This window comes from Lacinutrix salivirga (genome assembly GCF_053604675.1).
The window spans coordinates 115344-230686 of sequence record NZ_JBSHNP010000103.1 but is presented as its reverse complement, the minus strand read 5'-3'; the positions used below and the strand labels follow the sequence as shown (position 1 = coordinate 230686).

Annotated in this window: 105 protein-coding genes, 1 other RNA gene and 1 pseudogene (2 of these 107 cut by a window edge); 59 read left to right on the top strand and 48 right to left on the bottom strand. The window is 31.7% G+C overall.

What is annotated here, in order from left to right:
• Together ligA and ACVC5O_RS08425 are read left to right on the top strand one after the other, a co-directional pair.
• A protein-coding gene (gene ligA, locus ACVC5O_RS08430; protein ID WP_452221034.1) for an NAD-dependent DNA ligase LigA crosses the window boundary here: on the top strand, positions 1-1328 show its 3' portion. It extends 667 nt beyond the left edge of the window; only the last 1328 of its 1995 coding nucleotides appear in the window; the start codon falls outside the window, past its left edge; it ends in the stop codon at positions 1326-1328.
• 991 nt (positions 1329-2319) lie between these two features.
• Positions 2320-3063: a hypothetical protein gene (locus tag ACVC5O_RS08425; protein ID WP_452221033.1), complete on the top strand. Its 744-nt coding sequence runs from the start codon at positions 2320-2322 to the stop codon at positions 3061-3063.
• 1 nt (position 3064) lies between these two features.
• Here the strand turns inward: ACVC5O_RS08425 and ACVC5O_RS08420 are convergent, their stop codons facing one another.
• Both ACVC5O_RS08420 and ACVC5O_RS08415 read right to left on the bottom strand, forming a co-directional pair.
• Positions 3065-3982 carry a bifunctional metallophosphatase/5'-nucleotidase gene (locus tag ACVC5O_RS08420; RefSeq protein ID WP_452221032.1) on the bottom strand — a complete coding sequence of 306 codons (918 nt, stop codon included), beginning with the start codon at positions 3980-3982 and terminating at the stop codon, positions 3065-3067.
• A gap of 13 nt (positions 3983-3995) precedes the next feature.
• Positions 3996-4754, bottom strand: coding sequence for a 5'-nucleotidase C-terminal domain-containing protein (locus ACVC5O_RS08415; RefSeq protein ID WP_452221031.1), 759 nt, complete (start codon positions 4752-4754; stop codon positions 3996-3998).
• Between the two features lie 71 nt (positions 4755-4825).
• Between ACVC5O_RS08415 and ACVC5O_RS08410 the strand changes: the two genes are divergently transcribed.
• The 15 genes from ACVC5O_RS08410 to ACVC5O_RS08340 all read left to right on the top strand — a co-directional run bounded on the left by ACVC5O_RS08410 (position 4826) and on the right by ACVC5O_RS08340 (position 19702).
• Entirely contained in the window at positions 4826-5353 is a 528-nt protein-coding gene (locus ACVC5O_RS08410) for a DUF6913 domain-containing protein (RefSeq protein WP_452221030.1), read from the top strand.
• A complete protein-coding gene (gene dapA / locus ACVC5O_RS08405; RefSeq protein WP_452221029.1) occupies positions 5346-6230 on the top strand; it encodes a 4-hydroxy-tetrahydrodipicolinate synthase in 885 nt (294 codons plus the stop codon). Before ACVC5O_RS08410 ends, dapA begins: the two co-directional genes overlap by 8 nt.
• A 198-nt stretch (positions 6231-6428) precedes the next feature.
• A complete protein-coding gene (locus tag ACVC5O_RS08400; RefSeq protein ID WP_452221028.1) occupies positions 6429-7229 on the top strand; it encodes an outer membrane protein assembly factor BamD in 801 nt (266 codons plus the stop codon).
• 7 nt (positions 7230-7236) lie between these two features.
• Complete coding sequence (locus ACVC5O_RS08395) at positions 7237-7566, top strand: DNA-directed RNA polymerase subunit omega (RefSeq protein WP_452221027.1); 330 nt, start codon at positions 7237-7239, stop codon at positions 7564-7566.
• Positions 7567-7575: 9 nt separating this feature from the next.
• A complete protein-coding gene (gene coaBC / locus ACVC5O_RS08390) occupies positions 7576-8787 on the top strand; it encodes a bifunctional phosphopantothenoylcysteine decarboxylase/phosphopantothenate--cysteine ligase CoaBC (RefSeq protein ID WP_452221026.1) in 1212 nt (403 codons plus the stop codon).
• On the top strand, positions 8780-9667 hold the full coding sequence (gene porD / locus ACVC5O_RS08385; RefSeq protein ID WP_452221025.1) for a type IX secretion system protein PorD: 888 nt from the start codon (positions 8780-8782) through the stop codon (positions 9665-9667). Before coaBC ends, porD begins: the two co-directional genes overlap by 8 nt.
• An 81-nt stretch (positions 9668-9748) precedes the next feature.
• Positions 9749-11401 (top strand): DNA repair protein RecN, encoded by a 1653-nt coding sequence (recN, locus tag ACVC5O_RS08380; RefSeq protein WP_452221024.1) that lies wholly within the window; start codon positions 9749-9751, stop codon positions 11399-11401.
• A gap of 19 nt (positions 11402-11420) precedes the next feature.
• Entirely contained in the window at positions 11421-11939 is a 519-nt protein-coding gene (locus ACVC5O_RS08375; RefSeq protein WP_452221023.1) for a hypothetical protein, read from the top strand.
• Positions 11940-11970: 31 nt separating this feature from the next.
• On the top strand, positions 11971-12792 hold the full coding sequence (locus ACVC5O_RS08370) for an enoyl-ACP reductase FabI (protein WP_452221022.1): 822 nt from the start codon (positions 11971-11973) through the stop codon (positions 12790-12792).
• Between the two features lie 159 nt (positions 12793-12951).
• The gene (locus tag ACVC5O_RS08365) at positions 12952-14712 is read left to right on the top strand and encodes a T9SS type A sorting domain-containing protein (RefSeq protein ID WP_452221021.1); all 1761 of its coding nucleotides are present in this window, start codon (positions 12952-12954) and stop codon (positions 14710-14712) included.
• 75 nt (positions 14713-14787) lie between these two features.
• Positions 14788-15792, top strand: coding sequence for a glycosyltransferase (locus tag ACVC5O_RS08360; protein ID WP_452221020.1), 1005 nt, complete (start codon positions 14788-14790; stop codon positions 15790-15792).
• Positions 15792-16760, top strand: coding sequence for a CdaR family protein (locus ACVC5O_RS08355; RefSeq protein WP_452221019.1), 969 nt, complete (start codon positions 15792-15794; stop codon positions 16758-16760). The genes ACVC5O_RS08360 and ACVC5O_RS08355 overlap by 1 nt, the downstream gene beginning before the upstream one ends.
• Positions 16757-17344, top strand: a complete 588-nt coding sequence (coaE, locus tag ACVC5O_RS08350) for a dephospho-CoA kinase (protein WP_452221018.1) — start codon at positions 16757-16759, stop codon at positions 17342-17344. Before ACVC5O_RS08355 ends, coaE begins: the two co-directional genes overlap by 4 nt.
• Before the next feature lie 77 nt (positions 17345-17421).
• Complete coding sequence (locus ACVC5O_RS08345) at positions 17422-18993, top strand: sensor histidine kinase (protein WP_452221017.1); 1572 nt, start codon at positions 17422-17424, stop codon at positions 18991-18993.
• A 4-nt stretch (positions 18994-18997) separates the two neighbouring features.
• The gene (locus ACVC5O_RS08340) at positions 18998-19702 is read left to right on the top strand and encodes a response regulator transcription factor (protein WP_452221016.1); all 705 of its coding nucleotides are present in this window, start codon (positions 18998-19000) and stop codon (positions 19700-19702) included.
• A gap of 65 nt (positions 19703-19767) precedes the next feature.
• Here the strand turns inward: ACVC5O_RS08340 and ACVC5O_RS08335 are convergent, their stop codons facing one another.
• The 11 genes from ACVC5O_RS08335 to ACVC5O_RS08285 all read right to left on the bottom strand — a co-directional run bounded on the left by ACVC5O_RS08335 (position 19768) and on the right by ACVC5O_RS08285 (position 31340).
• On the bottom strand, positions 19768-21024 hold the full coding sequence (locus tag ACVC5O_RS08335) for a DUF2254 domain-containing protein (protein ID WP_452221015.1): 1257 nt from the start codon (positions 21022-21024) through the stop codon (positions 19768-19770).
• A gap of 104 nt (positions 21025-21128) precedes the next feature.
• Complete coding sequence (locus tag ACVC5O_RS08330; protein WP_452221014.1) at positions 21129-22127, bottom strand: hypothetical protein; 999 nt, start codon at positions 22125-22127, stop codon at positions 21129-21131.
• Between the two features lie 3 nt (positions 22128-22130).
• Complete coding sequence (locus ACVC5O_RS08325; protein ID WP_452221013.1) at positions 22131-23549, bottom strand: MBOAT family O-acyltransferase; 1419 nt, start codon at positions 23547-23549, stop codon at positions 22131-22133.
• A gap of 2 nt (positions 23550-23551) precedes the next feature.
• On the bottom strand, positions 23552-24475 hold the full coding sequence (gene miaA / locus ACVC5O_RS08320; RefSeq protein ID WP_452221012.1) for a tRNA (adenosine(37)-N6)-dimethylallyltransferase MiaA: 924 nt from the start codon (positions 24473-24475) through the stop codon (positions 23552-23554).
• Positions 24476-24481: 6 nt separating this feature from the next.
• Positions 24482-25354 carry an ion transporter gene (locus tag ACVC5O_RS08315; RefSeq protein WP_452221011.1) on the bottom strand — a complete coding sequence of 291 codons (873 nt, stop codon included), beginning with the start codon at positions 25352-25354 and terminating at the stop codon, positions 24482-24484.
• A 24-nt stretch (positions 25355-25378) separates the two neighbouring features.
• Positions 25379-26755 carry an exonuclease domain-containing protein gene (locus tag ACVC5O_RS08310; RefSeq protein WP_452221010.1) on the bottom strand — a complete coding sequence of 459 codons (1377 nt, stop codon included), beginning with the start codon at positions 26753-26755 and terminating at the stop codon, positions 25379-25381.
• 111 nt (positions 26756-26866) lie between these two features.
• Entirely contained in the window at positions 26867-27535 is a 669-nt protein-coding gene (locus ACVC5O_RS08305) for a YggS family pyridoxal phosphate-dependent enzyme (protein WP_452221009.1), read from the bottom strand.
• Between the two features lie 92 nt (positions 27536-27627).
• Positions 27628-28866, bottom strand: coding sequence for a DUF1015 domain-containing protein (locus tag ACVC5O_RS08300; protein ID WP_452221008.1), 1239 nt, complete (start codon positions 28864-28866; stop codon positions 27628-27630).
• A 44-nt stretch (positions 28867-28910) separates the two neighbouring features.
• Positions 28911-29276, bottom strand: coding sequence for a four helix bundle protein (locus ACVC5O_RS08295; protein ID WP_452221071.1), 366 nt, complete (start codon positions 29274-29276; stop codon positions 28911-28913).
• An 84-nt stretch (positions 29277-29360) separates the two neighbouring features.
• The gene (locus ACVC5O_RS08290) at positions 29361-30251 is read right to left on the bottom strand and encodes a 3-hydroxyacyl-CoA dehydrogenase family protein (RefSeq protein ID WP_452221070.1); all 891 of its coding nucleotides are present in this window, start codon (positions 30249-30251) and stop codon (positions 29361-29363) included.
• Between the two features lie 129 nt (positions 30252-30380).
• Entirely contained in the window at positions 30381-31340 is a 960-nt protein-coding gene (locus tag ACVC5O_RS08285; RefSeq protein ID WP_452221069.1) for a Gfo/Idh/MocA family protein, read from the bottom strand.
• A gap of 160 nt (positions 31341-31500) precedes the next feature.
• On the opposite strand from ACVC5O_RS08285, the gene ACVC5O_RS08280 reads away from it, so the two are divergent.
• Complete coding sequence (locus tag ACVC5O_RS08280; RefSeq protein ID WP_452221007.1) at positions 31501-32142, top strand: protein-L-isoaspartate(D-aspartate) O-methyltransferase; 642 nt, start codon at positions 31501-31503, stop codon at positions 32140-32142.
• A gap of 137 nt (positions 32143-32279) precedes the next feature.
• Entirely contained in the window at positions 32280-33560 is a 1281-nt protein-coding gene (locus ACVC5O_RS08275; RefSeq protein WP_452221006.1) for a T9SS type A sorting domain-containing protein, read from the top strand.
• A gap of 209 nt (positions 33561-33769) precedes the next feature.
• Here the strand turns inward: ACVC5O_RS08275 and ACVC5O_RS08270 are convergent, their stop codons facing one another.
• The 3 genes from ACVC5O_RS08270 to smpB form a co-directional block, all read right to left on the bottom strand.
• Positions 33770-34282 carry a hypothetical protein gene (locus ACVC5O_RS08270; RefSeq protein ID WP_452221005.1) on the bottom strand — a complete coding sequence of 171 codons (513 nt, stop codon included), beginning with the start codon at positions 34280-34282 and terminating at the stop codon, positions 33770-33772.
• 153 nt (positions 34283-34435) lie between these two features.
• Positions 34436-36901, bottom strand: coding sequence for a DUF5686 and carboxypeptidase regulatory-like domain-containing protein (locus ACVC5O_RS08265; RefSeq protein WP_452221004.1), 2466 nt, complete (start codon positions 36899-36901; stop codon positions 34436-34438).
• 106 nt (positions 36902-37007) lie between these two features.
• Positions 37008-37466: an SsrA-binding protein SmpB gene (gene smpB / locus ACVC5O_RS08260; RefSeq protein ID WP_452221003.1), complete on the bottom strand. Its 459-nt coding sequence runs from the start codon at positions 37464-37466 to the stop codon at positions 37008-37010.
• A gap of 90 nt (positions 37467-37556) precedes the next feature.
• Here smpB and ACVC5O_RS08255 point away from each other — a divergent pair, with 90 nt between their 5' ends.
• Positions 37557-38303, top strand: a complete 747-nt coding sequence (locus ACVC5O_RS08255; RefSeq protein ID WP_452221002.1) for a DUF6503 family protein — start codon at positions 37557-37559, stop codon at positions 38301-38303.
• Positions 38304-38314: 11 nt separating this feature from the next.
• Here ACVC5O_RS08255 and deoD read toward each other — a convergent pair whose 3' ends face one another.
• From deoD to clpB, 5 genes are all read right to left on the bottom strand, one after another.
• On the bottom strand, positions 38315-39013 hold the full coding sequence (gene deoD, locus ACVC5O_RS08250) for a purine-nucleoside phosphorylase (RefSeq protein ID WP_452221001.1): 699 nt from the start codon (positions 39011-39013) through the stop codon (positions 38315-38317).
• 1 nt (position 39014) lies between these two features.
• A complete protein-coding gene (locus ACVC5O_RS08245) occupies positions 39015-39530 on the bottom strand; it encodes a SixA phosphatase family protein (protein WP_452221000.1) in 516 nt (171 codons plus the stop codon).
• Positions 39531-39541: 11 nt separating this feature from the next.
• Complete coding sequence (gene deoC, locus ACVC5O_RS08240; protein WP_452220999.1) at positions 39542-40210, bottom strand: deoxyribose-phosphate aldolase; 669 nt, start codon at positions 40208-40210, stop codon at positions 39542-39544.
• A gap of 134 nt (positions 40211-40344) precedes the next feature.
• Entirely contained in the window at positions 40345-40737 is a 393-nt protein-coding gene (locus ACVC5O_RS08235; RefSeq protein ID WP_452220998.1) for a hypothetical protein, read from the bottom strand.
• 856 nt (positions 40738-41593) lie between these two features.
• Positions 41594-44203 (bottom strand): ATP-dependent chaperone ClpB, encoded by a 2610-nt coding sequence (gene clpB / locus ACVC5O_RS08230; protein WP_452220997.1) that lies wholly within the window; start codon positions 44201-44203, stop codon positions 41594-41596.
• Positions 44204-44473: 270 nt separating this feature from the next.
• Here clpB and ytxJ point away from each other — a divergent pair, with 270 nt between their 5' ends.
• Positions 44474-44854, top strand: coding sequence for a bacillithiol system redox-active protein YtxJ (gene ytxJ / locus ACVC5O_RS08225; protein ID WP_452220996.1), 381 nt, complete (start codon positions 44474-44476; stop codon positions 44852-44854).
• A gap of 79 nt (positions 44855-44933) precedes the next feature.
• Here the strand turns inward: ytxJ and ACVC5O_RS08220 are convergent, their stop codons facing one another.
• Together ACVC5O_RS08220 and ACVC5O_RS08215 are read right to left on the bottom strand one after the other, a co-directional pair.
• Positions 44934-45431, bottom strand: a complete 498-nt coding sequence (locus tag ACVC5O_RS08220) for a hypothetical protein (protein ID WP_452220995.1) — start codon at positions 45429-45431, stop codon at positions 44934-44936.
• A gap of 112 nt (positions 45432-45543) precedes the next feature.
• On the bottom strand, positions 45544-46725 hold the full coding sequence (locus ACVC5O_RS08215) for a hypothetical protein (RefSeq protein ID WP_452220994.1): 1182 nt from the start codon (positions 46723-46725) through the stop codon (positions 45544-45546).
• A 77-nt stretch (positions 46726-46802) separates the two neighbouring features.
• Between ACVC5O_RS08215 and ACVC5O_RS08210 the strand changes: the two genes are divergently transcribed.
• Complete coding sequence (locus ACVC5O_RS08210) at positions 46803-47558, top strand: sulfotransferase domain-containing protein (protein ID WP_452220993.1); 756 nt, start codon at positions 46803-46805, stop codon at positions 47556-47558.
• Position 47559: 1 nt separating this feature from the next.
• On the opposite strand, the gene fahA is transcribed toward ACVC5O_RS08210, so the two are convergent.
• Positions 47560-48852, bottom strand: a complete 1293-nt coding sequence (gene fahA, locus ACVC5O_RS08205) for a fumarylacetoacetase (protein ID WP_452220992.1) — start codon at positions 48850-48852, stop codon at positions 47560-47562.
• A gap of 210 nt (positions 48853-49062) precedes the next feature.
• On the opposite strand from fahA, the gene ACVC5O_RS08200 reads away from it, so the two are divergent.
• Positions 49063-50334, top strand: coding sequence for a serine hydroxymethyltransferase (locus tag ACVC5O_RS08200; protein WP_452220991.1), 1272 nt, complete (start codon positions 49063-49065; stop codon positions 50332-50334).
• A 77-nt stretch (positions 50335-50411) separates the two neighbouring features.
• Here ACVC5O_RS08200 and ACVC5O_RS08195 read toward each other — a convergent pair whose 3' ends face one another.
• A complete protein-coding gene (locus ACVC5O_RS08195) occupies positions 50412-51968 on the bottom strand; it encodes a hypothetical protein (protein ID WP_452220990.1) in 1557 nt (518 codons plus the stop codon).
• Positions 51969-52078: 110 nt separating this feature from the next.
• Positions 52079-53113, bottom strand: coding sequence for a glutaminyl-peptide cyclotransferase (locus tag ACVC5O_RS08190; RefSeq protein ID WP_452220989.1), 1035 nt, complete (start codon positions 53111-53113; stop codon positions 52079-52081).
• An 88-nt stretch (positions 53114-53201) separates the two neighbouring features.
• Between ACVC5O_RS08190 and ffs the strand changes: the two genes are divergently transcribed.
• Together ffs and ACVC5O_RS08180 are read left to right on the top strand one after the other, a co-directional pair.
• Positions 53202-53300, top strand: an RNA gene (gene ffs / locus ACVC5O_RS08185) — signal recognition particle sRNA small type.
• Between the two features lie 124 nt (positions 53301-53424).
• Complete coding sequence (locus ACVC5O_RS08180) at positions 53425-54225, top strand: SDR family oxidoreductase (protein WP_452220988.1); 801 nt, start codon at positions 53425-53427, stop codon at positions 54223-54225.
• 2 nt (positions 54226-54227) lie between these two features.
• Here the strand turns inward: ACVC5O_RS08180 and ACVC5O_RS08175 are convergent, their stop codons facing one another.
• The gene (locus tag ACVC5O_RS08175; protein WP_452220987.1) at positions 54228-55292 is read right to left on the bottom strand and encodes a hypothetical protein; all 1065 of its coding nucleotides are present in this window, start codon (positions 55290-55292) and stop codon (positions 54228-54230) included.
• Positions 55293-55483: 191 nt separating this feature from the next.
• Here ACVC5O_RS08175 and ACVC5O_RS08170 point away from each other — a divergent pair.
• From ACVC5O_RS08170 to fsa, 3 genes and pseudogenes are all read left to right on the top strand, one after another.
• Positions 55484-55594 (top strand): annotated as a pseudogene (locus ACVC5O_RS08170) (short-chain dehydrogenase/reductase); the annotation flags it as partial.
• A 2-nt stretch (positions 55595-55596) separates the two neighbouring features.
• The gene (locus ACVC5O_RS08165; protein WP_452220986.1) at positions 55597-56028 is read left to right on the top strand and encodes a hypothetical protein; all 432 of its coding nucleotides are present in this window, start codon (positions 55597-55599) and stop codon (positions 56026-56028) included.
• A 226-nt stretch (positions 56029-56254) separates the two neighbouring features.
• Positions 56255-56908: a fructose-6-phosphate aldolase gene (gene fsa / locus ACVC5O_RS08160; RefSeq protein WP_452220985.1), complete on the top strand. Its 654-nt coding sequence runs from the start codon at positions 56255-56257 to the stop codon at positions 56906-56908.
• Between the two features lie 74 nt (positions 56909-56982).
• Here fsa and ACVC5O_RS08155 read toward each other — a convergent pair whose 3' ends face one another.
• Positions 56983-58401, bottom strand: a complete 1419-nt coding sequence (locus tag ACVC5O_RS08155; protein ID WP_452220984.1) for a TlpA family protein disulfide reductase — start codon at positions 58399-58401, stop codon at positions 56983-56985.
• Positions 58402-58563: 162 nt separating this feature from the next.
• On the opposite strand from ACVC5O_RS08155, the gene ACVC5O_RS08150 reads away from it, so the two are divergent.
• The 4 genes from ACVC5O_RS08150 to ACVC5O_RS08135 all read left to right on the top strand — a co-directional run bounded on the left by ACVC5O_RS08150 (position 58564) and on the right by ACVC5O_RS08135 (position 63038).
• Positions 58564-60189: an ABC-F family ATP-binding cassette domain-containing protein gene (locus tag ACVC5O_RS08150; RefSeq protein ID WP_452220983.1), complete on the top strand. Its 1626-nt coding sequence runs from the start codon at positions 58564-58566 to the stop codon at positions 60187-60189.
• A 328-nt stretch (positions 60190-60517) separates the two neighbouring features.
• A complete protein-coding gene (locus ACVC5O_RS08145; RefSeq protein ID WP_452220982.1) occupies positions 60518-61378 on the top strand; it encodes a hypothetical protein in 861 nt (286 codons plus the stop codon).
• A gap of 1 nt (position 61379) precedes the next feature.
• Positions 61380-62285: a hypothetical protein gene (locus ACVC5O_RS08140; RefSeq protein WP_452220981.1), complete on the top strand. Its 906-nt coding sequence runs from the start codon at positions 61380-61382 to the stop codon at positions 62283-62285.
• 18 nt (positions 62286-62303) lie between these two features.
• Positions 62304-63038 (top strand): hypothetical protein, encoded by a 735-nt coding sequence (locus ACVC5O_RS08135; RefSeq protein ID WP_452220980.1) that lies wholly within the window; start codon positions 62304-62306, stop codon positions 63036-63038.
• A gap of 75 nt (positions 63039-63113) precedes the next feature.
• Here ACVC5O_RS08135 and ACVC5O_RS08130 read toward each other — a convergent pair whose 3' ends face one another.
• From ACVC5O_RS08130 to pheT, 3 genes are all read right to left on the bottom strand, one after another.
• Positions 63114-63362, bottom strand: a complete 249-nt coding sequence (locus ACVC5O_RS08130; RefSeq protein WP_452220979.1) for a putative signal transducing protein — start codon at positions 63360-63362, stop codon at positions 63114-63116.
• 90 nt (positions 63363-63452) lie between these two features.
• A complete protein-coding gene (locus tag ACVC5O_RS08125) occupies positions 63453-63644 on the bottom strand; it encodes a hypothetical protein (RefSeq protein WP_452220978.1) in 192 nt (63 codons plus the stop codon).
• Between the two features lie 3 nt (positions 63645-63647).
• The gene (pheT, locus tag ACVC5O_RS08120) at positions 63648-66074 is read right to left on the bottom strand and encodes a phenylalanine--tRNA ligase subunit beta (protein ID WP_452220977.1); all 2427 of its coding nucleotides are present in this window, start codon (positions 66072-66074) and stop codon (positions 63648-63650) included.
• A gap of 325 nt (positions 66075-66399) precedes the next feature.
• Here pheT and ACVC5O_RS08115 point away from each other — a divergent pair, with 325 nt between their 5' ends.
• A complete protein-coding gene (locus ACVC5O_RS08115; RefSeq protein WP_452220976.1) occupies positions 66400-67614 on the top strand; it encodes a peroxiredoxin family protein in 1215 nt (404 codons plus the stop codon).
• Positions 67615-67769: 155 nt separating this feature from the next.
• On the opposite strand, the gene ACVC5O_RS08110 is transcribed toward ACVC5O_RS08115, so the two are convergent.
• The 5 genes from ACVC5O_RS08110 to recG all read right to left on the bottom strand — a co-directional run bounded on the left by ACVC5O_RS08110 (position 67770) and on the right by recG (position 73959).
• Positions 67770-68144, bottom strand: a complete 375-nt coding sequence (locus tag ACVC5O_RS08110) for a glyoxalase (protein ID WP_452220975.1) — start codon at positions 68142-68144, stop codon at positions 67770-67772.
• Positions 68145-68393: 249 nt separating this feature from the next.
• Complete coding sequence (locus ACVC5O_RS08105) at positions 68394-70130, bottom strand: FAD/NAD(P)-binding protein (RefSeq protein ID WP_452220974.1); 1737 nt, start codon at positions 70128-70130, stop codon at positions 68394-68396.
• Positions 70131-70188: 58 nt separating this feature from the next.
• The gene (locus ACVC5O_RS08100; protein WP_452220973.1) at positions 70189-70719 is read right to left on the bottom strand and encodes a CIA30 family protein; all 531 of its coding nucleotides are present in this window, start codon (positions 70717-70719) and stop codon (positions 70189-70191) included.
• 205 nt (positions 70720-70924) lie between these two features.
• Entirely contained in the window at positions 70925-71506 is a 582-nt protein-coding gene (miaE, locus tag ACVC5O_RS08095) for a tRNA isopentenyl-2-thiomethyl-A-37 hydroxylase MiaE (RefSeq protein ID WP_452221068.1), read from the bottom strand.
• Positions 71507-71856: 350 nt separating this feature from the next.
• Positions 71857-73959 carry an ATP-dependent DNA helicase RecG gene (gene recG, locus ACVC5O_RS08090; RefSeq protein WP_452220972.1) on the bottom strand — a complete coding sequence of 701 codons (2103 nt, stop codon included), beginning with the start codon at positions 73957-73959 and terminating at the stop codon, positions 71857-71859.
• 220 nt (positions 73960-74179) lie between these two features.
• On the opposite strand from recG, the gene ACVC5O_RS08085 reads away from it, so the two are divergent.
• A complete protein-coding gene (locus tag ACVC5O_RS08085; protein WP_452220971.1) occupies positions 74180-76210 on the top strand; it encodes a M1 family metallopeptidase in 2031 nt (676 codons plus the stop codon).
• Entirely contained in the window at positions 76207-77124 is a 918-nt protein-coding gene (locus tag ACVC5O_RS08080) for a patatin-like phospholipase family protein (protein WP_452220970.1), read from the top strand. Before ACVC5O_RS08085 ends, ACVC5O_RS08080 begins: the two co-directional genes overlap by 4 nt.
• Here ACVC5O_RS08080 and ACVC5O_RS08075 read toward each other — a convergent pair.
• Positions 77121-77642 carry a DUF7935 family protein gene (locus ACVC5O_RS08075; protein ID WP_452220969.1) on the bottom strand — a complete coding sequence of 174 codons (522 nt, stop codon included), beginning with the start codon at positions 77640-77642 and terminating at the stop codon, positions 77121-77123. The two genes, ACVC5O_RS08080 and ACVC5O_RS08075, sit on opposite strands and share 4 nt — an antisense overlap.
• Positions 77643-77874: 232 nt before the next feature.
• Between ACVC5O_RS08075 and ACVC5O_RS08070 the strand changes: the two genes are divergently transcribed.
• The 3 genes from ACVC5O_RS08070 to ACVC5O_RS08060 all read left to right on the top strand — a co-directional run bounded on the left by ACVC5O_RS08070 (position 77875) and on the right by ACVC5O_RS08060 (position 84061).
• Positions 77875-80373: a DUF7619 domain-containing protein gene (locus tag ACVC5O_RS08070; RefSeq protein WP_452220968.1), complete on the top strand. Its 2499-nt coding sequence runs from the start codon at positions 77875-77877 to the stop codon at positions 80371-80373.
• Between the two features lie 103 nt (positions 80374-80476).
• Positions 80477-83317, top strand: coding sequence for a histidine kinase (locus tag ACVC5O_RS08065; RefSeq protein ID WP_452220967.1), 2841 nt, complete (start codon positions 80477-80479; stop codon positions 83315-83317).
• Between the two features lie 3 nt (positions 83318-83320).
• Positions 83321-84061, top strand: a complete 741-nt coding sequence (locus tag ACVC5O_RS08060; RefSeq protein WP_452220966.1) for a LytR/AlgR family response regulator transcription factor — start codon at positions 83321-83323, stop codon at positions 84059-84061.
• On the opposite strand, the gene ACVC5O_RS08055 is transcribed toward ACVC5O_RS08060, so the two are convergent.
• Positions 84058-85626, bottom strand: coding sequence for an FMN-binding glutamate synthase family protein (locus ACVC5O_RS08055; RefSeq protein ID WP_452220965.1), 1569 nt, complete (start codon positions 85624-85626; stop codon positions 84058-84060). The two genes, ACVC5O_RS08060 and ACVC5O_RS08055, sit on opposite strands and share 4 nt — an antisense overlap.
• A 96-nt stretch (positions 85627-85722) precedes the next feature.
• Here ACVC5O_RS08055 and ACVC5O_RS08050 point away from each other — a divergent pair, with 96 nt between their 5' ends.
• From ACVC5O_RS08050 to ACVC5O_RS08040, 3 genes are all read left to right on the top strand, one after another.
• Complete coding sequence (locus ACVC5O_RS08050; RefSeq protein ID WP_452220964.1) at positions 85723-87291, top strand: hypothetical protein; 1569 nt, start codon at positions 85723-85725, stop codon at positions 87289-87291.
• A gap of 106 nt (positions 87292-87397) precedes the next feature.
• On the top strand, positions 87398-89737 hold the full coding sequence (locus ACVC5O_RS08045; protein WP_452220963.1) for an ATP-dependent helicase: 2340 nt from the start codon (positions 87398-87400) through the stop codon (positions 89735-89737).
• 520 nt (positions 89738-90257) lie between these two features.
• Complete coding sequence (locus ACVC5O_RS08040) at positions 90258-90902, top strand: alpha/beta hydrolase (RefSeq protein WP_452220962.1); 645 nt, start codon at positions 90258-90260, stop codon at positions 90900-90902.
• A 28-nt stretch (positions 90903-90930) separates the two neighbouring features.
• On the opposite strand, the gene ACVC5O_RS08035 is transcribed toward ACVC5O_RS08040, so the two are convergent.
• Complete coding sequence (locus ACVC5O_RS08035) at positions 90931-91791, bottom strand: alpha/beta hydrolase fold domain-containing protein (protein ID WP_452220961.1); 861 nt, start codon at positions 91789-91791, stop codon at positions 90931-90933.
• Between the two features lie 47 nt (positions 91792-91838).
• On the opposite strand from ACVC5O_RS08035, the gene ACVC5O_RS08030 reads away from it, so the two are divergent.
• Together ACVC5O_RS08030 and ACVC5O_RS08025 are read left to right on the top strand one after the other, a co-directional pair.
• Positions 91839-92459 carry an L-threonylcarbamoyladenylate synthase gene (locus ACVC5O_RS08030; RefSeq protein ID WP_452220960.1) on the top strand — a complete coding sequence of 207 codons (621 nt, stop codon included), beginning with the start codon at positions 91839-91841 and terminating at the stop codon, positions 92457-92459.
• A gap of 42 nt (positions 92460-92501) precedes the next feature.
• Positions 92502-92852 (top strand): VOC family protein, encoded by a 351-nt coding sequence (locus tag ACVC5O_RS08025; protein WP_452220959.1) that lies wholly within the window; start codon positions 92502-92504, stop codon positions 92850-92852.
• A gap of 192 nt (positions 92853-93044) precedes the next feature.
• Here the strand turns inward: ACVC5O_RS08025 and ACVC5O_RS08020 are convergent, their stop codons facing one another.
• The 3 genes from ACVC5O_RS08020 to ACVC5O_RS08010 form a co-directional block, all read right to left on the bottom strand.
• Positions 93045-93899: an OmpA/MotB family protein gene (locus ACVC5O_RS08020; protein ID WP_452220958.1), complete on the bottom strand. Its 855-nt coding sequence runs from the start codon at positions 93897-93899 to the stop codon at positions 93045-93047.
• Positions 93900-93994: 95 nt separating this feature from the next.
• Positions 93995-94984, bottom strand: coding sequence for a glycosyltransferase (locus ACVC5O_RS08015; protein WP_452220957.1), 990 nt, complete (start codon positions 94982-94984; stop codon positions 93995-93997).
• Between the two features lie 178 nt (positions 94985-95162).
• Positions 95163-95612: a type I restriction enzyme HsdR N-terminal domain-containing protein gene (locus tag ACVC5O_RS08010; RefSeq protein WP_452220956.1), complete on the bottom strand. Its 450-nt coding sequence runs from the start codon at positions 95610-95612 to the stop codon at positions 95163-95165.
• A 26-nt stretch (positions 95613-95638) separates the two neighbouring features.
• Here ACVC5O_RS08010 and holA point away from each other — a divergent pair, with 26 nt between their 5' ends.
• Both holA and ACVC5O_RS08000 read left to right on the top strand, forming a co-directional pair.
• On the top strand, positions 95639-96643 hold the full coding sequence (holA, locus tag ACVC5O_RS08005; RefSeq protein ID WP_452220955.1) for a DNA polymerase III subunit delta: 1005 nt from the start codon (positions 95639-95641) through the stop codon (positions 96641-96643).
• Between the two features lie 357 nt (positions 96644-97000).
• The gene (locus ACVC5O_RS08000) at positions 97001-97561 is read left to right on the top strand and encodes a type 1 glutamine amidotransferase domain-containing protein (RefSeq protein WP_452220954.1); all 561 of its coding nucleotides are present in this window, start codon (positions 97001-97003) and stop codon (positions 97559-97561) included.
• 73 nt (positions 97562-97634) lie between these two features.
• Here ACVC5O_RS08000 and ACVC5O_RS07995 read toward each other — a convergent pair whose 3' ends face one another.
• Positions 97635-98207 carry a non-canonical purine NTP diphosphatase gene (locus ACVC5O_RS07995; protein ID WP_452220953.1) on the bottom strand — a complete coding sequence of 191 codons (573 nt, stop codon included), beginning with the start codon at positions 98205-98207 and terminating at the stop codon, positions 97635-97637.
• 147 nt (positions 98208-98354) lie between these two features.
• On the bottom strand, positions 98355-98828 hold the full coding sequence (gene rlmH / locus ACVC5O_RS07990; protein ID WP_452220952.1) for a 23S rRNA (pseudouridine(1915)-N(3))-methyltransferase RlmH: 474 nt from the start codon (positions 98826-98828) through the stop codon (positions 98355-98357).
• Between the two features lie 163 nt (positions 98829-98991).
• Here rlmH and nadC point away from each other — a divergent pair, with 163 nt between their 5' ends.
• From nadC to ACVC5O_RS07975, 3 genes are read left to right on the top strand one after another with little or no spacing between them, the layout of a single operon-like run.
• A complete protein-coding gene (gene nadC, locus ACVC5O_RS07985) occupies positions 98992-99852 on the top strand; it encodes a carboxylating nicotinate-nucleotide diphosphorylase (protein WP_452220951.1) in 861 nt (286 codons plus the stop codon).
• Between the two features lie 10 nt (positions 99853-99862).
• Entirely contained in the window at positions 99863-100864 is a 1002-nt protein-coding gene (locus tag ACVC5O_RS07980; protein WP_452220950.1) for a YihY/virulence factor BrkB family protein, read from the top strand.
• 1 nt (position 100865) lies between these two features.
• The gene (locus ACVC5O_RS07975) at positions 100866-101294 is read left to right on the top strand and encodes a DUF2147 domain-containing protein (RefSeq protein WP_452220949.1); all 429 of its coding nucleotides are present in this window, start codon (positions 100866-100868) and stop codon (positions 101292-101294) included.
• 4 nt (positions 101295-101298) lie between these two features.
• On the opposite strand, the gene ACVC5O_RS07970 is transcribed toward ACVC5O_RS07975, so the two are convergent.
• Both ACVC5O_RS07970 and ACVC5O_RS07965 read right to left on the bottom strand, forming a co-directional pair.
• A complete protein-coding gene (locus ACVC5O_RS07970) occupies positions 101299-102039 on the bottom strand; it encodes a LytR/AlgR family response regulator transcription factor (RefSeq protein ID WP_452220948.1) in 741 nt (246 codons plus the stop codon).
• Positions 102040-102043: 4 nt separating this feature from the next.
• A complete protein-coding gene (locus ACVC5O_RS07965) occupies positions 102044-103843 on the bottom strand; it encodes a tetratricopeptide repeat-containing sensor histidine kinase (protein WP_452220947.1) in 1800 nt (599 codons plus the stop codon).
• 158 nt (positions 103844-104001) lie between these two features.
• Between ACVC5O_RS07965 and ACVC5O_RS07960 the strand changes: the two genes are divergently transcribed.
• The 4 genes from ACVC5O_RS07960 (at position 104002) to priA (ending at position 109126) form a co-directional block, all read left to right on the top strand.
• A complete protein-coding gene (locus ACVC5O_RS07960) occupies positions 104002-104433 on the top strand; it encodes a hypothetical protein (RefSeq protein ID WP_452220946.1) in 432 nt (143 codons plus the stop codon).
• 18 nt (positions 104434-104451) lie between these two features.
• A complete protein-coding gene (locus ACVC5O_RS07955; protein ID WP_452220945.1) occupies positions 104452-105360 on the top strand; it encodes a tetratricopeptide repeat protein in 909 nt (302 codons plus the stop codon).
• Positions 105361-105371: 11 nt separating this feature from the next.
• On the top strand, positions 105372-106601 hold the full coding sequence (locus ACVC5O_RS07950; protein ID WP_452220944.1) for a T9SS type A sorting domain-containing protein: 1230 nt from the start codon (positions 105372-105374) through the stop codon (positions 106599-106601).
• Positions 106602-106672: 71 nt separating this feature from the next.
• Positions 106673-109126 (top strand): replication restart helicase PriA, encoded by a 2454-nt coding sequence (priA, locus tag ACVC5O_RS07945; protein ID WP_452220943.1) that lies wholly within the window; start codon positions 106673-106675, stop codon positions 109124-109126.
• 96 nt (positions 109127-109222) lie between these two features.
• Here priA and ACVC5O_RS07940 read toward each other — a convergent pair whose 3' ends face one another.
• Complete coding sequence (locus ACVC5O_RS07940) at positions 109223-109918, bottom strand: LytR/AlgR family response regulator transcription factor (RefSeq protein WP_452220942.1); 696 nt, start codon at positions 109916-109918, stop codon at positions 109223-109225.
• A gap of 210 nt (positions 109919-110128) precedes the next feature.
• On the opposite strand from ACVC5O_RS07940, the gene rpsF reads away from it, so the two are divergent.
• The 7 genes from rpsF to hisS all read left to right on the top strand — a co-directional run bounded on the left by rpsF (position 110129) and on the right by hisS (position 114845).
• Entirely contained in the window at positions 110129-110467 is a 339-nt protein-coding gene (gene rpsF / locus ACVC5O_RS07935) for a 30S ribosomal protein S6 (protein WP_452220941.1), read from the top strand.
• Between the two features lie 2 nt (positions 110468-110469).
• Complete coding sequence (gene rpsR / locus ACVC5O_RS07930) at positions 110470-110769, top strand: 30S ribosomal protein S18 (protein WP_452220940.1); 300 nt, start codon at positions 110470-110472, stop codon at positions 110767-110769.
• A gap of 13 nt (positions 110770-110782) precedes the next feature.
• A complete protein-coding gene (gene rplI, locus ACVC5O_RS07925) occupies positions 110783-111244 on the top strand; it encodes a 50S ribosomal protein L9 (protein WP_452220939.1) in 462 nt (153 codons plus the stop codon).
• A gap of 103 nt (positions 111245-111347) precedes the next feature.
• Positions 111348-112247 carry a glycerophosphodiester phosphodiesterase family protein gene (locus ACVC5O_RS07920; RefSeq protein WP_452220938.1) on the top strand — a complete coding sequence of 300 codons (900 nt, stop codon included), beginning with the start codon at positions 111348-111350 and terminating at the stop codon, positions 112245-112247.
• A gap of 162 nt (positions 112248-112409) precedes the next feature.
• Positions 112410-112877: a DUF6495 family protein gene (locus ACVC5O_RS07915; RefSeq protein WP_452220937.1), complete on the top strand. Its 468-nt coding sequence runs from the start codon at positions 112410-112412 to the stop codon at positions 112875-112877.
• Between the two features lie 153 nt (positions 112878-113030).
• Positions 113031-113156, top strand: coding sequence for a hypothetical protein (locus tag ACVC5O_RS07910; RefSeq protein ID WP_452220936.1), 126 nt, complete (start codon positions 113031-113033; stop codon positions 113154-113156).
• 39 nt (positions 113157-113195) lie between these two features.
• The gene (gene hisS, locus ACVC5O_RS07905) at positions 113196-114845 is read left to right on the top strand and encodes a histidine--tRNA ligase (RefSeq protein ID WP_452220935.1); all 1650 of its coding nucleotides are present in this window, start codon (positions 113196-113198) and stop codon (positions 114843-114845) included.
• Between the two features lie 54 nt (positions 114846-114899).
• On the opposite strand, the gene ACVC5O_RS07900 is transcribed toward hisS, so the two are convergent.
• On the bottom strand, positions 114900-115343 hold the final stretch of the coding sequence (locus ACVC5O_RS07900; RefSeq protein ID WP_452220934.1) for a LamG-like jellyroll fold domain-containing protein. The gene runs 2814 nt beyond the window's last position; 444 of the gene's 3258 nt are visible here — the last part of the coding sequence; its start codon lies off the right edge, out of view — the gene reads right to left on this strand; its stop codon occupies positions 114900-114902.

Here is a 115343-nt window from a genome sequence, read left to right as displayed (position 1 = left end):
TAACAGGAAATAATTTAGGGATTACAACTCAATTTGAAAGCCTAGAAAAAGCTCGACAAATGGGTTTTAAAGTGCCTAAAGAAGCAAAATTGGTAAATTCTATTGACGACGTTTTAGAATTTGTAAATTATTGGGATAAGGCAAGACACAATTTACCTTATGAGACTGATGGAGTGGTTGTAAAAGTAAATAATTTACAACAACAAGAAGAACTAGGTTATACTGCAAAAGCACCACGTTGGGCAATGGCTTACAAGTTTAAAGCCGAACAGGTTTCAACTAAATTAAACTCTATTTCTTATCAAGTTGGTCGTACAGGAGCAATAACACCAGTGGCAAATTTAGAACCTGTAGAACTTGCAGGAACTACTGTAAAAAGAGCTTCTTTGCATAATAGCGATCAAATAGAAAAATTAGATATTAGAGTTGGAGATACTGTATTTGTTGAAAAAGGAGGAGAGATTATCCCAAAAATTATTGCGGTAGATTTCACTAAAAGACCACAAGATTCTGAACCTACAATTTATATTACACATTGTCCTGAGTGCCAAACACCTTTAGAGCGTTTGGAAGGTGAAGCGAAACATTTTTGTCCTAATTATAATGGATGTAAACCACAAATTATTGGCAGAATACAGCATTATATTTCTCGTAAAGCTATGGATATTGAAGGCTTAGGAGGAGAAACTGTAGCGCTTTTGGTAAACGAAGGATTAATACATAATTACTCCGATTTATACCAATTAACCAAAGAACAAGTGTTGCCATTAGAACGTATGGCAGAAAAAAGTGCAGAAAATTTAATAAAGGGTATTGAAGCCTCAACACAAATCCCTTTTGAGCGTGTGCTTTTTGCTTTAGGTATTCGGTTTGTTGGCGAAACTGTAGCTAAAAAACTAGCCAAACATTATAAAAGTATTGATGCTATTGCAAATGCTTCAATTGAAAATTTAGTTACTGTAGATGAAATTGGAATAAAAATAGCCGAAAGTGTTGTTGCCTTTTTTAATACTGAACAAAATGTTTCAATTATAAACCAATTGAAAAATCATGGTGTACAGTTAGAAGTTTCAGCTGAAAAATTAGCCAATCAAACCACTATTTTAAAAGGTAAAACGTTTGTGGTTTCTGGTGTGTTTTATAAAGTAACCAGAACAGAACTAAAAAAACTAATTGAGGATAATGGAGGTAAGGTATCGTCTTCAATTTCTACAAAAACAAGTTTTATAGTTGCTGGAGATAAAATGGGACCAAGTAAAAAAGATAAGGCTGAAAAACTTGGAATCTCTTTATTAAGTGAGGATGATTTTCTAAATATGTTGGCATAATTACGCTTCACTACTAAAAAAAAACATTTTATAGTAGTTGTTTTCTTATAAATTTTGTTTTATTTGGAATCCCATATCTCACAATTTATATGAAAACATTTTATTTTCAAATCCTTTTTATAGTTATTGCATTAGTTTTTGTGGTTTCTAAAATCGCAGACTACGACTTGATTTCTGATATTTGCCGTAGTATATTTAATTTGTTTTTAATTACATTTTATGTGGTTAAAATTAAAAAGAAAAGCAAATGGTTTTTAGGGTTTTTGGTAGTTGCTTTAATTGCAGAGCTAATTAACGTTTATAACTACAATAGCAATAGTATAACTATCTATTATTTTTGCTGTGTACTGTTTATAATTTCTTATTTGGTCTTAATTGTTTTTATAGTCAGGCAACTTAATTTTAAAAAAGTAATTAAAGATTTTAAGTTACAGCTCTTTTTTCTTACCGCTCTAACGGTGTTTACTTTGTACTCGTTCCAAGGATTTATTTGCAGCGTATGGATCTATTGAGTATTTTATAGAGAATGCTTATTATTTAGTGCTAATTATATTATTTAATTTAGCGTTTATTAATTATTTAGAGCGTAGTTATAAAAAAGAGTTTTTATTGTTTTTGGCTGTGTTATTTATTTTTCTTTCGGAATTTGTGCAAACATCAGTAATCTTTATAAAACCTATTAAAAGTTTAGATATTGTTTTTTCAATATTGTTGTTAGTTGGTTATTATTTTATTTTTAAATACTTAATTGTTTTATATTCTAATGCTAAGTTAGATGTTATTAAATAATTGTATTATATCTTAAGATGTTGTTGATTAGGATATTACTTCAAATTTAAACAGAAAAATATATTTTTCTTACATTAAAACAGCTTATTTAAACTTTAAGCGGTAATTTAAGCATTTAATCTGTTTAACGATTTTTTTTACTTTTTATCGATGTTTTTAAATATTTTGTATTATATTTGGCGTACCTACTTATGATAATACTATGAATACAGATTGGATTTTAAACAAGCACAAACATGCATTGGTGTTTGTTGTTATTTTAATTTTAGCGTTAAATATCTATGCTTCTTTTTCTCAAAACGAATTGCTTTTGAGAGTTGTAAAGCCATTATTTATTCCCTTTACGGTAGTGTATTTCTATCTAACCAAATGCAAATTAGCTAAGCCAATTGTAGCGTTTTTTATATTTTCTTTTCTAGGAGATTTTACTTCAACAATACCTCAATACTCTTATATTAAATTATCTAGTTTACTGTATTGTTTAAGCTACTTCAGCTTAATAGGATTGCTTTGGCATAAAATAGAAACTATTAGGTTTAATGCCTTGGTATATGCTTATTTAATAACAGTTTTCTTAATATGTACTTACTTTATATATCAATTTTATGTAATGACAAATAGTAATTTGTTAGATGAATGGACAGTGTTATTATTTGTGCTTAAAAGTGTAATTTTATTAGTCTTAGGCTTTTTCGCTTTTGCAGTGTATTTAGATACAGATAGTAAATCGTCTATACTTTTTTTAGCAATGGTGTTTTGTTTTGGGTTTTCGGATGTGTTATATTATATAAGCCAAAATTATATTTACACATGGAGTTTTGTAGTCTCCGAAATTGTACTACACGTCTCTGGTTTAGTACTAATATGTAATTACATTATTGTGCTTAATGAAGGTGTAAAAGATATTCAGGTAGTCTCCGAAAAATTTGTACCTCAAAGTCTTTAATTTACACTAGTATTGCTCTTCCGTTTGCACTTTTATTTTTGCTATTATCTAAATAAAAATCGATACGACCTAGTTGTAAGCCATAACAACCAACTTGGTTAACTAGCATATTTTCTCCAAGACTATTTTTTGTGACTGTTGGTTTCTTTAAAAATGTATGTGTGTGACCTCCAATTATTAAATCAATATTATTAGTCACTTTTGCTAAATTTAAATCACACATATTTTCAGGAAACTTACTGTAATAGTAGCCAATATGCGACAAACAAATAACAATATCGCACTGCTCGTCTTCTTTTAAAATTCTGCTCATATCTTGTGCAGTTTCTACAGGATCGAGATAAACTGTCTCTTTGTACATTCTCTTATCTACTAGGCCTTGTAATTTAATGCCTAGTCCAAACACACCAATTCTAACACCATCTTTAACAAATACTTTGTAAGGTTTAACGTGTCCATCCATTACTGTGTTGGAGAAGTCGTAATTAGCAGATAAAAAATCGAAACTTGCATGTGGTAGTTGCGCAACTAGGCCATCTAATCCGTTATCAAAATCATGATTTCCAATAGTTGCGGCATCATATTTTAATTTACTCATTAACTTAAATTCCAGCTCTCCACCATAATAATTAAAATACGGAGTGCCTTGAAAAATGTCACCAGCGTCTAATAATAAAGTATTCGGGTTTTCTGCTCTAATATTTTCTACTAAAGTGGCTCGTCTTGCAACACCTCCTTGGTTAGCATTTCTACCATCTTTTGGTCCAAACGCATCAATATGACTATGCACATCGTTTGTGTGTAATATGGTAATTTTTTTTGTTTTTGGTGCTAAACTAAAAGATTGAAAGCTTAGACTTCCTAAGCCTATTAATGCTGTTGCAGCAGTGGATTGTTGTATAAATTCTCTACGTTTCATAAAAAAAAAGGACTTAGTTAAGCTTTATAAATCTATTATCAATTTCTGGAGCAATTGTATCTACTTTTTTAAAGTAATCTATAAATGCATTTCTAATTTTGTAATTTAAATCGTAAACCGTATCGTTGGTTTGAAAAAACGTCATGCGATCTCCTCCAGAATATAAGTAATCGTTAGTTGCTACATAATAGGTTTTATCTTTTTCTATTGGTTTATTGTTTATGGTTGCTTTGTTAATGCTGTAATCTTTATTTAGTGTTAATTGTAAGCCTTGTATTGGGTGTGCACGTTTTGCTTTACTAAGATATTCGGTCATTTTATTAATTTGCTCTCCTTTTAAGGCTACAATAACAATACTATTTTCAAAAGGCATAATCTCATAAGCAGTTCGAGAAGTTATGTTTCCTTTAGAAATTATTGCGCGAATACCACCATGATTTAGCAATACTGCATCAATGGTTTTCCCTGTTCTAGTATTAAAAACGGGATTACTTTGCTCTAAAACAACATCTGCAAATAAATTTCCAATTGCTGTATTAAATTCGCCATCGGTTTTAGAATAGGTGTCTATTGAATATGCTAAAACACTATCTAAATCGTTATTAACATGTTCTCTGTAAGGTTTTATAAACGCATCAATTTCAGCATTTAATGCTATAGTGTCTTTAATTGGTATGCGTTTACCTTCAATTTTGGTGATTTGGTAGTTTTCTTTTTTACAACTATAAGAAGTTATAAAAATGAGAATTAAAATAAGAGGTCTAAAATTCATTATAATTTGCTGTTATTAAAAGAGACAATTGTGACTACTTTTGCTACTTTTGTACAAAGTAATAAAGATAAATGATTTTAAAGGGTTTAAAAGAAAAATCTAACAAAAAGCTTATAAATAAATTACAAAGCAAACGTTTAGTAACCGATAGTAAGCGTAAAATAAAATCGGTTGCATTTTTGTATGTTATTGAAAAAGAAGAAGATGTGAAGAAACATGAAGCCTTGTTGGTGAAGTTTTCAAAACAATTCAATACATTAAATTCAGTAGCGTTAGATTTAAGAAAGAAACCACAAAAGGAGTTAGAAGTACAAACCTTTAATGCTAAGTCTATTGGTTGGAAAGGGAAAGTTAAATCAAATACACTAAGCGATTTTTTAAAACAAGATTACGATGTGCTCATTAACTTTTATACCAATAATATAGTGCCTTTACACGTTGTAAATGCAAAAACAAAGGCATTAATAAAAGTTGGATTGTTTCAAACAGAGCACGATTTAAACGATTTAATAATAGATACTGCAATAGAAAAACCAGATGTTTTTTTAGCCGAAATGCTTAAATATCTAAAAATACTAAACCCAAAACACAATGACTAAAAATAAATTTGTAGGTACTGGAGTTGCATTAGTAACCCCTTTTAAAAAAGATTTAACTGTAGATTACAATGCATTAATAAAAATTGTTAATCATAATATTGAAAACGGTACAGATTATTTAGTTATTAGTGGTACAACAGGAGAAAGTGCAACCATAACTGCACAAGAAAAAAAAGAGATTGTTGCCACTATAGCAAAAGCAAATAATAAACGTGTACCACTAGTTTTAGGTATTGGCGGAAATAATACAACAGAGGTTATTAAAGAGATTCAAAATACAGATTTGTCGCAAATAGATGCCTTATTGTCTGTATCTCCATACTATAGCAAACCCACACAAGAGGGATTGTATGCTCATTTTAGAGCTATTTCGCAAGTCTCTCCAGTGGATATTATTCTATATAATGTACCAGGACGAACCTCTAAAAACATGTTGCCTGAAACCACATTGCGTTTGGCAAACGATTTTAGTAATATAATAGCTGTTAAAGAAGCAGGAAACGATTTACACCAGTACTACAAACTATTAAAAGACAAACCAGAAGACTTTTTAATAATCTCTGGAGACGACGATTTAGCTTTAGGTGTTGTGTTAGCAGGTGGAGCAGGAGTAATATCTGTAATTGGACAAGCCTTAACAAAAGAATTTACAACAATGATAAATTTAGGCTTAGAAGGTAAACCCAAAGAAGCCTTTAAACTACATTACCAATTAATGGATTGTGTATCTGCAATATTTTCTGAAAATAATCCAGCAGGAATTAAAGCTGTATTAGAAAATTTAAATCTTTGCGATGCTACAGTTAGACTACCCTTAGTAGAAGCAACAGTAGCTCTTAAACATAAAATCGCGCAGCAACTTACTAATTTTAGTTAAATTATACTTAAACCTAAAGTTTAACTTGTTTCTAGCCTTATTTTAGCAGAAAATAATATTTTTAAAATCCATAAAATTAACTTAATTTTGCATTCTGTTTAAAATTCTGAAAATTATTGATTTGTAATTTTTAAATCTCAAGGAAGAGTAAGAGGAAACAAATTCCATTAGAGCAATTAAAAACAGTAAAAATAACTAATGAAAAAACTTTTTTATATTCTAGTAACTTTCACAATACTAAGTTCTTGTAGCGACTATCAAAGAATGCTCAAAAACGAAGATATAGGTGAAAAATTTAAATTTGCCGAAAATTTATACGACCAAGGTAAATACTCTAAAGCCAATAAACTATTTGCTCAAATAGTACCTAATTACAGAGGAAAACCTCAAGCCGAAAAATTAATGTATTTGTATTCTGATACCTTTATGAAAATGAAGAATTATTACGTTGCAAGCCATCAATTTCAACGTTTTGTAGAAGCGTATCCTCGTAGTGAGAAAGTTGCAGATGCTGCCTTTTATAGTGCAAAAAGTGCTTACATGTTGTCTCCAGTGTACTCTAAAGACCAAACAGAAACTCAAGAAGCTATAGATAAATTACAGTTATTTATCAATTTATATCCAAAATCTCAATACACAGAAGAAGCTAATAAGTTAGTACAAGAACTAGATTACAAATTGGAGAGAAAAGCATTTGAAATAGCAAAACAATTTAATCACGTTTCAGATTATCAAGCTGCTTTAAAAGCATTCGATAATTTTGTGTTTAACTTTCCAGGTTCAACCTTTAGAGAGCAAGTAGCATTTTTAAAATTAGATTCGGCTTACAAACTTGCAGTAAACAGTATAGAAGTTAAAAAGCAAGACAGATTAGAAACCGCTAAAGCCTATTACGAGAACTTTAAATCAAATTTCGCAACATCCCAAGATATGGATAAAGCTAATAAAATGATTGAAGTGATAAACGAACAATTACAACAATACAGTACAAAACCCTAATACAAAAATGGATTTAAAGAAAATTGATGCGCCATTAACAACAGTAACATATAATCGTAACGCTGTTGATGCAGAAACAGGAAATATTTATGAGTCTATCTCAATAATTTCTAGAAGAGCAGAACAAATAAATTCTGAAATAAAAAAAGAATTAATTGAAAAGCTTGAAGAGTTTGCAACTTATAACGATAGCTTAGAAGAAGTTTTTGAAAACAAGGAGCAAATTGAAGTGTCTAAGTTTTACGAAAAATTACCAAAACCACACGCATTAGCAGTACAAGAGTGGTTAGATGGTAAAATCTATTACAGAAAGACTAGCGAAGATAACGCAGAATAATAACCAGGTATGTCTATATTAAGCGGCAAAAATATTTTACTAGGCATTAGTGCTGGTATTGCTGCTTACAAAACAGCCACCTTAGTTAGAGGATTTATAAAAGCAGGTGCCAATGTAAAAGTTGTTATGACGCCTGCTTCTAAAGATTTTATTACACCTTTAACACTTTCCACACTATCTAAAAATCCTGTAGAATCTTCTTTTTTTGACGATAAAGATGATAATGCACAATGGAACAATCACGTAGAATTAGGACTTTGGGCAGATTACTTTATAATAGCACCTGCAACTGCAAATACACTGTCTAAAATGGCACATGGTACTTGCGACAACTTGTTGTTAGCCACTTACTTATCGGCTAAATGTCCTGTATATTTTGCTCCTGCAATGGATTTGGATATGTATAAGCATCCTTCTACAACAGCCTCATTTAATACATTAAAATCCTTTGGTAATATTATGATTCCTGCAACTTCTGGTGAATTAGCCAGTGGTTTAGTAGGTCAAGGTCGTATGGCAGAACCAGAAGATATAGTGGCTTTTATAGAACAAGACATTTTAGGGAAGTTGCCACTTAAAAACAAAAAAATACTAATTACAGCAGGTCCAACTTACGAAGCTATAGATCCAGTACGTTTTATTGGTAATCACTCTAGTGGAAAAATGGGTTTTGAAATCGCTAAAGCTTCAGCTAATTTAGGTGCTGAGGTTATTTTAGTTACAGGTCCAACTTACCAAAAAACCACACACAGTTTAATTACAACCATTTCTGTTACAAGCGCAGAACAAATGTATGTAGCTTGCCACAAGTATTATAAAACTGTAGATGTTGCGATATTAAGTGCTGCTGTAGCAGATTACAGACCTAAAAATGTAGCGTCAGACAAAATAAAAAAGAAAGACTCTACGTTAATCATAGAATTAGAAAAGACTAAAGATATTTTAGCATCCTTAGGCGAAATAAAAACCAAACAACTCTTAGTTGGTTTTGCACTAGAAACTAATAATGAGTTAGAATATGCAAAAGGAAAATTAAAAAAGAAGAATTTAGACTTAATTGTATTAAATTCGTTAAAAGATAAAGGTGCTGGTTTTAAAAAAGACACTAACAAAGTTACTATTATAGACAACCAAGATAACCTTACAGAGTATAAATTAAAATCTAAAGCAGAAGTGGCTGTAGATTTGTTAAACGAAATAATAAAAAAACTAGATGCGTAATATATTTGTCCTTTTTGCTTTTGTTTTCACGGTAATTATTAGCGCTCAAGAACTTAATTGTAGCGTAGTTGTTAATGCACAATTAACAGGTAGAGAAGACCAGCAAATTTATAAAACGCTCGAAAAACAAATAAACGAGTTTGTTAATAAAACAAAATGGACTAAAAAAGAATTTACAACACAAGAACGTATAAACTGTAGTTTTGTGATAAATATTAACGAGTTTTCTGGCGAGAATTACCAAGCCTCAATACAAGTACAAGCCTCACGACCTGTTTATGGTTCCACTTACAGCTCGCCAATTTATAGTGTAAACGATAAAGATTTTGCTTTTAGATATTTAGAGTTTCAAAACATGGTATATAATCCAAATCAATTTGAGTCTAATTTAATCTCAGTACTAGCTTTCCACGTATATATGATTTTAGGTTTGGATGCAGATTCTTTTGAGCAAGGTAGTGGAGACGAGTATTTTAAACAAGCACAGCAAATTACCAATTACTCGCAACAAGAAAATTTTAAAGGCTGGAAATTAGAAGATGGTTTACAAAGTAGATTTGCATTAATAGACAATATGTTATCTCCAACATATAAGGAGTACAGAGATGTGATGTATAATTACCACAGAAAAGGCTTAGACCAAATGAGTACAAGCGCAAAAGCGGGTAAAAATGAAATAGCAGAAGCATTAAATGCATTTCAGGTAATGAATAGGCGCAGACCAAACTCTTATATACTACGAACGTTTTTTGATGCGAAAGCAGACGAAATTGAACAAATATTTACAGATGGACCAAGTGTTGATATCTCTAATTTAATAGATGTTTTAAATAGAGTTGCACCAATGCATTCCAGCAAATGGAGAAACATTAAATACTAGTCTTTAGTAACAAGTAATACATACTAAAAAAGTTGAAAGTGACAACTTTTAGCTTTTCACTTTAACTCTTTAATTCTAAGCATGCTTAGTTCATTATCCATAAAAAATTACGCTTTAATAGATCAACTTCAGGTTGATTTTAACAATGGATTATCCATAATTACTGGCGAAACTGGAGCAGGAAAATCCATACTACTAGGAGGTTTGTCACTTATTTTAGGAAAAAGAGCAGATTTAGGAAGCCTACGAGACCCTTCAAAAAAATGTGTAATAGAAGCTGTTTTTGATATTACACACTACAATCTTAAAGCACTATTTAAAACCGAAGATTTAGATTTTGAACCACAAACAATAATACGACGTGAGATATTGCCTTCGGGTAAATCTAGAGCGTTCGTAAACGATTCTCCTGTAAATTTAAGTAGTTTGCAGCTTTTAGCAGAGCGTTTAGTAGATATTCACTCGCAAAACGAAACACTACAACTTGTTGACGATGCGTTTCAGTTTCAAGTTATAGATGCATTAGCACAAACACAGTTAAATAGTTCTAAATATAAAGCAGAATTAAAAAGCTATAAAATCCTGTTGAAGGAGTTAGAACAGCTTCAGCAACATAAAGCAGATGCCATAAAGGAGTTCGATTATAATTCCTTTTTATTAAAAGAATTAGAAGATGCAAAACTAAAAGAAGGAGAGCTTGAAAAGTTAGAAGAAGAATACGAGACACTTAATAATGTAGAAGAAATTCAAGAACAACTTACCGAAGCAAATCAATTGTTGACAGATGAAAATATTGGGATATTAACTCAATTAACCACGTTAAAAAACAAGTTTGCAAAATTATCTCAACTCTCTAGTAAATACGTAGCAATTTCCGAGAGAATACAAAGTAGTGTAATAGATTTGGACGATGTGTTTGCCGAAATCGAAAATTTTGAAAGCCAATTAGAAGCAGATCCAGACAGACTAAGTGTAGTAAACACTAAACTACGTGTGTTAAACGATTTAATGAAAAAACATTTAGCATCAAACGTTTCTGAACTAATTGATATAAAAAACACACTAGCTGAAAAAGTAGCGACAACTCAAAATTTAGAAGCTACAATAGCTGAAAAAGAAGCTACAATTAAAGCCTCTGAAAAGAAATTAGATGTTGAAGCTTTAGAGATTTATAATAAACGACAAAAAGCCATACCAGAATTAGTAAAACAACTCGAATCAATTTTGAAGCATTTAGGCATGTCCAATGCGCAATTTAAAATTGAAACTACTTTTGGAACCAACTACTACTACAATGGTAAGGAAACACTATCGTTTTTGTTTTCGGCAAATAAAGGCGGACAATTTAACAGCTTAAAAAAAGCGGCTTCTGGCGGAGAACTCTCTAGAATAATGTTGGCTATAAAATCGGTTTTGTCTAAATATGTAAAACTTCCAACAATTATTTTTGATGAAATAGATACAGGCGTTTCTGGCGAAATCTCTAATAAAATGGCAGATATTATGCTGCAAATGAGTAAAAGTATGCAAGTAATTAGTATTACGCATTTACCACAAATAGCAGCAAAAGGGCACACCCATTTTAAAGTATTTAAGGAAGATATTGCACAAGTAACCACTACGCAATTATTAATGCTTACCGAAGAAGAGCGCATAGTAGAAATCGCTCAAATGTTGGGAGGTAAAGAGTTGTCGTCTTCTGCAATTGCACACGCAAAAGAGTTGTTAAATTAATAAAAAACATGTAGTTACAATGAATGATTTCAACGAAGCTGAGGATATACTTTTTGAAGTAGATTCATTAATCTCTCAAGAAAAAATAGTAGAAGCCAAAGACTTATTATATCAAGTATTAGAAAGTTTTCCGGATTATTGTAAAGCACACAATCACTTGGGATGGATTTTTCATCAAAAAATAACAAACTACCCAAAAGCCGAAGCACATTTTAAATTGGCATTAAAATATGCTAATGGCTATTTTGCACCTTACATAAACTACTCTTATTATTTATTAGATGTAGGTAAGTATAATGAAATGATAGAATTTGGTGAGAAATCTTTAAAAATAGAAGGAGTAGATAAAGGCACAATATTAAACCAAATGGGGAAAGCCTTTGAGTTGACCAATAAATTAGAAACCGCTTACTTATTTTATAAAGAAGCTAAAATTAATTCTACAGCTTCTGGTTATATTGAAGAAATAAACGCATCATTATATAGAGTAAAAGATAAGATGAATGTGTTTCAAAAAATTAAGTTTATTTTTAAATAAAACAATATACTAATCAATTAAAACTACAATTATGTCATATAATTTACTAAAAGGAAAACGCGGAATTATTTTTGGAGCACTAGATGAAAACTCTATAGCTTGGAAAACCGCAGAACGTGTACACGAAGAAGGTGGAACCTTTATATTAACAAACGCTCCAGTTGCTATGCGAATGGGACAAATAGATGAGTTAGCAATAAAAACCGACTCGCAAATTATACCAGCCGACGCGACCTCTTTAGAAGATTTAGAAAACTTAATCTCTAAATCCACCAATATTTTAGGAGGTAAATTAGATTTTGTGTTGCACTCCATTGGTATGTCTGTTAATGTAAGAAAAGGAAAGGATTATACAGATCAAAATTATGCGTGGACGCAAAAAGGAACAGATGTATCTGCAATGTCTTTCCATAAAGTGATGCAAACCTTATATAAGCAAGACGCTATGAATGAATGGGGAAGCATTGTAGCCTTAACCTATATGGCAGCACAACGTGTTTTTCCAGATTATAATGATATGGCAGATAATAAAGCCTATTTAGAAAGTATTGCACGTAGTTTTGGGTATTTTTTTGGTAGAGATAAAAAGGTAAGAGTAAACACCATTTCTCAATCGCCAACACCAACTACTGCAGGAAGCGGAGTTAAAGGCTTTGATGGCTTTTTGGAATATGCAGATAAAATGTCGCCATTAGGTAATGCAACTGCAATGGATTGTGCAAATTATACAGTATCACTGTTTAGCGAATTAACAAAGCGAGTTACACTACAAAACTTATATAATGATGGTGGATTTAGTAATATGGGAGTGAGTGATGCAGTAATGGATGCATTTATGAAAAATAAAGAGTAACAACTTAAGTACTAGGTAAGCATAGTAAATATTAAGACTTCGTTAACATTTTAACGAAGTTTTTTGTTTTTTATCGATTAGTGTGTTTTTGAGTAGAAAGGTTAACATATTATCAATATTTTTAGAAAATGTTTAATTAATTAACTAAAACTTTATAACATGAAAAAAATTACTTTATTATTTTTTGTTGCAGTTCTTAGCTCATTGACAGCTATGGCTCAATATTCGTTTCCTGCAGTCGCTGGTCCTACTAACGTAGCAAACGGAACTCCAGTTACACTAAATATTAACGATGCAGCCAATACTGCAGGTGCAACTGCTGGGTCTTACTTAACATTTACTGTTACTGCAGACTGGGTAGCTGGTGGAGGTGGACCATGGTCTAGTGAAGCTGACTTAACAGTTACTACTGCAGCTGGAAGCGTTTCTTTTGATTCTGCTACTTCTGGAGATGCTAGTAGTGGTGCTGCAACTAGTTTAAGTTTCGATGGTGCTTTTACTGCGCCTTACGACCCTTCAACAGATGGTACTCTAACTTTAGAACTTAGTCAATCTTATGGTGGTTCTGATGCAGATTGGTCTAACATTGTTGTAACTATTGTTGCATGTTTACCTCCTGCAGCTACAACTGCTGTTGTTGACGATTGTGCTAATAACCAATTCACTATCGATGTTGATGTTACAGATTTAGGTTCTGCTACATCTGTATCTATTTCTAATGATGCTGGTGTTGCTGCAACTACTGGAATTACTGCTATAGGAATGCAAACTGTTGGTCCTTTTCCTGCAGGTACAGCTGTAAATTTAACTTTAGAGCACGACCAAGATGCTGGTTGTAATGTTGATTTAGGTTCTAGTCTTGATGGATGTCCTTCATCTAACGATGAGTGTACTGGCGCTTTACCAATAGCATGTGGAGATACTGTAACAGGATCTACTGTTGCTGCTACAGATAGTGGAAACAACGCAGCTTTTGATGTGTTTTACTCATTTACAGACACAGTGTTACAAGATGTTACATTAAGCTTATGTAACTCAAGTTACGATACTTACATTAGAGTATTTGACGACTGTCCTCAAACTAACGAAATTGCAGGTAATGACGATTCTTGTGGAACAAGATCTGAGGTTACTTTTACTGCACAGCCTAATACAACTTACTACATTATGGTTGAAGGTTATGCTGGTACTGAAGGTGCTTTTGAATTATCAGCAACTTGTATTCCTAACGTTCCTGCGCCAGGAAATGATTTATGTTCTGCTGCTACACCTTTAGATTTAGGAGTTCCATTAACTGGTGAAACAACTGCAGGTGCTACAGATGATTCAACTGGTACTACAGATGATACAACTTGCCAAGGTTTCACATTCAAATCTGATGTATGGTACACAATAGTTGCTCCAACTTCTGGAGAGGTTACTATAGAAACTACGGCTACAGGTACTTCAACTGCTGCTAGTATCGCTTTATATCCTAACTGTACTCAATTAGACTCTGAGTCTTTGGGTTGTAACGTAGGTGATGCTACAGGTGCAACATTAGCTGTTGTTGGTCTTACTGGAGGTACAACTTATTATGTAAGAGTTTGGAGTGATGGTGTTGCTGCAAGAGGAGCACAACAACGTGTTGAAGGTACATTTGACATCTCTGCTGTTGATACTACGTTATCTACTGTAGATTTCGATAATGGGTCTTTATTCTCTTACTATCCAAACCCTGTTAACAATACATTATCATTACAGTCTCAAAAAGAGATTTCTAATGTAGCTGTATTTAACATGTTAGGTCAAGAAGTATTAAGAAATGCACCTAATACTGTAAACAACGACGTAGATATGTCTAACTTACAGTCAGGAGCTTACTTTGTACAAGTAACAATTTCTGGTACTACTGAAACTATTAGAGTTATCAAAAACTAATTAGTTTTTAATACATATTTTAAAAGCCACCTTTTTAGGTGGCTTTTTTTATTGCCTTTAGTTACCTTTGTGATAATGGATTTACATTTATCTTTTATTATACCTGTTTATAATAGGCCAGAAGAAATTAAAGAACTTTTAGAAAGTTTTTGCGCTTTAAAAACTACAGCTAGTTATGAAATTGTTATTGTAGAAGATGGCTCTACCATTAGTTCTAAGCCTATAATAGACACTTACAAGACTAAATTAAATATAGCATACTACTTTAAGGAGAATACAGGTCCTGGCGACTCCAGAAACTTTGGTATGAGAGCGGCAACGGGTAATTACTTTATAATTTTAGATAGCGATTGTATTTTGCCTCCTAATTATTTAGATACTGTGTTAAACAGCCTAAACAACCATTATGTAGATTGCTTTGGTGGACCAGACGCTGCGCACAACTCTTTTACAAACTTGCAAAAAGCAATAAATTTTGCAATGACTTCCTTTATTACCACAGGAGGTATTAGAGGTAAAGTTAGTAGTATAAATAAATTTCAGCCAAGAAGCTTTAATATGGGCTTATCTAAAAAAGCATTTGCAGCAACACAAGGGTTTGGGAATATCCATCCTGGTGAAGATCCAGACTTATCTATTAGACTATGGAATTTAGGATTTGAAACCAAACTAATAGTAGATGCCTATGTGTACCATAAACGCAGAATTTCTTGGTCTAAGTTTTACAAGCAAGTGCATAAATTTGGTAAGGTGAGACCTATATTAAATAGTTGGCATCCAGAAACAAAAAAAATTACGTATTGGTTTCCTACATTGTTTATATTTGGATGTATTGTTGCTTTAATAACTGCAATGTTTGGTTATTGGTTTCCAATATATTGTTATATATTATATATAATTATAGCTTTTATTTTGGCTTTATTTGCTACAAAAAGTTTAGCTGTGGCAATTCAGTCAATGGTTGCAGTTTTTATACAATTTTATGGTTATGGAACAGGTTTTTTAAAATCTGTATTTGCGATACAAGTTTTAAAAAAGAAACCAGAAACCTATTTTCCAGAATTATTTTTTAAAAAATAATGATAAAAACAATTAAAAATAAAATAGTAAAATCTATAAAAAGTAGGAGGTTAAATGTGTTTATTTTCTTCTTTATGTTTGCTTTTATTATTTTATTAATAACAAAATTATCTAAAGACTATACAAACACTTTAAGTTTTAGTATTAAAAATAAAAACCTTTCCGAAGAAATTATTTTAATAAATAACAATAACACTTTACAAGTTACACTAAAAGCACAAGGCTTTAAATTTTTAAAATACTATGTAAAAAAGCCCAATTTAATTATAGACTTTAAAGAAGATGTTATAAAAAAGGACACCTTTTTTTTATGGACAAAAAACAAGGGAATTTCTAATATTATAAAACAATTTAGTAAAAATGAAGATGTAATTACTATAAATCCAGACTCTTTAGTTTTTCTATATGATAGTTATAGTAAAAAACGAATACCAATAGTGCTAAATCAAAATATACGTTTTAATCCAGGTTATAACGTATTAGATCAATCCCTATCGCTAACTCCAGATTCTGTGACCATTATTGGAGCAGAAAGTATAGTGAAGTATATTAATAGTGTAGAAACAGAACAATTAATTTTAGAGAATGTTAATGAAAACATTAGTGCTTGGATAAAATTAAAGCCAATAGATACAGTTGCTAATCTAAAGGTTTCACATCAAAAAGTAAAACTAAACGCTGAGGTAGAAAAATTTACAGAAGGGAACTTAAGCATTCCAATACAAATAATAAATACACCAAAGGATTTAGAAGTTAAATTTTATCCTAAAGCTGTAAAATTAAAATTTTATACAAGTTTAAAAGCGTTTTCGAGTATTACCGAAAAAGATTTTAAGGTTATTTGCGATTTTGCAAAAGTTCAAGACAACCAAAATTATATGATACCAGAATTGGTAACAGTCCCTAAAGCGGTTAAAACGACTAAAATAGATAACAAAAAAATTGAATTTATAATAGAGTCCAAATGATTATAGTAGGTTTAACAGGAGGAATTGGTAGCGGAAAAACTACTGTTGCTAATTTTTTTAGTGCATTAGGAGTGCCTGTTTACATTGCAGATGTTGAAGCAAAAAAGCTTATGAATAGGTCTAAAGTTATAAAAAGAAAATTAATAGCTCTTTTTGGCGAAGACGCCTATAAAGACAACGAATTAAATAGAAAATATATAGCTGAAATTATTTTCAAAAATAAAGAGATGTTAAATAAAATGAATGCTATTGTACATCCAAAAGTAGCAAAGCATTTTATAAAATGGACTAAAAAACAAAACGCTTCTTATATTATTAAAGAAGTTGCTATATTATTTGAAAACGGCAGCTACACGTCCTGCGATTTTATAATTACAGTAACCTCTCCAAAACAAACAAGACTAAAACGCGTTATTAAACGGGATGCTTCAACTACAAAAAAAGTTGAATCTATTATGAAAAACCAATGGGAAGACGACGCCAGAATTAAGCTTTCCGATTTTGTGATAAATAATGATAATTTAGAAGATACTAGGTGTCAAGTGGTTAAAATCCATAATAAAATTTTAAAAAGTATTGGCTAAACCCAAAACTTTAACATTTTTGTTAATGTAAGGTTAAATGCATTAAGTACTAAATGTTAAAATGTTAATTTTGATTAATGAGCAAAAAATTATTTGTCCTACTGGTGGTTTTAATGAGCTTGTCTTTAATAGGAATCATATCCATTCAGGCCTATTATATCAACAATTCAGTAGAAAATGAGAAAAAGCAATTTAATTTTAATGTTAGGAAGGCATTAAGCTTTGTTTCTCAAAGAATAGAAGATAGAGAATATAGAGAATTAAAAGCTAAGTTAGATAAGTTAATAGATCAAGGAGTAGTAGTGGACTCTACTGCCTTTAGAGATTTTTATTTTAAAAGCGACGATGTAAACTCTAACGAAACTTTATTGTATAGAAATAGTGTTTTAGAAGAAAACTATAAATTATCTTCTTCGCTCTTTGACATAGGTTTAGATAGTGTAACAATAAAACGAGTTTTAAACAGTAGTCAATCCAAAGTTGTAAGTAAAAATACGATTGAAACTGAAGGCGAAACCGATTTAGACGCTATGTTATTATCCATTGGCAAAATTACAAGAGGGGAACAGGTTTTTTACGATGATTTATATGAAACTGTTTCCGTAAAAACACCAATTCACAAAAGGGTAAAAGCAGATGAAATTCAAAGATTATTAGATTTCAAATTAGTTGAAGATGGAATAAACATACCATACGAATTTGCTATTTATAGTAATGATTTAGCGACTAAAGTACAAAGTGAAAATTTTGAACTAGAAAAAAATAAGACGTATAAAATACCAATTTTTGAGAATGAAAATTCAAAAAGTAAATTTAAGCTACTAGTTAATTTTCCTGAAGGGAATAAATTTATTTTATCAAATGTTGTAGGCATGATTTTGTTGTCTATAATATTTACATCGATTATAATTATAGCATACTCTAGTGCTTTATTTCAATTAATAAAGCAACGTCAGATTTCTGAAATCAAAACAGATTTTATTAACAACATGACGCATGAATTTAAAACACCAATTGCAACTATAAATTTAGCGTTAGATGCCATTAGAAACCCTAAAATAATTAACGACCAAGAAAAGGTTATGCGTTATTTAGGAATGATAAAAGAAGAGAACAAACGTATGCATGCGCAGGTAGAAAATGTGCTTAGGATATCTAAACTTGAAAAAAATGAGCTTAATATAAGTAAGGAAAGGGTGGACTTGCACGACTTAGTAGAAGATGCTATATCACATATCGAATTAATTGTGGAAGATAAAAACGGAAAATTAACTTCTAACTTAAAAGCAGAAGCGTCTTCGGTATTAGCAAACGAAACACATTTTACAAATGTTATTGTTAATATGTTAGACAATGCAGTGAAGTACTCGCCAGAAGCTCCTAAAATAGAAGTTTCTACAGAACAAGTAGGAAACAATATTTTATTAAAAATTAAAGATAATGGTAGCGGAATGAGTAAAGCCGCACAAAAAAAGGTGTTCGAAAAATTTTATAGAGAACACACAGGAAATATACATAATGTTAAAGGACATGGACTAGGTTTAGCCTATGTTAAAAGAATTGTAGATGACCATCAAGGTCATGTATCAGTAGAAAGTGAAAAAGACAAAGGAAGCACATTTACAATAAAGCTTCCACTAATATCATAAGACTATGGAAGAACAACAAAAGAAAATATTACTAGTAGAAGATGATCCAAATTTTGGAATTGTTTTAAAGGATTATTTATCAATGAATGATTACGAAGTTACACATGCCAAAAATGGTATGGAAGGCTTTGAAAAATTTAAAAAAGATGATTTTGATCTTTGCATCTTAGATGTTATGATGCCTTATAAAGACGGCTTTACATTAGCAAAAGAAATTAGAGAAAAAAATACAGATGTTCCAATTGTTTTTCTAACCGCTAAGGCAATGAAAGAAGACGTGTTAAAAGGCTATAAAGTAGGCGCAGACGACTATTTAAATAAACCTTTTGATAGTGAGGTGCTTTTAATGAAAATTAAAGCAATAATGCAGCGTAAAGCAACAGAAACTGTAGCAGATAGCAAACAATTTGAATTTAAAATAGGAAGTTTACATTTAAACTCTAAACTTCGATTTTTACGTCAAGGCGATAAAGAACCTATTAAACTATCGCCTAAAGAAAACGAGCTGTTACGTTTACTAGCTTTACATGAAAATGATTTAATGCCTAGAGAGTTAGCACTAACAAAAATATGGAGAGACGATAACTATTTTACCTCTCGTAGTATGGATGTTTACATCGCAAAGTTAAGGAAGTATTTAAAGTTAGACGAAAACGTAGAAATATTAAATATACATGGAGAAGGATTTAGGCTAGTTGTTAACCAATAATTTAATTCTTAATTAATACTAAAAAGCGCTAGTAACAATTGTTATTAGCGCTTTTTGTTTTTTTCTTACTCTAAAATACTAAGATCCATTTTGTTATCTATACTGGTTTTAGCGTCTGAAATTAAATTTGTTATTTCTTTTTTAATAGCTTCACTGTACATCTTGTTTGTAGTATGTTTATTTAAGTGGTTTAGCATAGCTAGTAGTTTCTGTACTAATATAACATCGTGCTTACAATAAGTCCTCAAAGCAGCCATTACTTGGTATAATAATTTCTCAAAACTTAGTGTGTTTAGTAAAACCAATGGCTCGTCTTCAGTATAAGCAATGCTAATGTCTTTTTTTTGTAATCTTAAATAAAATAATTTGCTTAAATAATCGATAGCATTTATTGCTGTACCAGGATCATTAATACCAGGAGACATTGCTTTAACAGCAACTTCGGTAATTTGTTTAAAAGCAAAAATATAATTATCTTCAACTAATTCACTTTTAGAAAAATCGAAATTTCTATAGATGCTCTCAATAGTTTCTTCATCTAATTTTTTATTGGTTTTAAACAAAATGTCTTCATCTAAAATAAACATACCTTTAATTTGAGCAACATAAATTTTAGCATCATTTTCTTTAGCAATGTTACAAATAGAATCTATCGAAATATTTTGTAAGTAAGCTGCGGATTTTACTTTATAATCTTTCCAGTTGTTAGTATCTGGGAACTCTTCAGTTTTATCTTTTTCCGAATTTATTAATTGCGTCAATCGTTTTTCAGCTTTATTAAAAATCTTATCCATTATATTATTAATCTGAATTTCTTGCGAAATAGAATGAATAAAATAAATAAAAGCACCTAAACATAAAACCATAAAAATAATAGCCAATAAAACCGAAAAGCCTGGTAATTGGTATTTATTACTATTTGGTTTTATAGATACTAGTATAAATATGCAATACAGAATGGTTGCAATGTAAGTTCCTAAAATAATTTGATGTCTTCTGTTAGAAATAAGACCTGGCAAAAGTCGTGGCGAAAAATTACTTGAGGCTTGGTTGAGCAAAATCATTACCATAGAAAAGCTAAATACCATAATGGAAATTAGTCCAGCAATAAATGTAGTAAGTAGCACACGTGCAGTTTCTGTGTTGTTAATTACAATTTCTGGAACTGTATCTAATAAGTATTTAGAAATACCTTTACTTTCTAAGTAAAACATAACGTAAGCAAATACACAACCAGCGAATGCTATAATAGAAGGAAAAAAGGCTATTTTATCTTTTAGCCTGTAAAAATATCTTAGAAAAGTAAATAGTTTGTCTTTCATATTGCAAGTTATTATTTAAAGATATTGAAACTCTAAAACTATAACTAATGCATATCATCAAAATTTATGCTCTTTTCCTAAGTTACACTGTTTGTAAATTGTATTTAGTAAATACTGTCTAAAATTTTATTTGCAACATGAGGTCTAAAATGGCTGTATTCATAATAATTACTTATTGGAGTGGTGAAGCTATTAATACCAGAAAAATCATATACATTTTCTGTTTTAAATATAGACTGTAAAACGGTTAATTGTTCTTTTTCCATAGGTATTTGATCGTATATTGGAGAAATTACAATTTTATACGATGTGTTGTGTTTATTTAATATAGTTTTAATTGCTTTTAATAGTTTTAACTCTTTATTGGTAACCTCTAATTTTTTATAATTAGTGGCTGGTCTTTCTCTAAAAAAATTCTTTTTATACATTTTTTTATAATAGCCTAGGGAATCTTCTGCTATTAATTTGTCATTTCCGTAATACGAATCGTTATAAATTGGCGTAAAGGTATCTGGATATTTATATCGACGTATATAGCTTTGCATATAGTTTCTGTGTGTTTTAAATACAGAGTAATCTAAATACGCTACTATTAATTTTGGATTGAGTGAAGCCTTTAAGTTGGTGCAATAAAAGTTGAATTTTGAAATATCATTAAATATAATTGGATTAATTTGCAAATGCGACAGTTGTTTCTCTGTACCTAATAATGTGCTACGATCTATAATTATTAAGGCATAATTAATATCGAACTTTTGAGAATCTAAAAACTCTAATTTTTTATAAATGTTATAAATGCCTTCGCTCATACCATCATAATGAAACGTAGAGGCATTTTCTGGTAAGTATTGTTCCCAATGTTCTGCTTTAAAAGCTTGTGACCTAGAGCTGCCAAAAACAAATGCATTATAGTGTGCTACATCTCTATGTTTTAAGAGGATTTTTGTAGATGCTAATGTTCTATTTATAGTTACAATATTGTTGTTATCGTATAACGTATCGTAAGATTTAAAAACTTTTAAGAGGTCTAAATTTATGCCTAAGCCTGCTAGTATAATTAGAGGAAGGCAAAACAACGCTATTTTTTTTATAAAACGTGTCATACTCTAAAATTGAAAATATATAAAACGTTGTGGATTCCCAGAATATAAAAGGATTAAAAAGGCTAATCCATAATATAAAGGATATCTAACATACCATTTGTAACTAAGTGTTTCAATAGCATAAAGTTTATTTTTCCCTAACCATTCTACAATAATAAAAAAGCTAAGTATTAAAAATAGATATTTTGGTAAAAGCTCTGGAAAACTAAATAAAGAACTGTTAAACAATCCAAGTAAATAGGTGAAAGCATTATTAATAGTATCTGCTCTAAAAAAAATCCAAGCTAAAGTAACTAGCAAAAAAGTAAATACTATTTTAAGCAGGTTAGTTATTTTATTTGAAGTGATAGCTGTTTTTAAGTCTGTTTTTTTATCCCAGAAGTAATAAGGTACAAATAATAACGCATGTAGTAATCCCCAAAAAATGAAGGTCCAGTTTGCGCCATGCCAAAAACCACTAATTAAAAACACTAAAAAAATATTTCTTAATGTAAATAGTTTACTCTTTCGATTTCCTCCCAACGGAATGTATAAATAGTCTCTAAACCAGGTGGTTAATGAGATGTGCCATCGCGACCAAAATTCTTTTATGTTTTTAGAGAAATACGGAAAGGCAAAATTTTGTTTAAGGTTAAAACCAAATAAGCGTGCTGTACCAATAGCAATATCTGAATACCCTGAAAAATCACCATAAATTTGAAAAGCAAACAATACTGCTCCTAGCAACAGCGTACTTCCGGAATAGCTCTCAGGATTTGCAAAAATAATATCTACATATTTTGCGCATTGGTCTGCGATAACTACTTTTTTAAACAAACCCCAAAGTATTTGGCGCATACCATCTCTTCCTTTTTCAAAAATAAATTGTTTGGTTTTAGAAAATTGTGGTAATAAATGCGACGCTCTTTCTATTGGACCTGCTACTAACTGAGGGAAAAAGCTAACAAACGTGGCAAAATTTATAAAATTATGGGTTGGTTCTATTTTTTTTCTATACACATCTATGGTGTAGCTTAAAGTTTGAAACGTATAAAAACTAATCCCAACAGGAAGTATAATATGTAAAGAGTGTATTGTAATGGGTTGACCAAAAAAGCTAAATGCCGAAGTAAAACTATCTATAAAAAAATTATAATATTTAAAGAAACCCAGTAAACCTATATTTAAAAAAATGCTAGAGTAGAGCAGTGCTTTTCTTTTATTGGTATCTGTTGTTTTAGTAAGCGTTTTACCAATATAAAAATCTACAACTGTACTTAAAATAATTAAGCTTAAAAAACGCCAATCCCAAAAGCTATAAAACACATAACTTGCAACAAGTAGCAGTAAGTTTTGTAATTTTAGTTTGTTTTTAAAAACAAACCAATACAATACAAATACAATGGGTAAAAATACAGCAAATTCTAAGGAGTTAAAGTACATTCTTAGTTGGTATTTATTTTTAAATTTATAGCTTCAATAATGTTATCAAAAGGCGCTTTATAATCAAACCAAAGTGTGTTTTCATTGCGTTTAAACCAAGTGAGTTGTCGTTTTGCAAACCGTCTGCTATTTTTTTTAATTTCAGCAATCGAAAATTCTAAAGTCCATTCTTTATTTAAAAATTTAAAGAGTTCTTTATAACCAACAGTATTTAGTGCGTTTAAGTGTTGGTATGGTTTTAGTTGTTTTACTTCTTCTAATAATCCATGACTTAACATCATGTCAACACGCTTATTTATACGGTCGTAAATAGTTTCGCGCTCTGCTTTTAAACCAATTGAAATTACTTTAAATGGTCGTTTGTTCTTGTCTTTGTTTAAAAATGAAGAATAGGGTTTTCCAGAACCAATACAGATTTCTAACGCTCTAATTACGCGCTTTGGATTATCTATTGCAATTGAATTATAAGATAGTGGATCTAATGTTTTAAGTTGAAGCTGAAGCGTTTGTAAACCTTTTTCTTCTAATTTTAAATTTAATTGTTCTCTAACCGAAGCCTCTACTTCTGGAAAATAATCCAAACCTTTAGTTACAGCATCTACATACAAACCAGAACCACCAACCATAATTACAACATTGTGTTTTTGATGAAGCTTTTTTATGGTTTGTAACGCTTCTTTTTCGAAAGTACCAACGCTATAATGTTCTGTCACAGATTTGTTGTGAATAAAATGATGAGGTGCTTGTGCAAGTTCTTCTGGTGTTGGTGCAGCTGTACCAATACTCATTTCCTTATAAAACTGTCTGGAGTCTGCTGAAATTATTTCAGTATTAAAATAATTAGCTAGTTGTATAGATAATTTAGTTTTACCAATAGCAGTTGGACCAACTATTGAAATTAAAATGTTTTCCGAAGTATTTTCCATTAAAAATTAACGTAAAACTGTTCCGCAAATCTTACAAAATTTAGCATTATCATCATGGTGTTGTGCATGGCAAGTAATACAGCTTTGCGAGTTTAGTTGCACATTGGGTTGTACAGGGTTTTGATGTTGTGCTAATTTTTCTTTTTCAGCTTTATTACTGCTTTTAGTATATTCTGCAGATACAATTCCTGTAGGTACTGCAATAATGCCGTAACCCAAAATCATAATTATTGTGGTAATAAATTGTCCTAAAGCTGTTTGAGGTGCAATATCTCCAAAACCTACTGTAGTTAGCGTTACAATACACCAATAGACACTTTTCGGAATGTTGGTAAAGCCATTTTCTTCGCCTTCCACTAAATACATTATTGTACCAAAAATTATAGACGACACTAAAACTGCAAATAAAAACACAAATATTTTTACTCTACTTGCAATAATTGACTCTTTAAGCTGATTGGAAGCACCTAAATATCGTGCTAATTTTAAAATTCTGAATACACGTAATAAACGCAAGGCTCTTAAGGTAATTAAAGCATGAGAGCCAGCAAATACAAACGATATATACATTGGGATTGTCGATAAAAAGTCGATAACACCATAAAAACTAAAAATGTATTTAAATGGTTTTTTTACAGAAATTACTCGTAAAATGTATTCTATACTAAAGAAAATTGTTATTATCCACTCGCCAATATAAAGTAGTGTATGGTATTTAACATCAATGTGATGCACACTCTCAAGCATTACTAGTAATATACTTGCAAGAATTAAAACCAATAAAATAATATCGAAAATTTTGCCTGCAGGAGTATCAGCTTCATAAATTATTTCATGAATTTTAATTTGCCAATTTGTAAGCGGTTTCTTGTTAGACATATTTCAAAAATACTAAAACTTTAATTATTTGGTTGAGTGTTGAAGCTGTATTATTTTAAGCTTCTTATTTCTTCTTAAATAGCTTTGTATAATATGTTGGTTATCTCTATTGTTTTCCATTGGTGTTATAATGGACTCTAAGATATCAATATTATTTATTTGGTGATTTAAGTTGTAAAACCCTAAACCTTTAAATTGTCCGTTTTCTATTAAAATAGCACTCCGTTCGTAAGCATCTCTACCTTTATCTACAATTACCATGTGTTGCTTACTATAGCTATATTTATCAATTAATTGCTGTACACGTAAATTATAACTTTCGGGTTCTTCTTTTTGAATACATGCTCCATCACAGGCTTTAATTTCGAAATTAAAACAGCTAGAACTCGTTTTGTAAAGACCTGTAAGTTTTTGGCATAAATTATACTCTTCAACAGCTCTGGTCATAAAACTTTTACCACTTTGTTTATTAGTAAAAGTTGTTATTGCTTTCTTTCTTCCATCTGCTGCTTCAACAGCTAAGTTTAAATATCCTGAGGAATCTTTAAAGCCATATAGAGCATGAGTAAAAACAGTACGTGTAAGTGCTTTGTTAAATTTTGGTTTATTGCGTTTAATAGCTTCACTTTCTTTTAACAATGCAACGAGTTCACTTCCTGTTGGCTCGTAAGTTACAGCTGTTACTTGTTTTCGCATTGCTTTAGCTTTTTTTGCTTCGCTTGTAAAGTGTTGATTAACTCTACTTTTTATGTTCTTACTTTTACCAATGTATATAATTTCTCCATCTGCTCTATGCATATAATATACACCAGTAATACTAGGCAAGTCTGCGATAATATCAAGTAATCTTGGTTCTACTTGTAATTTTGGCTCTTTTCTAATAGTCTCTTTAATAATTGTTTTTTCAACATCTTTATCTAGTAATAATTTAAAGAGTTTTACAGTGGCTAAAGCGTCTCCAGAAGCTCTATGTCTATCTGTAACAGGAATACCAAGTGAGCGTACAAGTTTACCTAAACTGTAAGAAGGTAAATCTGGTATTAATTTTTTAGTAAGCTCAACAGTACAAAGTGTTTGCCTATCGAAATCAAAACCTAATCGACTAAATTCTGTACTTAAAATACGATTATCAAATTTGGCATTGTGTGCAACAAGTATTGTGCCTTCGGTGATTTCTACAATACGTCTTGCCACTTCGTAAAATTTTGGCGCATTACGTAGCATGCTACTATTTATTCCTGTAAGATTAACTACAAAAGGTTGGATGTCGCGCTCTGGATTAATTAAACTTATAAACTGATCGACAATCTCGTGACCATCAAATTTATAAACAGCAATTTCTGTAATGCCTTCTTCATTATATTTCCCTCCAGTGGTTTCTATGTCTAATATTGCGTACAAATAAAATAATTTAGTTTAAAAGTTATAACGTTAAGATGTTTTCTGTCATTGCGAGGAGGTACGACTTGGCAATCTGTTAGATAAACTCTCAATCTCCTCTCGAAATAATACTTAATTATAGTTTCTTAACCCAAAGATACTACTTCCAATTCTAACCATTGTACTGCCACAATCTATGGCAAGTTTATAATCTCCACTCATTCCCATACTTATAGTTTTTAGGTTACAATTAAAAGTTTGGTGCGTTTTTAAGTCGTTAAAAGTTGCTTTTAAACGTTTGAATTCTTGTTCAATTTGAAGTGTATCCTCAGTAAACGTAGCCATTCCCATAACACCAACAATAGTAATGTTTTTTAATTCTGAAAATTCTTGAGAGTGCACTATTTCTGAAGCTTCTTTTGGATGCATTCCAAATTTAGACTCTTCTTCGGCAATTTTTATTTGTAGCAAACAGTCTATAATTCTGTCGTGTTTTTTCGCGTGCTTGTTAATTTCTTTTAATAATTTGAAGCTTTCCACTCCATGAATTAAACTCACAAACTCAGCCATATATTTTACTTTGTTGCGTTGCACGTGGCCAATCATGTGCCATTTAATATCCTTTGGCATTTGCTCGTACTTCTCAACCATTTCTTGGATTTTGTTTTCTCCAAAAATGCGTTGTCCAGCAGTGTAGGCTTCCATTAAATCACTCACTGGTTTTGTTTTGGAAACAGCAACTAGTGTAACGTGATTTGGGAGTTGAGATTTTATGTTTTTAAGGTTTTCTTGTATGTTCATTTGTTTTCTGGTGTTGTTTTATTTGTCCTTTTATTTAAATAACACTCTTTATTTATTTTAAAAAGTAAGAGTCCTGCCTTCGCAGGAATTCATCAAAACTCATAAATAGTCACACCACTTCGTAGCTTAGGTTCAATATATGTGCTTTTTGGTGGCATTTTTAGGCCATCGTCTGCAATTTGCTTCATTTGTGTTATAGTTGCAGGAATCATACCAAAACCAACTTTAAACTCGCCACTATCTACTTTGCTTTTTAGGTTTACGACCTCTTTTTTTCCGCTTAAATAGGTAATACGAGTGTCGTTTCGTAAATCTTCAATACCTAAAATAGGTTGTAATATAGTTTTGTAAAGTAATTGTGCATCTAAAGCATCTAATGAGGTTTTAAATTCATAATTAGTTTTACGTAGATATAACGAATAAAATTCTCCATCTAAATACATACTAAAATGATGTTGTTTAGTTGGCTGGTAAGGTATAATACCTCTGTTTTCTATTCTGTATAATTCGTCCAAAGCAATTAAAAACTCTTCTTTTGTTAATCCGTTAAGATCTTTAATTAAGCGATTAAACTCGTGGATTTTAAGTTCGGATTCCGAAATTAAATAACTCATAAAAAAGTTATAACTCTCATCACCTTTATGATTTGGATTATTCGTTTTTAAATCTTTACACAACAAGTGTGACGAGGACGATCTGTGGTGTCCATCTGCAATATAAAGCGTGTTCATTTTTGCAAAAGCATCTGCTATTGCTTTAATAGAAGAAGGATCGTCTATTTGCCATAAGTAATGCGTATCTCTATAAGTTGTTGTAAACTCAAATTCTGCACGTTCTTTTTGTTTTTCGGTAATGATTGTAGCAATATCAGTATTGTCAGGATAGGTTAGGAGTACAGGTTCTGCATTAAAACCAACCGTTTTTAGGTACTCTTTAAATGTAATTTCTCTAGTTGCAATAGTGTCTTCATGCTTTTTAATGACATTATTTTCATAATCTTTCACGCTCGATGCTGCCACAATACCATTAAAAACCTGTAAATCTCTATCTACAATTTTATAAATATAAAAACTAGCTGTTTGATCTTGTTTAAAAACACCATCTTCTTTAAATTCTAAATACCTGTTTTTTACCAGTTTATAACGTGCTTCGCCAGAAATTTCTTTGTCGTATTTATAACCAGGATTTACAACATGTAAAAATGAAAACGGATTGTAATCTAATCGTGCTTCACGTTCCGCTTGTGTGTAACTTTGGTACGATCGCGATGCGACTAAGCTCACTTTGTCTCGTGTGGGTTTTACTGCTTTAAACGGTTTAATTATTGCCATATTTACTAGTAATCAGTGTTCAGTGTTCAGTGTTCAGTGAATTGTTACTTTGAACCAAATTTATTTGGATTTAGAATCATATAGTTAATTAATTTACCTACTTCAATACTTTTAGCAGTCAATTCATCGAACGTTTCTTTATTAATATATTCACAAGCTAAAGAGAATTCTAACCAAGTTTGAGTTTCAGAATTTTCTGCATCACTATCTGTTAGTTTACTCTTAAAATGTTTTGGATACAATCTTTTTCTGTAAGCTTCAGCTAGATTAGCACATACGCTTCTTGAAGACCTTCTAACTTGATCTGTTAATGAATATGTTTCTTCTTTTGGAAAAGATTTAGAAATATTAAAAATAGCCATAGCCAAAGAAAACCCTTTTTTATAAGCCAATAAATCTTGAAATCTCAGCATATTTAAACTTAAATTAATATTATACTTGTTAACTTACTGAACACTGAACACTGAACACTGAACATTGAACACTATGACAGCTTACTTCACAAATTGCTTAGCCACTTTCTCAGCTTTTCTACTTTCAGAATAATCGTAAAAACCTTCACCAGATTTTACACCTAATTTACCAGCTCTCACCATATTTACTAATAGTGGACAAGGTGCGTATTTTGGGTTTTTAAAGCCATCGTACATTACGTTTAATATCGATAAACACACATCTAAACCAATAAAATCTGCAAGTTGTAAAGGTCCCATTGGATGTGCCATTCCCAATTTCATCACAGTATCTATTTCTTCAACTCCTGCAACTCCATTGTATAACGTTTCAATAGATTCGTTGAGCATTGGCATTAAAATACGATTGGCAACAAAACCTGGATAATCATTAACTTCGGTTGGTGTTTTGCCTAATGTTTTAGACAGGTCCATTATGGTTTTAGTTACCTCGTCGCTTGTATTGTAACCACGAATAATTTCTACTAGTTTCATAATTGGCACAGGATTCATAAAATGCATTCCAATTACTTGTTCTGGTCTGCTAGTTACTGCTCCGATTTGCGTAATTGAAATTGAAGATGTGTTAGTTGCCAAAATAGTGTCTTCTCCACAAGCTTCATCCAATTGCTTAAATATGTTAAGCTTTAAATCTATGTTTTCGGTTGCTGCTTCTACCACTAAACTTGCATATTCTACGCCTTCAGTGATACTAGTATATGTTGTTATGTTTCCTAAAGTTTCTGCTTTATCAGCTTCTGTAATTTTCTCTTTAGCCACCATTCTGTCTAAATTTTTAGCAATGGTATCTAGTCCTTTTTTAAGAGAGGCTTCACTAATATCTATTAGTTGCACTTTAAATCCTGATTGTGCAAAAGTGTGAGCGATACCATTTCCCATGGTTCCTGCTCCTATAACTGCTACGTTTTTCATGTATTTTGTGTTTGTCATTGCAAGACTTTTTTTAAAGTCGTGGCAATCTGTTTGTATTTTAGTTTAAAATATAATTTGAATTTCAATTAGAAAGATTACTTCAGTCGTTCCTCCTTCGTAATGACGTTTCTAGAACTGATCAATTATCATTGTCGCTACACGTAAGGCTTCAGTACCATCGTGTAATGTCACTATTGGTTTTGTGTTAGTATTTATAGCGTCTGCAAAACTTTCAAGCTCGTCTAAAATGGCATTATTAGCAGGAATTTCTGGATTGTTAAAATAAATTTGCTTTTTAACACCTTCTGCATTTTGTAAAATCATATCGAAATCTCCAGGATTCTCTGGCGCGTCTTTCATTTTTACCACTTCACATTTCTTCTCTAAAAAATCTACAGAAATATAAGCATCACGCTGAAAAAAACGTGTTTTTCGCATGTTTTTTAACGAAATTCGGCTGGCTGTTAAGTTGGCAACGCAACCATTAACAAACTCAATACGAGCGTTTGCGATGTCTGGAGTGTCACTAATTACCGAAACTCCACTTGCCGAAACATGTTTTACTTTAGATTGCACAACGCTTAAAATTATATCAATATCGTGTATCATTAAATCTAAAACCACAGGCACATCTGTACCACGAGGATTAAATTCTGCCAAACGATGCGTTTCTATAAACATAGGTTTATCTAGCTGATCTTTAACAGCCATAAATGCAGGATTAAAGCGCTCTACATGGCCAACTTGCCCTTTTACACCATATTCTGCGACTAGAGTTCTTAGTGTCTCTGCTTCTTCAACAGTATTTGTAATGGGCTTTTCTATAAAAATATGTTTGCCTTTTGCAATAGCTTGCCTAGCACAATCGTAATGAGAGAGTGTAGGTGTTACAATATCTACAACATCTACAGCATCTATTAAAGCTTCTATAGAATTAAAGTATTTATACCCAAATTCAGCTTCTACTTTTTTACCATTCTCTTCACTAGAATCGTAAAAACCTATAAGGTTATATTTTTCGGACTGATTAAGTAATCTTAAATGGATTTTACCAAGGTGTCCAGCACCTAATACACCAGCTTTTAGCATGATTTGTTTCGTTTTTAACAAAAATAAGTTTTTTTATGAAGTAATTTCAATCAAATTAACATTTAAATAAGGGATTAATTACGATTTAATAAATTGAAGCACATTCCCTTTTTAACTTTAATAATTTAGAGTAATTTTAGCACACTAAACTACACTACTTTTGAAGGATACTTTTAAACACAAAGGCTTAAGGCAACAATTGGTTTCTGTTATTAAAAACAAAGGCATTACAGATGAAGCTGTACTAAAAGCAATCTCTAACATACCAAGACATTTGTTTATGGATTCTGGTTTTTTAGATCATGCCTACCAAGATAAAGCGTTTCCTATAGCTGCAGATCAAACCATTTCGCAACCTTATACTGTAGCGTTTCAAACAGAATTGATGCAAATAAAAGCAGGCGATAAAGTATTAGAAATAGGCACAGGAAGTGGTTACCAAACTGCTGTTTTATGCGAGTTAGGAGCCAAAGTGTATAGTATAGAACGCCAACAAGAATTGTTTAAAAAAACGAGTAAGTTTTTACCTAAACTAGGTTACAGACCAAAAAAACTCATTTTTGGAGATGGTTATAAAGGCCTTAAAGAACAAGCGCCTTTTAATAGCATAATTGTAACTGCAGGAGCGCCTTTTGTGCCTAAACCACTATTGGCACAATTAACTATTGGAGGACGATTGGTAATTCCTGTTGGAGACGAAGTACAAATTATGACGCTTTTTGTACGTAAAGGCGAAAAGGAGTTTGAAAAAGCTGAATTTGGAGAGTTTCGTTTTGTACCTTTATTGGAGGATAAGAATTAATGTTTAGTGAAAAGTGAGAGGTGAATAGTGAGAGGTGAATAGTGAGAGGTGAAAAGTGAGAGGTGAGAGGTGAGAGGTGAAAAGTTAAAAGTGAAAAGTGAGAGGTGAAAAGTGAAAAGTTAAAAAAATAAAATAAAATGAAAAATATTACAATACTACTAACTTTAATAGCTCAATTTAGTTTCTCGCAAAACTACACAGAGTATTTTACAGGTAACAGTAACGATATGGTTGTTGCGCCAAGTCAAGGTGTGTGTTTAATGGGAGGAGCAAGCGAAAGTGACGAGGCTATGGTTTGGTTTTTAAACAAAGCCAATGGAGGAGATGTTGTTGTGTTGCGAGCTTCTGGAAGTAATGGTTATAATAATTATTTTTATTCTCAATTAGGTGTTACTATTAATTCTGTGAGAACCTTTGTTATCAATAACGAAGCTGGTGCTTTAGATCCTTACGTTTTAGATAAAGTTGAAAAAGCTGAAGCCATCTGGTTTGCAGGAGGCGACCAATATAATTATGTGAGCTTTTTTAAAGACAATGCCATGGAAACTGCTTTAAACACTTTTGTAAACACTAAGCAAGGTGTAATTGGTGGCACAAGTGCAGGAATGGCAATTTTAGGAAGTGCTTATTTTAGTGCAGAAAATGGAACAGTAACCAATGCGCAAGCCTTAGCAAACCCTTACCATAATAGGATGACTTTAGGTTATAACGACTTTTTAGAAATCCCATATTTAGAGAATTTAATTACAGATACTCATTACGACGATCCAGATAGACGTGCAAGACACACCACTTTTTTAGCTCGTTATGCTCAAGATAATGGTTTACAATCTTTTGGCATAGCATGTAATGAATACACTGCAGTTTGTGTGGATTCCGATGGGAAAGCTTATGTTTATGGCGATTATCCTAATTACGAAGAGTATGCGTTTTTTTTACAGGCTAATTGTGTAGATGATTTTACTCCAGAAAACTGCGTAAGTGGTCAAGCCTTAAATTGGAATAGAAATGGTGAAGCTGTAAAAGTGTACAAAGTACCAGGAATGACTACTGGAGAGCACTATTTTGATTTATCCGATTGGACGAATGGAAGTGGAGGTACTTGGGAAAATTGGCACGTTAACACTGGTAATTTTGTAACCAGTACAACTACAAATCCTAATTGCAATGCTTTAAGTATTAATGAATTTGAAACCACTCAACTACAAGTATATCCTAATCCATTTACAGATCGTATTACTATTTCTACGACTTTAAAAATAGAAGGCATTATCCTTTTTGATGTTTTTGGAAAACGTATTCCTACACAACTACAAGCTCAAAACACATTGGATGTTTCTGGTTTAGCATCTGGTATTTATTTTTTAAAAGTAACTAGTGAAAACGGTTTGGAGACCTTTAGAATTTTAAGAGAATAGGTTTTAAAGATTTTTTTTTGATTTAATAAGTTTATTTGAAATGTTGTAGGTGTTGGTTTTTAAAAAATTCGTTTAACGGTTTCGTATAAGAATAGTTGCGGTTTTGTGCGCGAGGATTTTCCGCAGGAAAATCAGACGTTACAAACACGCAACGACCTTTAATTAAGCACTAAACCGCAATTATTATATTCGGTGTTGTACTTAGTATTTTATTCTTTGAATTCTAAACTTTGAAATATAGAAAAAGCATCGTCATAATATTTTTCGTAATTATCTTTAAGCGAAGAATAATTGTAATAATAATATTCTCCATTATATTCAATATAGATTGTCTCCTTTTTATAAGCTTTTCCACTCCACGTTGATTCGGTTTTAAAAATATAAATATCCCCAAATTCACTTTTCTCAGTCAAGATTTTTTGAGAATTAATGTTGAGATTTTTTTCAGCTAGTTCGATTTGATTCTGAACGAACTCCTTGAATTCAGGTTTTTCTTTTAGTTTAAACTGAAAAATAGAAACGACGTTGTTAAAGAAATTATCGCCTTTTTTAAGAGGTGTATATCCAACATATCCGTGATGTTTGACAGCTCTCCAATTATTCGGTTTAACTATTGTGAAATTTTGAGAGTTTATCCAATCTTGAGTTTCAGTTAAATTTGTTTTAGTTGAACCACAACTAAATAAAATAGAAATTAAAAAAATTAGTAAAAATTTTCTCATAGAAGGATGTTTTTTGTGTATTAATTACAATGTGCTTCTGATATCAAACGTTAAAATGTTTAATATCATGCGTTAAACGAATTTAGCGATTTTTTTTTACTAAGTCAAGTCTGCACAATCATAGGAGAAGATTCCTGCTTTTGCAAGACTATACTAAAAACTAATTCCAAACAACACAGCATCGTTTATAAATCCGCTTTGGTACGAGCGTACATAATCTACACGTAGAAAACGAAACTTACCAAATCCTAAATTATCGATACCAATCGAAAACTCCGAATAGGGTTTGTTTTTGTTTGTAAACGCAGTATTTGCTCCTAAAATTAAGTTTAAGTTAAGTTTATTTAATAATGGGATTTTGTTAAGGATATAGCCATTAAAACTATGTTCTAAATGGACTTCGCCATACGCATCGTTAGTACTCAATCCATAATAAGGTAGGTTTTTAAATTTACCAATATACGCGCCATTTAGGTTCACATTCGTTTGGTTACCATTAAAGTGATGGTAATCCATAAACGCAATATCCTCGGCATTATTAAAAACACCTCCTTTGGCATAATACACAAAGTTTCCTTTGTTTCCTAAGTTTATATTTTGGTACAATGAGCCTTTAAATTGATCAAAATTGTAGTTACTATTTGTAGCGCCAAACCCTTTTTCGTACCCTAAATTTAAGGTTGGATATTTTCCGCTAGGCATATTAATTTTACTGTCTGGATAACTTAAATAATCTTGTGCAAAATTTATACGTGCATTAAGGTTTAACTTTAAAATATTGTGTGTGTTAAAAGGCGCAATTCTATAAGCTGTTTCGTCTAAAGGGTTGTTACTGGTGTAAGTATCTCTATCTTCATTAATAAGTACATAATCTGTGTTATTAAACAACGCTTTTCGGCGTTCGTAACTCAACGCAGAATACATGTTTAGACCATTAAACACTTCTTGTGAATAATTAATCTGCGCAAATCCTTTTTCGTATAATTTCATATAATTATCCTCAAAAAGAAGCGTGCTCAACAAGTTTATGGTATTAGAAATAGGTTGCGAACTGTTAAATTGCTCTGTTTTTACACCACCAGAAACTGTTAAAAATGGTCTATTAATATTGTTAAATTTATAGGTTGCCGAAGCTGTTGCACGTAAACGATCGTCTGCTTCGCCATAAGTAATAGATGCATTTGTCCTTAAATAGCGTTTAAACTCGTCGTAGTTTTTTCTAAAACTTAAATCTAAAGTTCCATTCCAGCCTTGTACAGTATTAAATGTTATTTTTTCGATTGGAGACGATACGCTAAAACGTGTGTTTTTATGAGAGTTTTGGTAGGAGTAACCACCAATAATGTTTCCTAATTTAAATGTATTATTTACACCATCTATAGAATCTAAATAGGGTTTTGATTTTTGAAGAATTTCTAAACTATCTTTTCTAACATAATCTGTAACTTCTTCGTTGGTTAATGGTACAGGACGTTTGTCTTTCCAATATATAGAATCTTTTTTATTAGAATTCTCTTCAAACGATAAGATTTCTCGTGTAAAAGTTTTCTCGGCAAATTGAGGATTAAAATCATAATCACTATACACTGAGGTAAAACGACCATCGCCTTTAAAACCAAACAAACCATAATCGAAATCAAAGACTTGAGAGATTTTAGCCCAAACCTTATCGGTTTCAGAATACGAGAAATCTTGTTGAATTTTAAAGGTGTTTACAGGTGTAATTTGTACTTGCTTACCTGTAATGGTAACATCTATAGCGTATAAACTCCATTGATTTTCCACAATATATACAAAGCCAGAAAAGGCTGCATCGTTTTCGCGTTTTGGTGTAATTTTTATTTTATTAATAAGGTTTCCTAAATCGTCGTAAAACACACCATCTAGCTTATAGCGATAGTAATTAAAAGCAAATTCTGAGATTGGAGATACTACATCCATGCCTAATGAGAATGTGTTTTTGTAAAAATTATAATTTACATCACTAGCAGTATTAAAACTAAACCCATTGTTATTTCCGCTTACTTTAGAGGCTATAATTTTCTCTTTTAAGCGTTTTGGAGCGTCGTATTCTAATTTAGAAATGGTTTCCGATAGGTAAATAATTCCGCTTCTTGTAGAGTCTAAACCACCTCCAAGGTCACCAACTTCTTCTCCTAAAATTTTTTCTGGTGCATTTATTATACGTAATAATCCTCTAGAATAATAATTCGCTGTGTAGGTTTTTGTTTTTTCTAAATTCGCTTTTCTATTAGCTATAGCTTTTCTTATAACTTCATTTGCTGGGTTTTCACCAGCAGTTACTACAACTTCATCTAAGGAGAGTTCCTCTTCGGTTAAAACAGCATTTAAAGTATATGGAAATGTATTAATTGTCACCTCTTTTTTTACTGTTTTGTAGCCTAAATATTTAAAAAAAATGGTATAGGTTCCTGTTTTAGAGAGCTCTAATTCGTAAATTCCATTTTCATTTGTTGTGGTTCCTGTATATGTATTTTCGATAAAAATATTTACAAAAGGAAGCGTTTCGTTGGTATTGGAAGTGACTGTTCCTGTTATTTGAGCGAAAGTGTTACAGCTTAAAAACAGTGCTGTTAAAAGGAGTAGAAATTTTTTCATTAAGAGAGTTGTTTGTTAGAATAGACGCTTTTTTTATTAAAAAGGTTGTCTAGAGATTTCAAACATAGAACAAAAAGCGGTTGCCAATTGTTAGAGCTATCACAATTTATTTATAAATTTTCTTAATTCTATCTAAATTTCTTTTGTTGTCTCTATCCTTAATAGTATCGCGTTTATCGTATAGTTTTTTTCCTTTAGCTAAAGCAATATCTAGTTTTGCATAGCCATTTTCGTTTATAAACAAACGCAACGGAATTATAGTTAAACCCACGTTCTGAACTTCTTTTTGTAGTTTTTTAAGTTCTCTTTTATTAAGGAGCAGTTTACGTTCTGCTTTCGGTCTGTGGTTGTAATAATTGCCATGCGAATATTCTTGGATAGTCATATTAATAACAAACAACTCACCACTCTCGTTAAACTCACAAAAACTTTCGGCAATAGAGGCTTTACTCGCTCTAATCGATTTTATTTCGGTACCAGTTAACACTATTCCAGCAGTATATTTATCGAGTATCTCGTACTCAAATTTTGCCTTCTTATTTTTTATGTTTACGGTATTTTGCATAGATGCCAAAGGTAATAATTTAAGTATATTTTAGGAAATAATCTAGAGGTATTCTCTAGTTTTGTAAAAGTAGTTTTTAACAGATAAATTATGAAAAATAGAGTGGGTATTGTATTACTTTTTATAAGTATAATGTGGAGTTGTAAAAACGAAAAACATATAGCGTTAAATGCGCAAAATGTTATAGATGAAGCTATTGCGACAGTAGGAGGAGCAAAATTGGATACTTCTACAATTCGATTTGACTTTAGAGACAAACATTATATAGCTAAGCGTAATAACGGAAATTTTGAATTAATAAGGGAATATAAAGATTCTACTAACCAAGTAAAAGAGGTTTTGAGTAACACTGGTTTTACAAAATTGGTAAATAATGCGCTTGTAAAAGTTCCTGATAGTATGGTTACTAGGTATTCTGCTTCGGTAAATTCTGTGCATTATTTTTCTGTGTTGCCTTATGGATTAAATGCTCCTGCAGTAAATAAGAAATTTTTAAATGAAGTCACTCTAAAAGGAAAACACTATTATAAAATTGAAGTCACTTTTAACGAAAATGGAGGAGGAGAAGATTTTGAAGATGTCTTTATCTATTGGATTGATAAAAACACGTTTAACGTAGATTACTTAGCCTATTCTTATGCTGAAGCAAATGGTTATGGGTTTCGGTTTAGAGAAGCTTTTAACAGAAGAACAATTGATGGGTTGCAGTTTGTAGATTATAACAATTACAAACCAAAAACCAATACTGTAAAACTCACAGAATTAGATAGTTTATTTGAAGCTAATGCATTACAATTGCTTTCTAAAATTGAACTTAAAAATATTAGTGTAGACTAAACTCTAGTGTTTTAAGCAAGCTCTAAAGCAATTGTAATCATATCCTTAAACGTAGTTTCGCGTTCTTTACTTGTTGTGCTTTCTCCAGTGACTAGCGAGTCTGAAATGGTTAGAATAGTTAGCGCATTAACATTGTGCTTTGCGGCAACAGTATATAAACCAGCAGTTTCCATTTCTACACAAAGTACTCCAAATTTTGACCATTTTTTGTAGGATTCAAAATCATCGGCATAAAACTCATCTGAAGTAAACACATTGCCAGCTTTTATTGGAATGCCTTTTGTTTTTGCAGTATTTACCGCTTTTTGAAACAACTCAAAATTAGCTGTTGGAGCATAATCTGCACCTCCAAAACGCAATTCGTTAACACCAGAATTAGAAGATGCTGCCATTGCCAAAACAATATCTCTAATTTTAATATGTTTTTGGTAAGAGCCAGAGCTTCCAACACGAATAAGATTTTTTACTCCAAATTGCGTAATCAATTCGTGTGCATAAATTGAAATACTTGGAACTCCCATTCCTGTTCCCATTACAGAAATACGTTTACCATTATAAGTGCCTGTATAACCAAGCATACCTCTAACCTCGTTAAATAATACTGGGTTTTCTAAAAACGTTTCGGCTATCCATTTTGCTCGTAGTGGATCTCCAGGCAGTAAAATAGTTTCTGCAATATCGCCTTGTTTTGCTCCTATATGTATGCTCATTTTAATTTAGTGTTGTTTGTTGGTGTGTTATTTTATCGCCTTTTATGGTTACAATAAATAAGGCATTGTAAACACTTTCGTCTAAAGAGGTATAGACTTCTTTTTCAATTAAACTATTAACAAATTGAGGTGTTGAGTTACTGTGTCCTACAATTAAAACCTTTTGTCCCTTGGTTTCAGCTTTAAAAGAGTCGAAATTTACTCTATTAGGTGTATAGGTTTTAATTTCTAATCGTTTTTGTTTTGCTGTTGGTACAGCAGTTTCAACTGTTCGAATATAATTGGTAGAATATATAGCCTCTAAATCTATTGTTTTAAAATAGTGTGCTAATTTTTTTGCACGTGCTTCGCCTTCTTCAGTTAATTCTGGATTTTTATTAGTAGCATCATTGGTCTCTTTTTCGGCATGACGAACTAAGTAATACACAGTTTCAGACGTATTAGTGTCTTTTTGTGTTTCTGTTTTGTTCTGACAACTGAAAACAGTTAATAGGATAAAAAATAAAATATTTTTCATTTAAATACTTGTTAATAACTGTTTGATTGTTGAGATTGTCCTGTAACAATGGCAATGCCATTAGAGGTTCCAATACGTTCTACACCTAAATTAATATACTGCAAAGCTGTTTGAGTATCTCTAATTCCTCCAGAGGCTTTAATTTTTGTGGTTCCGTTTTTAATTACACTTTTCATAAGTTTTACATCTTGCATTGTAGCTCCTCCTGTTCCAAAGCCAGTAGAGGTTTTTATGAAATCTGCACCAGCTTCAATAGCTAGAATGCTTGCTTTAATAATTTCGGCTTCATTTAAAGCGCTAGTTTCTAAAATTACTTTTAAAATTGTGTTTGGGAGTTCTTTTTTTACTGCTTTAATATCATTTAAAACGGCTTCAAAGTCTTTACTTTTTAAGAATCCAATATTTAACACCATATCAATTTCGTCTGCACCATCTTTTATAGCCTGTTTAGTCTCTTCAACTTTAGCAATTGTACTCATTGCACCTAATGGGAACCCAATAACGCTACATACTTTTACAGTAGTGTTTTTTAATTGTGTTTTAGCCAAACTCACATAACAACTGTTTACACAAACAGAAAAAAATGAGTGTTCTTTAGCGTCATTACAAAGTTGAATGATATCGTTTTTTGTAGTAGTTGGCTTTAACAGCGTATGGTCTATAAAGTTATTTATTGTCATACTCAAAGTTATACTTTTTATAAAACTGATGCAATGATATTAGTCATAAAATACCGTTAAAAACAGAATAAATTTGTGATGAATTAAGAAGGGTTATTTTTTACTTAAGGAACTTGTGTAGAAGAAATTAGATTTTAATTTAAATTCTTCTTTTTGGTCTTAACTAAACTACTCACCCAAACAATAGCCTCTGTTAAGGTATCGAATATTTTATAAGGTCTATCGTAAAAATCGCGTTCGTATTCTGCATTACTTCTCATAATTTCTGTTTTTGGAACTAATGCGATGGCAATTATATTTGGAATGGATTCTGTTTTGGCATAAATTAAGGGATCTACAGAATAAGAATTTACACGATTGGAGATATAAACAAGGTCTTTATTGCTATAATATTTTTGAACAATTTTATTTAATATATCGTTGTGATATGGCTCTATAGCTACACCTTCTTTTATTTGATTAATTATAAAATCGTCGAAAATAAAAACCTCAAAGTCTTGATTGTTAAAGTGTTTTATAATTCCCATAGCCAGAAAGTTAGAGTTATAATTTACAAAAAATAATTAAACTATATAAAAAAAAGCAACGCTAAACTTATAAATAAGTGTCGCGTTGCTTTTCAACTAACTAACCAACCATTATGAAAACGTGTTAATTCTATGGTTATTTTGAATTAACAATACTTTATGATTTTTTGTGTCATTCAGAGTGAAGCGAAGACTCTATAGTTATTATAAAGTTTTAAATTCTCCAATTTTATAATCGTATTTTTGATTAATAACTAATAGAGATTCTTCAGTCGTTCCTCCTTCTGAATGACAAGTAGAGATTCTTCAGTCGTTCCTCCTTCTGAATGACAAGTAGAGATTCTTCAGTCGTTTCTTCTTTTGAATGACAAGTAGAGATTCTTCATTTGTTTCTTCTTCTGAATGACAGATGAATTCAGTTGTTTCTTCTTTTGAATGACAGATTATATTTCATTCAGAGTGAAGCGAAGACTCTATAGTTATTATAAAGTTTTAAATTCTCCAGTTTTATAATCGTATTTTTGATTAATAACTTATAGAGATTCTTCAGTCGTTCCTCCTTCTGAATGACAAGTAGAGATTCTTCAGTCGTTCCTTCTGCTGAATGACAGATTATATGTCATTTAGAGTGAAGCGAAGACTCTATAATTATTATAAAGTTTTAAATTCTCCAGTTTTATAATCGTATTTTTAATTAATAACTAATAGAGATTCTTCAGTCGTTTCTTCTTTTGAATGACAAGTAGAGATTCTTCATTTGTTTCTTCTTCTGAATGACAAGTAGAGATTCTTCAGTTGTTCCTTCTTTTGAATGACAAGTGATTACAATTGAATCTTCTACTGAATGACGAAAGAATTAAAACTCTTCCGCCACCAAATCGCCTTGGTTTCTAAATACTAATTTATCGTCAAAAGCATCTAAAAGTATAATACTATCTGTAGTAACATTACCCGAAAGTATTTCTTTACTTAAGGCATTTAATACTTCTTTTTGTATCACTCTTTTTACAGGTCGTGCTCCATATTCTGGATTATACCCTTTTTCTGCTAAATAATTTATAGCTTCTGGAGTGGCATCAAAAGTAATGCCTTGTTTCGCAATCATTTTTGTAATGCCTTTAATTTGTAAACCAACAATATCTTTAATGTTCTCCTTGTTTAGAGGTGTAAACATAATAGTATCGTCTATTCGGTTTAAAAACTCTGGTCTTACTGTTTGCTTTAGTAAGGCTAAAACATCCACTTTTGCTGCTTCGATTGCAGAATCAATATCCTTAGTGGCTTCAAAACGCTCTTGTATAATTTGACTTCCCATATTAGAGGTCATGATTATAATAGTGTTTTTAAAATCGGCAACACGTCCTTTGTTATCTGTTAAATGACCTTCGTCTAATACTTGTAATAAAATATTAAAAGTATCTGGATGCGCTTTTTCAATTTCGTCTAAAAGCACTACAGAGTAAGGTTTACGTCTTACAGCTTCGGTTAACTGTCCACCTTCATCATAACCAACATACCCTGGAGGAGCACCAACTAATCTGCTCACAGCATGACGCTCTTGGTATTCACTCATATCTATTCTGGTCATGGCACTTTCATCATCAAATAAATACTCAGCCAACGCTTTTGCAAGTTCTGTTTTACCAACTCCTGTTGTTCCTAAAAACAAGAAGGTTCCTATTGGTTTTTGCGGATTCTGTAAACCTGCTCTCGAGCGACGTACAGCATCACTTACAGCAACTATAGCTTCTTCCTGGCCAACCACACGTTTGTGAAGTTCGTCTTCTAATTTTAAAAGCTTTTCGCGATCACTTTGTAGCATTTTAGTAACAGGAATACCTGTCCATTTTGCAACAACTTCTGCAATGTCCTCATAAGTTACTTCCTCTTTTATTAAAGAGCTTTCGCTTTGATTTTCTTGTAATTGCTTCTGTAATTTATCTAATTCTTCTTGCGCTTCTTTTATTTTTCCGTAGCGTAATTCGGCTACCTTACCGTAATTACCATCACGTTCTGCTCTTTCAGCTTCAAGCTTAAAGTTTTCGATATTTTGTTTTGTATTTTGGATATTATCTACAACCTCTTTTTCACTTTTCCACTTGGCATTAATTTCGTTTCTTTCTTCCTTTAAATTTGCTAAATCCGATCGTAAACTCTTCAGTTTTACTTCGTCTTTCTCTCTTTTAATGGCTTCAATTTCAATTTCTAACTGCATAATCTTTCTATCTAAAACATCTAATTCTTCTGGTTTAGAATTGATTTCCATACGCAATTTAGAAGCAGCCTCATCCATTAAATCAATGGCTTTATCTGGTAAAAAACGATTGGTAATATAGCGTTGCGATAACTCTACAGCTCCAATAATAGCATTATCTTTAATACGTACTTTATGATGTGTTTCGTACTTTTCTTTAATACCTCTTAAAATGGAAATCGCACTTTCTGTATCTGGTTCATCAACCATTACTTTTTGGAAACGACGCTCCAGTGCTTTATCTTTTTCAAAATATTTTTGGTACTCATCTAAAGTGGTTGCGCCAATAGCTCTTAACTCACCACGAGCTAATGCTGGTTTTAAAATATTAGCAGCATCCATTGCACCTTGTCCACCACCTGCTCCAACAAGGGTATGGATTTCGTCTATAAATAGTACAATATCGCCATCACTTTCGGTAACTTCTTTAATAACGGCTTTTAGTCGCTCTTCGAATTCGCCTTTAAATTTTGCGCCTGCAATAAGTGCTCCCATATCTAGAGCGAAAATTTGCTTATCGACTAAATTTTCTGGGACGTCTCCATCAATAATTCTATGTGCTAAACCTTCGGCAATTGCAGTTTTACCAGTACCTGGCTCACCTACTAAAATAGGGTTGTTTTTGGTACGACGCGATAAAATTTGAAGGATTCTTCTAATCTCTTCGTCGCGACCAATAACAGGATCTAATTTTCCATCTCTAGCTAATTGGTTGAGGTTTTTAGCATATTTATTTAAGGAATTATAAGTTTCTTCTTGGCTTTGAGAAGTAACTCTATCGCCTTTTCTTAGCTCATTAATTCCTGCTTGTAATGCTTTTTCGGTCACGCCTTGATCTTTTAGCATTTGAGCAATTTTACTGTTAGATTTAAAAACTGCTAAAATTAAATGCTCGATAGATACATAATCATCGTTCATTTTTTTTGCAATAATAGATGCTTCGTTTAAGGCTTTATTAGCCTCTCTAGACAGCATTAAGTCGCCTCCAGAAACTTTAGCAAAGCTCTCTAATTGCTTGTCTAACGCTTGCTGAAGTATGGCTATGTTAACATTTAACTTTTTTAATAAAAAAGGCAAAACGTTTTCATCAACCTCAAAAATGGCTTTAAATATATGCTCATTTTCAATTTGTTGATGTCCTAAGCTTTGAGCGAGCTGCTGTGCTTGCTGTATGGCTTCTTGTGATTTAATAGTAAAATTATTAAAATTCATAATTTATGTTGTTTTTGTTTTCCTTTTTACAAGGAATGTTCTGTATTTAATTTCTCAATTTTATAATTGTAATTGGAAAACTATTATTAATTTTCTTTTTACATTTAGCTACATTTCAATTACCTTACCAATTGAAATTACAAGACAAAATGTCTGTAGAACGCACTGTTTGTGTGACTTTTAGTCAGTTTGTAATTTTAAAAGAAAGGTTTCGACTATAAAATATATAAAAGATTTCCGTCTTTGCGGAAATGATAAAGAAGATTATTTATGTTTAAAAAATTATTTGGAAGCTCTAAAGAACCAAAAGAAGAAAAGCTTTTACCTTGGAAACCGTTAACTACAATAGATCAGTTAGCAGTTATAGAACAATTATCTAAAGGCAAAACACAAGTTATATTTAAGCATTCTACACGTTGTGGAATAAGTAAAATGGTGATGAACCAATTTGTTGCTTTGTTTGATGTTGATGCTAATTTAGATTTATATTATCTTGATTTACTAAGTTATAGAGACGTTTCTAATGAGGTTGGTTACAAATTTCAGGTGTTACATCAATCTCCACAACTAATTGTAATTAAAAATGGAGTAGCAGTTGCTCACGCTAGTCATGGTGCAATTAATGAGATTGATTTGAGCAAATTTGTTTGAAAGAATTTATGAATACTATTATAGCGCAAAAAACTCCCAAATCACTTTGGGAGTTTTTTGTATATTATTTATAAACTATTTAATCACCTGTAGATGTAGAATGATTGCAATAAGATGATTGAGTAGGTTCTCCAGCACGATCACATTCGCATCCTCCATCTGAAGCAAATGAACATTTTGAGCAATTTACTCCTGTGCACTTTTCACCATCAGATAAAAATCGTAATGTTTGTGAACCATCTTTATGTTTTGATACTTCGATTTTTTGTCTAAATACAATATGATTGCCATCAGAATCTAAAGCCTTTCCATATAAATAGTCTGACTTATATAAATCGACATATTTAATTTCAAAATCTTTAATGTTATTTAAGTCTTTAAAAATATCTGACTTTAAAATTTTGCCACGTAAATTAGAAGCATAAGTATTTAAGTCTTTGTTCTTTTCAATTTTTAAATCATATTTACTTAAAGTTGTTAAATTTTCGCTTTCCTTTTTTTCTTTTTTAGAATCACAATTAAATAGAAAAAACACAAAGAATAATGAAGTTAATGTAATTGTTAATTTTGTTTTCATTTTTAATTAATTTAAGATTAACACACTTCAATATAAAAAAAAATATAAGAGTAGTTAATTTAATAACTTATAAACCTAAAAACTCCCAAATCACTTTGGGAGTTTTTTGTTTTTAGCTTCTAAAACTATATCTGGTTATAATGTGTTTAAGCTTCAGTTTTAAATCTTCGCCAGTATCGTAAACCATTTGCTCGTTACTTGGAAAATGTTGTCTTCTGTTTCTTAAAATTTCTAAGTCTTCAGCAGTTAAAGCTCTTTTGTCTCCTCTAACATTAGCGTATAGATTTTCGAATATAAATTTACTATCTATAGGAAAGCTTTCTAATACTTGGCTTTGTTTTAAATCTGAGTAAACAACTCTTGCGATAACTTGCGTAGATTTTAATTGATTAAACTCAAAAAATCTAGCTTTTGCAGTTATAATTTTGTCTTGCTTGATGTCGTTTCCTAAACTATCCTGTACTACATTTCCGCTAGCATCTAAAACATATTCCCAACCATCTACAATGTTCTTTTTTCTAATTATTTGTCTTTCTGTAATACGTTCTGGCGACACATTAATACGTTGTAATTGTAGTTGCATTGCATAATCATAATCTATACTATTGTTTGCATTAGCATGGTAAACAGTCCAAAAATCGTTTAAGCCATAAGTGTCAAAGTTTAATAAATCGGTTTGTAATCTCGCAGGAATTAATTGATGTGTTTGATTTTCGATAGAGACTAAAACGTAATCTGTGCCTTGATGATGTGCTGCATCCATTAAACTTCTAATGTCCTTGTAATTAGGATTTATACGTTCTATTTCATTTAAAATTGAATACGCTTCTCTATTATCTAATTTATTCTCACTATTCATTAAAGCAAGAGCAGTAGTATATTTATAGTCTGAAACCTTTGCTCTGTACTCAACAATTTGATTAGAATACTCATTAAAGTTTAATTGAAGCGTTTTACCTCCAATTTGTAAAGAAAGCACAGCTTTTATAGCATTTTGTCTAGCCTCTAAATCTAAATAAGTATTAAAAATAGCTTCAAAGGTTTCAGGATTTGTTTCTTTTTTAAGTCTCGAAATTCTATTGTGATCCTCTGCAACCACTTTGTAGTAGGCATCTTTAAGCATAATTATGTAATCTTGCTTACGTTTTTTATGCTTGTTGTTTTCTAATTTTTTTAAAGCATTGCTAATGGCAAGGTCATAATTGCCAGAGTGTAATTGCTTTTCAATTTGTTTTCTTCCAACACAAGATGTTAGTACTAGAAGAAGTGCTGCTAATAGTGTAATTTTTTTCATCTGTTTTGTGTTTAATGGGTTGCTATAATGTAGATATTTCAATTAGTATGCCAAACAACATAAAACATTGCAACGTAATGTTTAAATTTGAGGCTAATAGAATACATTTCTATCTAAAAACAAACACATTATTTTACACTATGCTCATCATAGCTATACCAAAAAGCGCAAGTAGTTCTTTATTAAAAACAGTGTCTGAAGCTCATAATATTGAGGGTGTTCAAGATTTTTCATTTAGAAATAACGCTATACCAAATGGCTGTAATATGTTACATACTGTGCACTCTGATATTAGAGAATTAACTCCGGAAATAGTGACAAATTTATGTAAAGACAGTAGGTTGTATAAACAGCATATTTTTCCTAGTGCAATAAATTTAAAGCTTTTAGAGGATAAGAAAAAAGTTGTGCTTTTAAGAGAACCAATAGAAATTCTTGAAGCCTATTTACGAGGCGCAAAATTTAAATTTAATGGCTTGCCTCCAAGTTATAGTGTGGATTTAACTACAGACCAATTATTAGAAAAAGCGAAACAAGATGGGTTTTACGATGATTTAGTTTTTTTTTATAACCAATGGAAGCAAAAGAGTGGAGTGGAAAACACTTTGTTTGTGGAGTATAATGCGTACATCGCAAATCCTAAAAAAACACTAAATGCAATTGAAGCATTTTTTGAGTTACCAGTAACAAAAACACCTGTAAAAGCGTTAAAAGCCAGATACGCAAAGGAATCTAGCTTTAAAAAATTTAAGGTTATAATAAAAACAAATGCAATTAAAGTGCTTAATGCATTAGGAATAAAAAACGCTGTTAAAGGTATTTTTAAACCTTAAGTTATTTTGAGTTTTTAGGCGAGTAAACAGGTAATATTTTTGTAGAGACTTCTCCAAAACCAATACGTGTACCATCTTTTTCGCAGTGACCTCTCATTATTACAGTATCGTTATCGTTTATAAATTTACGTTCTGTTCCATCCTTCATTTTAATAGGTTTTTCGCCTCTCCAAGTGAGTTCTAACATCGAACCATAAGAGTCTGGTGTTGGTCCAGAAATTGTACCACTTCCCATCATATCTCCAGCATTTATAGGACAACCATTTATAGTATGGTGTGCTAATTGCTGCGACATATTCCAATACATGTGTTTAAAATTAGATTTAGAAACCACAGTTTCTTTAGCACCTTTAGGTTTAATAGCAACTTCTAAATTAATATCGTAACTCTTTTTCCCTTTAGTTTTTAAGTAGTCTAATTGTGGTTTAATAGGCTTAGGACTTTCTACTCTAAAAGGCTCTAAAGCGTCTAAAGTAACAATCCAAGGCGACATACTAGAGGCAAAGCTTTTTGCTAAAAATGGTCCTAATGGTACGTATTCCCATTTTTGGATATCTCTAGCAGACCAATCGTTAAATAAAACTAAACCAAAAATATATTCTTCGGTTTCTTCTATTGGAATAGGCTCGCCTAAATCGTTAGCATCTGTAGTAATAAACGCCATTTCTAACTCAAAATCTACCAATTTACTAGGTCCAAAAACAGGCTCTGTTGCTCCAGCAGGTAAAGTTTGTCCTTGTGGCCTGTGCACAGGAATACCAGATGGAATGATAGAGCTACTACGTCCATGGTAACCAACAGGTATGTGTAACCAGTTTGGTAATAAGGCATTATCAGGATCTCTAAACATTGTACCAACATTTGTGGCATGTTCTATGCTTGAGTAAAAATCTGTATAATCACCAACTTGTATTGGGAGTTGCATTTCTATTTCGTCTAATCTAAAACAAACTGTTTCCTTATGTTTAGTATTGTCTTTTAATTTAGAATTGTTACTATCAAAAATTTCAGCAATTCTATTTCTAACCAAACGCCATGTTTTTCTACCATCAGCAATAAAATCGTTTAATGTATCTTGAAGAAAAATATCATCGGTTAATGGGATGCCTTCAAAATATCCTAATTGATGTAAAGCGCCTAAATCTATAGCTGTATCTCCAATACGAGTTCCAATGGTAATAATATCGTCTCGTGTTAAAAATACACCAAACGGAATGTTTTGAATTGGAAAATCAGAATTTTTATCGACATAAAGCCAAGACGATCTATTTGGGTTGTTTGCGGAAAGTGGCATAGTTTTGTTTGATTATTGGTTTGTAAATGCGACTCAAACCTACATAAATTTTTTCATTTTAAATTAATTTTAAACTTAAATTATATATAAAATTTTAGACTTATAAACATATTTAAAAAGATAATAACAATATTACTAATTAAGTGGTTTTTAGACTTAATAAAGCCTAGTATTTATTATTTTTGTTTTTTTAATTTAACACTATAAAATATGCAACGCGACGCTCAAATTTTTGAATTAATAAAGGCAGAACACGAACGCCAACTAGATGGTATAGAACTTATAGCATCGGAGAATTTTGTGAGTAACCAAGTTATGGAAGCAGCAGGTTCTGTACTTACTAATAAATATGCAGAAGGGTATCCTGGTAAACGCTATTATGGAGGTTGTGAAATTGTAGATGAAGTAGAAACTATTGCAATTGAGCGTGCAAAAACCTTATTTGGTGCAGCTTATGCTAATGTGCAGCCACACTCTGGTAGCCAGGCAAATACTGCAGTTTTTGCAGCGTGTTTAAAACCAGGAGACACCATATTAGGTTTCGATTTATCTCATGGAGGCCATTTAACGCATGGATCTCCAGTAAATTTTTCTGGTAAATTATACAACCCTGTTTTTTATGGTGTTAAAAAAGAAACTGGTTTAATTGATTACGATCATGTAGAAGAAGTTGCTAAACGCGAAAAACCAAAACTAATTATTGCAGGCGCTTCTGCTTATTCTCGCGATATGGATTTTAAACGTTTTCGTGCTATTGCAGATAGTGTTGGAGCATTATTACTTGGTGATATTTCACATCCATCTGGTTTAATCGCCAAAGGCATTTTAAACGATCCATTGCCACATTGCCACATTGTGACGACAACAACACATAAAACATTGAGAGGTCCAAGAGGTGGAATGATCATGATGGGAAAAGATTTTGATAACCCATTTGGTTTAAAATTGAAAAACGGAAACTTACGTAAAATGTCATCCTTACTAGATTCTGGAGTGTTTCCTGGTAATCAAGGAGGTCCTTTAGAGCATATTATTGCTGCTAAAGCCATTGCTTTTGGAGAAGCTTTAACCGATGAGTTTTTGCATTACATGTTACAAGTAAAAAAGAATGCAGCTGCCATGGCTGAAGCTTTTGTACAAAGAGATTACCACATTATTTCTGGCGGAACAGATAACCACATGATGCTTATTGATTTAAGAACTAAAAATATTACAGGTAAAGATGCAGAACAAGCATTGGTAAAAGCAGATATTACTGTAAATAAAAATATGGTACCATTTGACGATAAATCGCCATTTGTAACTTCGGGAATACGAGTTGGAACACCAGCAATTACAACACGTGGATTAAAAGAAAAGGATGTGGATGCGATTGTTGGGTTAATTGATGAAGTCATTACAAATTACGAAAACGAAGACAAACTAGCAAAAATAGGAGCAAAGGTTAATGCGATGATGAGTGGTTTACCACTATTTGTTTAATATTATAAATTCGCTTATGCGGAATAAAAAATGCCTGCTCAACAGCAGGCATTTTTATTGTATAATTTTATTACTGGTTACTCAAAAGTAATATGTTGGTAAGCTCCTAAATCTGGAGAAGCTGTTCTATTAACTCCTAAAATATCGTTTGGTACTTGATTAGAGAATAGTGTGTTTCCTTGGTTATTTGCTTCGGAATTGTCTCCAATAATCAAGTCGTTTTCATTGGCATCTCTAAAGTCTGGTTCTTCGTTAAAAATTACGTTTTCGTATTTAGTGGTGTCGTTAAAATCGTAATTACTTCCTGTAAAGGCATTGTTGGTATCGTTAAAGCGCACTAAACAATTAGTAAACTTAAAGTTAAATGTAACTGCTGCATCTTCAACTTCATCAATAATAAATTCAGGATTATCGTTTCCGTAGATTATGCAGTTGTTAAAATTAGCTTCAATTAAATCGACAATAAACGTGGTTCCATCTGCGTCTTGTATAAAATTATTAACCAGTAATGCAGGAAACTGTCTAAAACTATTGTTCCAATAATTAGCAATCGTACAATGTGTAAAATTATATTTTCCGCCAACAGTAGCTGCTAAAGAGGTTTGTCCAGAATTATTAATAACTAAGTTTTCGCCTGTAATTGAGGTGTTTCTGGCTAAAATACCAAAGTTGCTAGAATTATAAATTTGAGAGTTTGTTATCGTTAATTTATCGGTTGCTGCATTGGCATTTCCATCGCTTAATACTGCAACAGTTGCATTTTTAATTGTTGCATGATTAATCACGTTATTCACACTATTTTCAAACAGCCAAATCGTTCCCCATTGTCCTGGTACATCTGCAAAAATTGGCTCTAAACGGTCGCCTTCAAAAATGACTTCGTTTTCTAATAATTCTTCGTCATTACTTAAAGCGCCATTAACTTGTAATGAGGCGTTTTCTGAGACTAGAATCCCAGAATTAGAATGAAAATGGACACGTGCACCAGCATCTATAGTTAGTGTTTCTCCGTTAGGAACAGCTGCATAGCCATAAATAACGTAGGGTTTTTGGTTGGTAAACGTTAACTCTTCATCTAACAACTCACGTCCCTGAATTTCGGTTTCTATTTGTTCTCCTCCAACTTCTAAAGTTAGAGTTTCTATAACTCCAGTGGTGTTGTCTCGGTCTGGATAAATAAATACAGCATCGCGAACCAAGGTCACTAATTCTACTTCCTGTTGGTTTGAACCAGAATCAAATTGTATTTGGTCTGTATATAAAAATGTGCCATCTAAAGTTGGTAAATTGTTAATATCTATAGTGGTTTCAACAAAAACAAATAAGCTATCGTTAGCTAAAATTTCTACATTTTCGAAATTTTTACCAGCAATTCCATCTACGTTTAATCGGTATTCCGAATTCTCTCCACGTGCTAAACCAACAAAAGGAATACTAATATCTTCATCACTATTATTATACACTTTAAGATTATAAGTACTAGATCCAATATTTGTAAACACAGTGTCTAAATACACAGTGTCTTTGGAAAAGCCTAAATTTCCTGTGCTTGGTGAGAATTCAAAATCCTTTCGGCATGAACTCCAAGTAATTATAAATCCAAGGCAAAGTATAAAGTAGAGAGTGTTTTTCATTATGTAAAATCTTAGTTGTTGTGCGTTTTTAACACGTAAAATAGTTGGATACTGTTTAAGCGCTAAAAATATAACTTTTGAAATTAGTAATTATTATGTGTTGGGATTATTTAATTCTCAATAATCCTAACCTCAAATAATTTATCCCATCGTTTTCCTGTTACAAAAATGGTTTCTGTTTCAGGGTTGTAAGCAATACCATTAAGGACGTCTAATTTGTCATGTTGTGTTACTTTCTTTTTTAATGACGAAAAATCTATTACAGCTTCAGTTGCTCCATTTTTAGGATTAATGATTACCACACCATCTTTTTGATAGATATTTGCGTAAATTTTTCCGTTTATCCATTCTAATTCATTTAATCTACCAATTTTTCCTTTATGAGTATAGACTTGGATGTTACCCTCTTCGGCTAAGGTGTCTGGGTTTAGTTTCCATATTTTTTCGGTACCATCACTTTTATAAAGTATTGTGCCATCGTTACAAAATCCCCAACCTTCTTTGCTTGCTCCATATTTAAAGCTGCTTTCTTTTTCTAAAGTTTCTGGATTGTATATAAATCCTGTACCTCTTTGCCATGTTAGTAAGTATAATTTGTTGTTTAAAACGGTTAATCCTTCGCCAAAATACTCTTTAGGTAAGTCTATATTTTTAGAGACTTCACCTGTTTTATAATCTACTTTACGCAGTTTAGATTCGCCATATTGGCCAGTGCTTTCGTAAAGTATGCCATTGTTAAATTCTAAGCCTTGTGTATAGGATGTGATGTCGTGAGGATAGGTGTTTACAACCTCAAAAGAAAAAACTTTTGGAGCTACTGTGTTTAAAATAGAGATTGGTTTTGTAACAGTTTCTGTTTCTCCATCGTAATTTACAGTGGCCACAAGATCATATTTTCCTAGTGGATGATTACTAAGCGAAATAGGATTTGAAACAGATTTGCCATTTAAAGTGTAAGTTACTGACTCTATTTCGTGGTTTTTTGGGTTTAATAACTCGAAATTTAATACTTCGTTATAGGCTATAGCATTGTTTTGAGCACTAGTTTTTAATGAAAACTCATTTTTTTTTTGCTTAGAACTGCCTCCACAATTAAAAAGTAGAGTAGTTAAAAATATGATTGTAAGTGATTTAAAGACTTTCATAATGTAAATTAATTTGGTAGCAAGTTATTTATTAAAATTCAGTATAAAAAATCATTGTGAAAATTTTAAAAGATTGTATCTTTGCACTCGGCAAGTCCTACACAACTAGCTCCTGTTGAATCCTCCAGGTCGGGAACGAAGCAAAGGTAAATGGTTGTAGCAGTGTGATGTAGGTAGCTTGCCTTTTTTTGTGCCCAAAATTTAAATCTTGAAAGCGATACGCTAATCAAGATTTTTTAGTTTAATACAATACCTTTAAAAGATAAATCTCATCAATAATATTGTATTTTTGAAGCTTTAATTTTACAGTTATGTCTAAAGTTGTTTTAATTACTGGTGGATCGTCTGGTATTGGTAAATCCATTGGAGAGTTTCTTATCTCAAAAGGGTTTACGGTTTATGGTACAAGCAGAACACCTAAAAACTATCCTAATAGTCAATTCCCAATCGTTGCTTTAGATGTTAAAAAAGTAGAGACTATACACTCTGCTATTGAGACTATAATTACTAAAGAAGGCAAAATAGATGTTGTAATTAATAATGCTGGTGTTGGTATTACTGGTCCTATTGAAGAGATTCCGATGGAACAGATGCAACATAATTTCGACACTAATTTTTTTGGTCCAATACAAGTTATTAACGCAGTTTTGCCACAAATGCGACTTCAAAATGAAGGATTAATACTTAATATCACTTCCATTGCAGGTTTTATGGGATTACCTTACAGAGGCATTTATAGTGCAAGTAAAGGAGCCTTAGAAATTTTAACTGAAGCTTACCGAATAGAACTTAAAGATTTTAATATTAAAATGGCAAATATTGCTCCTGGCGATTTTGCTACAAATATTGCAGCTGGTCGTTATCACGCTCCAGTAACAGAACATTCTCCATACAAAAAGTATAAAAGTGTTTTAACAGATATTGATGCGCATGTAAATAAAAGCAGTGATCCAATTGCAGTAGCTAAAAAAGTATATGAGGTTATAAACACTAAAAATCCAAAAACACACTATAAAGTTGGTGCTTTTATGCAAAAATTCTCTATTGTATTAAAGTTTTTATTGCCTGATAAAATGTACGAGAAAATGCTTATTAATCATTATAAGCTTTAACGTTAGTAAGTGGTAATATGCTCGTTTGGTACACTGTGTAAATAAGTGTCAATGACTTCTATATAACAAGTTTCTGGTACTATACTATATTTAATCCAACCATAATAGATCTGACTATCTATAGTCATTTCCACAAAAGTAGTTGCATCTTCTAACATAACAATTGAGGCGTCCATACTGTCTGTGAACATTGATCTCCAATGATTATATTGTTTAAAGGTTGTGTCATCATAATCAACGTAAGTGGTTAGGACTGCAAAATCACCATTAAATGGATACCCATCTTGAGAATCCATTTGGTCAAAATCATTTTTTGGAAATAAAACAGAATTGGATTGTGCAATTAAATCAGTTGCCAATAATTGGTTATCACTGTTTAACGGATTTAATGTAATGCTAGAGCTTAAAAAAGAAGGCATTGTTGTCGCGTTAGAGGTGTATTGATCAAAACTAAAGTCGTTTACACCATCATTGTTTACATCTATTAATAGTGGTAATTGACTGTTGTAACAGTCTTCAAACGACGTATATTCTGTCATTGTATCAGTCTCAAAATCATCCATTGATAATGTTAAATAAAACGAACGCTCTATGTCTATTGTATTACCACTAAAATCTGTTGTACTATAGTTTAATTTCCCAATAAATTTTTCATCTTCAATCCACTCTTGCATGCTAAAGATAACATCTTCTGTGTATTCGTTAATAGTTGTGGGAGCATAAAATTCATCATCTACCCAAGTGTAAGCATGTTCCAAAACAATACAGTCTTCGCTTTTAGAAAAAACAAAATATTCTTTACTTTCACAATAAAAAACACAATCAGTTTCATGACTTAGTGCTATTGTCGTTTCAGTAAAGGTAACGTCCCATTCCGTATTAAGAGAATTTAATCCTGTAGAGGTATTTGTTTCTGTAAGATTTAAAATTTCTTCGGGAGCACATGCTATTTCTTCTTCCATTTCTTCAACTATAGCAATATCATCTACAGTAGGTTCATCAATATCAGCATTGCAGTTAAGCAAAAAGACTAGTAAAACTAGTGATAATAGCGTATTTAATTTCATTTTTTTTTTTTTTTTTTATTTTTTGGTTGAACGAAATTTATTACACTAAAGTAAGTAATATTTTTTGGGGAAATAAAATTATTTTTTATTTATAATATTTACTAAAGTTTAACGCTAACTTTGTACTGTGTTCAGGGTTTTGAGTGTGCTTTTTTTATTAAATAAAAGCACGTGATTACTATTAAAAGTAAAAAACACATTATAAAGTTGGTGCTTTTATGCAAAAATTCTCTATTGTATTAAAGTTTTTATTGCCTGATAAAATGTACGAAAAAATGTTTATTAATCATTATAAGTTATAATAATGAAAAGACTATTAGCTACTCTTTGTATAGCTGTTGGTTTTACACTTCCGCACTTTATTACCTTTAAATACGTTTGCGAAACTAGTGAGCGTTGGCCTCATTTTTATGGATTTCCGTTCGTGCAGAGTACAAATGGAACTTGGGTGTTTTCTATGTCTGGTAATTTATTTATTTCGGGTTTTATTGGTAATGTTTTATTTTGGAGTGTATTAATTTATGGATTGGTTTATTTTTTAGATTCTATTACATCTAAAATATTTAAGACAGTAGGTAAGGTGATTATTGTAATCTTATGCGCTTTGTCTTTGTTTATTATTTACTTTGAAGTTTTTGTGTTTGATTGGAATGTGCATTGGAGTCATAATGATTTTAAAATGAGCTATTATGAACAAGATTTAGACTGCGAGAGAACTTTTGAGTTTTTTGATTAGAAATGTTAATATCATTTAATATCATTTTTAGAACCAAATAAACATAAATTGTAACTTCGCATCGCGTTAAGGGTTACTGAATCGTACTTATTTAAAAAGTAAAAATTTGTGAGTACTTCGTCATTGAAGTGGCATTTTTTTTACTTTTATACATGGAAATAAAGAAAAAACAAATAGCCTTTTAAAACGCTCAAATTATTAATAACACAACTTAAATTAATTATAGATGAAATTTTTTATTGATACTGCTAACCTTGCACAAATTAAAGATGCACAGGATTTAGGAATTTTAGATGGTGTAACTACAAACCCTTCACTTATGGCTAAGGAAGGGATTACTGGACACGATAATATTTTGAAGCATTACGTGGATATTTGCAATATTGTAGATGGCGATGTGAGTGCAGAGGTTATTGCTACAGATTTTGATGGAATGGTTAAAGAAGGCGAGGCTTTGGCTGAGTTACACGAGCAAATTGTGGTAAAATTGCCAATGATTAAAGATGGTGTAAAAGCGTGTAAATATTTTAGCGATAGAGGGATAAAAACGAATGTTACTTTAGTATTTTCTCCAGGACAAGCATTACTGGCTGCAAAAGCTGGAGCAACTTATGTGTCTCCTTTTATTGGTCGTTTAGACGATATCTCTACAGATGGTCTAAACCTTATTGCCGAAATTAGACACATTTACGATAATTATGCGTTTGAAACCGAAATTCTTGCGGCTTCTGTTCGCCACACTATGCACGTTATTGATTGTGCTAAATTAGGTGCAGATGTAATGACTGGTCCTTTAAGCTCTATTGAAGGGTTGCTTAAACACCCTTTAACAGATATTGGATTGGCTAAGTTTTTGGCAGATTATAAAAAAGGAAACTAGTTTAGTTTTTAAAATTGTATTATAAAAAAGAAGCCTTGTAATCACAAGGCTTCTTTTTTGTGCTTTATTTTAATTTATTTGCTTACTAAACCAAGTAGTTCCTGCTCAAAAGAAATATTAAACATATTAGCTTTAGAATTTACTATTTTGCCTTCCTTGTCTAAAAGTATAACTTTATTTATAGGATTTGCTGCTAGCAACTCCTTTGTAGCATCGTCAATGATGTGGTATTCGTTATCCACTTTATAATCGTATTGTTTTAATAAATTTTTCCACGCTACATTGTTATTACTATTTACGTTTATAGCTATAAAATTTATTTTTGGATATTTTACTTTAAGCTCTTTAGCTTTAAAATGGCTATCTATAAAATGGCTTTTATTATGGTAAGACCAAAAATAGATTACGGTTGGCTGTTTAAGGAGTTTAGAGATTTCAATGGTATTGTTTTTGTAATCCTCAACAATAAAATTAGGCAGTTTGTTTCCTATTTTTAACTGTTTACAGGAGTTTATATAGGCGTTTGCAAGCGCTATATGTTTTTTATTTTTACTAGTTTGATTAAACACTTTAAACATAGCATCGTAATCTTCGATATTGTTAGACGCGTTTACAAAATGAATCATGGTTTGGTTTAAAAGTGCATCTTTAATTTTTTGATTACTTATTTTCTGGTCAATAAGCTTCATTTTATGTAAATTAAAATCTAGAGAGGCTTTATTAAACTCTGTATCTTTAGAGTGTTTAAAATGCTCTTGTAAAGCAATATTGTTGAAGTGAGATCTTAAAAAGGTGTAGTAAGGATAGTAGTCTTTTAAGGTTTCGTCGTTATAATCTATTGTTTCTCTATAGTCATAAAAATTAGCTGGTAAAGCCTTAAAGTTATCTAGCTCATTGTTTTTATAATTTACAAATGGATAGAGTTCTTTTATATTATAATTACTGTAATTAATATTTGCTTTTGCAATTTTTATAAACAACTCTGAAGGATCATGTTTTTTTATAAACGCACTTAATTCTTCTTCTTTTTCGTTTTTAATTACCTCTACTTTTTTTTCAAATTCTAAAGGCGATAATTGCGTTAAACGTATGGTTTGTTTGTTTTCAGATTCGTATTCTAAATATTTGTTTATAAGGTAGTTGTTTTTTTTAGAGCCTTTGCCTGTAAACACTAAAGACTCATCAAACTCTAAGGTATTTAACCTAAATACAATACTATCTTTAGGTTCTAAAATAGCCAATTGGTATTCACCAGCATGATAAAAACTATAAATCCCTGGATTTATATCTTCAATTTTGTATAAAAAACGGTTGTTTTTATCTAGTGTAAGAGTGTCTAAAGCAGTATTGGACTTGTAAACTATCACAAAATTACTTTTTGGATTAACAATTTCTCCACCAAAGTAAGTGAAATCTTTAGTTTCTGTTTGAGAATCTTTTTTACAAGCTGTAAATAGAATTAAGGCTAAAAATGTAATTTGTAGAGGCTTCATAAGGGAACTTAAACGACTAAAATTAAATATATCGTATAAACAAAAATATATGTTGTAACTCTAAACTCTTGTTAACGCGCTGTTAAAGTATTAATAAGCTAGTAATAATTATTTATTATAGATTGATTTGATTAATTTTGCAAAAAAATTAAAAGACAAACTATGTTATCAGTTTCAAACCTTTCGGTACAATTTGGTAAGCGTGTATTATTTGATGAGGTAAGTACTACCTTTAATAATGGTAATTGCTACGGAATTATTGGTGCTAATGGAGCAGGAAAATCTACATTTTTAAATATTTTAGCAGGAAAACAAGAACCAACCTCTGGAAGTGTACACTTGGAGGCAGGTAAACGCATGTCTGTTTTAGAGCAAGACCACAACAAGCACGATGAGGATACTGTTTTAGAAACTGTAATTAAAGGGAACAAACCTTTATATGAAATCAAAGCTGAAATCGATGCCTTGTATGCAGATTATACAGATGAAAATGCCGAAAAAATAGGAGAACTCCAAGTACAGTTTGAAGAAATGAATGGTTGGAATGCAGATAGTGATGCTGCAGCACTACTTTCTAATTTGGGTATAAAAGAAGAACACCATTACACAGTAATGAAGGATTTGGATGGTAAACAAAAAGTACGTGTACTTTTAGCACAAGCTTTATTTGGAAATCCAGATGTGTTAATTATGGATGAGCCTACCAATGATTTGGATTACGAAACCATTTCTTGGTTAGAAAACTTTTTGGCAAATTACGACAGTTGCGTAATTGTTGTCTCTCACGACAGACACTTTTTAGATGCTGTTTGTACACACATTAGTGATATTGACTTCGGAAAAATTAACCATTTCTCAGGAAATTATACGTTTTGGTATGAGTCCTCTCAATTAGCAGCAAGACAACATGCACAGCAAAATAAGAAAGCCGAAGAGAAGAAAAAGGAATTAGAAGAATTTATACGTCGTTTCTCTGCTAACGTTGCCAAATCTAAGCAAGCAACCAGTAGAAAGAAAATGATTGATAAATTAAATATAGAAGGCATAAAACGTTCTAGTCGTCGCTATCCAGCAATTATTTTTGAAAGAGAACGTGAAGCAGGAGATCAAATATTAAACGTTGATGGTTTATCGGCTACATTAGAAGGTGAAGTACTATTTAAAGACATACATTTTAACCTTAATAAAGGCGATAAAGTTGTTGTGTTTTCTAGAGACTCTAGAGCTACAACTGCTTTATATCAAATTTTAAACAATAAAGAAAAGCAAGATTCAGGAACCTTTGCTTGGGGCGTTACAACCACACAATCGTATTTACCACTAGATAATAGTGAGTATTTTAATAACGATTTGAGTTTAGTAGATTGGTTACGTCAATGGGCAACAACAGAAGAAGAACGCGAAGAAGTATATATAAGAGGTTTTTTAGGAAAAATGATTTTTAGTGGAGAAGAAGCATTAAAAAAATCTAATGTATTATCAGGAGGAGAAAAAGTACGTTGTATGCTTTCTCGTATGATGATGGTTAGAGCTAACGTATTAATGTTAGACGAGCCAACAAACCACTTGGATTTAGAAAGTATTACTGCGTTTAACAACTCGCTTAAAAACTTTAAAGGCACAGTATTATTTTCTACACACGATCATGAGTTTGCACAAACATTAGCAAACAGAGTAATAGAGCTTACACCAAATGGTGTAATCGATCGTTATACAACGTTTGATGAGTATATGCAAGATCCAAAAATTAAAGAGCAACGTCAAAAAATGTACGCTGTAACAGCATAAACCATACAAATAGAACTAAAAAGCCTCAAAATCTTTGATTTTGAGGCTTTTTTTATGCGTAAAATTGTTAGTTTTTCACTATTCACTATTCACTATTCACTATTCACTCTATCAGGTATAAACCCCTTTTATTTAAGGGTAAACACCTTCTTCAAACTCAGTGTAACACATCCCTTATAGTTCTGGTTCTTAAACGAAATTTGCAATAACTAAAAGACTAGCATACAGTGTTTTAATGAAAAAAAACATTGTTGCGGCTTATAAGTGAAAAACAAAAGGCGACATCCGAAAAGCCTAAAACGAGTAGGAACACTTAAATACACATATTATGACGTTAACAGAACACTCAGATGCTATGGGTAGATTTCAAGAATCAGCATTTAATACCATATTAAATGAATTTATGCTTCAAAACCCAAAAACATTTAATTACGCTACAGCAAAGGTGAAAAGAAACAATAGATTTTGTTCACCAATTGCAGTAAACCCTATTCTTAATGCTATGGGAATAGACAAAAGCACTTTAGTACCAAAATTACCAATTATAGGCTCTACAGATCCTAGTCTTGGTGTGGATTATAGTGTCCAAATTAAGGAGCTAAAGGTTGATTTTAGTCCAGCTTCAAGCATTCAATTGCCATCAGAATTAGGAGGATTGGCAATACAACAATTTGCTTTAAAAGGTAAAGTTTGTGCTGGTTTAGGATGTGGTCAAATTATTTCAAATTGGATAGATAACGATGTGTTTCTTTCAGAAATAAAAGGATCACCAATTAAATTATCTAAAGATAAATTGAAAGTTTCTAAAGCTAAACTAAAAAAAGACAAAGCATTAAAAATTGGCAAAGGATTAGTATTTGCGCCTTTAGATTTATTTAAAATGAATTGTTTCTGCTTAAGCCTTTACGCAAAAGTGGTATTGATACGAGAAGGTAATTTTTTAAAATTAAGACTTGTAGGTATAGAATTAGAGGATATTTCTCCATTAGGTTTAGAAAACTCTATAGAATGCTATTTAAAGCAAATGCTAGATACTGTTGTTTTTCCTAAATTAAAACTATCAGTCGAGGACTTAATGTTTAATGCAGGCTCATATTTTAGTGTTGGTTTAACACCAACATCTGCAGCATTACCATTTAATCCAAACATTTCAAACAATTATTTATCAATCTTTTTAAATATAAATTAACATGCCAAATATAGATATAGCTTTTTCGGAAGATGCTGTAAAAGAGTTGTTTAATACAGCTAGAGACAGTGTAAACATAACAAAATCAGGGAGTTCAAACGGAGCATTTAGAGCGTCTTATAACGTAGGAGTGCGACTAGAAGGTGGAGACATCGATCTTAAAGACTCGCCAGATGAAATTAAAATAAGCGAATTAGATGTCGTTTACGATCCTTTAAATGTGACATTAGAAGTTGACATTCCAGAAGTGTGTGTTGGTGGATTTTGCATTATACCAAAGCCATGGCCTTGGAGTGGCTGCTTAGTGAGAGCACCAAGAATTTGCTTGTTTTCTGCAAATCCAGACATTAGTATTCCTTTAAATTTAGATGGTTTAATTCAATCTGAAATTTCTGGTGGTTTTAAACCTGTAATTAAGTTTTTTGATAATCCAGCAGGAACAGGACTAAACCAATACCAAGCTTATGCAGCAAATGCTTTAGATAAATGGCAATTGTTTTTAGAGGCAAGATGGTTGGATTTAGATATTATAGATTTTGCAGATACTATTGGTAACATTTTAGATGCTATTATAGATAATTTTATAAATAACATTTTTGGAGGTTTACCAGGTTGGGCAAGAGACATATTGAGTTGGTTATTAAATGGTATTAGTGATATTATTAGAGGTATTTTAGATATTGGAGATGATATCGACGAATGGCTTTCGGATCTATTAGGTGTTAGTTTTGGTTTATTCGATTTTATACTAGAAAAAGTTGCCAATCACTTTTTATCAGATACAACTTTATACGAAGTCGATACTCCATATCCTATTGTACCAGGAAGTACACCAGTATTATTGCCAATACATAATGTTGCAATAGATATAAAAGACGATGAGATAGTTTTAAGCGTAGACATATAACCCATAAAAATAACAAAAATGAAAAATTTTATAAATAAAAAAGTATTAGAAAACACGTCATTCTCTGTGGATACTGTTGGGCCTTTAGCTTATGTAGTTCATAAAATGAGTGGAGCAGGAAGTTACCAGATTGAGATTTACAATAACAAATCTTTACTTGTAAGTTCTGAAGTAGAATGTAGTGATAAGTTTGATAAAACTTCCGAAAACGTAGATTTACATCAAGTTTTAAGAAATAAGAGCTTACACAAAATTAGATTAAATAATGAAAATGGCTATTTGCTTTTTTACAACTCAAACGAATTTACCAATAATCGTATCGTTATAAAAAAAGGAAAAAACATTGAATTCGATAATCAGAAACCAACAAAAGCAGATATGTATGCTGTTAATTTATTACGTCCTGGCGTTTATAAATTAAAATCTAAATCATTAAAATCTGATATTACTGTAGATGTAGAATATCCTAAATTACAGGAAAGTAAAGAAAGCCGATTTAATGAGAGTTTTAAATTTTCTGCTGAAAACATTAAAACTGTAAAAACTCAAAAAATTCAGCCAAATCAAGGTCTTGTATTTAATTTAGGAAATGGTTTTGAAGATTTTAATATTGTAATGGAAAAAGAAAATGTGCCTAAAAAAGGCCAATCTATTAAAGAGCAAATTAAATTAGAAGCTCAGAAAATTGCGAAGCAAAAAAAGCAACGCGCTAATAAAAATTTTCATAAAAAATACCAATGGACTAAAAATTAGAATACTAAAAAAGCCTCAAAATTTTAAACTTTGAGGCTTTTTTTATGCGTAAAATTGTTAGTTTTTCACTTTTCACTATTCACCAGCATTAGCTTCCATCTCGCTACGTACACTCTCTACAATAGCAACAGATCTGTCTAACTCGTCGTTATTTACATAAAGCTCTTGTAACCCTTGGCTAAACGTTCCAAAACCAGCCATTCTAGCCGATTCACTTTCATCTTTAATTATAGGATTAATACCTATAGCTTCTAATCTATCGCGAATAAGTTGTACAACAATAAAATTGCCTGTAAATATTTTAATATATTCTGATCCTTCCATAATACTTACTTTTTTAGGGTTGAAGCATTTCAACATAAAATGCTATTACTAAATATACTAAAAAAGGCGGACTTTTAAAAGGAAAAGTGATTAAACTCTATCGTTAAAATATTTATAAATATAGTAGCCACCAAACAGTAAAAAAGCAGCTGCAAGCATTAATCGCAAGGTCGTATATTCTGCTCCTGCTACAAAGTGATTGTAAAAGCGATAAGCGCCTACGCTTATAAAAATAAGTCCAATAATTAGTAATCCATAACCTCTAATGCCTCGTTGTGCCATATATTATCGTAATTCGGCTTTAAGCTGACTCTCAAAATTAGATTGTAGCTTTGCCATTATTTTATCTATTTGTTTGTCTGTAAGTGTTTTATTTTCGTCTTGGAACGTAAAACTCACAGCATAACTCTTTTTTCCTTGTGGTAAATTTTTACCTTGGTAAACATCGAATAAATTAACCTCTTTTAGTAATTGTTTTTCGGTACGTTTAGCGATGTCGTAAATACTTTCAAAACGTACAGCATCATCTAACAACAATGCAAAATCTCTACGTACTTCTGGGTATTTAGGGATGGCTTTAAATTTAATGTCGTTATGCTTCACTAAATTTAAAATAGTATCCCAATTAAAATCTGCAAAATACACATCTTGAGAAATGTCAAAATGCTTCATTATTTTTTTAAAGACTAAACCAAATTCTACTAACTTGTTTTTACCTAAACCAAACTCTAAACCTTCAGCAAATAATGAGTTTTTAGAAGGTGAGGCTTTAAATCTAGAAATACCTAAACGCTGCAAAACAGCTTCAATAGTACCTTTTAAATAAAAGAAATCTGTTTTTTGTGCAGGATTACTCCATGTTTCTGCTGTTTTTTGACCAGTAACAAATACGGTTAAGTGTTTGTTTTCGGTTCTACTATCAGGATAATTATGGTATGTTTTTCCAAATTCAAACAGTTTTAAATCAGAGCGTCTTCTGTTTATATTATGAGATATGGCTTCTAAGCCAGAAAATAAAAGCGATTGTCTCATTACAGACAAATCGTTACTTAAAGGATTTAACATCGTAACATTGTGCTCGTCCTTTAAATGGTCTATTAAGCCAGTATAATCAGGACTAGTAAGCGAGTTTGCTAAAATCTCGTAAAAGCCTTGTGCAGCGAGTTGATTACCTATACTATTTTGGATGTTGTGATCGTCGAAACGCGACATGTTAGACATGCTCGCATTGAGTTTAGAGCTAAATTCAATATTGTTATAACCATAGACTCTAAGTATTTCTTCAATAACATCAGCTTCTCTAGTGACATCGTTTCTGTAAGCAGGTATGGTAAGTCCCAAGCCAGTTTCGGTAACGCTATTCACTTTAATATCTAAAGACGTTAAAATACTTTTAATCGTTTCTTTTGGAATTTCCTGACCAATTAATTTAGTCACATTCTCAAAACTAATACGAACCTGGAAGTCTTCAATTTTATTAGGATAGAATTCCATTATATCGCTCGTTAATTCTCCGCCAGCAACTTCTGTAATCAATAAAGCAGCACGTTTTAAAGCGTATTCTGTAATGTTGGGATCGATACCTCTTTCAAACCTAAACGAAGCATCTGTATTTAGTGCATGTCGTTTTGCAGTTTTACGAACACTTACAGGATTAAAATACGCACTTTCTAAAAATATACTTTCTGTGGTTTCTGTTACACCAGAATCAATGCCTCCAAAAACACCAGCAATACACAGTGGTTTTTCGGCATCGCAAATCATTAAATCATCCTCATGCAATTCGCGCTCAACACCATCTAAGGTTGTAAATTTAGTACCAGTTGGTAGTGTTTTAACTTCAATTTTATTGCCATTAATTTTATTGGCATCAAAAGCGTGTAAGGGTTGACCTAATTCGTGTAACACATAATTAGTAGCATCTACAATATTATTAATAGGAGCCAAGCCAATCGCTTTTAGTCTGTGTTGTAACCATTGTGGCGATTCTGCCACTTTTACACCAGAAATAGAAATACCACAATAGCGAGGCGCTAATTCTTTATTCTGTACTTCGATTTCTATTTTTAAAATTCTATTATCAACGTGAAATGCACTAACCGAAGGTGTAATTAGCTCTAAATTTATCTCCTTGTGCTGCAAGCCAGCTTTTAAATCGCGAGCCACACCAAAATGGCTCATTGCATCTGCTCTGTTTGGTGTTAAACCAATTTCAAAAACCTGATCATTTTCTATATTAAACAAGTCTGCTGCAGGAGTTCCAACAACAGTATCGTTGCTTAATACCATTATGCCATCGTGAGATTTTCCTAAGCCAAGTTCATCTTCAGCGCAAATCATTCCAAAGCTTTCTTCGCCTCTAATCTTTCCTTTTTTTATGGTCCAGGCTTCGCCTTCTTCAGCATATAAAGTTGTACCTATAGTAGCAACAGGGACTTTTTGTCCTGCAGCAACATTTGGAGCACCACAAACAATTTGCAAAGGCGCATTGGCACCAATATTAACGGTTGTTACCTTTAAACGGTCTGCATTTGGGTGTTGCTCGCAAGTAAGAACTTCACCAACAACAACGCCTTCTAAACCACCTTTTACACTTTGGTAAGTCTCTAAACCTTCTACTTCAAGGCCTAAATCTGTTAATAATTCGCTAGTTTGCTCTGGTGACCAATCGGTTTTTATAAACTGTTTTATCCAGTTGTAAGAAATCTTCATTTAATGTCTGTTAAGGCTACAAAGATAAAAATACTTGTGTGTAAAAAAACGCTTAAAACTGTTTTGTTTCAAAAATAATGTAAGATTAAAGGTTCCGTTTTTGTATTTCATCGTATAAAATAGAATTTGGTCTAATAGATGCATTTTGAAGTATGTAATTTTCCATAAATAGTGCTCGATTTTTAGATTCGTACCATATTTATATAGATTAGTTACACTAAAAGTAGGGATAATTTTAGTTGACGAAGGCATTGTTTTACACAATGCCTTTTTTTTATGTAAGTATTTTGTTGTTTCTTCGAATAACCATATAAAAAAGACACTTATGCGTTATTTAATTTCTATTGTTTTGCTTGTTGTTTTATGTGCTTGTACAACAAAGCCAGAAGTCGAAACACTAACTCCAGGCACGTACAGAGCAGAGTTACAGATTAACGACACTATAACTTTGCCTTTTGTTTTTAAAGTCGAAAACCAGAAAAAGCTCACCATTTTTAATGCGGAAGAACGGATTGAAGTCGATGAGATTGAGTACAAAAACGATTCGGTTTACATAAAAACACCAGTTTTTGAAGGAATTTTAATTGCAAAGCTTAATAACGAAACGCTAACAGGGAATTTTGTAAAACCAGAATTAAACCGAATAGTGCCATTTACAGCACAAAAAAACAATACACGTTTTAATAGTAGTGATAACGACGCTACATATAAGGTTACAGGAAACTGGGAAACGACGTTTAGTCCAAATTCTGAAGCCGATAAATACATAGCCAAAGGCATATTTAAACAAAACGGAAACACAGTAACTGGTACCTTTAGAACCGAAACTGGTGATTATAGGTATTTAGAAGGCGTACTCCATGGCAACCAATTACAACTTTCTACCTTTGATGGTGCACATGCTTTTTTATTTACAGGCACAGTTACAGACTCTACAATTAATGGTATGTTTTACTCTGGCAACCATTGGAAAGAACCTTTTACAGCAGTTCGTAACGACGCTTTTGAGCTTAAAGACTCTAATGCACTTACATTTTTAAAAGAAGGCTACGATAGTATTGCATTTACATTTCCTGATGCTAACGGAAACCAAGTGAGTTTAACCGATGAGCGTTTTAAAAACAAAGTAGTTTTAGTACAAATTATGGGAACTTGGTGTCCTAATTGTTTAGATGAAAGCAAGTACTATGCAGACTTTTATAAGTCCAATACAGATGAAGATTTAGAAATCGTCGCTTTAGCTTTTGAGTACGTTAAAACGGAAGATAAAGCCTTTGCCAACATAAAACGTTTACAAGATAGAGTAGGAGTAACGTATCCTGTACTATTAGCGCAAACAGGAACCACCAGCAAACAAAAAGCAAACGAAAAACTCCCAATGCTAAACCACGTATTAAGCTATCCAACCACTATTTTTATAGACAAAAAAGGAACTGTACGTAAAATCCATACAGGTTTTAATGGTCCAGCTACTGGCAAAAAATTTACAGAATTTAAAACGGAGTTCGAAGGTTTTGTAGGTGCTTTGTTGGAGGAGTGAGGGTTTTGGGAGTTTGGTTAATGGTCTCGGCTATAAGTAGTTGCGTGGTTAGCACTAAAGTTAGCAAATAAATCACAGATAGAAAGTCCGAGAGGACTTTCGTAAGTAGGCTATAACCAGCAATGAATTATACACATTCATGTAAGCAGTTTTTTCTACAGTGTTTTAGATTTAAAAATTCCGAAATGCCATAATATTCCACAAGGGTCGTGAAGGAAAAACTCGTTTCCCCATTCGTTATGTACTATTTCAGATAAGCGCACATTCTCATATTTTTCAGTCAACTTTAAGTTCCGTATGTATTTCAAAGTACTTTCTAAATTATCAACCTCAAAGAAAATCATTGAGTTATCAATCCAATCTTTCACATAAGCATCTTGTAAATAAAATCCGAATTCTCCAATGTAGAAATAAGACATTTTTTCAGATGTGATGACTTCTTTAAATCCTAAATCGAGATAGAAATTTCGAGATAGATTATAGTTTTTAGAACCAATAAATGACCTGATTGATTTTCCTGATAATTTCATTTTGAAATGTTTTTTTTAGATTTCTCTAATTTTTGATTTTCCTTTATCCGTTTTCAGAGGAATTTATATAAATTTCTGTTGCGCTTTGGAAATTGCTTACAGTGTACTCTTGATATCAAACGTTTCATTGTTTAATATCATTCGTTAAACGAAGTTAGTGGTTAAAATTTATAAATCAATTACTTTACAAACCTAGTTATACCCTTTTATCAACAATTTTGTAGTATTTGTCATACTAAAAGCTCAATCCTAAAGTCGCGCAATAACACCATCTGCCCAGTCTTTTACTCGTGGTCCAAAACACTCTAAAATAGCATCTACACCAACAACGCTGCCTTTTGCTAATCTGCCTAATAAAGCTAAGTGTTGCTTGTGTTTTTTGTTTTTAGAAACGACTAAACCATTGGGTTGTGTGTCCACACCCAATTTGCTATGTACTGGTTTAATAGTGTTGTCTGCCAATAAATTGGTAACAATAGGAGAGGTGACTGCTGTTATTTGCGGACTGTCTAAAACAGTGTTTACCATAACATCTATTGTAATCTCTTGCTCGTCTTTTTGGAGTTGCCAACCGTTTTTGGTTAGCTTTATTTCAGGATCGTTTACGTAGTTTAAATCTAGTGTGCCTTGGTAAGCTAAAGCTAAAAGCTGTTGTAAACTTTCAATTGGAGGACCAAAGGCGTAACGTTTCATTCGTTCGTCTAAAGTAATAACGTCGCTAATCACCTCGTCGTTTAATTTGGAGTGCGACATCATTTTGTAAAGTGTTGGCTCGCAATGTCTCCACACTTGGCCTAAACAATAATCTAAACTAATGGGTTGCGAGTTGGTCGCCATATTAACAAAGGCTTTTATTAACTGTTCTGGCGCGTTTTTATTAGAGTGTATTAATGGATGTGTATAGTTTTCATCTTCTAAATAGGCTGCAATTATGTCTTGTAACTCTGTTGCATTATGCTCGTGTTGTAAGGCATCATTACCTAATTTTATATATTGGATGGCTGTAACTTCTGCTATGGCTTCAATTAAAAAGGCATTTCCATTATTGTAGTCTTTATTATCGCTTACTTGTTGTAATTTGGATGTAAAACCTAATTGCAACGCTTCAGTAGGTGTAAATAATGCATCTACTTTAGAGTTTAAGGGTTTGCAGGCAAGCGGTAAGCCATCTAAAGAAAAAGGGACGAGTTGTAGTTTTGCTTTTCCGCTATGGTAGGTCATAGCTTGTGTTTTATGGTCTGTAATTTCAAAAGTTCCACCATTAGCTTCCGCTAAAGCTCTTGCAAGATCAATCATGGCTAGTCCAAATCCTCTTAATCCAACTGTATGTGGTTCATTTTTAAAATCTAAAGTTAAGACGTTTTCAATAGGATAACAGTCTTTAAATAAATGGATACTGTCGTTTTTAGTGCTAAATGTCTCCCAATCTGCTAGTTGTTGAGACGTTTTAGTGTCTTGATGACCAATAGTTAATACGACTTCATTCGCAGTATATGTTGTATTTGACTTAAGCTGAATCTCAAAACCTTCAGAAATTGAAATCACTTGATTAACTGTGCCTTGCACAACTTTAAGCCTTTTGTGTGTCTCTAATACAGAAGCGATAGAGGTGTAGCGCGCTCTTAAATAGTTTCCCATTTCTGAGCGTTTTGGAAACACTTCTACATCATTATTTAAGATGTTGTGTTTGCTTTTTCCAGTCCATTTATGATAGCTTGGAAAGGGTTTTATACTGAAGTCACTAAAATTAATTTCTGGACGTTCTGCAATGGTTAATGCACGTTCAGAAATATTAAGCCAATTAACATCTGGTTGGTTGGAGCGATACACGAAGCCAGAACCTAATTGCGATTCTTTTTCGAAAATGATAACGTTTAAATCGGCTTGTTTTGTGCTGTTGGATAAGGAAATGAAAAGATTTTCTAATGCTGAAAGTCCTCGTGGTCCACAACCTACAATAGCGATTGTTTTTGGTGTATTTGCCATAAAAATAATTAGCGTTTAGCGCTACACCTGAAAGATAGGATTATTTGATGAAAATTATTTATTGCAACTCAATTTTGTCTATAAGTAATTTAAAATTTTCTGCTTTTTTATTACCTATTAAAAAGGCTAGCTCTTCAATGGTATTTTTATCGAAGTTTGGATAATCTAACGTTCGGCCTCTAAAAGCAGGATGCATTTGGTTTAAGTTAATTGTAATGGTTTCCCATTCGCCTGAGGTGCTAAATTCTTTGATGTAAGAATAGCGTTCGTTTCTATTGGCTTTTACTCTAAATTGGTAGTCTTTACCGTCGCCTTTTAGTGTAATACGCACTTTAGTATGATTAGAGACGTCTATGGTTTTAGAATCATAACGTAAAGAGGAAAATCCTCCATTATTTTCTAAAGATACTTTGCCACTAAAAACGCCATGACCTTCGGCATTAAGCTTAAAATCACCATCAGAACGTCCTCCCATAACCACATCGTCCACAATGCGCCAATTAGAAAGGTTAGCGTCTTTAGTAAAATCGAAAATAGTTATAGTCGTACTCATAGCAATACTTATTAGAATAAAGGCTAGTGATTTCATAGCTTTGGCTTTGTATCAAAATTAGCAATTTAAGACTGGTTTTTCTCTCAATAAAAAGTTAAAAGCAATTTTTGTAAGAATGATAATTTACTATTTTTGGAAGAGATTGCCACGTCATGCTTCCTCGCAATGACAGTATAGTAAGAAATAAAAATTACCGTCGAGTGAGCAACTATTCAATTTTAACTATTAACTTTTAACTTAACTAGCCATGTATGGTCTCACTTTTTCCATAACTTTTTATCAATTCACCTTCAAACTCTACCAATTCTTGCCAACGTTTATCAACATCAATGTCTTTTCCGTATTTACGAGCAAAAGTGATGAATGTTGTGTAATGTCCTGCTTCGCTAATCATTAAATCATGATAAAACTTTGAAAGTTCTTCGTCGTTAATACGCTCGGAAAGGAGTTTAAAACGTTCGCAGCTTCTAGCTTCAATCATGGCTGAAAACAGTAAGCGATCCACAAAACTTTGTTGTCTGCTTCCGCCTTTATTCATAAATTTATAGAGTTGATTAACATAATGGTCTTTGCGCTCACGACCTAAGGTGTAACCACGTTTTTTAATAATATTGTGTACCATTTGAAAATGCTCTAACTCTTCTTGTGCTAGTTTAATTAATTCTGTAACTAATTCTTCATGCTCGCTATTATTGGTAATAATTGTTATAGCATTGGTAGCTGCTTTTTGCTCGCACCAAGCATGATCGGTTAATATTTCTTCAATATTACTTTCAACAATAGTTACCCAACGCGGATCAGTTTCTAGTTTTAGGTGAAGCATACTCATGGTTTATTATTTTAGTTGTAAAGATAATTATAATAGATATGAAATGAAATGTCACTTCGAGTGAAATTCTTTTTTTTAGAATTTTGTATCGAGAAGCAATAGTATTTAAAGAGTTCTCGATACAATTCTCCTTTGTCGAATGACTCGAACTGACGTAAATTGATAGTTGTGTTGTTTTATTTTAACTAATTTATAAATACTTATAATAGATATGAAATAGAATGTCACTTCGATTGAAATTCTTTTTTTTAAAATTTTGTATCGAAAAGCATTAGAGTTTAAAAAGTTCTCGATACAATTCTCCTTCGTCGAATCACTCGAACTGACTTTGAGTATATAATTTTCTAACTAATATAATTCCAAATATTCTTGTATTTACCCATTTGAGTATAGGTTTCCAATATCACAGCGTTTTGTTGTGAAGCTAAACTAGGATCTTTAGCGAGTATTTGCTTGGCATGATAGCGAGCATGTTGTAAAATGTGGTTGTCCTTTACAATATCTGCTATTTTTAAATCTAAAATGCCACTTTGTAGTGTTCCCATAATATCTCCAGGACCACGAAGGCGTAAATCCACTTCTGCGATTTCAAAACCATCGCTTGTTCTGGTCATGGTTTCTATTCTGGTTTTGCTATTAGCACTTAATTTATGGCTTGTCATTAAAATACAATAACTTTGTTCTGCACCACGACCAACACGACCTCTTAATTGGTGTAATTGTGCAAGTCCAAAACGTTCTGCGCTTTCAATAATCATTACAGAGGCATTAGGCACATTTACACCAACTTCAATAACTGTAGTTGCGACCATAATTTGAGTTTCGCCTTTAATAAAACGTTGCATTTCAAACTCTTTATCTGCTGGTTTCATTTTGCCATGCACAATGGAAATTTGATAGTCTGGCATTGGGAATTCTCTAGAGATACTTTCGTAGCCATCCATTAAATCTTTGTAGTCCATTTGTGCACTTTCTTGGATGAGAGGATAGACAATATAAACCTGTCTGCCTTTGGCAATTTCATCGCGTATAAAACGGAATACTTTTAGTCTATTATTATCGTACCTGTGAACCGTTTTTATGGCTTGTCTTCCTGGAGGTAATTCGTCTATAATAGAGATGTCCAAATCACCATAAACAGACATTGCTAAAGTTCTCGGAATTGGTGTTGCAGTCATGACCAAAACGTGTGGAGGATAGGTGTTTTTTTTCCATAATTTGGCACGTTGTTTTACACCAAATCTATGTTGCTCGTCTATAATTGCTAAGCCTAAATTTTTAAATTTTACTTTATCTTCGAGCAAAGCATGCGTGCCAATTAAGAGATCTAGTTCTCCATTTTCGAGCATTTCATGAATTTCCTTACGTTCTGAAGTTTTACTTGAACCTGTGAGTAGTTTTATGCTGATTTCTAAATCATTACATAACTCAACTAATCCGTTATAGTGTTGTACTGACAAAATTGCAGTCGGAGCCATAAGGCAAGCCTGAAAACCATTGTCAAGCGCTATTAATATTGACATTAGCGCAACTATAGTCTTTCCAGAACCAACATCGCCTTGTAAAAGCCTATTCATTTGTGCATTACTACCTAAATCTTGTCTTATTTCTTTAATAACTCGTTTTTGCGCATTGGTTAATTCGAAAGGTAAATGGTTTTTAAAAAAGGAATTAAAATGTGCTCCAACAGTTTCAAAAGGAAAGCCTTTTATTTTTGATTTATGGATTAAATTCTTCAGAATTAATTGCAATTGAATGTAAAATAATTCTTCAAATTTTAGCCTGAATTGTGCCTTAGAAAGTAGCTCTTGATTTTGCGGAAAATGGATGTTAAAAAGCGCTTCAGATTTAGAAATTAATTTAAGTTCAGAAATTAAATTTTCAGGTAAAGTTTCAACAAATTTTCCTTTAGATTCTAAGAACAATTGTTGCATAATTTTTGTTAGTACACGATTGGTAATTCCTTTGTTAGAGAGCTTCTCTGTAGAAGGATAAATCGCTTGCATTGCAGAGCGTAAATTTTTGTCGTATTCAGTCTGCAATTCTATATCTGGATGAGGCATATTAAACTTGCCATTAAACCAATTTGTTTTGCCAAAAATCACATAAGGTATATTGAGCTTTAGGCTGTCTTTAATCCATTTTTGACCTCTAAACCAAACGAGTTCCATTGTGCCAGTTTCATCTTGGAAAGTGGCGACTAAACGTTTGCCTCGTTTTTGAGCGACTTCTTGAAATTTTGTGATTTTACCAATAACCTGCACTTCGGAAGAGTTTTGTTGTAACTCGTTAATTTTATAGTATTTAGTTCGGTCTAAATAGCGATTAGGAAAGAGATTAAGTAAATCTTGATAGGTATGAATATTAAGTTCCTTGCGAAGCAAATCGGCTCGATTTGGTCCAACACCTTTTAAATAGTCAATGGGAGTTTGAAGGTTAATACGCATACACTACGAAATTAGTGTATTTGGCTATATTTTAAAAGAAAATAGTAGTCATTTCGATTGCAGAGTGAAAACATTTAACTAGCTAAACTGTTTGCTTTTTGCTTATTCAATTTTTATTAATATTGAGATTTCTCAATCGTATCTCATTTCGAAATGTCAAAACGTTTCACAGAAATAACAAAAAATTGTATTTTGGTCTAATCCTTGTTTAATTCTATTTATGAAACCGTTTTTATTTCTTTTTTTATTGCTTTTAAATTTTTCTGTTGAAGCTCAGCAGACTGAATATGTTGATTATAAAACGGCTAAAGCAGAGATTTTTTTTGGGATTAATAATGCTAACGAAATTATTGGATTAATGACTTTTGAATTAGATATTTTAAAAGATACAGATTCCATTTTTATTGATGCCAAAAATTTCGAAAAAATAGCGTATCGCTTAAACCAGTCTATACAAGATAGCTTATATGATGGTAAGCATTTAATTATTAAATACAGTTTTAAAGCAAATACAAAACACGTGTTAGATGTTGCTTGGAAAACAAAACCTAAAAAAGCTTTGTATTTTGTAGAAGAACAAATTTGGACACAAGGCCAAGGAAAATACACCAGTAATTGGTTACCAAGTATAGACGATACTAACGATAAAATAGAATTTGATTTATCAATTTTCTATGATAAAAATTATGCAGTTTTAGCAAATGGGAAGTTAATAGATAAAGAAGTTGGTAAAACCATTACACGATGGCATTACGATATGCAACAACCAATGTCCAGCTACCTAGTTGCGTTAGCCATTGGTAAATACAATAAAATAGAAGAGACTTCAAAAAGCGGAATCCCTTTAGAATTTTATTATTATCCTGAGGACTCCACGAAAGTAGAGCCAACGTATCGTTACACAAAACAGATGTTCGATTTTCTAGAAGAAGAAATTGGAGTGCCTTATCCATGGCAAAACTATAAGCAAGTACCAGTTAAAGATTTTTTGTATTCTGGAATGGAAAATACAAGTCTCACTATTTTTAGTGACGATTTTATGATTGACGAAACATCGTTTATAGACAAAAACTACGTAAACGTTAACGCACACGAATTGGCACACCAATGGTTTGGTGATTTAGTAACTGCTAAAAGTGGCGAACACCATTGGTTACAAGAAGGTTTTGCAACGTATTATGCGTTGTTGGCAGAACAAGAAGTATTTGGAGATGATTATCATAATTGGAAATTGTATGAGTATGCACAAGAGCTTTTGCAACAAGACCAAGCAGGACAAGGAACAGCATTGCTAAATCCAAAATCTAGTAGTGTGACTTTTTATAAAAAAGGCGCTTGGGTTTTACATTTGTTACGAGATAAAGTAGGCGATAAGGCATTTAAAAATGCCGTAAAACGCTACTTAAATAAACATAAATTTAAAAATGTAGATACTAACGATTTTATAAGTGAAGTCGAAAAAACTTCTAGAGAACATTTAAAGGAATTTGTATCAAAATGGTTGGAAAGTGATGCTTTGCATTATAATGAGTTGATAGATAATTTAAAAACACATTCTGCTGCATTACAACAGAAAATTAAATTGGATAGTGCGCTGCAGTCCTCGTCTTTAGATGATTATAGTATAAATCGTTATTGGGAACAAGCAACAAACGACACAGTAAAAATTTGGTTTATAAATGAAAATTCTAATTCGCTTACTGAAGCCGTTGTTAAAAATGCATTAAACAGTAGTAATATTAAGGTGAGACAAGCCATTGCTCAAAATATGAACGAAGTACCTTCAGCATTAAAAAAAGAGTATGAACGTTTGTTAAACGACGACTCTTATGTAACCAAAGAGTTAGCCTTATTAAATCTATGGTCTAGTTTTCCGCAGGAGCGAAACAAGTATTTAGAGCGTACTCAAAAAGAAGATGGATTTAACGATAAAAATATAAGAACCTTATGGCTTACTTTAGCCTTGGTCACTCCAAGTTTTAAAGAGGATAACAAAATTAACTACTATAACGAATTGATAACTTATACCTCTTCAAACTACAATTTTAGATTACGACAAAATGCCTTTTTATACCTCGCAAATATTGATGCTTTTAATAAAAAAGCACTAACAAACTTAGTTGATGCAACGCAACATCATAACTGGCGTTTTAAAAGTTTTGCAAAAGATTTGTTAAAAAAGCTTTCAGAAAATGAAAAATATAAGCAACTTGTAGAGCAAATTTTAAAAGATAAAAACAATACAAATTGAGAGCTTTAGTTATTTCGGGAGGAGGAAGTAAAGGTGCATTTGCTGGAGGTGTAGCACAATACCTTATTGAGCAAGAAGGCAGAGACTACGATATGTATTTAGGCACCTCAACTGGTAGTTTGTTGGTGCCACATTTAGCAGTAAACGATATTGGTAAACTTTACGATATTTTTACTCACGTTAATCAAAATTCAATTTTTAGCATTAATCCATTTGTGATTAAAAAGAAAAAGGGGAGAGAATACGTATCTATTAATTACTTTAATACTATACTTCAATTTATAAAAAAGAAACGAACATTTGGCGAAAGTAAAAACCTAAGAAAACACATAAAACGCAATTTTACAGAAGAAGAGTTTTATGCTATTAAAGCAAAAAATAAAGAAGTAATAGTTACAGTAGCAAACTTGTCTAAAAATCGAACGGAATACAAATCGATTAATGAGTTTGATTACGAAGAGTTTTGCGATTGGGTTTGGATTTCGTGTAATTACATTCCGTTTATGTCTTTAGTTAAAAAAAATGGTTTTGAATATGCAGATGGAGGATTAGGTTGTGTAATACCAATTCGCGAAGCTATTTTACGAGGCGCAACAGAGGTTGATGCTATTGTATTAGAAAGTGAAGATTTGGCGTACAATAAAGTATTGGGTAAAAACCCTTTTTCGTTAATGATTAGTTTATTTGGTCACTTGTTAGACCAAGTTGAACGAGGTGATATTGCCATTGGTAAGTTAGCGGCAAAACATCGTGATGTAAAATTAAATATTTATTATACACCAACAAAACTAACTGAAAACTCATTAGTATTTAACAAAAAACTAATGGAAAAATGGTGGTTAGATGGTTTTTTACATGCAGAGTCTAAGCATGGTAAACGCTCTAGCGGAACTGTTGAGGTTAGGTATGATTAACTCCAAAGTTTCCCAACTTCGTCTTTTATATAAGACAAACCTGCATGACTTGGTGCACGACGCTCAGTCATTTCTTTTAAAATAGCTTCTCTTAAAGTATCTGCCGAATCTATTTTTTCTGAAATACTAGATTTTCTAATTAATTGTATAGTTGCATTTTTTGAAGCATTAATTACATTCCAACATTCTTCAGTTACATAAATTTGCTGCGATAAATTGTGCTCAAATTCTTGCTCTATATTTTGTATTAATAAATTCTCGTAATGGTCTTTATCGGAGTTTATTGGAGCAACACGAAGCAATAATTTTGAAGGCACAATACGCTCTAAAAAAAGTGTTAAGCGCTCATAAGCTTGTAAACGTAATGGGAAGGCTTCTTTTTGTAACTCTTTATGCATTAAAAAGGTTCTTCGGTTGTTTTCATTTTCAGTATGTTCTCTAAAAAATAAATAAGCGATAGCTCCTGTAATTAAAGCAGGAATAATATACATTAAAAGGTTTACAAGTTGTTGTTCCATAGTTGTTTTTTGTATGATTACAAACATAAGTTGTTTTTTAGAATAGCACAAATATTCCGTTCGTTGAATGAAAGGTGTCTTTCGTTAAATAGAAATTGTTGTTAGTTTAATACATATAAATTTAGACTTTAATACAGATTATTTTCGTGGAGCTATTAATCTTTACCTTATTAAAATAGCCAAGGCAGTTAAAGGTCTTGGCTATTTAATTTTAACCTCAATCTAATTCCTTATGAAAACAAAATTACTTTTCAATTTATTATTGATTACTTTATGCGCTAATTTTTCTTTTGGTCAAAACACAGCACTACCTTCTGGCACTTTTGCAACTGCAGCAGATGTTGCAGATTGGACAGTATTGCCAAATACGGTATCCAAATCATGGTTTAATGGTGGATGTCAATCCATGTTTGTTGATAATTTAGGTAATCCTCCTGCAACCATTACTTCGCCAATTTTTAGTATAGGATTATCTGGAGACTACGAGTTAGAATTAGAGTATGCGGTTATATATACAGGCACTGCTGCTATTTTTGAGTTAGTAGATTCTACTAATACAGTTATAAGTGCAACATCAAATACAACTGTTACAGGCACTTGTACAGATTGGCCAAGTCCTAAACACAGTACATTAGTGTTTGCTAATGTAAGTTCTGGTAATTACCAATTACGAATTACAATTCCTAGCTCCCAGTTTTTTCTAGATGGAGTAGAATTAGGCGTTTACAATCCTATTACTGTAAGTGGAAGTGTAAATGCTTCTGGCTGTACAAATGGTAATATGCTTAATAGTTTCCCGATTAAAATTACAGATTTAAGCGATAATTCTTCGGCTTATACTTCTACTATTAATGGTGTTTATAATTTTATATTGCCAAATACTTCGGGTAATTTTTTAATAGAGCCTGTTAATTCTGGTAATATAGTTGCGACACCAAATGGGATTAATTTAACTATAAATTCTTCATCTACTTCATACTTAAATAATGATTTTTGTTTTACAAGTAATATTACAGGAGTTGAGGTAGAAGCACAATTGGTTAGTCAGAATTTAGCAAGACCAGGATTTGTTGCAGATTATGAGTTAAATTACAGCAATAATGGTGATACTACAACAGGAGCAGAGACTATTGTTTTAAATTTTGATAGCTCTAAAATGTCTTATGTTACAAATTCAGCTTCAGTTGTACCTGCAAGTGTAACTAGTAATTCTATCACTTGGAATTATACCAACCTTACTTCTTTAGAGTTTAGAAATATTACATTTTCATTTAATATTTTACCTCCACCAACGGTTACTGGTGGAGACGTTTTAAACTTTGCAGGTAATATTACACCTACTACAGACGTTGATCCAGGTAATAATTCATTTATTTTAGATCAAACAGTTGTAAATGCTTACGATCCTAATGATGTGTTGTGTATGGAAGGAGATGAGATTTCGCCTTCTCAAATAGGAGATGATTTAACCTATAGAATCCGTTTTCAAAACACAGGCACAGCCTCTGCAGTGAACATTACAGTTAAAACAGATTTAGATGCAGATTTAGATTGGGCTACGTTTCAACCAATTTCTGCGTCGCATGCCTACACAACATCTGTCGCAAACGGAAATGAATTAACCTATACCTTTAATAATATAAATTTAGACGATAGTACTACAAATGAACCTGGATCTCATGGTTGGATTTTTTATAAAATAAAGCCAAAAAGTACAGTTGTTGTAGGAGACACTTTTAATGCTACAGCAAGTATTTATTTCGATTTTAATCCTGCAGTTGTAACTAATACCTATACAACAACTATTGTGAGTCCAGAAACTTATGTGCCAGATGATAATTTTGAAAACCACTTAGAAACCCACGATGCCTTAGGAAATGTGGTGCCATTAGGTGATCCAACAAGTATGGGAAATGGTGTTGCAAACGATAACTATGTATTAACTTCTAGAATTAATACTGTAGAGTATTTGTACATGCCTTCTTTAGGTATTACAGATTTAACAGGAATTGAAGATTTTGTAGCCATTAAAAACCTGCAAGTACCATCTAACCAATTAGCAACTTTAGATGTGTCACAAAATACAGCATTAGAGCTCTTTTATTGTAGTGTAAACCAGTTAACCGCTTTAGATGTTACTAACAATACCTCATTAATTTATTTAAATTGTTTTTCTAATCAATTAACAGCATTAGATGTATCTAATAATTTAGCATTACAATATTTAGCATGTGGAGTAAATCAAATTACAAGTTTAGATGTGTCACTTAATGTAAATATTAACCAATTAATTACTGCAAATGGTCAATTAACCAGCCTAAATGTTAAAAACGGAAATAACACCAACTTTACCACATTTAATGCGCTTAATAACCCAAACCTTACTTGCATAGAGGTTGATAATGCTGCTTGGAGTACAACAAATTGGACTAATAAAGATGCTACATCTACTTTTGTGAATAATCAAAGTGAATGTGCAACGTTGTCTAATTCTGTTTTTGAATTAGCAGAGGTTAATATCTATCCTAATCCTGTAAATTCCATGCTTACTATAACTATTAAAGCTGAAGCTAGCTACAGTTTAATAACAGTAAACGGACAAGTGGTTAAAAGTGGCAAACTTCAAACAGGTGAAAACTCTATAAAAATGAACACTATCTCTAATGGATTATATTTTTTACAGGTTTTAACTTCGGAAGGCATTTTGACTAAAAAAATAATTAAGCAATAATTTATATTTGCTATTCTAGTGTTTGTAATTGCAAATGGTAATATTGAAGCCTTTTTAATAGCGCATAAAAAACTACATTTGTAAGTAAACTAATTAAATCACATTGAAACAAAAAAAACGCCATATCACAACACTCTTAGTTTTGATATGGAGTTTTTGTTTTGCTCAGCAATACACAAACTACTCTACAAAAGAAGGGTTGCCTAGTAACCACGTATATACCATTTTGCAAGATGCAAAAGGGTTTATGTGGTTTTTAACAGATAAGGGTATGGTAAAGTGCAATGGTAAAACCTTTAAGACTTTTACAACAAAAGAAGGTTTACCTAATAATGATGTTTGGGAAGCCTTTACAACTCCAAATGGAAAAATTTGGTACTTGTCTAAATCCTCTAGATTAGGTTATATCGAAAAAGACAGTGTGTTCTCATTCCCAAATAAAGATAAAAACAAAATTATAAATCCAATCTATTCTTCTCAAGTAGGAGATTCTATTTATCCAACAGAATCTTTAAAAACCTATACATTAAAAAATAATTTATGGCATGGCGAGCAACATAAAAAAAACAAAAACCTAAATGAAGATTGGATTAAGTTGCAACATAAAACTATAAGATACTTGTCCCTTAATCCAGAAGATGAATTTTTAAGTTTATATGATAAAGACTTATCAATAACAAAGCGTATGCCAACTAAAGATTTATATGGTTTAACAGGTACAAGAGGGCAAATTAACGATAGCTTATTTTTTTGGACTACAGAAAAAAAATATACTATTCTTAATTTAAATACTCAAAAACTAAAACAAGTTTATTTTGATAACACACAAAAATCTGTTCCAAGACTTAATTTAGTAAATAAGGAAATCCAAATTTCGGGAAACAATTTTGTAGCAAAATTAAATAACGAGTTTAATATAGTAGATCCATTTTATTTTCCTGAAGAGATTGAAGCGCATTTTGGATTTATAGATAAATCTAATATTATATGGTTGGCTAGCTTTAATAATGGAATTTATAAATTACCAAAGACGAGAAGTAATATTGTCTATGCTTTTAAAAATAATAAAATTCAGAGTTTCAACTATATTGATAATAAATTAGTTGTAGGTGTTTATAATAAAGGGTTTTATAGTTATAATGCTCAGCACAACAATTTTAAGCTGTTAATGACTAGTAATGAGTATCTTTTTGGAGCTTATCAAATACCACAAATAAACACTACATTTTACTCAACAAGAACAGTATTGCATCAATCATTAGGTGATAAAAAAAAACCTATAGATTTTAAAAAAATCACTAACCAAAACATTTTTTTAAATGAAATTGCTCGAAAAATCATATATTTTAATAATAAACTATACGGAAATTTTTCATTTGGAATAAATAAATTAAATGCAAAAACGCTTGTTTTAGAAAACGAGTATCTTCAAAAAGGATGTAACGACATTTTGGTGTTTAATAACCAACTTTTAATTGCAACAACAAATGGTGTAAAAGAACTTAAAAATGATACGATTGTCGATATCTTTTTTAAAGACAATACATTAAGAAAATCAATATTAAGTTTAAAAAAAATTAATGATTCTCAACTACTGATTAATACAGATGGATTTGGAAGTTACATTACAGATTTAAAGACAATAACACCTTTAAAAGGATCAAAGTTTCTAATTGTTCAAGATGCTTTTGTAAATAATAACTCGCTTTGGTTAGCAACCAATACTGGAGTTTTGCATTTTAAAAAAAATAATGAAAATTATCAATTATCAAGAACATATACTATAAACGACGGTTTACCAAGTAACAACGTAAATACTGTTTATGCTAATACAGAAAATTTAATAGTTGGCACAAACAATGGGTTGGCAATTTTGCCTATAAATCAAAAAAAAGAAGACTTATTACTTGATTTGTTTATTGAAAATGTAACCTATAATAACGACCCTATTTCAGACAACAAAAAGCGCTTTTACAAAAGTAATAACACATTAGACATTGTTGTAAATGCAATTGATTTTTCTGAAGCCGAAGCACATACATTTTCATACAAATTAGAACCTGTACAAACCCATTGGACAGAGACTACAACTAACCTAATTACCTTTAATAATCTTCCACCAAATGATTATATTTTCAATTTAAAATCAGGAACAATACATAAGCATTTAGAATTTTCCATCCATCCTTTATGGTGGCAAAATACTTGGGCAAAAACATTAATTGGTTTGTTTGGTATAGCATTAGTTTCAATAGTGGTTTGGAGAACAAGTAAAAAAGCACAAGCAAAACGAAACATAAAGCTTATACAAGAAAAGCAAATGTCTGAAATTCAATTAAAAGCCTTGCGATCTCAAATGAATCCGCATTTTGTATTTAACTCTTTGGCGGCAATTCAATATTACATTAATAATAACGAAATTGAAGCGTCCGAAGCTTATTTAATTAAGTTCTCTAAGCTTATTCGTCAGTTTTTTGAACTCTCTAAGGAAACCGAAATAAGCTTAGAGCAAGAAGTGAAACTTATTAAAAACTATTTAGAAATTGAAAAACTTCGGTTTAAAGATAAATTTGAATTTAAGATATATATCGATTCTAAATTAAATAAAACAGGAACACCATTGCCAACCATGCTATTGCAGCCTATCGTAGAAAACGCGGTTAATCATGGAATTTTTAATAAAGTTGAAAACGGAACTATTAGCATTAATTTTTATTACAAATCTGAAAAAAGTTTTAAAGTTGAAATCATTGACGATGGCGTAGGATTTATAAATACTAAAAAGAAAAGTAAAGGAAAAGTAAAATCATCAAACGTTTTAGAAGATAGGTTGAAGTTTTTAAATCAATCTGGAATATGGAAAATTTCTTATTCTGAAGACGAATTATACCCTAATTTACAAGACAGAGGAAGCAAATCAACTTTTATTATAACACAATTATAATTTATGATTAAGCACACAGCGATATTAATTGACGATGAAATTTCTAATCTTAAAGGGTTAGAGCAAAAATTAGGCAAACTCTTTCCAGACCTAGTTATACAACATAGTTTTCAAAAACCTGAAGACGCTATAAAAGCATTAGAAACAGAGCAACCAGACTTAGTGTTTTTAGATATAGAAATGCCTCGTATTAATGGTTTCGAGCTATTATCGAAATTACAAACTGTAAATTTCCAAGTGATTTTTGTTACAGCATACAGCGAATACGCTATTGAAGCATTTAAACAAAATGCAGTTGATTACGTTTTAAAACCAATAGATGATAGCGATTTAGTAATTGCTGTTAATAAAGCTTTAACTATTATTAACACAAAGACTGAAGTTGAAAAAAACCACAAACTCGTGGGTTTGTTATCCGAAACGATAACAAGCAATCACAAAATTATAGTCCCAACACAAAAAGGGATGTCTTTTATCCCAAAAGAAGAAGTATTACACTTAGAAGGTTATGAAGGCTATACTAAAATTCACTTGCTAAACGATACCACAATTATAAGCTCGTACAACTTAGGTAAATTCGAAAAATTATTGTGCAACAAATTTTTTAAGTGCCATAAATCACATATTGTTAACCTCGAAAAAGTGAGGCATTTTGAAAACGAAGGCTATCTTGTTTTAGAGAATACGCAACGCGTACCAATTTCTAGAGCAAACAAAAAAGCGTTTTTAAAATTATTTAATTAAGCCTCATTTTCCGCTTTGTAACCACCTAAATGCTTACACGCTTTTAAAGATTGCATACCATTAAAAGGCACAGGTGTTTTCTCGTATTGATAGGTTAAACTTAACTCAGACGATAAATTATGGTCGTCCACATTAACTTCTATATCACTCATTTTAAATTGGCAAGGATGCTCGTAACCTGCAGCATGTGTAATTTCTAAAAATTCTTTTCTAAAGGTTTTAAAGTATTGTCCTGCGCGTTCAGATTTTAAAGGCACATCTATACCACGTTGTAACCATTTACTTTGTGTTGCAACACCACTTGGACAACGGTTGGTATGGCAAACTTTAGCTTGGATGCAACCAATACTCATCATAGCTTCTCTGGCCACATTAATAACATCAACTCCCATAGAAAAGGCCATCGCAGCCTTACCAGGAAACCCTAATTTGCCACTACCAATAAAAACCACTTGTTGCTCTAAACCTTTCTTTTTAAACAATTTATACAAATCTCCAAAAGCGTAAACCCAAGGTAAACTTACGTGGTCTGCAAAACTTGGAGGTGCTGCACCAGTTCCACCTTCGCCACCATCTACAGTAATAAAATCTGGACCCTTACCAGTTGCTTTCATAATATCTGTAAGTTCTTCCCATTGTTCTAGTTTTCCAATAGCAGCTTTAATGCCAACAGGTAATCCTGTTTCTTCGGCAATAGCTTCAATAAAATCTACCATTTCTGGTATCGTTGTAAACGCCTTATGGTTTGGTGGAGACAACACAGTTTTTCCAACTTCAACACCTCTAATTTCAGCTATTTCTTTATTTATTTTTTCTCCTGGTAAAACACCACCTTTTCCTGGTTTAGCACCTTGAGACAATTTTAATTCTATAGCACGAACAAATGGATTGTCTTCTACTAGTTTTTTCATTTTTTCCATAGAAAAATTGCCATCATCAGTACGAACACCAAAATAACCTGTTCCAAAATGAAACACCACATCACTACCATTTCTATGGTAAGGTGATAAACCACCTTCTCCTGTATTATGGTATGCTCCAGCTATTTTGCAGCCTTTGTTAAGCGAATCTATGGCTCTTGCAGACAACGAACCAAAACTCATTGCAGACACGTTTATAATAGATGCAGGACGATATGGTCGCCTACGTTTATTATGTGCACCAATGACCTTAGCACATGGTAAAAAGTACTTGTCTTTTGCGTTAACATGATCGTCTTCTACTTTAAACGGTAACATCGCATTATTAATAAAAATGTGCTGATGCGCATAAATATCTCTATCAGTACCAAACCCTTCGTAGTTATTTTCGCCTTTAGCAGAGGCATAAACCCAACCACGTTCAATACGATTAAAAGGTAACTCCTCTCTATTATTTGCAATAAAATATTGCCTAATTTCAGGACCAATACTTTCAAACCAATAACGTAAATGGCCAACTATTGGGTAATTATGGCTAATAGTATGTTTACGCTGTAAAACATCGCGAATAGCTACAACAACTAAAATTATTATAATCCATAACCACCAGGAAATGCTAGATAAAAAGTTTAAAAGGGAATCCATAAGTAAAGAAGGGTTTTCTCAAAAATAAGAATAAAATACAACAAAATTTAAAAAGCCATAAATAAGAATGTTATTTCATTTCTGTATCTTTATACTATGAATAAAATCGTAAAAAAATCACTGCTTATTGTAGCATTAATAGTAATAATTTTAATCATAGCTTTTGCAATATTAAGTGCAAAAGTAAAGTCGAAAATTGAAGATAAAATAGACGATTTACAACCAAATACGCAGATAACTTATTCGGATTTAGACATCAACACATTTAGAGGAGATGTTACTTTTAAGGATTTAAACATTAAAATTTTAGGAGAAAATACAGACTCTACATTAGTAATCGCAACTTTAGAACAATTAAAAATTGACGACCTAAGCTATTGGAATTGGTTTGTAAACGATAATATTTTAGTTGAAAAACTTATAATTACAAAACCAAATATTACCTATTATCATAATCCATTAGTAAATACTGAAGCTTTTAAAAAGAATACTTCAACTATAAATAAAGAAATAATAGTACAACAAATAAGTGTTGTAAATGGTAAAGTTGAAATACTTAAGTTTTCAAATGAAGCTGTAATCCTTAAAACAGATACAGTTAACTTTACTAGTAGTAACACAACTTATTCTGCAAAAACTGAAGCAAAAGTGCCAATCACTATGGAAGCTTTTAATTTAGAAGTGGATTCACTTTTTTATGCACTTAATGATTTTGAAAATATGGAGATTGCTTCAGCTAAAATTACAGATAAATCGACTTCAATAACTACTCTCCATTTAAAAACTAAATATTCAAAACAACAACTTTCAAATCTACTTAAAACCGAACGCGATTATTTTAACCTGACTATAAATAAAATAAATATTGCTAACCAAAATATTGGTTTTAAGGCTAATGGCAAACTATTTTTTAAAGCACAAAATACTGATTTAAATACCATTAATGCAGAAATATTTAGAGATAAATTAGTTGAGGATGATCCTACAAAAAAGCCACTATACAGTAAAATGTTAAGAGATTTAAACTTTGATTTAGGTTTAGATAACATTACACTAAACGACGCTAATTTAACTTATGCAGAGTTGGTAAAGCCAGACGAGAAAGCAGGAGAACTCCACTTTAAAAATTTAAATGCTAAAATTGTAAATCTTGGTAATAATTACGCAGACAGCACAAAAACTAGTGCGACTATAAAAGCTAAATTTATGAAAACAACACCAATAGCAATAGATTGGTCGTTTAATGTACAAGATAGTAACGATTATTTTGTGTTTAAGGGTGAGATTGACAACTTACCAGGACAAGATTTAAATCCGTTTTTAAAGCCAAATCTTAATATTGAATTTAAAGGCGAGCTTCAAAAAATATATTTTACAATTGCAGGCAATGATTTAAAATCCAATATAGATTTAAAAACAAAATACAATAATTTCGAGGCTATAATCCTTAATAAACGAGGAAAAGAGAAAAACAAATTACTTTCTGGTTTAGTGAATTTATTCATTTCTAAAAACAGTAATGATAATCCAGACGATTTTAGAAATGGTTCTAAAAAGGATGTGAGACGCGACCAAACCAAATCGGTTTTTAATTTTGTATGGCTTAATTTAAAAGGCGGCTTGTTTAGCGCTATGGCTGGAGATGGTAAAAAAAATAAGGACTAATTACTACAGTTAACAGTGTGGCTTAATATTGTTTATAATTATTAATAATTCTGGAGCATAAAACCCTAAGTATTGGTTATTTTCACGCTACAAAAAAGACAGCAATTTGGAGAAGTATTTAAGTCAGTTAAATGAAGCACAATTAGCGCCAACCATACAAAAGGATGGTCCAATGATTGTGATAGCAGGAGCAGGATCTGGTAAAACACGTGTGTTAACCTATCGTATTGCTTATTTAATGAGTCAAGGAGTAGATTCCTTTAATATATTAGCATTAACCTTTACAAACAAGGCAGCTCGCGAAATGAAATCGCGTATTGCCACTATTGTTGGCGATGGAGAAGCAAAAAATTTATGGATGGGAACCTTTCACTCGGTTTTTGCTAAAATCCTTCGTTTCGAAGGTCATCATTTAGGTTTCCCAAGTAATTTTACAATTTACGATACACAAGATTCGCAACGGCTTTTGGGTTCCATTATAAAAGAAATGGGATTAGAAAAAGACATCTATAAAACCAAGCAAGTTTATAGCAGGATCTCTTCGTATAAAAATAGTCTAATTACAGTTAAAGCCTATTTTAGTAATCCAGAATTAATGGAAGCAGATGCCATGGCAAGGCGTCCAAGAATGGGAGAAATTTATAAAGAATATGTTGACCGTTGTTTTAAAGCAGGAGCAATGGATTTTGACGATTTATTACTGCGAACCAACGAATTACTTACACGTTTTCCTGCAGTATTAGCTAAATATCAAGACAAGTTTAGATATATTTTGGTGGATGAGTACCAAGATACCAACCACTCACAATACTTAATTGTTAGAGCATTAGCAGACCGTTTTCAAAATATATGTGTTGTTGGTGACGATGCACAAAGTATCTACGCCTTTCGTGGTGCAAATATTAATAATATTCTCAATTTTCAGAAGGATTACGACGATGTAAAACTCTATCGATTAGAACAAAATTACCGCTCGACCAAAAATATAGTAAATGCAGCAAATTCGGTTATAGATAAAAACCAAACCAAATTAGATAAAATAGTATGGACAGCAAACGACGAAGGTCCAAAAGTGAAAGTACATCGCTCGCTAACAGATGCAGACGAAGGTCGTTATGTTGCAAGTTCCATTTTCGAAAACAAAATGAACGAACAACTTAAGCACAGCGATTTTGCTATTTTATATCGTACCAATGCGCAATCGCGTGCCATGGAAGATGCTTTGCGAAAACGCGAAATCCCTTATCGTATTTATGGAGGATTGTCTTTTTACCAACGTAAAGAAATTAAAGACGTTTTAGCGTATTTACGTCTAATTTTAAATCCAGCAGACGAGGAAGCACTAAAGCGTGTTATAAATTATCCAGCAAGAGGTATTGGCCAAACAACTATAGATAGACTTGTAGTTGCAGCAAATGGATTAGGCAAAACTATTTTTCAAGTCCTAAAAGAAATAGACCATTTAGATCTAAAAATTAATAATGGTACAAAAAATAAGCTTAGAGATTTTGTAACGCTAATTGAAAGCTACCAAGTAATGAACCAAACTGCAAATGCCTTTGATTTGGCAGAGCACGTGACTAAAACTAGTGGCTTAATTAGAGAAGTTAATAAAGATGGTACACCAGAAGGTGTAATGCGTTTAGAAAATATAGAAGAGCTATTAAATGGTATTAAAGATTTTGTTGAAGGCCAACTAGAGCTTGCAGATGCTTCAGATTCTTTAGCCGAATTTTTAGAAGATGTTGCATTAGCGACAGATATGGATGCAGACAAAGGCGATGCAGATCACGTGGCATTAATGACGATTCACTTAGCTAAAGGGTTAGAGTTTCCTTATGTGTATATTGTAGGTTTAGAAGAAGATTTATTTCCAAGTGCTATGAGTATGAACACACGTAGCGAGTTAGAGGAGGAGCGACGTTTATTTTACGTGGCACTAACTAGAGCCGAAAAGCAAGCCTATTTAACTTATGCTTTATCGCGTTACAGATGGGGAAAATTAATAGATTCTGAACCAAGCCGTTTTATTGAAGAAATAGATGATGAGTATTTAGATATTATTACTCCAATCGAAGAACGACGAATAAATCCAATGCTTTCAGCAGATATTTTTGGCGATGTAGAACCTAATAAAATTAGATTTAAAAAGCCAGTACAGCCACAATTTAAAAAGAAAGGCAGTCCCAAAACCGAACCTGAAAAATTTAAAGTCACCACACCTAAAAATCTTAAAAAAGTAACCGAAACCAGCTCTCAAACCAATACCAATTTGTTTGATAGTAGTTTAGTGGTTGGTAATATTGTGAAGCATTTGCGCTTTGGAAAAGGCGAAGTGTTAAAAATTGAAGGCAAAGGAGGCGACGTTAAAGCCGAAATTAATTTCGAAATTGGAGGCACAAAAAAACTGTTATTGCGTTTTGCTAAATTGGAGGTTATTGGGTAAGAGTTAACTACAAACCCGTTAATTGTTTTAATACATACTATTAAATAGTCCGTCAGTTCGAGTGATTTTGAGGCACGAAAAATAGTATCGGGAACTTTTTTGAGTTTAATCCTATGCCATTGTTGTGTTTTTCTCTAACAAATGATTTAGTAAGTATTAACAATAAACCTGTTTAGTACTTTTAATACAAACTATTAAATAGTCCGTCAGTTCGAGTGATTTTGAGGTACGAAAAATAGTATCGAGAACTTTTTTGAGTTTAATCCTATTCCATTGTTGTGTTTTTCTTTAACAAATGATTTAGTAAGTATTAATAATAAAACCGTTTAGTATTTTTAATACATACTATTAAATAGTCAGTCAGTTCGAGTGATTTTGAGGCACGAAAAATAGTATCGAGAACTTTTTTGAGTTAAAACTCTTATTCTCGATACAAATTTCACTCATTTTCAATTGCAAAACTCACTCGAATTGATGAATTTTTATTAAAATGTACAACAAGTTTTAAATCTTATTTTCAATGAGAAAACCACTTTCAATACTTGTATTGTTTTACATCTTGTTCTTTTCATGCCAAGAGAATAACGAAGAACGCTATATGTTTTTTCTTCATAATCGTTTTTTAGAAACTCATCAATTAGAAGAGTTGCATTCAGAATATGGGAAAACTGAATATTTAGAGATTCTTAAAGTATTTAAAAACGAAGGCTTTACAGTAATCAGTGAAAAAAGGGAAGGTAATGTAAATGCACGAGACTATGCATTTGGTGTTGTCGCGAAAATAGATAGTTTATTAAATGTAGGTGTAAGCTCAAATAATATAACAGTTGTAGGAACTTCTAAAGGAGGTTATATTGCGCAATACGTGTCTACTTTAGCAAATAATCCTGAATTAAATTTTGTGTTTATCGCAAGTTTTAGAGCAAGTGATATGGAAACTATACCAGAGATTAATTACTGCGGAAACATTCTAACAATCTATGAGGAGTCTGATGCTTTTGGTGTTTCAGCAGTAAAACGCAAGGAAAATTCAACATGTACAATTAGCCATTTTAAGGAACTTGAACTCAATACAGGATTGGGACATGGCTTTTTGTTTAAACCTATTATGGACTGGATTGAACCCACTATAAAATGGGCAAACGGAAATTATGATTTAAAATAGAAATGTGTTTTAACTGTTTAAAAATTAACTACATTGTATTCACTATAAAAGCATTCAATTTGATAGTAGTATCTAGTAAGTTTAAACCAATCCAACCATGACCTTCATTTGGATATAAATAAAACTCGTTGGTAACACCTAAAGTGTTTAATTTATCGTGCATCAACGTGCCTTGCGTAGTTGGTATTAATGGGTCTTGTCCTCCGTAAAACAGAATTGTTGGAGGTGCATTTACAGTTACACGATGGTATGGACTCACTTCTTCTAAATATTCTGTTGTAGTGTCTATTCCAAACGTGTCTAGTAACTCTTGCAATACAGGATTATTACTTTCTAAATATGCAGGATCTGTAAATTTTGTAGGACCAACCACGCTACACACCATTTTGGTTTGGTTATCTACATCAAAAGCATAACTCCATAATAAGGATAAATGTGCGCCTGCACTAGCACCAATAAAACCAATGTTATTAGAAATCACATAATTACTTTGGTTGGCTTTTAAATAATTTACGACTGTTGTAATATCATCTATTTGCATAGGATAAGGCTGATTATCTTGGTCTGCCAACCTGTAATTTATATTTACTACTGCGTAGTTTGGTAGTTGATTTAGGATGTACTCTTTAAAACCATTCATGTCTGTTTTGTCGCCAGAAGTCCAGCCTCCACCATGAATTAAGATTATAGTCTTTGTGCTAGTAGTTCGGTTTTCTGGTAAGTATAAATCGAAAACCTGATCGGAATCTTCGCCATAAGAAATGTTTAATTCTTGGTAAGCTTCTAAAGGGTTTAATGTTGTTTCTGGATTTGGAGTGTCGGAATCCGAACAACTAATTACAGAACTTAATAAAAGAAAACAAATAACATACAGTGAACCCTTTTTCATAACAAAATTATTAATTACTTTGTAAACGCAATTACAAGGTAGTTATTATGGCTGAAATTATAAAAATTTACGAGGAAAATCCTAATCCTAAGGAAATTAAAAAGGTTGTACAAGTGTTAAAACGTGGAGGTTTAATTATCTATCCAACAGATACTGTGTATGGTTTGGGTTGTGATATTACTAATACAAAAGCTTTAGAACGTATTGCAAAGATTAAAGGGGTAAAGTTAGAGAAGTCTAATTTTTCTTTTATTTGTGAGGATTTAAGTAATTTAAGTGATTATGTAAAGCAAATAGATACTTCAACCTTTAAAGTACTTAAGCGTGCATTGCCTGGTCCTTACACTTTTATTTTACCAGGTTCTAACTCTTTGCCTTCGGTTTTTAAAAAGAAAAAAACGGTTGGAATTAGAGTGCCAGATAATGCGATTGCTATAGAGATTGTAAAAGCACTTGGAAACCCAATTGTATCGACTTCTATTAGAGACGACGACGAAATTTTAGAATATACTACAGATCCTGAATTGATTTTAGAAAAATGGAATAAACTTGTAGATTTAGTTATTGATGGAGGTTATGGAGGTAATGAAGCTTCTACAATTATTGATTTTTCTGAAGGTGAAGCTGTAATAGTTAGAGAAGGCAAAGGGAGTTTAGAGATTTTTTAAGTGCTGCGAGGACAGGAATCTTTATATTTATTATCTAAAATTATGAAACCAACCAACAACCACATAAACTATGTAGAGCTTAAATCTACAGATTTAAAAGCCACTAAGGCTTTTTACAACACAGCTTTTGGTTGGACTTTTACAGATTACGGAGAGCAGTATATTTCTTTTTCTGGAGCAGGTTTAGAAGGCGGTTTCGAAAAAACCGAAGCACCAATTGTTAATGGAGTGTTAGTTGTATTGTATCACAAAAATTTAGACCAAGCGAAACAAAATATTATAAATGCTGGAGGAAAGATTACTGTAGATACGTTTTCGTTTCCTGGAGGTAGTAGGTTTCAGTTTCATGATCCTTCTGGTAACGAATTGGCTGTGTGGACGTTTGCGGATTAATTTTGCCTTACGTTATAAAATTTAAATAACAGGTAGTCCTTGCGTTAAGGATAGTAGTGGCATCCTTTTTTTGCTGCCATATATGGCAAAAAAAGATATAACGGATAGCCTGACCCTTGTGGTAACGCCATAAAAAAAGCCCAACTTAATAGTTGAGCTTCTTGTTTATTTATGGTCTAATAGGTTTAAATATTATTCTTCCGAAAGATTTTTCATTTCTGTTTCAATCATTTCGTAAAACTGATCGATTTTTGGAAGTATGTAAATTTTTGTTCTTCGGTTTATTGCTCTGTTTTCTGCTGTGTCGTTTGGCACTAATGGTAAGTGATCTCCACGTCCTGCTGCTATTAACTGCTCTGGTTTTACACCTAAGTTTTGTAATGCTCTAACAATTGCTGTACTACGCTTTACACTTAAATCCCAGTTATCTAACAATACACCTCTGCTGTATGGTACATTGTCTGTGTGACCTTCTACCATAGCTTCAAAATCTGGCTTACCGTTTATTACTGTTGCTACTTTACCTAAAATTTCGTTGGCTCTAGAGGTAATGTTATAGCTTCCTGTTTTAAATAATAATTTGTCTGATAATGAGATGAAAACTACACTTTTTTCTACATTAATTTGAATGTCCTCATCGTCTAATCCAACTTCTTTCTTTAAGCTAGAGACTAAGGCTAATGTTACACTGTCCTTTTTTGTTAGTGCATCTTGTAAACGTGTAATTCTTAAATCTTTTTCTTTTAAACTTTCTAAAGATTTTTCTACGTTTTTTGCACCTTGTGCAGTTAACATTGTCATATCCTTAGTACTTTCTATTAAAGCAAGGTTATTTGCTCTCATGTCTGCTAAACGTTCTTGCATTTCTTTAAGTCGTGCTGCAGATGCTGCTTCGTCTGCTAAACAACGGTTTAGTTTAACGGTTGCAGTATTTAAAAGGTCTTGTGTGTTTTTGTGTTTGGCTTCTAAGGCTGCGAATTCTTTTTTAGAAACACATGAGCTTAAAAGTAATAGTGCAGTAGCACTTAATAAAAATATTTTTTTCATAATGGTTAAATGGATTAAAATTAAATTTTAACACTCCAAATGTATGCAAAATAGAAATGTTAAAATAAGTATTAACAAAACTTTTACTAACTATCTTACAAATTGTTAAATTTTTTCTTGTTAGATACGAAATACGACCAAACTATGGATGTTTGATTGTAGTAATCTTTTTTCTGCGGAAGCGTTTTACGAACTTTCAACAGGCTTGGAAGCTTAATATAAAAGCTAAAATGTGCTTTTAAAATAGCAAAAACATGAGTAATTTTAAGCTGAAATAAAAAACGTAAAGCTGCAACTCCATCTAAAACTAGCCTTACAAACACTAAATACAGAATATTACCTTTTGCATTTTTAGTTAAAGTAAACAAACTGTTTCTAAAATTTAAATGCGTTTTTTTTGGGTTTGTTGTGCTTAAAGTTGCTCCACCAACATGATATACTGTTGAGGTGCCAATATATTTTGTGGTGTAGCCTAAATTAAAAGCGCGCCAACACAAATCTATTTCTTCCATGTGCGCAAAAAAGCTCTCGTCGAAACCATTTAGCGTTTTAAAAACAGATTTTCTGATAAAAAAACAAGCTCCAGAGGCCCAAAAAATAGTGCTATTATCATCGTATTGCTTAGTGTCTTTTTCTATAGTATCAAACACACGACCTCTACAATACGGATAACCAAATTTATCTATAAAACCTCCTGCTGCTCCAGCATATTCAAAGTAGGTTTTGTTTTTATAGTCTAAAATTTTAGGTTGTATAATTGCTGTTTCGGGAGTATTGTTAAACGCTGTAATAATAGGAGAGAGCCAATTTGGAGTCACTTCAATATCGCTATTTAATAGGCAAAAAATGTCTTCTTCCACAAATTGCAAGGCATCGTTATAGCCTTTAGCGTAACCTCCATTTATAGTGTTTTTAATTATTTTTACTTCTGAAAACTTTGCTTTTATGTAGGCAATAGAATCATCTGTAGAAGCATTATCTGCAACATAAACCGTTGCTTCTTTAGAGTAGTTTACAACAGAAGGTAAAAACTGCTCTAACAACGCTTTTCCATTCCAATTTAATATGACGACTGCTATTTTCAATTATTGAGTTATAAAATTAATGTTTAATAAGTATTTAAAGTTTTAAATTTTTAAGTAAAAAGTACATATCTAAATAGTTTAATTTGCTCACTGCTCACTGCTCACTGCTCACTGCTCACTGCTCACTGCTCACTGCTCACTGCTCACTGCTCACTGCTCACTGCTCACTGCTCACTGCTCACTGCTCACTATAACAAGGGATGTTTTTTAAAAACTGATAGCGTTCTGCCTCAAAATCCATTTGACAATAGTAATGATTTATTCCGTTGGTTACCATTAAAAAACTAGCTTTTAAAGCTAAATTATAACGCGCAATCTGATCGAAAGTAGATTGCTCAATTTTTATTTTAGCCGATTTACATTCCACAATTAAGTGTATACTTCCGTCTGTATTATAAATCACAATATCATAACGTTTTCGTAACTCGTTAATTTTTAATTCTTTTTCTACGTTAATTAATGATTTCGGATATTTTTTTTCGTTTATCAAATAACGCACACAATGTTGTCTAACCCATTCTTCAGGTTGTAAAACCACAAATTTTTTACGAATTTCATCGTAAATAAGCGTTTTATTTTCGCTATTTTTGAATCTGAACGAATATGTAGGGAAATTAAGTTTTTGCACTACACAAAATTGGTGATTTTTTTTTAATGGACGAAGTCAAACAACTAGTAACTAATATAAAAAACGGAAATGTAAAGCCTATCTACTTTTTAATGGGAGAAGAAGCCTATTATATAGATAAGATTTCTGAGTATATTGAAAAAAATGTTTTAGCCGAAGAGGAGAAGGGTTTCAATCAAATGGTTATGTATGGCAGAGATGCTACAATAGATGATATTGTAGGGAATGCCAAACGGTATCCAATGATGGCAGAACGCCAAGTACTTATTATAAAAGAAGCGCAGGATTTATCGCGTACTATCGAAAAACTAGCCACTTATGCTGCCAATCCGCAACCCACAACAGTTTTAGTGGTAAATTATAAGTATAAAAAAATAGACAAGCGTAAAGCACTTTATAAAGCGATTAAAAAGGTTGGTGTGGTTTACGAAAGTAAAAAACTATACGACAATCAAGTTGCAGATTGGATTCGTAGAGTACTTGCACCAAAAAAATATACCATTTCTCCAAAAGCAGCTCAAATGCTTGTAGAGTTTTTAGGAACAGATTTGAGTAAAATTAATAACGAGCTAGAGAAACTACAGATAATTTTACCAAAAGACAGCCAAATTACTCCAGAGATTATTGAAGAGAATATTGGGATTAGTAAAGATTATAATAATTTTGAATTACGAAAAGCAATTGGAGCAAGAGACCAATTAAAAGCCTATAAAATTGTAAATTATTTTGCCGAAAATCCCAAGGATAATCCAATGGTAGTTACTGTGTCGTTACTGTTTAATTTCTTTTCGCAGTTATTACAACTACATGGCTTAAAAGATAAGTCTCCACGAAGTGTTGCTTCGGCTTTACGTGTTAATCCTTACTTTGTAAACGAGTATTTGGATGCAGCCAGAAATTTTCCGATGAGAAACGTAAGCCAAGTCATTTCTACTTTACGCGAATTTGACGTTAGGAGCAAAGGTGTAAATTCTAATGCAGTACCTCAAGGTGATTTGCTAAAGGAGTTAATGGTTAGGATTTTTGGGTAACTCAATATTGTGTACTAACCGATTAAGTTTCCTATAACAATAGATTATATTATCTCGTTGAGTCTAGCTAAAACCAAATTATTGTTTTTATTTTAAAACAATTCAACAGTATTCAAAATTTATTTTTCTTGAAATTTAGATTTACTATAATTGTTTTAAGGTGAAAACTATTGTAATAATCTCAATGCCTTCCTATAAATTTTAACATTTCAAACTCATTTTAACACTATAACCAATTTCTTTAACAAAAGATATTAAACTCAAGTTAAACCTAGTCAAAAACTCTTTAAACACTAGTATTTATAGTATATTGATAAGGAATCGAATTATTAACACATAAAAACCAAAATAACAAAAATGGAAAACTTAGAGAGAAAGACCGTTGCAATTTTAGCAACCAATGGATTTGAAGAAAGTGAATTAAAAGAACCAAAACAAGCTTTAGAAAATGCTGGAGCTACAGTACATATTGTATCCTTAGAAAAAGGAAAGATAAAAAGTTGGGCAGATGGCAATTGGAGTAATGAATATACGGTAGATAAAACAGTTGATGAAGTCTCACAAAGTGATTATAATGCGTTGATGCTTCCAGGAGGAGTTATTAATCCAGATTTATTAAGAAAAGATAAAACAGCAGTTAAATTTGTGAAGTCATTTTTTGACAATCATAAACCTGTAGGCGCAATTTGTCACGCACCTTGGTTACTAGCTGAAGCTGATGTTTTAAAAGATAGAAAAGTAACATCATACAATTCTATTAGAAAAGATATCGAAAATGCAGGCGCTAATTGGGTAGATCAAGAGGTTGTTGTGGATGAAGGCTTAGTAACTAGTAGAAATCCTAACGATTTACCAGCATTTTGCTCTAAATTAGTAGAGGAAGTCTATGAAGGTAAGCACGAGATGCAAACTGCATAATTTAATTTAGAATTTTAATTTAATTCAGAATTAAATTGAGGAAACAGAATCATTTTATAGGATTCTGTTTTTTTTATGCTTTTAAAAAAGCAACGAGTTGAGCTATTGCTTTTCCTCTGTGACCAATTCTGTTTTTTTCTTTTAAAGAGATTTCTGCAAATGTTTTATCGTAGTCATTGGCTTTAAAAATGGGATCGTAGCCAAAACCATCATAACCTTGTTTTTGATGCGTTATTTCGCCTTTACAAATACCAGTAAACGTTTCTAGTTTGTTATTTAAATGTAGTGCAACAACGGTTTTAAATTGCGCATTTCTGTTTGTGCTGTTTTTTAGGTTTGCGAGTAGCTTCTGTATATTGTCATTAGCATTACGTTGTTTCCCAGCATAGCGTGCAGAATACACTCCAGGCTCATTATTTAAGGCTTCTACTTCCAAACCTGTATCGTCTGCAAAACAATCAAAACCATAGTTTTGTTTTATGTATTCTGCTTTTTGGATGGCATTACCTTTAATTGTGGTTTGAGTTTCTGGTACGTCTTCAAAACAGCCAATATCTTCTAAACTTAGTAATTGTATATGTTTAGGTATTAAAGCTTGTACTTCTTTTAGTTTGTTTTTGTTATTTGTGGCGAATACTAGTTGCATTGTTTCTTTTATCAGTTATCAGTTATCAGTTATCAGTTATCGGTTATCGGTTGTTAGTTTTATTTTTTAAATTTTAAATTTTAAATTTTTCACTTTTCACTTTTCACTTTTCACTTTTCACTTTTCACTTTTCACTATTCACTACTTTCACCTATGATGATAAGGTTCGTTCTTTAGTATAGTAAACCCTCTATAGAATTGTTCGATAACAAATAAGCGTACCATTTGGTGCGAAAATGTCATTTTAGATAAAGAAATTTTACCTTTAGCAGCATTATACACAGCTTCCGAAAATCCATAAGGTCCACCAATTACAAACACGAGTTGTTTAATGCCAGAATTCATGTGTTTTTGTAAATAATTAGCAAAACCAACAGAGTCGTGTTGTTTTCCGTTTTCATCTAATAAAATTAAAACATCTGTTGCACCTAATTTATTTAAAATCAATTCACCTTCTTTTTGTTTTTGTTGTGCTTCACTTAAATGCTTTACTTTTTTTAAGTCTGGTATAATTTCTAATTCAAATTTAATATAAAAGCCTAAGCGCTTTTTGTAATCTTCAATTAAAGATTGTAGTTGTTTATTATCGGTTTTGCCAATGGCAAGTAGTTTAATAGTCATACTTTTGTCTGGTCGAGCGCAGTCGAAACCGTCTTAAATAACCTCTCGACTGCGCTCGAGGAGACTTATCTCAAAATAAATTCATTTTAAACAAATTTAAAGATTAGATATTAATTATATAGAACAATTCAATTTCTTATTTTTACATCAAATAAATTATAAGATGATTAGTAAAGCACAATTCGACAAAGAAATAGAGTTAATAATTGCAAATGCCATTCGCGAAGATGTTGGAGATGGCGACCATAGCTCCTTATCTTGTATTCCAGCAACAGCACAAGGTAAAGCAAAACTTTTAGTAAAAGATGAAGGTATTATAGCTGGAGTAGAATTTGCCAAACAAGTGTTTGCTTATGTAGATCCTAAAATGACTGTAGAAACGCTAATTGAAGATGGAAGTAAGGTGCAATATGGAGATATTGTATTTTACGTTTCTGGAGCTTCGCAATCCATTTTAAAAGCAGAACGTTTAGTACTTAATGCGATGCAACGAATGAGTGCCATTGCTACAAAAACCAAACAATTTGTAGATTTATTAGAAGGTACAGGAACAAAAGTTTTGGATACACGAAAAACTACACCAGGAATTAGAGCATTAGAAAAATGGGCTGTTAAAATTGGAGGAGGAGAAAACCATAGGTTTGCCTTGTACGACATGATTATGCTTAAAGATAACCATATTGATTTTGCAGGTGGTATTAGTAAAGCAATTCAAAAAACAAAAGCGTATTTAAAAGAAACAAATCGAGATTTAAAGATAATTGTAGAAGCTAGAAACCTCGACGAGATAAAAGAAATACTTAAAAACGAAGGTGTGTATAGAATACTAATAGATAATTTTAATTACGAAGACACCAAAACAGCAGTTAAACTAATTGGAGACCAATGTTTAACAGAAAGTTCTGGAGGTATTAACGAAAACACAATACGCGAATATGCACTTTGTGGTGTAGATTACATCTCTTCTGGAGCTCTAACACATTCTGTTTATAATATGGATTTAAGTTTAAAAGCAGTAGATTAATAGCAAGCAAATGCAAGACAGCATTAAAGAGGAATTAATTGAAGAAATAGTTGTTGAAGAACAGCTTAAAGAGCAAGACTTAAAAGAAAAATTGCTTAAAATTCCTGTGCTTAATATTGTAATAAAATTATTGAGTAAGATAAAGCTACCAGGATTAGAAGGCTTATCGCTTTACGACTTGTTAGAAATTTATATTATAGGAATAGTTAAAGGCGCATTAACTGCAAGAGCGAGTGCAATTGCCTATAGTTTTTTTACAGCTCTATTTCCCTTTTTGTTATTTATAATTATTCTTTTACCTTATGTACCATTTGAAGACTTTGAAACCGATTTTTTAGCCTTTTTAGAGTCCGTTTTACCACCAACAACTACAGATTTTTTTCATAATAATATATTTGATAATCTAAAAGGTAAAAACTCTAATAGTGGTTTAATTTCTTCAGTATTTTTTATTGCTATATTTTTAATGACAAATGGTATAAATGCTCTGTTCTCTGGTTTTGAAAACTCCTACCATGAGCAATTATCTCGAAATGTGTTAAAGCAATACCTCTACGCGTTAGGAGTTGCATTAATATTATCATTATTGCTTATAATTACAGTTGCAGGACTCGGTTATTTTCAAATCTATGTTGTGGATAGTTTATTAGAAGTATTAGAAACTAATGGTTATGATTCGAGACGAGAAACTAATTTTTGGGCAAATATTGCGCAATATGCTTTTTTTGTAATTATGGTGTATTTAGCAACGGCAACTTTGTATTATTTTGGAACAAAAGAAGGTAAATTCTCTAAATTTTTCTCAATAGGTGCATTATTTACAACATTACTTATAATGCTAACCTCTTATTTATTTGGTTTATATATAGAAAGTTTTGCGAAATATAATGAGCTGTATGGCTCCATTGGAGCCTTACTAATTTTGTTGTTTTACCTATGGTTAAATGCTAATATTTTGTTATTAGGTTTTGAGTTAAACATGTCTATAAGTAGATTACGTAAAAATAATTAATATGAAAAAATTATTATGTATAGTATGTATCTTAGTCACACTATCATCAGTTAGCGCTCAAGATATTTTTGGACAATGGAAAACAATTGATGATAAAACAGGCGAAGCTAAATCTATTATTGAAATTTATAAAAAAGACGATAAAGTTTTTGGCAAAATAGTAGATATTTTAGATAAGTCTAAAAAAGAGTTGCCTTGTATAAAATGTAGTGGTTCAGACTATAATAAGCCTATTTTAGGCTTAGATATAATTAAAAACATGCAAAAAGAAGGTAAATACTATAAAAAAGGAACCATAATCGATCCACAAAACGGAAAAGTCTATAAATTAAGATTAAACCTTGCTGATAACAATAATGACATACTACAAGTAAGAGGATATATTGGTTTTTTCTATGCTACACAATACTGGGAACGAGTAACAGAATAACGTTTTATATATTTAATAACTTTAAAAACCCTTCTTTTTTACGAGTAGAAACATTTAAACTCTCGTTGTTACTTAAAGTTATATAACCACCTTTTCCTTTGGTGTATTTTTTTACATAATTTAAGTTTACTAAATGCGAATTATGGATTCTATAAAACCGATGATCTTCCAACAAATTTTCATAAAATTTTAATGGTTTTGATGCTATTAATGTTTCAGTTTTGGTTACAATTTTAGTGTAGCTGGCTTGTGCTTCGCAATACAAAATGTTGGCAACTTTTACCACATCAAAACCATTTATGGTTGGTACAGTAATTTGTTTTAGGCTGTTACCAGCATCTAAGTTATATAGTAATGTGTTTACTTGTGTTTGTAAAGTATTGGTATTTAATTTTTGTTGTAATTTTTGTATTGCAATTTTAAAATCGTTTGTATCTATTGGTTTTAATAAATAATCTAAAGCTGAAAATTTTATGGCCTTTATTGCAAAATTCTCGAAAGCTGTGGTAAAAATAATTTCAAAATTTATAGCTTTTAATTGCTGTAAATAGTCAAAACCTGTTTCGTTATTAATTTGTACATCTAAAAACACTAAATCTGGTTGGTATTTTTGTGTGGTAATAATACCTTGCGAAACTGTATTACAAATTTCAAGTATGTTTATGGTGTTTTTATAAGGCTCTAATAATTGTAATAGCCTATCAGCACAATGTTTCTCGTCTTCAATAATAAGTGCGTATATCATAAATTTAATAAGCTAATTGTAATGGAATAGTGACTTCAACTTTTACACCTTTTTCTTTATTAATAATGTTTACGCTTCCGTTGGTGTTATTTTGTTTGTTAATAATATCGATACGGTTTTTTGTAATTTTCATGCCAAGCGATTGGTTTTTATTTACTACGTTATTATTAATCTTTTTATCGGTTTTAAAACCAATGCCATTATCTTCTAAAGTAAAAATAAGTATATTGTTTTCTTTTTTTATAGAAATTTTTATAGCATTTATATCTTCATTTTCGGTTAAAAAGCCATGTTTTATGCTATTCTCTAAAAAAGGCTGAAGTAGCATTGGTGGCACTAAAGTGTTTTCTGGATTTATGGTTTCATCTATAATAATTTCATATTTAAAAGCATTATTAAAACGTTTGTTTTCAATATCTAAGTAGTTTTTAATTTGTGCCAAGTCTTCAGAGAGTAAAATTTCTTTTTTTTCTGAATGTTCCAAAGTCTGTCGCATTAATTTAGCAAATTTTGCCAAGTAATTAGTTGCAGTTTTGGCATCGTTTTTAGTAATATAATCGCCAATAGAATTTAAAGAATTAAAAATAAAATGCGGATTCATTTGCGCTCTTAAAGCCTTTAGTTCTGTATCGACAACCTTAGTTTTAAAATTTGCTTCTTCGGCTTTTTGCGAAGCATCACGTTTTTTCTTATACAACATAAAACCAATAAACGAAGCTAAAATAAATGCTGCGCCACCACCAATAGATACGTTTTTAATTAGTTTTTGGCGTTTTACTTCGGCACTTGCGATGGCTTGTTCTTTATCTGCTTGGTATTTTATTTCTTTTCTAGAGACTTCAATTTTTCGTGAAGTACTGGAAATACTATCTTTAAGAGATACAAAATTTTCGTAAGCATTAATAGCATCTTTATATTTTTTATTGGCTTTATAGCTTTCTGTTAAGGCTTTCCAAGCAGCCATTTCGGTATATAAATTTTTCACTGTTTTATTCAACAAAATGGCTTCTTTAGCATAGCTTTCGGCTTTGCCATAATCTTTATTTGTTAGGTAAATAGAAGAGGCATTTGCATACGTTGGCGCTTTTATTAATGTAATATTATGTGTCTTAATTAAAGCCATGCTTTCGCCTATGTTTTTAAGCGCTTCTGTAGTGTAGCCATTTCTGTTTTGTACATCTGCAAGATTGCTGTACGAGTTGGCAATAATGGTATTATCTTTTAATAATTTCGCACTTTTTATGGCCTTTTTGTAGTAAGCAGTTGCCGAATCTAATTTGTTTGTTTTACCATAAGTGTTAGCAATATAATTGTAAGCTTCTGGTCTTTCGCTATTTACCAAAAGCATCTTTTTGTAGTAAATTAAGGCTTTATCGTATTCCTGTTGGTTGTAATAAATGTTTCCAATATTGCCTAAAGTTACTAATCCAAAACGTTTAAATTTTGAATTACTTTCTATAATAGTATTTGCCTTTTGGTAATAATCTATGGCTCTGTAAGGATTAGATTGTAAGTATTGGTATATAGTACCAATTTTTTGGTAGGCTAATATTTTACCTTTATCGTAGTTTAGTTGGTCTGCAATCTCTAAAGTTTTAAAATTATAAGCTAAAAGCGTTGTGTCTTTTGGTGTTGTATATAATTTTTTATTGGCGCAAAGCGAACGTAAATTAACATAAGTAGTATCTGGCGTACCATAATTATCTATAATGTTTTGTAAAGAATCGATTGTTTTTTGTTGAGAAAAAACTGAGGTTACACAAAACAATACCAATACAAAAAGAGTGTGGTGAAGGTTTTTCATTTTATATAAAATTAATAGCAAACTAAAAGTACTTAATATTTTACAGTTATAGATTTTTTTAAAGCAGAAAATCTAATTTATTAAGCACTTACAAATTCTACATGGGTTTTTGGTATTACAAAAAGTAACTTTATAAGTAACTATTAATCCATTTATTTATGAAACTTTTCTGTAAAACCTCTTATTTAATACTTTTTATTTTGTCGGCCTTTGTTTTGTTTCCAAATATTTGCAATGCACAAAAACGTTTAAAACCACCAAAACGCGACTCGAAAGTAAAAAGTGCAGACCAATTTGTAAACAACACTTTTAAGCTCTATCATAAGGTATTTGTTTACGATAGTTTAGCTAAAGCTAATGTTGAGATTCCAGCAGATTTAGAAGACGAATTATTACAAAGCGCCGAAAAAGATATTGATAGTCTTTGGCAAATATTACCTACCATAATCGAGGATATGAGTAGTGGTAACGCTTCCATAATGCGCAAAGCAAAAGCAACTATTAATTTAAACAGATCTAAAAAAGCTTTAAAATATTGCGTTAAAACTGCTAAAATATATTTTACAGGAGAAAAAGAAAACGAAGATTAATTAAACACTTTATTTATTATGAAAACAATATTTTACATAGGTGTTATTCTTTTTATTTCTGTAAACAGTTTAGAAGCACAAAGCTACCAAGCTAATTTTAAAAACGATATCTGCCAGTGCATACAAGATAAATATGTTGTAAACATGCAAACACATTATGTTTATAAGCAATGTTTTGAAGAGAGTTTAATACAATACGCGCCACTAATAGATGCCGAAATTAATGAAACAAATCCAACTTTAAAATACACCAAAGGTCAAGAGCAACGTAAAAAGTTGCAAGCTCAATTTAAATACCAATTAGTATCTTCTTGTAATATATATTATAATATTCTAGAGCATGAACGCGAACAAGTAATTGCATATAAATATGGTAGAACCGATTCTACTTTAATACTAAAAAAGACCAAACAAATTGCAATGACGCCAAATGCACACGCTTATTTTGGCAGAGCGCAATTGTATTTTAATTTAAAAATGTGGGACAAAGCAGAAGCCGATTTGCGTAAAAGTATAGCCATAAATCCAATGTCGAAAAACGCTATGGTTACCAGAAACGAGCAGCTTCTTTTGGCTTGGGCTTTAGAAAAACAAGCAAAATATGCAGAAGCAATAGCTATTTATAGTAAGCTAAAATATCACGATTTAGATGTGCATGTTTTAACATTTAAAGCAATTGCAACTAGAAAAAGTAAAGGCGATATGCCACAACCAGTTAAAATTACAGAAAAGGAAAACATCACTACAAAACCTAAAACACCAAAAGCAGCTACTAAACCAAAAGCACAATCAACCACTAACAAAAACCGAAGACGTGTACAAAGAAATAGTAAAAGAAACCACAATACTCCTAAAGTTAAAAACGCTACTACAAAAAAAGATTCCGTAAAAAACCTAAAAAAGTTGTTTAAAATAGATAATTACTAATTCAAAACGTTATGATTAAAAAATTACTCTCAATAAGTATCTTGTTTATAATAACTATAAATACAAACGCGCAAGGTAATGTGCCAGAAACCATAGAAGCCGATTTTTGGCTCAATAATAATTGGATGCTAGTTACAGAAACCAATTACACATTTAATGCTAATTGTTTTCCATTAGTAGGCATTGCCAAAGTTTTAAACTTTACAACAAACACGTTCGAAAACGTTTCGCGTACTACAAACACTTACAATAGCGCCAATGTTATTATAGAATTTGTAATAGAACTTTGGGATACAGATACAAACCAATGGGAAAACTCTACCAGAATTACAAACAATTTTAATGGCAACAATTTATTAGAAACGATTACTTACAATTGGGAGAATAATAGTTGGCTGCAAGCCACGAAAACAGTAGGGAATTTTAATACAAATAATCTTTTAGCAGAATCTATTAAACAAGATTGGGATAATAGTAATAGCATTTGGGTAAATAACGAGCGTACAACATATCAATATAATGCCAATAATTTAATAGATATAGATACTAATTTTACTTGGGTAAACGGTAATTGGAGACAAGAAGAACAGTCCATTGCAACCTATAATGCCAGTCAAGATTTAAGTATAGATACACGTTATGTTTGGCAAGTAAGTACAAGTGAATGGCTGGAGGACGATAGAACCATTTTTACCTACAACGCATCCAACTTATTAATATCACAAGAACGTCAAATTTGGGATATTACCACGCAAATGTGGCAGGAACATACGTTAGGCGAATCATATTATGATGCTAATAATAATGTAGAAGAATCTATAAATTTAGAATGGAATGAAACCAACATGCAATACGAACCAAAAACACGCGCATTGCGAACTCACAATGCCGATGGCCAAGCAACCGAAGTTATTAGTCAGAATTTTTCGGGAGGTTGGGTAAATTCTTCCAGAACCCGAAACACCTATCCACCTTGTGCTACTTTAAGTTTAAATACTATTGCAGAAGTTAAAAAAAGTAGCATTTATCCAAATCCTACAAATTCTATTTTAAATATAAAAACACCAAAAAACACACCAGCTTCAATAACGATATTTAGCGTTAATGGTAAGCAGATTTTAAATGAAAACACAAGTAATGTGAATAATGCATTAGATGTTTCACAACTTTCAAAAGGCATTTATTTTTTAAAAATAACGCAAGATTATCAAACGGAAAACAGAAAAATTATTATTAATTAAAGTTTTAAAATTCAACTTTAAAAGCAATCTATTATAATGTTTTTTTTTGCAAAGGTCTTACCTTTGTAAATATGCAGTATTTTATAAACGTCATTCTTCCAATTCCTATAGAAAAACTGTTTACTTACAGTATTACTAAGGCAGAATCCGAGTTTTTAAAAGTGGGTATGCGAGTGTCTGTTCCTTTTGGTAAATCTAAAATTTATACAGCTCTGGTTGCCGAAATCCATACCACAGCACCACAAATTTATGAGGCTAAAGAGATCCATCAAATATTAGATAACGAGCCAATTGTTAATACTAACCAATTAAAGTTATGGCAATGGATTTCTAAATATTACATGTGCTCTTTGGGCGAAGTTATGCGTAGCGCACTACCAAATGGTTTCATTTTAGAAAGTGAAACTATAATAAGTAAAAACACAGCACAAACTATTGAAGATAGCAATTTAAAAGACGATGAGTTTTTAGTTTACGAAGCATTAGAGCACCAATCATCGTTAAAGATTCAGGATTTAATGTCCATTTTGGACAAAAAAAATGTGCTTCCAGTAATTAAACGTTTAATAGACAAAGATGCTATTCTTTTACAGGAAGAAATTGTAGAAAAATACAAGCCAAAATATGTAAGATATATTAAGCTGAAGGCTGAGCACACTTCAGAAAAAGCACTCCACGAATTATTGGAAGTATTGAACAGAGCACCAAAACAACGCGAAGTTATTTTAAGCTTATTTACACTTTCTGCACAAACAAAAAAGCCAGTAAAAGTTTCAGATTTAATTAAAGCTAGCCAGAGTTCTTCAGCAATAATAAAAACGCTAATAGATAAAGCGATTTTAGAAGATTATCACATTCAAACCGATAGAGTACAATATGAAGGCGAAGAGAATCAAGATTCCAAACAATTAAATAGCTATCAAACCGAAGCTTTAGAGCAAATAGAAGCAGCTTTTAAAACTCAAAACACTGTATTGTTACATGGTGTAACCTCTTCTGGTAAAACCGAAGTGTATGTAAAACTCATTGAAAACAGCATCGCTAAAGGCGAGCAAGTGTTGTATTTATTACCAGAAATAGCGTTAACCACACAATTGGTGTCTAGATTACAAGATTATTTTGGAGAGCAAGTAGCTGTATTTCATTCTAAATACTCTACTCATGAGCGTGTTGAGGTGTATAATCAAGTGTTAAACAATTCTGCGAAAGCGAAAATAGTTTTAGGGGCTCGTTCCTCAATATTTTTACCATTTAACGATTTAGGATTAATTATTGTGGACGAGGAGCACGAGTCGTCTTTTAAGCAATTTGATCCTGCGCCACGCTATCACGCAAGAGATACAGCAATAGTTTTGGCAAATATTCACAAGGCAAAAACGCTGTTAGGTAGTGCAACACCTAGTTTAGAAAGCTACTTTAATGCACAACAAAAAAAATATGGTTTAGTTGAAATTACTAAGCGATACAATAATGTGTTGATGCCAGAAATTGAATTAATAGATATAAAAGACAAGCACAAACGCAAACTAATGAAAGGTCATTTTAGCGATAAAATGATTGAAGAAATAACTGAAACCTTAAACCAAGGACTACAAATAATATTATTTCAAAACAGAAGAGGCTATTCGCCAATTGTAGAGTGTAATACCTGTGGTCACTCACCTCAATGTCCTAATTGCGATGTGAGTTTAACATACCATCAATATCGTAGTCAATTGCGTTGCCATTATTGTGGTTATAACTCTGCAATGTTGCAAAAATGTATGGCTTGTGGTACTCCAGGATTAGATACCAAAGGGTTTGGAACACAACAAATAGAAGCCGAAGCTAAAGTATTGTTTCCTAAAGCTAATATTGGCAGAATGGATTTAGATACCACACGCGGAAAATATGGCTACGAAAAAATAATAACAGCTTTTGAGCAACAAGAATTAGACATCCTTGTTGGCACGCAAATGCTAACCAAAGGGTTAGATTTTAGAAGCGTAAAGCTAGTTGGAATAATGAATGCAGATAATTTACTCAATTTCCCAGATTTTAGAGCGCACGAACGGAGTTTTCAATTAATGCAACAAGTATCAGGTAGAGCTGGTCGAACCGAAGAAAGAGGCAAGGTGTTAATTCAAACCTATAATCCATTGCATAACATCTTACAACAAGTCTCGGTTAATGATTACGCGACGATGTTTAATGAGCAAATTAACGATAGATTTAATTATAAATATCCACCAATTTATAGGCTCATTAAAATTACATTAAAAGACAGGGATTATAATAAAGTTAATTTGGCTAGCGATTGGATATCTAAAGCACTAAGGCAATTATTTGGTGATTATGTTTTAGGACCAGAATTCCCTCCAGTGTCTAGAATTAGAAACCAGTACCATAAAAATATATTGGTAAAAATTCCTCAAAAACAATCCTTAGGCAAAACAAAAGAAGCGATTGCAAGAATAAACACAAGCTTTAGTCTAATAAAAGACTTTAAGTCTGTTAGAGTAATTTTAAATGTAGATAACTACTAAATACAAAACAAAAAAAATCCTACTCGCAAGAGTGGGACTTTTTAATATCAATATATTGGGTAACTAATAGCCTTCTTTTAAATACTATTTTTAGTATTATATATTATTTAAAGCATCAACAAGCTGTGTCTTCTTGTTTCTACTTAGCGGAATCTCATAAGCGCCAACTTCAACATTTTTACTGTTAAATCGGTCAACTTTATCAAGATTTACAATATACGATTTGTGGATTCTTAAAAATTTACCTTCAGGTAATTCGTGCTCAAAAGCTTTCATTGTAGAAAGCACAACTAAGCTGTTGTCTTCGGTAACTAGTTTTACGTAATCGCCTAAAGCTTCAATCCATTTAATATCTCTAATGTAAACTTTTCGTTTTTTAAGGTTACTTTTTACAAAAATATGTTCACCTTCAGCTTCATTATAGTCTAATTTAAGCTTATGTTGCTCAATAGCTTTATCCACAGCAGTATTAAAACGCTCTCTGGTTATTGGTTTTTGTAAATAATCTGTTGCATCGTAATTAAACGCTTTAAACGCATATTCGGTTTTTCCAGTAACAAAAATAATTTGGGGTTTATTGTTTATTACATCCAAAAGCTCAAAGCCGTTTAAAACAGGCATTTCAATATCTAAGAAGATAAGATCAACTTTATGCGTATTTAAACCATTTTTAGTTTCCAAGGCACTGCTGTATTCAGCAATTAAATTTAGAGAAGAATGATTTTCAATAAGCTTTACTATAGAAAGCCTTTGTATTGCTGAATCATCGACTACCACACAATTTAAAGTCATAGATTTTGTTTTAATTAGGTTAAGTTATCGACAATAGTACAAAAAATTCGGATTAAAACCAAAAAACATCGCTAAAATGTAAAATTTAACATAATTATAATAAGTAATTGAATACATTTTAATTCTATGAATTTCATAGAAAACTATTTGTATGGTTTAATAAAAAGAAGTATTTTTGCACTCATTTTTAACACAATAAAATAAATTTTTATGAATCATTATGAAACTGTTTTCATCTTAAATCCCGTTTTATCTGAAACACAGATAAAGGAGACAGTACAGAAGTATGAAGAATTTCTTACTTCAAGAGGAGCAAAGATGGTATCCAAAGAAGATTGGGGCTTAAAGAAGTTAGCTTACCCAATTCAAAACAAAAAAAGTGGGTTTTACCACTTGTTCGAGTATCAAGTAGATGGCGAGCACATTAATCCTTTAGAAGTAGAGTTTAGACGTGATGAGCGTTTTATGCGTTACTTAACTGTAACTTTAGACAAGCACGCGATTTCGTGGGCAGAGAGAAGAAGAGCTAAACTAAACAAAAAAGCGTAATTATGGCAACCACTATAGAACAACAATCCAAAGGAAAAAAAGAAGGTGAAATTAGATATCTAACACCTTTAAATATTGAAACTAACAAAGCTAAAAAGTACTGTCGTTTCAAAAAATCCGGAATCAAGTATGTAGATTATAAAGATGCAGACTGGTTATTAGGTTTCGTTAACGACCAAGGTAAAATTTTACCAAGACGTTTAACAGGAACATCATTAAAATATCAAAGAAAGGTATCTGTAGCAGTAAAAAGAGCGCGTCACTTAGCGTTATTACCTTACGTAACAGATTTATTAAAATAAAAATAGCATAACAATGGAACTTATATTAAGACAAGATGTTGAAAACTTAGGGTTTAAAGACGATGTTGTAACGGTTAAGAACGGTTATGGTAGAAACTTTTTAATACCTACAGGTCACGCCGTTTTAGCTACACCTTCTGCAAAGAAAGTATTAGCAGAGAATTTAAAACAACGTGCCTTTAAAGACAAAAAGTTAATAGAAGATGCTAATGAAACTGCAGAAGCAATCAAAGCATTAGATATTAAAATTACAGCAAAAGCTACCGAAGGTGCATCTGCTGGAGATAAATTATTTGGATCAGTAACTAAAGCAGATTTAGTAGAGGCATTCTCAAAAGCTGGTCACGATGTAGATAAAAAATTCGTAACCATTACAGGTGGAAACATTAAGCGTTTAGGACAGTATAATGCTGTTGTACGTTTACATCGCGAAGTTACTTTCGATTTTCCTTTCGAAGTAGTTGCGCAGTCGTAATTTTTTACAAACACAATACAATTAAATTTGCGCTTCTAGTTTTAGAAGCGCATTTTTTTATTTAATTAAATCTATAATTTTATCGCTTTCGCGGAATTTAGGCATGAAAAAACTAATTCTTTTACTACTAATTGTAAGTTGTTGGTCTTGCAAGAACACTAATTCTAAGACTCCAGTTTCAACGGAAACTATTTCTACAGAAATTAAACCCTCCGTTTTATTAGAAACCTTTAGATATACACCCAATGCAACGCCAATAATTAGTGTGCATAGAGGCGGAAAAGGATTAAAAAACTATCCAGAAAACTGTTTAGAAACCTTACAGTATATAAACAATAGTATTTCTTCTGCAATTTATGAGATTGATGTGGCGCAAACCAAAGACAGTGTGTTAGTGTTGTTACACGATACTACGTTAGAGCGTACAACCACAGGAACAGGTAACATAAATAAATACACTTATAAAGAGTTACAAGCCTTTAATCTTAAAGACGATTTTGGAAACACCACCAACTTTAAAATCCCATTACTAAAAGATGTTTTAATTTGGGCAAAAGCGCATAATGTAGTATTAACCTTAGATAAAAAACGATCGGTTGCTTTTAAAACACTTGTAAACTTAGTAAAAGAACAGGAAGCCGAAGATGTTTCCATTCTCATAACCTATGATTTAAAACAATCTAACGAAGCTTATAATTTGGCGCCAAACCTATTACTATCTGTTTCGGCAAGAAATGCAAAAGAATTAAATTGGCTACTAAACTCCGAAATACCAACAGAAAATATGTTTGCTTTTACAGGTACACGATTGTCTTCAGATAGTTTATATAAAGCCATACACGATAAAAAAATAATGACCATTTTGGGTACTTTAGGCAACTTAGATAAACAAGCCGAAGCCAAAGGCGACCAATTATATAAAACCTGGAGCGATAAAGGTATAGATGTTTTTGCTACAGATAGACCATTTGAAGCTGCAAAAGCATTAGGAGTATTAAAATAAAACAGATTTTTGTTTCTGTTTGCCAGTAGGCAAATTTGCAAAAACTAAACTATCCTACAAGGGTTCTAAAACCTCGTAGGTATTAAATAAAAATAAAATTTTTTTTGACGAACCCGTTTTTACGGTAACCATTTGACATTTAAAAAAAACAAGTAATACCAAATGAAGTACTCTAGACTCACAAAAGAACAATTTGAAGAATTAGAACAAGAGTTTATAAATTTTTTAGCCACGCAATCCATAACAGGAGAAGAATGGGCTAGTCTAAAAGAAAATAAGCCAGAATTGGCAGAAATGGAACTCGATGTGTTTAGCGATTTAATTTGGGAAGGTGTACTAAACCAAGCCAAATATTTAGAGCATATCTCACCAAAAAACATCCATTTATTTGCTTTAAACGACGACCATATGCATTTAATAGGTATAAAAGTAAATGACGAAGCAGATTTAACCACTGCAGAGGGTTTTAATTGGTTACGTAATAATCTAATGCATGATAATGTAGAGTTTGTACAAGCTAAAAAAGACTACTCAGAAGATAAAAATTTAGACAAATTTACCTTAATACAACAAGGCTCAAATATAACTAAAGGCGAGTTGTATAAGTACATGTATAAACTCATAAATTAACTAAATCCTGCGAAAGCAGGAATCTTATTAATAGTTTTCTCATTACGAAAAGCGACGAAAAGAGTGACGTGGCAATCTTTTTAAGTCATTTAATTATTAATTTGAAAACGCTCCAAGAGATGACCACGTTTTTTTCTATTGAAAACACTAGCAATGACGAATGCATTAATTATTTTTGTCATTCCGCAGTTTAACGGAAACAAAAAAGTAAGCGAAAGCTATTCCACTTCTAAACGCAAAGTCACAGAGAGTGCAGACGAAGAGAAATTAAAATTTTAGTAATCATTAAAAAAATTCCTGCCTTCGCAGGAAGTTGATATGGCACAAAAACCAAGCATACCTAAAGGAACACGAGATTTTAATCCAGAACAAGTTGCAAAACGCAACTACATTTTTAATACTATAAAAACTCAATTTCAGCATTTTGGTTTTCAACCCATAGAAACACCAAGTTTTGAAAACTCCGATACCTTAATGGGTAAATATGGAGACGAAGGCGATAGATTGATTTTTAAGATTTTGAATAGTGGAGATTATTTTGATAAATTCAAAGATGGAATTTTAGCAGCAATCACTATAGGTGAAATGTACTATCTTAAACTTTCTAAGGAAGCAATAGATAGCACTGAGTGGCTTTATAGAAAATCTAGACTTAGATTTGTCGACAATTTTGTAAATACATTAAAAAAAGGGAATTCAAATAGTATTATTAAAAAATTGCCTTCAGAGGAAATTTTACAACACATATTTTCTCTAATAAATAGCAGATATAAAAATAATAAATCATCTCCTACAGAAGATGAACGTCAGGAAATGTTTTCAACGATATTTGCAAATATTTTTTTAAATTTAAAATCTAATAGTATTACTGATTCAATCTCAGAAAAAGCCTTACGTTACGATCTCACAGTTCCATTTGCACGTTACGTTGTACAACACCAAAACGAGATAGATTTTCCGTTTAAGCGCTACCAAATACAACCCGTTTGGCGTGCAGACAGACCACAAAAAGGTCGTTTTAGAGAGTTTTATCAATGCGATGCAGATGTTGTAGGAAGTGATAGCTTATGGCAGGAGGTTGAGTTTATACAGTTATACGACGCCGTTTTTTCTGCATTACAATTAGAAGGTGTAACCATTAAAATTAATAATCGTAAAATACTATCTGGTATTGCAGAAGTTATTGGAGCAAGCGATAAACTAATTGATTTTACAGTTGCATTAGATAAGTTGGATAAAATAGGCGAGGAAAAGGTAAAAATTGAAATGTTAAGTAAAGGAATCTCTAAAGAGGGGATTGCAAAACTTCAACCTTTATTTACTCTAAAAGGCGACTTTGGAACTCAAATAGACAGCTTAAAAACAATTTTAAATGCTTCTGAAGAAGGACAAAAAGGCATTAAAGAATTAGAGTTTATAAATGCTGCAATTTCAGAATTAAAACTAAATACAGCCAAACTACAATTAGATGTAACACTAGCAAGAGGTTTAAACTATTATACAGGAGCTATTTTTGAAGTTTCTGCACCAGAACACGTAAAAATGGGTTCTATTGGTGGAGGAGGACGTTACGATGATCTTACTGGTATTTTTGGACTTAAAGATGTAAGTGGAGTTGGCATTAGTTTTGGTTTGGACAGAATTTATTTAGTGTTGGAAGAACTTGGTTTATTTCCAGAAACAATAGCAAAATCTACAGAAGTATTATTTATAAATTTTGGCGATAACGAAGCATTGTTTAGCATGAAAGCTATAACAAAATTAAGAGCAAATGCTATTAATGCAGAGTTGTATCCTGATAATGCTAAAATGAAAAAGCAAATGGGTTATGCAGATAAACGCAGTATTCCTTATGTGGTTTTAGTAGGTGAGGAGGAGATTAAAAATAATATTTATACTCTTAAAAATATGAAGAGTGGAGAGCAAAAGAAACTCTCCCTCGATGAAATAATAAGCAAATTGAAATAACAAAAAAACCGAAACTTACGTTTCGGTTTTTTTGTTAAAATACAAAACCTCAATTTACTTAATAACAATTTTCTTTGTGATGCTTTGGTTAGCATCTGTTGTAAGAGTTACCAAATAGAGTCCTGTGCTTAAGCTGTTAATTTTTAAACCATTATGTAATGTAGTGTTGTTAATGGTATTAAAATTAGCAACAGTTTGTCCAAGCATATTAGTTACAAATAGTGTTTTAGCTTCTTGCGATAAGTTTTTTACATACAACGTATTTATAGTATTATTAAAAACGATGCTAGTATGATCTTCAGTAAACTCCTGATTGCTTAAAGCTTCCGATGGTTTAAAAACAATATCAAAACGGTCTGGAAATTCACCAGCTTCAGATGTAAAATTATAAGCTATTTCTGTAGTTAAATCAAAATAGATTCCTGTAAAATTATCTCTTAAATATACTTCCTGATTTTCGAAATTTTCAAATTCGGTTACTTTAATGCTAAATGTTGT

Coding starts and splice junctions, on each gene's coding strand:
- ACVC5O_RS08425 (WP_452221033.1), top strand. CDS start 2,320: ATGAATACAGATTGGATTTTAAACAAGCACAAACATGCATTGGTGTTT.
- ACVC5O_RS08420 (WP_452221032.1), bottom strand. CDS start 3,982: ATGAAACGTAGAGAATTTATACAACAATCCACTGCTGCAACAGCATTA.
- ACVC5O_RS08415 (WP_452221031.1), bottom strand. CDS start 4,754: ATGAATTTTAGACCTCTTATTTTAATTCTCATTTTTATAACTTCTTAT.
- ACVC5O_RS08410 (WP_452221030.1), top strand. CDS start 4,826: ATGATTTTAAAGGGTTTAAAAGAAAAATCTAACAAAAAGCTTATAAAT.
- dapA (WP_452221029.1), top strand. CDS start 5,346: ATGACTAAAAATAAATTTGTAGGTACTGGAGTTGCATTAGTAACCCCT.
- ACVC5O_RS08400 (WP_452221028.1), top strand. CDS start 6,429: ATGAAAAAACTTTTTTATATTCTAGTAACTTTCACAATACTAAGTTCT.
- ACVC5O_RS08395 (WP_452221027.1), top strand. CDS start 7,237: ATGGATTTAAAGAAAATTGATGCGCCATTAACAACAGTAACATATAAT.
- coaBC (WP_452221026.1), top strand. CDS start 7,576: ATGTCTATATTAAGCGGCAAAAATATTTTACTAGGCATTAGTGCTGGT.
- porD (WP_452221025.1), top strand. CDS start 8,780: ATGCGTAATATATTTGTCCTTTTTGCTTTTGTTTTCACGGTAATTATT.
- recN (WP_452221024.1), top strand. CDS start 9,749: ATGCTTAGTTCATTATCCATAAAAAATTACGCTTTAATAGATCAACTT.
- ACVC5O_RS08375 (WP_452221023.1), top strand. CDS start 11,421: ATGAATGATTTCAACGAAGCTGAGGATATACTTTTTGAAGTAGATTCA.
- ACVC5O_RS08370 (WP_452221022.1), top strand. CDS start 11,971: ATGTCATATAATTTACTAAAAGGAAAACGCGGAATTATTTTTGGAGCA.
- ACVC5O_RS08365 (WP_452221021.1), top strand. CDS start 12,952: ATGAAAAAAATTACTTTATTATTTTTTGTTGCAGTTCTTAGCTCATTG.
- ACVC5O_RS08360 (WP_452221020.1), top strand. CDS start 14,788: ATGGATTTACATTTATCTTTTATTATACCTGTTTATAATAGGCCAGAA.
- ACVC5O_RS08355 (WP_452221019.1), top strand. CDS start 15,792: ATGATAAAAACAATTAAAAATAAAATAGTAAAATCTATAAAAAGTAGG.
- coaE (WP_452221018.1), top strand. CDS start 16,757: ATGATTATAGTAGGTTTAACAGGAGGAATTGGTAGCGGAAAAACTACT.
- ACVC5O_RS08345 (WP_452221017.1), top strand. CDS start 17,422: ATGAGCAAAAAATTATTTGTCCTACTGGTGGTTTTAATGAGCTTGTCT.
- ACVC5O_RS08340 (WP_452221016.1), top strand. CDS start 18,998: ATGGAAGAACAACAAAAGAAAATATTACTAGTAGAAGATGATCCAAAT.
- ACVC5O_RS08335 (WP_452221015.1), bottom strand. CDS start 21,024: ATGAAAGACAAACTATTTACTTTTCTAAGATATTTTTACAGGCTAAAA.
- ACVC5O_RS08330 (WP_452221014.1), bottom strand. CDS start 22,127: ATGACACGTTTTATAAAAAAAATAGCGTTGTTTTGCCTTCCTCTAATT.
- ACVC5O_RS08325 (WP_452221013.1), bottom strand. CDS start 23,549: ATGTACTTTAACTCCTTAGAATTTGCTGTATTTTTACCCATTGTATTT.
- miaA (WP_452221012.1), bottom strand. CDS start 24,475: ATGGAAAATACTTCGGAAAACATTTTAATTTCAATAGTTGGTCCAACT.
- ACVC5O_RS08315 (WP_452221011.1), bottom strand. CDS start 25,354: ATGTCTAACAAGAAACCGCTTACAAATTGGCAAATTAAAATTCATGAA.
- ACVC5O_RS08305 (WP_452221009.1), bottom strand. CDS start 27,535: ATGAACATACAAGAAAACCTTAAAAACATAAAATCTCAACTCCCAAAT.
- ACVC5O_RS08300 (WP_452221008.1), bottom strand. CDS start 28,866: ATGGCAATAATTAAACCGTTTAAAGCAGTAAAACCCACACGAGACAAA.
- ACVC5O_RS08290 (WP_452221070.1), bottom strand. CDS start 30,251: ATGAAAAACGTAGCAGTTATAGGAGCAGGAACCATGGGAAATGGTATC.
- ACVC5O_RS08285 (WP_452221069.1), bottom strand. CDS start 31,340: ATGCTAAAAGCTGGTGTATTAGGTGCTGGACACCTTGGTAAAATCCAT.
- ACVC5O_RS08275 (WP_452221006.1), top strand. CDS start 32,280: ATGAAAAATATTACAATACTACTAACTTTAATAGCTCAATTTAGTTTC.
- ACVC5O_RS08270 (WP_452221005.1), bottom strand. CDS start 34,282: ATGAGAAAATTTTTACTAATTTTTTTAATTTCTATTTTATTTAGTTGT.
- ACVC5O_RS08265 (WP_452221004.1), bottom strand. CDS start 36,901: ATGAAAAAATTTCTACTCCTTTTAACAGCACTGTTTTTAAGCTGTAAC.
- smpB (WP_452221003.1), bottom strand. CDS start 37,466: ATGCAAAATACCGTAAACATAAAAAATAAGAAGGCAAAATTTGAGTAC.
- ACVC5O_RS08255 (WP_452221002.1), top strand. CDS start 37,557: ATGAAAAATAGAGTGGGTATTGTATTACTTTTTATAAGTATAATGTGG.
- deoD (WP_452221001.1), bottom strand. CDS start 39,013: ATGAGCATACATATAGGAGCAAAACAAGGCGATATTGCAGAAACTATT.
- ACVC5O_RS08245 (WP_452221000.1), bottom strand. CDS start 39,530: ATGAAAAATATTTTATTTTTTATCCTATTAACTGTTTTCAGTTGTCAG.
- deoC (WP_452220999.1), bottom strand. CDS start 40,210: ATGACAATAAATAACTTTATAGACCATACGCTGTTAAAGCCAACTACT.
- ACVC5O_RS08235 (WP_452220998.1), bottom strand. CDS start 40,737: ATGGGAATTATAAAACACTTTAACAATCAAGACTTTGAGGTTTTTATT.
- clpB (WP_452220997.1), bottom strand. CDS start 44,203: ATGAATTTTAATAATTTTACTATTAAATCACAAGAAGCCATACAGCAA.
- ytxJ (WP_452220996.1), top strand. CDS start 44,474: ATGTTTAAAAAATTATTTGGAAGCTCTAAAGAACCAAAAGAAGAAAAG.
- ACVC5O_RS08220 (WP_452220995.1), bottom strand. CDS start 45,431: ATGAAAACAAAATTAACAATTACATTAACTTCATTATTCTTTGTGTTT.
- ACVC5O_RS08215 (WP_452220994.1), bottom strand. CDS start 46,725: ATGAAAAAAATTACACTATTAGCAGCACTTCTTCTAGTACTAACATCT.
- ACVC5O_RS08210 (WP_452220993.1), top strand. CDS start 46,803: ATGTTTAAATTTGAGGCTAATAGAATACATTTCTATCTAAAAACAAAC.
- fahA (WP_452220992.1), bottom strand. CDS start 48,852: ATGCCACTTTCCGCAAACAACCCAAATAGATCGTCTTGGCTTTATGTC.
- ACVC5O_RS08200 (WP_452220991.1), top strand. CDS start 49,063: ATGCAACGCGACGCTCAAATTTTTGAATTAATAAAGGCAGAACACGAA.
- ACVC5O_RS08195 (WP_452220990.1), bottom strand. CDS start 51,968: ATGAAAAACACTCTCTACTTTATACTTTGCCTTGGATTTATAATTACT.
- ACVC5O_RS08190 (WP_452220989.1), bottom strand. CDS start 53,113: ATGAAAGTCTTTAAATCACTTACAATCATATTTTTAACTACTCTACTT.
- ACVC5O_RS08180 (WP_452220988.1), top strand. CDS start 53,425: ATGTCTAAAGTTGTTTTAATTACTGGTGGATCGTCTGGTATTGGTAAA.
- ACVC5O_RS08175 (WP_452220987.1), bottom strand. CDS start 55,292: ATGAAATTAAATACGCTATTATCACTAGTTTTACTAGTCTTTTTGCTT.
- ACVC5O_RS08165 (WP_452220986.1), top strand. CDS start 55,597: ATGAAAAGACTATTAGCTACTCTTTGTATAGCTGTTGGTTTTACACTT.
- fsa (WP_452220985.1), top strand. CDS start 56,255: ATGAAATTTTTTATTGATACTGCTAACCTTGCACAAATTAAAGATGCA.
- ACVC5O_RS08155 (WP_452220984.1), bottom strand. CDS start 58,401: ATGAAGCCTCTACAAATTACATTTTTAGCCTTAATTCTATTTACAGCT.
- ACVC5O_RS08150 (WP_452220983.1), top strand. CDS start 58,564: ATGTTATCAGTTTCAAACCTTTCGGTACAATTTGGTAAGCGTGTATTA.
- ACVC5O_RS08145 (WP_452220982.1), top strand. CDS start 60,518: ATGACGTTAACAGAACACTCAGATGCTATGGGTAGATTTCAAGAATCA.
- ACVC5O_RS08140 (WP_452220981.1), top strand. CDS start 61,380: ATGCCAAATATAGATATAGCTTTTTCGGAAGATGCTGTAAAAGAGTTG.
- ACVC5O_RS08135 (WP_452220980.1), top strand. CDS start 62,304: ATGAAAAATTTTATAAATAAAAAAGTATTAGAAAACACGTCATTCTCT.
- ACVC5O_RS08130 (WP_452220979.1), bottom strand. CDS start 63,362: ATGGAAGGATCAGAATATATTAAAATATTTACAGGCAATTTTATTGTT.
- ACVC5O_RS08125 (WP_452220978.1), bottom strand. CDS start 63,644: ATGGCACAACGAGGCATTAGAGGTTATGGATTACTAATTATTGGACTT.
- pheT (WP_452220977.1), bottom strand. CDS start 66,074: ATGAAGATTTCTTACAACTGGATAAAACAGTTTATAAAAACCGATTGG.
- ACVC5O_RS08115 (WP_452220976.1), top strand. CDS start 66,400: ATGCGTTATTTAATTTCTATTGTTTTGCTTGTTGTTTTATGTGCTTGT.
- ACVC5O_RS08110 (WP_452220975.1), bottom strand. CDS start 68,144: ATGAAATTATCAGGAAAATCAATCAGGTCATTTATTGGTTCTAAAAAC.
- ACVC5O_RS08105 (WP_452220974.1), bottom strand. CDS start 70,130: ATGGCAAATACACCAAAAACAATCGCTATTGTAGGTTGTGGACCACGA.
- ACVC5O_RS08100 (WP_452220973.1), bottom strand. CDS start 70,719: ATGAAATCACTAGCCTTTATTCTAATAAGTATTGCTATGAGTACGACT.
- miaE (WP_452221068.1), bottom strand. CDS start 71,506: ATGCTTCACCTAAAACTAGAAACTGATCCGCGTTGGGTAACTATTGTT.
- recG (WP_452220972.1), bottom strand. CDS start 73,959: ATGCGTATTAACCTTCAAACTCCCATTGACTATTTAAAAGGTGTTGGA.
- ACVC5O_RS08085 (WP_452220971.1), top strand. CDS start 74,180: ATGAAACCGTTTTTATTTCTTTTTTTATTGCTTTTAAATTTTTCTGTT.
- ACVC5O_RS08075 (WP_452220969.1), bottom strand. CDS start 77,642: ATGGAACAACAACTTGTAAACCTTTTAATGTATATTATTCCTGCTTTA.
- ACVC5O_RS08070 (WP_452220968.1), top strand. CDS start 77,875: ATGAAAACAAAATTACTTTTCAATTTATTATTGATTACTTTATGCGCT.
- ACVC5O_RS08060 (WP_452220966.1), top strand. CDS start 83,321: ATGATTAAGCACACAGCGATATTAATTGACGATGAAATTTCTAATCTT.
- ACVC5O_RS08055 (WP_452220965.1), bottom strand. CDS start 85,626: ATGGATTCCCTTTTAAACTTTTTATCTAGCATTTCCTGGTGGTTATGG.
- ACVC5O_RS08050 (WP_452220964.1), top strand. CDS start 85,723: ATGAATAAAATCGTAAAAAAATCACTGCTTATTGTAGCATTAATAGTA.
- ACVC5O_RS08040 (WP_452220962.1), top strand. CDS start 90,258: ATGAGAAAACCACTTTCAATACTTGTATTGTTTTACATCTTGTTCTTT.
- ACVC5O_RS08035 (WP_452220961.1), bottom strand. CDS start 91,791: ATGAAAAAGGGTTCACTGTATGTTATTTGTTTTCTTTTATTAAGTTCT.
- ACVC5O_RS08030 (WP_452220960.1), top strand. CDS start 91,839: ATGGCTGAAATTATAAAAATTTACGAGGAAAATCCTAATCCTAAGGAA.
- ACVC5O_RS08025 (WP_452220959.1), top strand. CDS start 92,502: ATGAAACCAACCAACAACCACATAAACTATGTAGAGCTTAAATCTACA.
- ACVC5O_RS08020 (WP_452220958.1), bottom strand. CDS start 93,899: ATGAAAAAAATATTTTTATTAAGTGCTACTGCACTATTACTTTTAAGC.
- holA (WP_452220955.1), top strand. CDS start 95,639: ATGGACGAAGTCAAACAACTAGTAACTAATATAAAAAACGGAAATGTA.
- ACVC5O_RS08000 (WP_452220954.1), top strand. CDS start 97,001: ATGGAAAACTTAGAGAGAAAGACCGTTGCAATTTTAGCAACCAATGGA.
- ACVC5O_RS07995 (WP_452220953.1), bottom strand. CDS start 98,207: ATGCAACTAGTATTCGCCACAAATAACAAAAACAAACTAAAAGAAGTA.
- rlmH (WP_452220952.1), bottom strand. CDS start 98,828: ATGACTATTAAACTACTTGCCATTGGCAAAACCGATAATAAACAACTA.
- nadC (WP_452220951.1), top strand. CDS start 98,992: ATGATTAGTAAAGCACAATTCGACAAAGAAATAGAGTTAATAATTGCA.
- ACVC5O_RS07980 (WP_452220950.1), top strand. CDS start 99,863: ATGCAAGACAGCATTAAAGAGGAATTAATTGAAGAAATAGTTGTTGAA.
- ACVC5O_RS07975 (WP_452220949.1), top strand. CDS start 100,866: ATGAAAAAATTATTATGTATAGTATGTATCTTAGTCACACTATCATCA.
- ACVC5O_RS07970 (WP_452220948.1), bottom strand. CDS start 102,039: ATGATATACGCACTTATTATTGAAGACGAGAAACATTGTGCTGATAGG.
- ACVC5O_RS07965 (WP_452220947.1), bottom strand. CDS start 103,843: ATGAAAAACCTTCACCACACTCTTTTTGTATTGGTATTGTTTTGTGTA.
- ACVC5O_RS07960 (WP_452220946.1), top strand. CDS start 104,002: ATGAAACTTTTCTGTAAAACCTCTTATTTAATACTTTTTATTTTGTCG.
- ACVC5O_RS07955 (WP_452220945.1), top strand. CDS start 104,452: ATGAAAACAATATTTTACATAGGTGTTATTCTTTTTATTTCTGTAAAC.
- ACVC5O_RS07950 (WP_452220944.1), top strand. CDS start 105,372: ATGATTAAAAAATTACTCTCAATAAGTATCTTGTTTATAATAACTATA.
- priA (WP_452220943.1), top strand. CDS start 106,673: ATGCAGTATTTTATAAACGTCATTCTTCCAATTCCTATAGAAAAACTG.
- ACVC5O_RS07940 (WP_452220942.1), bottom strand. CDS start 109,918: ATGACTTTAAATTGTGTGGTAGTCGATGATTCAGCAATACAAAGGCTT.
- rpsF (WP_452220941.1), top strand. CDS start 110,129: ATGAATCATTATGAAACTGTTTTCATCTTAAATCCCGTTTTATCTGAA.
- rpsR (WP_452220940.1), top strand. CDS start 110,470: ATGGCAACCACTATAGAACAACAATCCAAAGGAAAAAAAGAAGGTGAA.
- rplI (WP_452220939.1), top strand. CDS start 110,783: ATGGAACTTATATTAAGACAAGATGTTGAAAACTTAGGGTTTAAAGAC.
- ACVC5O_RS07920 (WP_452220938.1), top strand. CDS start 111,348: ATGAAAAAACTAATTCTTTTACTACTAATTGTAAGTTGTTGGTCTTGC.
- ACVC5O_RS07915 (WP_452220937.1), top strand. CDS start 112,410: ATGAAGTACTCTAGACTCACAAAAGAACAATTTGAAGAATTAGAACAA.
- ACVC5O_RS07910 (WP_452220936.1), top strand. CDS start 113,031: ATGACGAATGCATTAATTATTTTTGTCATTCCGCAGTTTAACGGAAAC.
- hisS (WP_452220935.1), top strand. CDS start 113,196: ATGGCACAAAAACCAAGCATACCTAAAGGAACACGAGATTTTAATCCA.